Source organism: Halovenus carboxidivorans (assembly GCF_009831575.1).
GTDB lineage: Archaea > Halobacteriota > Halobacteria > Halobacteriales > Haloarculaceae > Halovenus > Halovenus carboxidivorans.
Window position 1 is genome coordinate 1 of sequence record NZ_WUUT01000002.1, and the last position, 111846, is coordinate 111846.

Annotated in this window: 118 protein-coding genes, 2 tRNA genes and 1 pseudogene (1 of these 121 only partly in view); 77 read left to right on the plus strand and 44 right to left on the minus strand. The window is 64.2% G+C overall.

The features are described 5' to 3' along the window. The first annotated feature begins 47 nt into the window (after window positions 1-47). From GRX03_RS05475 to GRX03_RS05540, 15 genes are all read left to right on the plus strand, one after another. A complete protein-coding gene (locus tag GRX03_RS05475; RefSeq protein WP_159763212.1) occupies window positions 48-1256 on the plus strand; it encodes an acyl-CoA dehydrogenase family protein in 1209 nt (402 codons plus the stop codon). A 493-nt stretch (window positions 1257-1749) separates the two neighbouring features. Then, a complete protein-coding gene (locus GRX03_RS05480; protein WP_159763213.1) occupies window positions 1750-3165 on the plus strand; it encodes an ABC transporter substrate-binding protein in 1416 nt (471 codons plus the stop codon). 3 nt (window positions 3166-3168) lie between these two features. Next, window positions 3169-4050: a branched-chain amino acid ABC transporter permease gene (locus GRX03_RS05485; protein WP_159763214.1), complete on the plus strand. Its 882-nt coding sequence runs from the start codon at window positions 3169-3171 to the stop codon at window positions 4048-4050. Further along, a complete protein-coding gene (locus tag GRX03_RS05490; RefSeq protein WP_159763215.1) occupies window positions 4043-5224 on the plus strand; it encodes a branched-chain amino acid ABC transporter permease in 1182 nt (393 codons plus the stop codon). The genes GRX03_RS05485 and GRX03_RS05490 overlap by 8 nt, the downstream gene beginning before the upstream one ends. Next, on the plus strand, window positions 5221-5949 hold the full coding sequence (locus GRX03_RS05495) for an ABC transporter ATP-binding protein (protein WP_368278071.1): 729 nt from the start codon (window positions 5221-5223) through the stop codon (window positions 5947-5949). Before GRX03_RS05490 ends, GRX03_RS05495 begins: the two co-directional genes overlap by 4 nt. 1 nt (window position 5950) lies before the next feature. Beyond that, a complete protein-coding gene (locus GRX03_RS05500; protein WP_159763216.1) occupies window positions 5951-6661 on the plus strand; it encodes an ABC transporter ATP-binding protein in 711 nt (236 codons plus the stop codon). A gap of 78 nt (window positions 6662-6739) precedes the next feature. Next, on the plus strand, window positions 6740-6934 hold the full coding sequence (locus tag GRX03_RS05505) for a cold-shock protein (protein WP_021043552.1): 195 nt from the start codon (window positions 6740-6742) through the stop codon (window positions 6932-6934). 100 nt (window positions 6935-7034) lie between these two features. Further along, a complete protein-coding gene (locus GRX03_RS05510; protein ID WP_159763217.1) occupies window positions 7035-7907 on the plus strand; it encodes an MBL fold metallo-hydrolase in 873 nt (290 codons plus the stop codon). A 54-nt stretch (window positions 7908-7961) separates the two neighbouring features. Beyond that, on the plus strand, window positions 7962-8123 hold the full coding sequence (locus tag GRX03_RS16515) for a hypothetical protein (RefSeq protein WP_201289189.1): 162 nt from the start codon (window positions 7962-7964) through the stop codon (window positions 8121-8123). Window positions 8124-8173: 50 nt separating this feature from the next. After that, window positions 8174-9082, plus strand: a complete 909-nt coding sequence (locus GRX03_RS05515; RefSeq protein ID WP_159763218.1) for an acyltransferase — start codon at window positions 8174-8176, stop codon at window positions 9080-9082. A gap of 95 nt (window positions 9083-9177) precedes the next feature. After that, the gene (locus GRX03_RS05520) at window positions 9178-9687 is read left to right on the plus strand and encodes a hypothetical protein (protein ID WP_159763219.1); all 510 of its coding nucleotides are present in this window, start codon (window positions 9178-9180) and stop codon (window positions 9685-9687) included. A gap of 192 nt (window positions 9688-9879) precedes the next feature. After that, a complete protein-coding gene (locus GRX03_RS05525) occupies window positions 9880-10149 on the plus strand; it encodes a DUF7577 domain-containing protein (RefSeq protein WP_159763220.1) in 270 nt (89 codons plus the stop codon). Between the two features lie 3 nt (window positions 10150-10152). After that, window positions 10153-10872, plus strand: a complete 720-nt coding sequence (locus GRX03_RS05530) for an Nmad3 family putative nucleotide modification protein (protein WP_159763221.1) — start codon at window positions 10153-10155, stop codon at window positions 10870-10872. Window positions 10873-10916: 44 nt separating this feature from the next. Then, on the plus strand, window positions 10917-11603 hold the full coding sequence (locus GRX03_RS05535) for an RAD55 family ATPase (protein ID WP_159763222.1): 687 nt from the start codon (window positions 10917-10919) through the stop codon (window positions 11601-11603). A 25-nt stretch (window positions 11604-11628) separates the two neighbouring features. After that, window positions 11629-12024, plus strand: a complete 396-nt coding sequence (locus GRX03_RS05540) for a hypothetical protein (protein WP_159763223.1) — start codon at window positions 11629-11631, stop codon at window positions 12022-12024. Between the two features lie 2 nt (window positions 12025-12026). Here the strand turns inward: GRX03_RS05540 and GRX03_RS05545 are convergent, their stop codons facing one another. Beyond that, entirely contained in the window at window positions 12027-12314 is a 288-nt protein-coding gene (locus GRX03_RS05545; protein WP_159763224.1) for a DUF5789 family protein, read from the minus strand. A 146-nt stretch (window positions 12315-12460) separates the two neighbouring features. Between GRX03_RS05545 and GRX03_RS05550 the strand changes: the two genes are divergently transcribed. Both GRX03_RS05550 and GRX03_RS16520 read left to right on the plus strand, forming a co-directional pair. After that, window positions 12461-13234, plus strand: coding sequence for a PHP domain-containing protein (locus tag GRX03_RS05550; RefSeq protein ID WP_159763225.1), 774 nt, complete (start codon window positions 12461-12463; stop codon window positions 13232-13234). Between the two features lie 55 nt (window positions 13235-13289). Then, on the plus strand, window positions 13290-13454 hold the full coding sequence (locus GRX03_RS16520) for a DUF6757 family protein (protein ID WP_201289190.1): 165 nt from the start codon (window positions 13290-13292) through the stop codon (window positions 13452-13454). Between the two features lie 101 nt (window positions 13455-13555). On the opposite strand, the gene GRX03_RS05555 is transcribed toward GRX03_RS16520, so the two are convergent. The 7 genes from GRX03_RS05555 to GRX03_RS05585 form a co-directional block, all read right to left on the minus strand. Continuing rightward, entirely contained in the window at window positions 13556-13789 is a 234-nt protein-coding gene (locus GRX03_RS05555) for a hypothetical protein (RefSeq protein ID WP_159763226.1), read from the minus strand. A gap of 71 nt (window positions 13790-13860) precedes the next feature. Next, window positions 13861-14325, minus strand: coding sequence for a universal stress protein (locus GRX03_RS05560; protein WP_159763227.1), 465 nt, complete (start codon window positions 14323-14325; stop codon window positions 13861-13863). A gap of 2 nt (window positions 14326-14327) precedes the next feature. After that, window positions 14328-16052 (minus strand): sodium:solute symporter family transporter, encoded by a 1725-nt coding sequence (locus GRX03_RS05565; RefSeq protein ID WP_159763670.1) that lies wholly within the window; start codon window positions 16050-16052, stop codon window positions 14328-14330. Further along, window positions 16052-16504 (minus strand): DUF4212 domain-containing protein, encoded by a 453-nt coding sequence (locus GRX03_RS05570; protein WP_159763228.1) that lies wholly within the window; start codon window positions 16502-16504, stop codon window positions 16052-16054. Before GRX03_RS05570 ends, GRX03_RS05565 begins: the two co-directional genes overlap by 1 nt. Before the next feature lie 24 nt (window positions 16505-16528). Then, on the minus strand, window positions 16529-18505 hold the full coding sequence (acs, locus tag GRX03_RS05575) for an acetate--CoA ligase (RefSeq protein ID WP_159763229.1): 1977 nt from the start codon (window positions 18503-18505) through the stop codon (window positions 16529-16531). A 109-nt stretch (window positions 18506-18614) separates the two neighbouring features. Then, window positions 18615-20327 carry a bacterio-opsin activator domain-containing protein gene (locus GRX03_RS05580; RefSeq protein WP_159763230.1) on the minus strand — a complete coding sequence of 571 codons (1713 nt, stop codon included), beginning with the start codon at window positions 20325-20327 and terminating at the stop codon, window positions 18615-18617. 145 nt (window positions 20328-20472) lie between these two features. Continuing rightward, window positions 20473-22416, minus strand: a complete 1944-nt coding sequence (locus GRX03_RS05585) for an acetate--CoA ligase (RefSeq protein ID WP_159763231.1) — start codon at window positions 22414-22416, stop codon at window positions 20473-20475. A gap of 119 nt (window positions 22417-22535) precedes the next feature. Here GRX03_RS05585 and GRX03_RS05590 point away from each other — a divergent pair, with 119 nt between their 5' ends. Further along, window positions 22536-23348 carry an SAM hydrolase/SAM-dependent halogenase family protein gene (locus GRX03_RS05590; protein WP_159763232.1) on the plus strand — a complete coding sequence of 271 codons (813 nt, stop codon included), beginning with the start codon at window positions 22536-22538 and terminating at the stop codon, window positions 23346-23348. 68 nt (window positions 23349-23416) lie between these two features. Then, on the plus strand, window positions 23417-23551 hold the full coding sequence (locus tag GRX03_RS16880) for a hypothetical protein (protein WP_267902766.1): 135 nt from the start codon (window positions 23417-23419) through the stop codon (window positions 23549-23551). A gap of 72 nt (window positions 23552-23623) precedes the next feature. On the opposite strand, the gene GRX03_RS05595 is transcribed toward GRX03_RS16880, so the two are convergent. The 6 genes from GRX03_RS05595 to cofD form a co-directional block, all read right to left on the minus strand. Next, on the minus strand, window positions 23624-24637 hold the full coding sequence (locus GRX03_RS05595; RefSeq protein ID WP_159763233.1) for a deoxyhypusine synthase: 1014 nt from the start codon (window positions 24635-24637) through the stop codon (window positions 23624-23626). 173 nt (window positions 24638-24810) lie between these two features. After that, a complete protein-coding gene (locus GRX03_RS05600) occupies window positions 24811-25578 on the minus strand; it encodes a Nif3-like dinuclear metal center hexameric protein (RefSeq protein WP_159763234.1) in 768 nt (255 codons plus the stop codon). A 37-nt stretch (window positions 25579-25615) separates the two neighbouring features. After that, window positions 25616-26185 carry a DUF447 domain-containing protein gene (locus GRX03_RS05605; RefSeq protein WP_159763235.1) on the minus strand — a complete coding sequence of 190 codons (570 nt, stop codon included), beginning with the start codon at window positions 26183-26185 and terminating at the stop codon, window positions 25616-25618. 2 nt (window positions 26186-26187) lie between these two features. Beyond that, complete coding sequence (locus GRX03_RS05610) at window positions 26188-27042, minus strand: triphosphoribosyl-dephospho-CoA synthase (RefSeq protein ID WP_368278073.1); 855 nt, start codon at window positions 27040-27042, stop codon at window positions 26188-26190. Continuing rightward, complete coding sequence (locus GRX03_RS05615) at window positions 27039-27812, minus strand: tRNA-dihydrouridine synthase (protein WP_159763236.1); 774 nt, start codon at window positions 27810-27812, stop codon at window positions 27039-27041. The genes GRX03_RS05610 and GRX03_RS05615 overlap by 4 nt, the downstream gene beginning before the upstream one ends. Then, entirely contained in the window at window positions 27812-28804 is a 993-nt protein-coding gene (gene cofD / locus GRX03_RS05620) for a 2-phospho-L-lactate transferase (protein WP_159763237.1), read from the minus strand. Before cofD ends, GRX03_RS05615 begins: the two co-directional genes overlap by 1 nt. Window positions 28805-28898: 94 nt before the next feature. Between cofD and GRX03_RS05625 the strand changes: the two genes are divergently transcribed. Then, on the plus strand, window positions 28899-29168 hold the full coding sequence (locus GRX03_RS05625; protein WP_159763238.1) for a DUF7577 domain-containing protein: 270 nt from the start codon (window positions 28899-28901) through the stop codon (window positions 29166-29168). On the opposite strand, the gene GRX03_RS05630 is transcribed toward GRX03_RS05625, so the two are convergent. The 7 genes from GRX03_RS05630 to GRX03_RS05660 form a co-directional block, all read right to left on the minus strand. After that, the gene (locus tag GRX03_RS05630) at window positions 29165-29506 is read right to left on the minus strand and encodes a DUF7113 family protein (RefSeq protein WP_159763239.1); all 342 of its coding nucleotides are present in this window, start codon (window positions 29504-29506) and stop codon (window positions 29165-29167) included. The genes GRX03_RS05625 and GRX03_RS05630 overlap by 4 nt on opposite strands. A 50-nt stretch (window positions 29507-29556) precedes the next feature. Then, window positions 29557-30714: a pyridoxal phosphate-dependent aminotransferase gene (locus GRX03_RS05635; RefSeq protein WP_159763240.1), complete on the minus strand. Its 1158-nt coding sequence runs from the start codon at window positions 30712-30714 to the stop codon at window positions 29557-29559. After that, entirely contained in the window at window positions 30707-31123 is a 417-nt protein-coding gene (gene ribH, locus GRX03_RS05640; protein WP_159763241.1) for a 6,7-dimethyl-8-ribityllumazine synthase, read from the minus strand. The genes GRX03_RS05635 and ribH overlap by 8 nt, the downstream gene beginning before the upstream one ends. A 46-nt stretch (window positions 31124-31169) precedes the next feature. Then, window positions 31170-32198 carry a Brp/Blh family beta-carotene 15,15'-dioxygenase gene (locus GRX03_RS05645; RefSeq protein WP_159763242.1) on the minus strand — a complete coding sequence of 343 codons (1029 nt, stop codon included), beginning with the start codon at window positions 32196-32198 and terminating at the stop codon, window positions 31170-31172. A gap of 37 nt (window positions 32199-32235) precedes the next feature. After that, window positions 32236-33027: a lycopene cyclase domain-containing protein gene (locus GRX03_RS05650; RefSeq protein WP_159763243.1), complete on the minus strand. Its 792-nt coding sequence runs from the start codon at window positions 33025-33027 to the stop codon at window positions 32236-32238. A gap of 146 nt (window positions 33028-33173) precedes the next feature. Further along, window positions 33174-35171 carry a bacterio-opsin activator domain-containing protein gene (locus GRX03_RS05655; protein WP_159763244.1) on the minus strand — a complete coding sequence of 666 codons (1998 nt, stop codon included), beginning with the start codon at window positions 35169-35171 and terminating at the stop codon, window positions 33174-33176. Between the two features lie 105 nt (window positions 35172-35276). Beyond that, window positions 35277-36158: a bacteriorhodopsin gene (locus GRX03_RS05660; protein WP_159763245.1), complete on the minus strand. Its 882-nt coding sequence runs from the start codon at window positions 36156-36158 to the stop codon at window positions 35277-35279. Window positions 36159-36454: 296 nt separating this feature from the next. Here GRX03_RS05660 and trkA point away from each other — a divergent pair, with 296 nt between their 5' ends. Both trkA and GRX03_RS05670 read left to right on the plus strand, forming a co-directional pair. Further along, window positions 36455-37792: a Trk system potassium transporter TrkA gene (gene trkA, locus GRX03_RS05665; RefSeq protein ID WP_159763246.1), complete on the plus strand. Its 1338-nt coding sequence runs from the start codon at window positions 36455-36457 to the stop codon at window positions 37790-37792. 10 nt (window positions 37793-37802) lie between these two features. After that, window positions 37803-39317, plus strand: a complete 1515-nt coding sequence (locus GRX03_RS05670) for a TrkH family potassium uptake protein (RefSeq protein WP_159763247.1) — start codon at window positions 37803-37805, stop codon at window positions 39315-39317. On the opposite strand, the gene GRX03_RS05675 is transcribed toward GRX03_RS05670, so the two are convergent. Continuing rightward, complete coding sequence (locus tag GRX03_RS05675) at window positions 39318-40952, minus strand: potassium channel family protein (RefSeq protein WP_159763248.1); 1635 nt, start codon at window positions 40950-40952, stop codon at window positions 39318-39320. It lies immediately after the preceding gene. Between the two features lie 44 nt (window positions 40953-40996). After that, entirely contained in the window at window positions 40997-42529 is a 1533-nt protein-coding gene (locus GRX03_RS05680) for a TrkH family potassium uptake protein (RefSeq protein WP_368278077.1), read from the minus strand. Window positions 42530-42682: 153 nt separating this feature from the next. On the opposite strand from GRX03_RS05680, the gene GRX03_RS05685 reads away from it, so the two are divergent. Genes GRX03_RS05685 through GRX03_RS05710 form a run of 6 tightly spaced genes read left to right on the plus strand, consistent with a single transcriptional unit; the run spans window position 42683 to window position 45390 of the window. Further along, a complete protein-coding gene (locus GRX03_RS05685; protein ID WP_159763249.1) occupies window positions 42683-43111 on the plus strand; it encodes a universal stress protein in 429 nt (142 codons plus the stop codon). Between the two features lie 60 nt (window positions 43112-43171). Continuing rightward, window positions 43172-43453, plus strand: coding sequence for a 50S ribosomal protein L44e (locus GRX03_RS05690; protein ID WP_159763250.1), 282 nt, complete (start codon window positions 43172-43174; stop codon window positions 43451-43453). Window positions 43454-43455: 2 nt separating this feature from the next. Beyond that, the gene (locus GRX03_RS05695; protein WP_159763251.1) at window positions 43456-43629 is read left to right on the plus strand and encodes a 30S ribosomal protein S27e; all 174 of its coding nucleotides are present in this window, start codon (window positions 43456-43458) and stop codon (window positions 43627-43629) included. Further along, on the plus strand, window positions 43626-44426 hold the full coding sequence (locus GRX03_RS05700; RefSeq protein WP_159763252.1) for a translation initiation factor IF-2 subunit alpha: 801 nt from the start codon (window positions 43626-43628) through the stop codon (window positions 44424-44426). The genes GRX03_RS05695 and GRX03_RS05700 overlap by 4 nt, the downstream gene beginning before the upstream one ends. Before the next feature lie 24 nt (window positions 44427-44450). Further along, entirely contained in the window at window positions 44451-44633 is a 183-nt protein-coding gene (locus GRX03_RS05705) for an RNA-protein complex protein Nop10 (RefSeq protein WP_159763253.1), read from the plus strand. Between the two features lie 4 nt (window positions 44634-44637). Then, window positions 44638-45390 carry a proteasome assembly chaperone family protein gene (locus tag GRX03_RS05710; RefSeq protein WP_159763254.1) on the plus strand — a complete coding sequence of 251 codons (753 nt, stop codon included), beginning with the start codon at window positions 44638-44640 and terminating at the stop codon, window positions 45388-45390. Window positions 45391-45441: 51 nt separating this feature from the next. On the opposite strand, the gene GRX03_RS05715 is transcribed toward GRX03_RS05710, so the two are convergent. Continuing rightward, complete coding sequence (locus GRX03_RS05715; protein ID WP_159763255.1) at window positions 45442-45972, minus strand: 50S ribosomal protein L16; 531 nt, start codon at window positions 45970-45972, stop codon at window positions 45442-45444. A 161-nt stretch (window positions 45973-46133) separates the two neighbouring features. Between GRX03_RS05715 and GRX03_RS05720 the strand changes: the two genes are divergently transcribed. Continuing rightward, entirely contained in the window at window positions 46134-47129 is a 996-nt protein-coding gene (locus tag GRX03_RS05720; RefSeq protein ID WP_159763256.1) for a glutathione S-transferase family protein, read from the plus strand. A gap of 1 nt (window position 47130) precedes the next feature. Here the strand turns inward: GRX03_RS05720 and GRX03_RS05725 are convergent, their stop codons facing one another. Beyond that, window positions 47131-47649 (minus strand): hypothetical protein, encoded by a 519-nt coding sequence (locus GRX03_RS05725; RefSeq protein WP_159763257.1) that lies wholly within the window; start codon window positions 47647-47649, stop codon window positions 47131-47133. A gap of 133 nt (window positions 47650-47782) precedes the next feature. Between GRX03_RS05725 and GRX03_RS05730 the strand changes: the two genes are divergently transcribed. Beyond that, a complete protein-coding gene (locus GRX03_RS05730; protein WP_159763258.1) occupies window positions 47783-48721 on the plus strand; it encodes an alpha/beta hydrolase in 939 nt (312 codons plus the stop codon). A 360-nt stretch (window positions 48722-49081) separates the two neighbouring features. On the opposite strand, the gene GRX03_RS05735 is transcribed toward GRX03_RS05730, so the two are convergent. Together GRX03_RS05735 and GRX03_RS05740 are read right to left on the minus strand one after the other, a co-directional pair. Next, complete coding sequence (locus GRX03_RS05735; protein WP_159763259.1) at window positions 49082-50914, minus strand: acyl-CoA dehydrogenase family protein; 1833 nt, start codon at window positions 50912-50914, stop codon at window positions 49082-49084. 81 nt (window positions 50915-50995) lie between these two features. Beyond that, window positions 50996-52861, minus strand: coding sequence for a helicase HerA domain-containing protein (locus tag GRX03_RS05740; protein WP_159763260.1), 1866 nt, complete (start codon window positions 52859-52861; stop codon window positions 50996-50998). 160 nt (window positions 52862-53021) lie between these two features. Here GRX03_RS05740 and GRX03_RS05745 point away from each other — a divergent pair, with 160 nt between their 5' ends. The 4 genes from GRX03_RS05745 (at window position 53022) to GRX03_RS05760 (ending at window position 57500) form a co-directional block, all read left to right on the plus strand. Continuing rightward, window positions 53022-54152 carry an ABC transporter substrate-binding protein gene (locus GRX03_RS05745; RefSeq protein ID WP_159763261.1) on the plus strand — a complete coding sequence of 377 codons (1131 nt, stop codon included), beginning with the start codon at window positions 53022-53024 and terminating at the stop codon, window positions 54150-54152. A 69-nt stretch (window positions 54153-54221) separates the two neighbouring features. Beyond that, window positions 54222-55112, plus strand: a complete 891-nt coding sequence (locus GRX03_RS05750) for a DUF4129 domain-containing protein (RefSeq protein WP_159763262.1) — start codon at window positions 54222-54224, stop codon at window positions 55110-55112. After that, window positions 55105-56991, plus strand: coding sequence for a DUF58 domain-containing protein (locus tag GRX03_RS05755; protein WP_159763263.1), 1887 nt, complete (start codon window positions 55105-55107; stop codon window positions 56989-56991). Before GRX03_RS05750 ends, GRX03_RS05755 begins: the two co-directional genes overlap by 8 nt. Continuing rightward, a complete protein-coding gene (locus tag GRX03_RS05760; protein WP_159763264.1) occupies window positions 56988-57500 on the plus strand; it encodes a DUF7519 family protein in 513 nt (170 codons plus the stop codon). Before GRX03_RS05755 ends, GRX03_RS05760 begins: the two co-directional genes overlap by 4 nt. On the opposite strand, the gene GRX03_RS05765 is transcribed toward GRX03_RS05760, so the two are convergent. Continuing rightward, on the minus strand, window positions 57501-58451 hold the full coding sequence (locus tag GRX03_RS05765; RefSeq protein WP_159763265.1) for an AAA family ATPase: 951 nt from the start codon (window positions 58449-58451) through the stop codon (window positions 57501-57503). Between the two features lie 148 nt (window positions 58452-58599). Between GRX03_RS05765 and hemH the strand changes: the two genes are divergently transcribed. Together hemH and hemG are read left to right on the plus strand one after the other, a co-directional pair. Beyond that, window positions 58600-59646, plus strand: a complete 1047-nt coding sequence (gene hemH / locus GRX03_RS05770) for a ferrochelatase (RefSeq protein WP_159763266.1) — start codon at window positions 58600-58602, stop codon at window positions 59644-59646. Between the two features lie 2 nt (window positions 59647-59648). Further along, window positions 59649-60983, plus strand: a complete 1335-nt coding sequence (hemG, locus tag GRX03_RS05775) for a protoporphyrinogen oxidase (RefSeq protein ID WP_159763267.1) — start codon at window positions 59649-59651, stop codon at window positions 60981-60983. A 1-nt stretch (window position 60984) separates the two neighbouring features. Here the strand turns inward: hemG and hemE are convergent, their stop codons facing one another. Then, complete coding sequence (gene hemE / locus GRX03_RS05780) at window positions 60985-61992, minus strand: uroporphyrinogen decarboxylase (protein ID WP_159763268.1); 1008 nt, start codon at window positions 61990-61992, stop codon at window positions 60985-60987. Between the two features lie 99 nt (window positions 61993-62091). Between hemE and GRX03_RS05785 the strand changes: the two genes are divergently transcribed. From GRX03_RS05785 to GRX03_RS05815, 7 genes are all read left to right on the plus strand, one after another. Then, a complete protein-coding gene (locus tag GRX03_RS05785; RefSeq protein WP_159763269.1) occupies window positions 62092-62742 on the plus strand; it encodes an adenylate kinase in 651 nt (216 codons plus the stop codon). A gap of 43 nt (window positions 62743-62785) precedes the next feature. After that, window positions 62786-63670: a DUF106 domain-containing protein gene (locus GRX03_RS05790; RefSeq protein ID WP_159763270.1), complete on the plus strand. Its 885-nt coding sequence runs from the start codon at window positions 62786-62788 to the stop codon at window positions 63668-63670. 44 nt (window positions 63671-63714) lie between these two features. After that, the gene (cmk, locus tag GRX03_RS05795; RefSeq protein ID WP_159763271.1) at window positions 63715-64299 is read left to right on the plus strand and encodes a (d)CMP kinase; all 585 of its coding nucleotides are present in this window, start codon (window positions 63715-63717) and stop codon (window positions 64297-64299) included. Continuing rightward, complete coding sequence (locus GRX03_RS05800) at window positions 64296-65222, plus strand: RNA-guided pseudouridylation complex pseudouridine synthase subunit Cbf5 (protein ID WP_159763272.1); 927 nt, start codon at window positions 64296-64298, stop codon at window positions 65220-65222. The genes cmk and GRX03_RS05800 overlap by 4 nt, the downstream gene beginning before the upstream one ends. A 48-nt stretch (window positions 65223-65270) precedes the next feature. Then, window positions 65271-65341, plus strand: a tRNA-Pro gene (locus tag GRX03_RS05805). A gap of 227 nt (window positions 65342-65568) precedes the next feature. After that, a complete protein-coding gene (locus GRX03_RS05810; RefSeq protein ID WP_159763273.1) occupies window positions 65569-66462 on the plus strand; it encodes a hypothetical protein in 894 nt (297 codons plus the stop codon). A gap of 157 nt (window positions 66463-66619) precedes the next feature. Next, the gene (locus tag GRX03_RS05815) at window positions 66620-68455 is read left to right on the plus strand and encodes a hypothetical protein (RefSeq protein ID WP_159763274.1); all 1836 of its coding nucleotides are present in this window, start codon (window positions 66620-66622) and stop codon (window positions 68453-68455) included. A 152-nt stretch (window positions 68456-68607) separates the two neighbouring features. Here the strand turns inward: GRX03_RS05815 and GRX03_RS05820 are convergent, their stop codons facing one another. The 3 genes from GRX03_RS05820 to GRX03_RS16525 all read right to left on the minus strand — a co-directional run bounded on the left by GRX03_RS05820 (window position 68608) and on the right by GRX03_RS16525 (window position 70617). After that, a complete protein-coding gene (locus GRX03_RS05820) occupies window positions 68608-69258 on the minus strand; it encodes a hypothetical protein (RefSeq protein WP_159763275.1) in 651 nt (216 codons plus the stop codon). Between the two features lie 504 nt (window positions 69259-69762). After that, entirely contained in the window at window positions 69763-70137 is a 375-nt protein-coding gene (locus tag GRX03_RS05825; RefSeq protein ID WP_159763276.1) for a DUF7718 family protein, read from the minus strand. An 18-nt stretch (window positions 70138-70155) separates the two neighbouring features. After that, complete coding sequence (locus GRX03_RS16525; RefSeq protein ID WP_201289191.1) at window positions 70156-70617, minus strand: MarR family transcriptional regulator; 462 nt, start codon at window positions 70615-70617, stop codon at window positions 70156-70158. Between the two features lie 326 nt (window positions 70618-70943). Here GRX03_RS16525 and GRX03_RS16885 point away from each other — a divergent pair, with 326 nt between their 5' ends. From GRX03_RS16885 to GRX03_RS05845, 4 genes are all read left to right on the plus strand, one after another. Continuing rightward, window positions 70944-71075 carry a hypothetical protein gene (locus GRX03_RS16885; RefSeq protein WP_267902767.1) on the plus strand — a complete coding sequence of 44 codons (132 nt, stop codon included), beginning with the start codon at window positions 70944-70946 and terminating at the stop codon, window positions 71073-71075. Beyond that, window positions 71072-72151 carry a tyrosine-type recombinase/integrase gene (locus GRX03_RS05835; protein WP_159763277.1) on the plus strand — a complete coding sequence of 360 codons (1080 nt, stop codon included), beginning with the start codon at window positions 71072-71074 and terminating at the stop codon, window positions 72149-72151. Before GRX03_RS16885 ends, GRX03_RS05835 begins: the two co-directional genes overlap by 4 nt. A 171-nt stretch (window positions 72152-72322) precedes the next feature. Next, a complete protein-coding gene (locus tag GRX03_RS05840; RefSeq protein ID WP_159763278.1) occupies window positions 72323-72937 on the plus strand; it encodes a hypothetical protein in 615 nt (204 codons plus the stop codon). Window positions 72938-73409: 472 nt separating this feature from the next. Then, on the plus strand, window positions 73410-73664 hold the full coding sequence (locus GRX03_RS05845) for an HAH_0734 family protein (protein ID WP_159763279.1): 255 nt from the start codon (window positions 73410-73412) through the stop codon (window positions 73662-73664). Between the two features lies 1 nt (window position 73665). Here GRX03_RS05845 and GRX03_RS05850 read toward each other — a convergent pair whose 3' ends face one another. After that, complete coding sequence (locus GRX03_RS05850; RefSeq protein WP_159763280.1) at window positions 73666-73860, minus strand: hypothetical protein; 195 nt, start codon at window positions 73858-73860, stop codon at window positions 73666-73668. Window positions 73861-73967: 107 nt separating this feature from the next. Here GRX03_RS05850 and sppA point away from each other — a divergent pair, with 107 nt between their 5' ends. The 10 genes from sppA (at window position 73968) to GRX03_RS05900 (ending at window position 87188) form a co-directional block, all read left to right on the plus strand. Beyond that, window positions 73968-74957, plus strand: coding sequence for a signal peptide peptidase SppA (sppA, locus tag GRX03_RS05855; RefSeq protein WP_159763281.1), 990 nt, complete (start codon window positions 73968-73970; stop codon window positions 74955-74957). A gap of 113 nt (window positions 74958-75070) precedes the next feature. Beyond that, complete coding sequence (locus GRX03_RS05860; protein WP_159763282.1) at window positions 75071-75673, plus strand: chemotaxis protein CheC; 603 nt, start codon at window positions 75071-75073, stop codon at window positions 75671-75673. 65 nt (window positions 75674-75738) lie between these two features. Further along, a complete protein-coding gene (locus GRX03_RS05865; protein WP_159763283.1) occupies window positions 75739-76893 on the plus strand; it encodes an acyl-CoA dehydrogenase family protein in 1155 nt (384 codons plus the stop codon). A 238-nt stretch (window positions 76894-77131) separates the two neighbouring features. Then, window positions 77132-79024, plus strand: a complete 1893-nt coding sequence (locus GRX03_RS05870) for a 2-oxoacid:acceptor oxidoreductase subunit alpha (protein WP_159763284.1) — start codon at window positions 77132-77134, stop codon at window positions 79022-79024. 14 nt (window positions 79025-79038) lie between these two features. Next, window positions 79039-79977, plus strand: a complete 939-nt coding sequence (locus tag GRX03_RS05875; protein ID WP_159763285.1) for a thiamine pyrophosphate-dependent enzyme — start codon at window positions 79039-79041, stop codon at window positions 79975-79977. A gap of 128 nt (window positions 79978-80105) precedes the next feature. Continuing rightward, entirely contained in the window at window positions 80106-80534 is a 429-nt protein-coding gene (lrpA1, locus tag GRX03_RS05880; RefSeq protein ID WP_159763286.1) for an HTH-type transcriptional regulator LrpA1, read from the plus strand. Window positions 80535-80574: 40 nt separating this feature from the next. Then, window positions 80575-82089 carry a DHHA1 domain-containing protein gene (locus tag GRX03_RS05885; RefSeq protein WP_159763287.1) on the plus strand — a complete coding sequence of 505 codons (1515 nt, stop codon included), beginning with the start codon at window positions 80575-80577 and terminating at the stop codon, window positions 82087-82089. 46 nt (window positions 82090-82135) lie between these two features. Beyond that, entirely contained in the window at window positions 82136-82927 is a 792-nt protein-coding gene (locus GRX03_RS05890; protein WP_159763288.1) for a CBS pair associated ParBc domain-containing protein, read from the plus strand. Window positions 82928-83009: 82 nt separating this feature from the next. Continuing rightward, window positions 83010-84710, plus strand: a complete 1701-nt coding sequence (locus tag GRX03_RS05895) for an acyl-CoA mutase large subunit family protein (protein ID WP_159763289.1) — start codon at window positions 83010-83012, stop codon at window positions 84708-84710. A gap of 78 nt (window positions 84711-84788) precedes the next feature. Continuing rightward, on the plus strand, window positions 84789-87188 hold the full coding sequence (locus GRX03_RS05900) for a DUF7527 domain-containing protein (protein ID WP_159763290.1): 2400 nt from the start codon (window positions 84789-84791) through the stop codon (window positions 87186-87188). Window positions 87189-87216: 28 nt separating this feature from the next. Here GRX03_RS05900 and GRX03_RS05905 read toward each other — a convergent pair whose 3' ends face one another. Then, entirely contained in the window at window positions 87217-87522 is a 306-nt protein-coding gene (locus GRX03_RS05905; protein ID WP_159763291.1) for a hypothetical protein, read from the minus strand. Window positions 87523-87707: 185 nt separating this feature from the next. On the opposite strand from GRX03_RS05905, the gene GRX03_RS05910 reads away from it, so the two are divergent. Continuing rightward, complete coding sequence (locus GRX03_RS05910) at window positions 87708-89072, plus strand: adenylosuccinate synthase (RefSeq protein WP_159763292.1); 1365 nt, start codon at window positions 87708-87710, stop codon at window positions 89070-89072. Window positions 89073-89076: 4 nt separating this feature from the next. Here the strand turns inward: GRX03_RS05910 and GRX03_RS05915 are convergent, their stop codons facing one another. Then, window positions 89077-91401, minus strand: a complete 2325-nt coding sequence (locus tag GRX03_RS05915) for a PAS domain-containing protein (RefSeq protein ID WP_159763293.1) — start codon at window positions 91399-91401, stop codon at window positions 89077-89079. Window positions 91402-91558: 157 nt separating this feature from the next. On the opposite strand from GRX03_RS05915, the gene GRX03_RS05920 reads away from it, so the two are divergent. Both GRX03_RS05920 and GRX03_RS05925 read left to right on the plus strand, forming a co-directional pair. Beyond that, a complete protein-coding gene (locus GRX03_RS05920; RefSeq protein WP_159763294.1) occupies window positions 91559-91753 on the plus strand; it encodes a methytransferase partner Trm112 in 195 nt (64 codons plus the stop codon). A 33-nt stretch (window positions 91754-91786) separates the two neighbouring features. Next, entirely contained in the window at window positions 91787-92359 is a 573-nt protein-coding gene (locus GRX03_RS05925) for a DUF7524 family protein (RefSeq protein WP_368278086.1), read from the plus strand. Here GRX03_RS05925 and GRX03_RS05930 read toward each other — a convergent pair. Continuing rightward, on the minus strand, window positions 92356-92691 hold the full coding sequence (locus GRX03_RS05930) for a hypothetical protein (protein WP_159763295.1): 336 nt from the start codon (window positions 92689-92691) through the stop codon (window positions 92356-92358). The genes GRX03_RS05925 and GRX03_RS05930 overlap by 4 nt on opposite strands. After that, window positions 92688-95129 carry a penicillin acylase family protein gene (locus tag GRX03_RS05935; protein WP_159763296.1) on the minus strand — a complete coding sequence of 814 codons (2442 nt, stop codon included), beginning with the start codon at window positions 95127-95129 and terminating at the stop codon, window positions 92688-92690. The genes GRX03_RS05930 and GRX03_RS05935 overlap by 4 nt, the downstream gene beginning before the upstream one ends. Before the next feature lie 288 nt (window positions 95130-95417). Here GRX03_RS05935 and GRX03_RS05940 point away from each other — a divergent pair, with 288 nt between their 5' ends. Then, the gene (locus GRX03_RS05940) at window positions 95418-96383 is read left to right on the plus strand and encodes a transcription initiation factor IIB (RefSeq protein ID WP_159763297.1); all 966 of its coding nucleotides are present in this window, start codon (window positions 95418-95420) and stop codon (window positions 96381-96383) included. A 71-nt stretch (window positions 96384-96454) separates the two neighbouring features. Further along, complete coding sequence (locus tag GRX03_RS05945; RefSeq protein ID WP_159763298.1) at window positions 96455-97333, plus strand: methyl-accepting chemotaxis protein; 879 nt, start codon at window positions 96455-96457, stop codon at window positions 97331-97333. On the opposite strand, the gene GRX03_RS05950 is transcribed toward GRX03_RS05945, so the two are convergent. Continuing rightward, window positions 97334-98416 carry a hypothetical protein gene (locus GRX03_RS05950; protein ID WP_159763299.1) on the minus strand — a complete coding sequence of 361 codons (1083 nt, stop codon included), beginning with the start codon at window positions 98414-98416 and terminating at the stop codon, window positions 97334-97336. It lies immediately after the preceding gene. 75 nt (window positions 98417-98491) lie between these two features. Between GRX03_RS05950 and GRX03_RS05955 the strand changes: the two genes are divergently transcribed. The 5 genes from GRX03_RS05955 (at window position 98492) to GRX03_RS05975 (ending at window position 101361) form a co-directional block, all read left to right on the plus strand. Beyond that, window positions 98492-99214: a DUF429 domain-containing protein gene (locus tag GRX03_RS05955; protein WP_159763300.1), complete on the plus strand. Its 723-nt coding sequence runs from the start codon at window positions 98492-98494 to the stop codon at window positions 99212-99214. A 41-nt stretch (window positions 99215-99255) separates the two neighbouring features. Beyond that, a complete protein-coding gene (locus GRX03_RS05960) occupies window positions 99256-99528 on the plus strand; it encodes a hypothetical protein (RefSeq protein WP_159763301.1) in 273 nt (90 codons plus the stop codon). A gap of 85 nt (window positions 99529-99613) precedes the next feature. Next, on the plus strand, window positions 99614-100294 hold the full coding sequence (locus GRX03_RS05965; protein WP_159763302.1) for a type I 3-dehydroquinate dehydratase: 681 nt from the start codon (window positions 99614-99616) through the stop codon (window positions 100292-100294). Between the two features lie 85 nt (window positions 100295-100379). Further along, complete coding sequence (locus tag GRX03_RS05970) at window positions 100380-100823, plus strand: DUF7575 domain-containing protein (RefSeq protein WP_368278089.1); 444 nt, start codon at window positions 100380-100382, stop codon at window positions 100821-100823. 85 nt (window positions 100824-100908) lie between these two features. Continuing rightward, window positions 100909-101361, plus strand: coding sequence for a hypothetical protein (locus tag GRX03_RS05975; protein WP_159763303.1), 453 nt, complete (start codon window positions 100909-100911; stop codon window positions 101359-101361). Between the two features lie 21 nt (window positions 101362-101382). Here GRX03_RS05975 and GRX03_RS05980 read toward each other — a convergent pair whose 3' ends face one another. Then, on the minus strand, window positions 101383-102549 hold the full coding sequence (locus tag GRX03_RS05980) for a 3-dehydroquinate synthase II (protein WP_159763304.1): 1167 nt from the start codon (window positions 102547-102549) through the stop codon (window positions 101383-101385). Between the two features lie 51 nt (window positions 102550-102600). Next, window positions 102601-102732 (minus strand): ribbon-helix-helix domain-containing protein, encoded by a 132-nt coding sequence (locus tag GRX03_RS05985; RefSeq protein WP_159763305.1) that lies wholly within the window; start codon window positions 102730-102732, stop codon window positions 102601-102603. Window positions 102733-102972: 240 nt separating this feature from the next. On the opposite strand from GRX03_RS05985, the gene GRX03_RS05990 reads away from it, so the two are divergent. Beyond that, window positions 102973-103785 (plus strand): ArsR/SmtB family transcription factor, encoded by an 813-nt coding sequence (locus GRX03_RS05990; RefSeq protein WP_159763306.1) that lies wholly within the window; start codon window positions 102973-102975, stop codon window positions 103783-103785. A 24-nt stretch (window positions 103786-103809) separates the two neighbouring features. On the opposite strand, the gene GRX03_RS05995 is transcribed toward GRX03_RS05990, so the two are convergent. Further along, window positions 103810-104583, minus strand: coding sequence for a YihY/virulence factor BrkB family protein (locus GRX03_RS05995; RefSeq protein ID WP_159763307.1), 774 nt, complete (start codon window positions 104581-104583; stop codon window positions 103810-103812). A 124-nt stretch (window positions 104584-104707) separates the two neighbouring features. Here GRX03_RS05995 and GRX03_RS06000 point away from each other — a divergent pair, with 124 nt between their 5' ends. After that, entirely contained in the window at window positions 104708-105172 is a 465-nt protein-coding gene (locus tag GRX03_RS06000; protein WP_159763308.1) for an SHOCT domain-containing protein, read from the plus strand. Here the strand turns inward: GRX03_RS06000 and GRX03_RS06005 are convergent. Continuing rightward, window positions 105169-105606 (minus strand): GNAT family N-acetyltransferase, encoded by a 438-nt coding sequence (locus tag GRX03_RS06005; RefSeq protein WP_159763309.1) that lies wholly within the window; start codon window positions 105604-105606, stop codon window positions 105169-105171. The genes GRX03_RS06000 and GRX03_RS06005 overlap by 4 nt on opposite strands. Before the next feature lie 41 nt (window positions 105607-105647). Then, window positions 105648-107132, minus strand: coding sequence for an IMP dehydrogenase (gene guaB / locus GRX03_RS06010; protein ID WP_159763310.1), 1485 nt, complete (start codon window positions 107130-107132; stop codon window positions 105648-105650). 476 nt (window positions 107133-107608) lie between these two features. Between guaB and GRX03_RS06015 the strand changes: the two genes are divergently transcribed. From GRX03_RS06015 to GRX03_RS06045, 8 genes are all read left to right on the plus strand, one after another. Next, window positions 107609-108511 (plus strand): DUF5794 domain-containing protein, encoded by a 903-nt coding sequence (locus GRX03_RS06015; protein WP_159763311.1) that lies wholly within the window; start codon window positions 107609-107611, stop codon window positions 108509-108511. A 41-nt stretch (window positions 108512-108552) separates the two neighbouring features. Next, window positions 108553-108780, plus strand: coding sequence for a DUF5795 family protein (locus GRX03_RS06020; protein WP_159763312.1), 228 nt, complete (start codon window positions 108553-108555; stop codon window positions 108778-108780). Between the two features lie 47 nt (window positions 108781-108827). Then, window positions 108828-109004, plus strand: a tRNA-Trp gene (locus tag GRX03_RS06025). A 177-nt stretch (window positions 109005-109181) separates the two neighbouring features. Next, window positions 109182-109424: a hypothetical protein gene (locus tag GRX03_RS06030; RefSeq protein ID WP_159763313.1), complete on the plus strand. Its 243-nt coding sequence runs from the start codon at window positions 109182-109184 to the stop codon at window positions 109422-109424. Next, on the plus strand, window positions 109421-109543 hold the full coding sequence (locus tag GRX03_RS16890) for a hypothetical protein (protein WP_267902768.1): 123 nt from the start codon (window positions 109421-109423) through the stop codon (window positions 109541-109543). Before GRX03_RS06030 ends, GRX03_RS16890 begins: the two co-directional genes overlap by 4 nt. Then, the gene (locus GRX03_RS06035; protein WP_159763314.1) at window positions 109536-109703 is read left to right on the plus strand and encodes a hypothetical protein; all 168 of its coding nucleotides are present in this window, start codon (window positions 109536-109538) and stop codon (window positions 109701-109703) included. Before GRX03_RS16890 ends, GRX03_RS06035 begins: the two co-directional genes overlap by 8 nt. Window positions 109704-109869: 166 nt before the next feature. Next, on the plus strand, window positions 109870-110937 hold the full coding sequence (locus GRX03_RS06040; RefSeq protein WP_368278091.1) for a tyrosine-type recombinase/integrase: 1068 nt from the start codon (window positions 109870-109872) through the stop codon (window positions 110935-110937). 211 nt (window positions 110938-111148) lie between these two features. Then, on the plus strand, window positions 111149-111388 hold the full coding sequence (locus GRX03_RS06045) for an amphi-Trp domain-containing protein (RefSeq protein WP_201289192.1): 240 nt from the start codon (window positions 111149-111151) through the stop codon (window positions 111386-111388). Window positions 111389-111415: 27 nt separating this feature from the next. Here GRX03_RS06045 and GRX03_RS06050 read toward each other — a convergent pair. After that, window positions 111416-111846: pseudogene (locus GRX03_RS06050) on the minus strand (phosphate acyltransferase); it runs 1681 nt beyond the window's last position.

Consider the following 111846-nt stretch of genomic DNA (forward strand, 5'->3'; position numbering starts at 1 on the left):
GCGGATCGTGGGCAAAGTTAACAGTATCCGGGTGTGTGTAGAGACCTATGAGCGAACCAGGAGTGAGCTTCGAGCACGACGAAGAGACACGGATGATCGTCGACAATCTCGAACGGTTCATCGAACAGGAGGTGAAACCGATCCAGGAGGAGTTGGGAGAGACCTACGAGAATCCGCGTCTCCGTCACGAGACCGACGGCCGACTGGTTCCCGAGGTCGTCGAGGCGATCCAGGAGGTGCGACGGCGAAGCGCCGAAGCGGGTTATTACGCGATGAACCTCCCGGAAGATGTCGGGGGAGGCGGGGTCTCGAACGTGACGTGGTACGAGGCGAAGAAGGCCGTCGCCGCTTCCGGGGTCGAGATGGCGGAACACGTGCTCGCCGGTCCCGAGGGGCCGAAACCGCTGTTGTTGCTCGCAGAGGGAGAACAGATCGAGCGCTATCTCGAACCGGCGGTGCGCGCCGAGAAATCGACGGCGTTCGCACAGACCGAACCGGGGGTCGGTTCGGACTCGCCGAACATGTCGACGACGGCCGAGAAAGACGGCGACGAGTGGGTGATCGACGGGCGGAAACAGTGGATCACGAACGGTCCCTACGCCGACTTCGTGCAGGTGTTCGCGCGGACGACCCCCCAGGAGGAGGCCGGTCGGTACGGTGGAATCACCTGCTTCATCGTGGAGGCAGACGAGTACGAGGTGAGTTCGCTGAACAACGCCGTCGGTGCCGAGGGTATGCAGGCCGAACTCGTGTTCGACGGGGTGCGCGTCCCGGAGGAACGGGTACTCGGAGAGGTCGACGGCGCGTTCTACCAGGCCATGGACTTTCTCTCGCTGGGACGACTGGAACTCGGGGCCGAAGCGATCGGATACGCCGAGTACCTGCTCGAACGCGGGGTCGAGTACGCCACCGACCGTGAGGCCTTCGGGCGACCGATCGGAAAGTTCCAGCAGATTTCGTCGAAACTGGCCGAGGGTCGGGCGAAGACCTACGCGGCGGACGCCGCCGGTCTCCGGTGCGCCTGGAAGATGGATCAGGGAGAAAGCGTCGTCGAGGACGCGTCGATCCTGAAATACTACGGGACGAACGTCTTCTGGGACGTCGTCGACGATGTCGTCCAGATACACGGTGGAAACGGGCTCTCCGAGGACAACCCCTTCATGCGGCATCTCCACATGGCCCGGATACTCCGGATCGTCGAGGGAACCGACGAGATCCAACTGAACACAATCGCCTCGGAGTTCGCCGGGATCTGATCCCGAGTGAACGACGTAACCACGGTCAGGCGAGAGGGAGTTGCACGTACAGGAGTGAGACGGGTGTGAAAGCACCGCTCACGGATCATCGAAACCGCACCTTAGGTCTGTTACAGCCTCTCTAGCACCGAATTAGGACGGTGTAATCGGGTTTGCGATTTACAGTTTATACGCACGAATCCGGTTTTTTGAACGTCGTATCGTTTCGGCGGTGGTGGCTGCCCAATTGTGCTAGATACACCCACACATAGTTTGGAAACCAGGCAGCGGACCGCGTATTTACGGAAATCTCGCGCGCGGCCCGATTATTCCGCCGTGAGACGGAACGGATATGCGGACCCCGTATTGACATCAAGCTATTAAATTAACTGTTCAGTGGGAGAATTAATTATGCCCCCTCCCGAAGGCGAAGATGTAAACGTCCCCTTATAAACAAGGCCTTACACACGACAATAATCGTTATATATGTCGAAGTAGATTACACTGACAGACCATGTCGAAAGACACAACGGGTACCTACGAGGGAACTTCGCGACGTAAAGTGATTCAGACGATTGGTGCCGGAGCGGTTGGGACGGCACTCGCCGGATGTGGGGACCTGCTCGGCGTCGAAGAACCGGGAGAGGGGCAACTCACGATCGGTCACATCGCACCGCTCGGAAGCGTCCTGGGGGTCGGTTCCGAGCGAGCCGCCGAGATGGCCAAAGAGACCGTCAACAACAACGGTGGGGTCATGGACTCCGATGTTGAGGTCGTGACAAAAGACACCCTCGTCCAAGCGAGCGAGGCAGAGGGGGCCGTCGAGGAACTCATCAATCAGGACAACGCCAACGTGATCGTCGGTGCGTTCCAGTCCGAGGTCGGTCGAGCGATTGTCGACCTGACCTCCGAGTTCGGCGTGCCGTACATCTCCACCGGGCCGGCGGCGCCGGAGTTGACCGCCGGGTTCGTCGGCGAGGACTACGAACAGTACAAACACTACTTCCGTGTCGGGCCGATCAACTCCGCGCTGCAGGCGGAAGCGATGGCGGATTATCTGACCTATCTGTCCGACCGTCACGGCTGGAACTCGTGTGCGTTCTACCGCGACCAGGCGGCCTGGACGGAGGTCTTCGGCAGAGACCTCCCGGGCCTGCTCGACGAGCAGGGCATCACCGTCGAGAACAACAACGGCAACGGAGAGGCGATCACGATTCAGGACCCCGACCTCGGTCCGGTCGTCTCCTCGGCCGAGGAACTCGGCGTCGACTACGTGCTCCGGTTCTTCGCACACATCAGTTCGTCGCCGTCGCAGCTACTCGGCCCCTGGAAGCAGGGCCAACTCAACTTCGGTATCGAAGGGATTCACGTCCCCGGCATGCACCCCGAGTACGACATCGCGACCGAGGGGCTCAACATCTACGAGACGACCTCCCAGAGTGGTGCCGGGGGCGCGGCGCCGATCACCGAGCACACCCAGCCGTTCATCGAAGAGTACGTCTCCAACTACGCCGGAGACAGTTTCGACCCGGGGACGCCGGACGGGTCGCCGATGTACATGGGCTTCGGAACGTACGACGCGATCTTGCTCCTGCAGAACGTGCTCAACGAGATCGGCACCACCACGCCGGCGGACAGTCTCGACGACTACGTCGACGCGATGCTCAGCCAGGACGGCAGTGGCATCGAGACGATCTCCGGCGGCATCCAGTTCTACGGACCGGACGAGGAGTATCCGCACGACCTGATGGCCGAACGCGACTCCGACGGCTCGATCACCAACTTCCCGGTGACGCAGTTCCAGCCGTACGACGGCGGAAACGTCGCAACTGTCGAGTACGACGGTATCGACCGACCCGGCCAGGTCGAGTGTGTCTTCCCTGAAAGCTTCCGAACTGCAGAACACCAACAGCCAAACTGGATGGCGTAAAAGATGATAGGCGCAATCGCAACGGCCATTATCCAGGCCACGTTGGTAAGCGCAGTCTACGCACTGATCGCAATCGGATTCACGATGATCTTCGGAGTCGCCGGTGTGCTGAACCTCGCTCACGGGGCGTTGCTCATGGCCGGCGCGTACGTCTACGGTATCGTTGTGATGCGAAACATCGTCCCCTCGATGACGTACCATCCAGCAGTCGGTGTCATCGCGGGAATCGTCGTAGTCGCGATCCTCTCGCTGCTGCTGTACGAACTGCTCGTCAGGTGGGTCGAGGACAACGTCGTGATTACCTTCCTCTCGACGGTGATCCTCGCCGTCGCCTCGACGGAGTTTCTGGTCTGGATCTTCGGCGGCCAGAACATCCGAATCTCCCTGATCGAGGGGCAGTTCGCACTCGCAAACGCACGGGTCGCTTACTACGAAGCCATCGGCTTCGCAGTCTCCTGGATCGCCATCGCTCTGCTGTGGTTCTACGTGACCCAGACAGACGACGGGCGGTCCATCCTCGCCACCTCGATGAGTGAGCGAGGCGCACAGCTCACGGGAGTCAACATCAGGATGGTCAGGGCCAAGACCTGGATCATCGCCGGGGCGCTCGCCGGACTCGGCGGGATGTTCCTCGGCTTCGACAGCGGACTGAGCCCGCTGATGTGGCTCAATCCGCTCGCAGTCGCGTTCATCGCCGTCGTCGTCGGCGGCATCGGATCGATCAAAGGCTCCGTGGCGGGTGCGTACCTGATCGGATTCATCGAACAGATCACCGTCGAACTGATCGGAAACGGATTCCGAGGCATGCCGACGCTCATCCTGCTCGTCGGCTTCCTGCTGTTCATGCCGCAGGGACTGTTCGGGAGGGAGTTTGCTCATGAGTAGTCTCACACTGATCTTCACGGTCTTAGCCGCGGCGAGCAGCCGCGCGAGCGAGGTGTTCGGAACGATCAGACGAACCATCCTCACACCGATCGGGCGAGTGTTCGACTTCCTCCTCGCCCCGGTCGACCGCGCGTTCAGACCGCTAGCGAAGGTGTTCAACAGAACGCTGGGCAAGTTCCTCGGTACGGTGACCGGGTTGCAACTGGCGTTCGTACTCACCACGTTCCTGCTGCTTCTGACCGGCGGGATCTGGGGCGCGTCGATCATCGCCTTCGAGCCCGGCGAGGGGCTCATCGCACTCGACATCCGGCGGCCGCTGGCGTACGCCTGCATCTGGGCCGTCTTCGCGATGGGCTGGGACATCCAGAGCGGCTACACCGGCTACATTAGCTTCGGGCACTCCGTCCTCTCCGGCGGTGCGGCCTACACCACCGCGGTGTTGCTCAACGAGGTTAGTTCCACGCTGCCGCTGTACGTCACGGCACCGATTTCGGTGTTCGCGGCGGTCGTGATCGGGCTGCTCATCGCCCTACCGTCGCTTCGGCTGCAGGGGCCGTACTTCTCGCTGATCACCTTCGCGGCCGTGTTGCTGTTCTTCCAGGCGACGCGAGCGTTCGATATCCTGGGCGGTTCCGCGGGGCTTCGGATCACGCGTGTCATCCCGGCAGCGGATTCGTTCACCCGGTATTATCTGCTGTTGATACCGATGTTACTGATCGCGGTCGCACTGACAGTGCTATCGCGGTCGAACTACGGGTTGATCTTCACGGCGATCCGAGAGAACGAGGACGCCGTCTCGGCGGCGGGTATCAATCCGACGAAGTTCAAGATCTGGTCGTTCCTGATCAGTTCGATCGTGATGGGGATCGGCGGCGTGATGCTGACCGCGGCAGTCAGCAACGTCGACCCGACCCAGTTCGTCCAAGTCGACCGGAGTATCGAGATGATCGCGATGGCCGTCGTCGGCGGCATCGCAACCGTCCTCGGCGCGATGGGCGGAGCATTCGTGTTCTTCCTGCTCAAGGAGGTCGTGCTCAACCTCTTCATCGACGAGGCGGCGCTTCGCCTGTTCGTCCTCTTCTTGCTGGTCGTCCTCATTCTCGTGTTCGCGCGGGACGGCCTGTTCAGGAAGCTCTGGCACCGCCTCGGACAGATCGGAGGTGAGGAGCCGTGAGCCTGCTAGAAGTCGAGAACCTCACGAAGAAATTCGGCGGCCTCACCGCCGTCGACAACCTCTCTTTCGGCGTCGAGGAGGGAGAGATCCTCGGCGTGATCGGGCCGAACGGTGCCGGGAAGTCCACCGTGTTCAACTGCGTGATGAGCCGGTACGATGTCACGAGCGGAACGATCACGTTCAACGGAGACGATATCACGGATACGAGCACGCACAAGATCGTCAATAAGGGGCTCTCGCGGGTTTCCCAGGAGTCCGATCCGATCGACATCTTCCCCGTCGCCGGGAATATCAGGCTGTTCACCCTACCGAACAGCCTGCTCTCGCTGTACGGCGGCGCGGATATGGAGGAGATCGCGTCCTACGCGGCGCGGGTCGATCTCCAGGACAAACTCGAGGAGACTCCCGACGAGCTTCCGCACGCGGACGTGCGACGGCTCGAAATCGCGAAGGCGCTCGCGACGGAGCCGGAACTCATGCTGCTCGATGAGCCGTTCGCGGGGATGAACCAGCAGGAGATCCGCAAACTCTCCGAGCAGATCGAGTCGCTTCGTGAGGAGGGAATGACCATGATCGTCGTCGACCACAACATGAGTGGCCTGATGCAGTTGGTCGACCGCGTGGTCGTCATTCACAACGGTGCGAAACTCGCAGAGGGAACGCCCGACGAGATCGCGGAGAACGAAGACGTTCAGGACGCCTACCTCTCCGGGGAGGAGATCTGATATGCCAGTACTACAACTCGAAGATGTCGACGTGTCGTACGGGAAGACCCAGGCGTTGCGAAACGTCTCGCTCGAAGTCGAGGAGGGCGAAATCGTCGGCGTGATCGGCCCGAACGGGGCCGGCAAGACGACGATGCTCGACTCGATTGCAGGCTACAAGGAGTACAGCGGCTCCATCACCTACGACGGAACCGAGGTCTCCGAAACCAGCAGCGGCAAACTGGTCAACGACGGGCTCGTCTACTGCACGGAGGATCGGGACCTGTTCCCGTATTTCACCGTCCACGAGAACCTCCAGATGGGCGCGCAGTTCCGGAGCGACGACGGCGCGGTCCAGGAGAGCTTCGACTTCGTTTACGATCTGTTCCCGCGTCTCGACGAACGGCGGGACCAGGAAGCCCAGACGATGAGCGGCGGCGAGCAGCAGATGCTCGCGCTGGGCCGGGCGCTGATGAGTGATCCGGACGTGCTGATGCTCGACGAACCGACGCTGGGGCTGGCCCCGGTCATCATCGACGACATCAGCGAGGCGCTCGAACGACTCCAGGACGAAGGGCTGACGATTCTGCTCGTCGAGCAGAACTCGACGTTCGCCCTCCGACACGCCGAACGGCTGTACCTGCTCGAACAGGGCTCCATCGAACTCTCGGGAACCGCCGACGAGCTTCGAGACGACGACTACATCCGCGACGCGTACGTCGGCGTGACGTAACTCCGCTGACTTTTTTCGACTGCGCGGCGGTGTCGCTTCGCAACCGTTATATGTTGGCCCACACTCTGTCCAGAGGCAATGGCAGAAGGAACGGTTGATTTCTTCAACGACACAGGCGGTTACGGTTTCATCGAGACTGAGGATGCGGACGAAGACGTGTTCTTCCACATGGAAGACGTCGGCGGCCCGGATCTCGAAGAAGGTCAGGATGTAGAGTTCGAAATTGAGGACGCACCGAAAGGGCCGCGGGCGACGAATCTTACCCGATTGTAAGCTCGTTTACTGACGTCCTATATTTTCAGTTTATTTGACCGCGCCCGAGCGACAGCGCTGTCGGGGGTACACTCAAGTCGATTCTCCCCGAACCACGGGTATGTCGATCGATCCGGTTGCCGGCTGTCCCGATATCTACGCCCTCGACACCGAGATGCTCGGTATGCGGCGGGTGAACTCGCCGTATATCCTCGACGGGCCCGAGCCAGCGATCATCGATACCGGGACGGCCGAGGCCGACAGGGATATTCTGGCAGGGCTGTCCGAACTCGGTATCGACGCCGTGGACGTTGCGTACATCGTCCCGACACACGCACACCTAGACCACGCCGGGAGCGCTGGCTCGCTCGCGAGCGCGTGTCCGAACGCGACGGTGCTCTGCCACGAGCGCGGAGTCGAATACCTGACCGACGAGGACAGACTCGAAAGACTGACCGAAAGCGTCGAGCGCGCAATCGGGATGGAATCGCCGTACGGCGAGCCGGAAGTGATCGACCCCGACCGCTGTGAGTCTCTGGGTGGCGGCGAGGTGGTTGAGTGCGGCGAGCGCGCGCTCGATGTAATCGACGCGCCCGGGCACGCCCCACACCAGTTTTGCCTGTACGACCGCGACACGGGGGCGTTGTTCGGCGCCGACGCCGCCGGGATGAATTTCCCAGACGTGGGCCACCGCCCGACCACCCCGCCGCCGAATTTCGATCTGGAAGCGGCCCTGGGGACGATAGACCGACTGCTGGAGCACGAGCCAGAGACCCTGCTGTACGCTCACTACGGGCCCGGCGAGCGGGGGGCGGCCGTCGAGGAACTCCGACGGTACCGGGAGATGCTCCCGGATTACGTCGAGCGCATCGACAGCCTGCGGGCGGAGCACGGCGACGACGTAGGTGCAATCGCCGCGGCGATGGAAGACGAGTGGGGTCACTGGTCGCTGCCGACGGACGTTGCGGGCGTGTTGCGACACCTGAGCGAGTGAAGAGGTAGCGAGCGAAAGCGAGTCGTTGATATGCGGAGCGGGAAACACATAGACATGTTCGAGACAGCGCTGCACCTCGGAACCGAACATCCGTCGCTTCTGGTGCTCGGCGCGAGCGGCGTGCTCGCGTTCGGGGCCGGGGCGGGACTGGGACTGTACGGACGTATCAAAGCGAGAGACCGACCGGAATCTGTCTCGGAACCGACCGAACAGTGACACCGGCCGAACCGAACGCTGATGTAAGCTCACGGGGGAAGTACTAACACATGACAAAGCGAGCGGTGTCGCTACCCGACGAGGCAGCAGACGGGATGCGGGAGTTCATCGACGAAGTCGACGAGCGACTCGCGAGCGACGAGGACACCTGTGCGGTCGTCGAGGACGTCCTCGTCGACCTGCACGGCGACCGGGCGGCCTACGAACGCTGGCAGGCCGGCGAGGATGTCTCCCCGGCCGAACAGGTCCGCCTCCAGGGGTACGATCCCTGCAACACGACCCTGGAGAGCGAGTACTACGCCGAAGTCGACGCACAGAGCGAGCAGTTCAAGCAGTCGAAACACATCCAGTGGCTCTGGCGGCAGTTCGACGCCACGCCGATGGCCGACAACGTCGAGTTCGCTCTGCAGTTCCGGCGGATGCTCGCGGATCACCTCTTCGCGGAGTGCGGCGATAACTGTCGGTTCTTCAAAGGGATCTCGATGACCTACGGCCACAACATCTCCGTCGGCGACAACGTCGTCATCCACGACGACGTACACCTAGACGACCGCGGTAAACTCACCATCGGGGACCGGGTGTCGATCTCGGACGGGGCGCACATCTACAGTCACGAACACGACGTCGTCGACCAGACCGAAGTGACGAACTACCACACCGTTCTCGAAGACGACGTTCGGATCACCTACGACTCGATGGTCCAGGCGGGGGTCAAAGTCGGGCGCAACGCAATCCTGGCCGCCAAATCCGTCGCCGGTGCGGATATTCCGGCACACCACATCGCCGCCGGGACGCCGGCCGAGTCGGTCGCTGTCAAATCCGGCTGGGAGTCCGTCGCGGAACCGGCCGGCACCGACCTCGCCGACAACCGCGACCAGCGACAGATCTCCTACGAGATTCCGGACGACGTGGAGACGTTCGACGAGTTCGGCCGCGACCTCTCACCGCCGGACAGCTAACACCCCTCGACGACCGTTACAACAGTAATTTACGTTAAGTTCCCGTTTGACTCTGTCTCGGGCTTTTTTATACGGACAGCGTAGCCCGAACTGCAATGAGACGCAAAGCAGTCACGCTGTTGGCGGCCGTCGCAGTCGCGTTCGTCGCCGTCGGCGGCGTCGCCGCGGCCGACCACAGCGCGCCCGCAGAATTGGCCCCCGAAGACGAGAACAGCACCGGCGGAGATGTCGAGGTCGGCGTCTGCGTCGTCGGTGTCGATTCACCGTGCAACGGCGAGCGTGCCGAGGAGTTCGGCGACGATTCCTCGGAAACGAACGACTCAGAACGGAAGATGTGGATTCCGGAGGACCAGAACCGCGACGGAGAGATCGATGATCGCTTCGTCGGTGACGGGGACTCCGAGGAGAGCGGGGACAACGCGAACGAGTCCACCCGGATCGTCCATCCGACCCCCGGAACGGACGACCCGGTTCGCGAGGACGGCGGAGCGGAGATGTGGATCCCCGAAGACCAGAACAGAGACGGTGAAATCGACGACCGATTCCTCCCGAACAGCCCGGACCCGCTCGGAGGGGTGCTCCTCTACGTGCTCGCGGTGCTCTGAGCGGGGAGTAGACCGGGTTTCGCCGGTGCGTTCACCCGCGGGTGGAAACGCGGCTGCCCTCCCGTGGATGGTCAGCGCGAACGTGTGGTTGCCGTGTCGAACCGCGCGAGAGTCTGCCGGACGGCGGAGAGACCGCCGCTGAGTTCCTGTCGGCCGAACGCTGAAGTAGTCGGATTCCTTAGGTTCAGGTGTATGGAGACGTGGGCATGGCTCATCGCGTACCTGCTCGGGTTCGCCCTGCTGCAGTTGTATCTCTACCGATATTTCATCGGTGGGGAGTCGACAGCGAACTCCTCCGCGGAGAACGCGACGCCGGGGTTCGACGGGTCCGCCGGACCGGTCAGCCCGGACGACATCGACTCCGATCCCGACGGAGAGTACGTCAACTGCGCGCAGTGTGGCGGCCACAACGAGGCCGACGCGGTGTTCACCTACTGCAGACACTGCGGGGCGCGGCTCTGAGCGATGCGGGCGGTCGCGATCAACATCGGAGCCAACACGAACGAACCGGGCTTTCGCGGCCCGGTGTGTCCGGACGGTCGGTTCGAGTACATCCCCATCCCGGAGTCCGAACCGACCAAGGAGCGGGTGCCGACCTACGGCGATCTGGCACCCCATCTGGAGACGACGATTCCCGAGAGGCTGACGGAGACACCGGTCCACCTCGACCCGGAGTTCTCCGAGTATCCCCACTGTAGCCGATACACCTACGGCGACGAACACGGAGTGAAAGCCGGTCCGCTCTCGGAGCTTTCGGCCGGGGACCTGTTGCTGTTCTACGCGACACTCACAGTCGAGGACGGCGCCGACTGGCTTCCGCCGGAGTGGGGCGCGTTCGTGATCGGGGAGTTCGTCCTCGCCTCGGATCCGCTCACGCCGGATTCCGAGTGGGACCTGCCCGCAGACGAACGGCAGTACTTCGAGAACAATGCACACACGAAACGGGATCCGCCCGACGCTCGCGTACTCCTCCGTGGTGATCCCGACCGGTCTCGGCTGTACGACCGGGCGGTCCCACTCAGCACGCCGACGGGCGGGACCGACGCGAACGACATCGTCACGCATCTCTCGGCGGACTCCGGCCGGGGGCCGTGGTGGCGGCGGCCGCTACGGTTCGACGACGCGGCGACCACACGACTGCGCGACCGAATCGACGACACAGCCCCCAGAGATATCAACGAGTGATAACGAGAGCAAACATCTATACGGGGAGGTGAGTTTGTTAAGGTATGCGCGTTTCGAGTGGTGTCCCCGGGTTCGACGAACTCGTCGAAGGGGGCCTGTTGAGTAATCGGCTGTACGTCGTCAGTGGGCCGCCGGGCAGTGGGAAGACGACGTTCTGTTCGCAGTTCATCACACAGGGGGCAAAGCAGGGGGAAAACTGCGTCTACGTCACGATGCACGAGACCAAGGAGGAACTGATGCAGGATATGTCGGGATTCGAGTTCGGCTTCGACCGGGCGATCAAGTCCGACAGCATCCAGTTTCTCAACCTCGTCACCGAGTCCGGAAAGCGGACCATCACGCAGTTCGGTACCGACGGAGGGCTGACGAACCGACTGCTCGCCTTCCTCGAATCCAACGACGTGGATCGGGCCGTGATCGACTCGACGATGCTGTTACAGCATTTCTTCGAGGACATGTCCGACGAGATCACGGGGTTTCTCTCCGCTCTCAAGCAGACTGACGCGACGATTCTGCTGATTTCGGAGATGACCGATCCGACGTCCTACTCCGACGAGCACTATCTCGCACACGGCGTTATTTTCTTCCACAACTTCCTCGATTCGGCCGGGATGACCCGCGGCATTCAGGTCATCAAGATGCGGGGGACGGCTATCGACAGCGACATCCGGGAGCTTTCGTTCTCGGACCAGGGGCTGCGGGTACACACCGGCAAGAAGATACAGCCGTAACCCACGGGGCAAACGGGGATCCATCATGAACAAATACGAAACACAGTACGGGACTGACTGGGAATCGCTCGATCCGGAAGAGGCCGTCGAACGGGGGTACGCGCTCGGTGTCGCCGCCTCGCTCGGCGAGTATCACCCGGACGAACTGGACGCGATCCGGGGAGAGATGAACTCCGCGTACAACACGAGTATGGTGGAGTTAGCGTTCCAGGAAGGGAAAAACGAGGGAAAAGAGCTCGACGAGGACGAGAGCGAGCAGGTCTGGAACGAACTCGTCGTCGGTGAACTTCCACTGGATCAGGACGACGTTCCGACTGGCGGACGAAACGGGTTGCCGACGGCGATAGATATCACCGACGCCCTCGACCGGCCGGAGCGAGACAGCACCGATGCCGTCGACCTGCCGGAGTTTCTACAATAGCCTCACAGCGAGAGCGGTTCGGAGTCTCGCTCACCCGGTGCGAGCGGATCGCGGTCGCTGTACCCCTTTCGGCCGATTGCCTCCTCACCGAGCACGCCGTAGGCGGCCTGAAGCGCCTCCTCGGAGTCTTCGTACTCCTCCTCGGGGAGTCGGGAGAGCACGTCACCGAGCGTGTTGTCGCCGTTCGGTAGTTCGAGTTCCAGTTCGCCGTACTCGTCGATTAGCTCCTCCGTCGTCGTCGGGAAGGTGTGGGTCGCGAACGAGTCTTCTGCGTCACTAACCAATCTCATACCTGTACCCATCCGGTCGGGACGGATAAATATTCACTATTTATAATGTATATTTCTTCTAGGACGAGGTATGCGTATAACCAACATGGACGATCATGAGGGATCCGGGGCCAAACGGTCAAAGGTGTCGCGACCAAGCACTCGGTATGGTCGTCGCGGATCTACACGTACACACGACGAACTCGGATGGGCAGTTGACACTCGAAACGATTCCGGATGCCGCGGCCGAGGCGGGGGTCGAGGTCGTCGCCGTGACCGACCACGATAGGCTCCATCCGGAGCTTTCGGAGCCAATCTCCGAGCGAGACGGGACGACAGTCATCCACGGCATCGAACTCCGAGTCGAGGCGGGCCAGCAGCGACTCGACCTGCTCGGCTACGCCGCGCGACGCACCGAGCGACTCGAAGCGCTGACCGAACGGCTCCAGGAGAACCGTATCGAGCGGGCCAGAGAGATCATCGAGAACGTCGAAGAGGAGACCGGCGCGTCGCTGTCGGTGGAGCTAACGCCGGGAGTCGGCCGGCCACACATCGCACGAGCGATTGCCGACAGCGACGCGCCGTACGATTACAGAGAGGCCTTCGCGGATCTGATCGGTGACGACCAGCCCTGCTACGTGCCGCGAGAGATTCCGGCCTTCGAGGAGGGCGTCTCGGTTCTGCGGGAGGCCTGTTCGGTCGTGGGGCTGGCCCACCCGTTTCGGTACGACGATCCGACAGCGGCGCTCGAACGGGCACGGGAACTCGATGCGGTCGAGGTGCCGTATCCGTACGGCAAGGCGGTCGACCGACAGCCCGCAGTGGCGGTAGCCGACGAGGAGGGGTTGCTCGTGACCGGCGGCAGCGACGCCCACGAACTGGAGGTCGGAATCGACGGTCTGGACGCCGAGCAGTACCGGGCCGTCGAATCGGCGCTGTGAAGTGGGACTGGCCGGCTTCGGAGCCTTCAACTACCCGGGCCGTCTACGAGCAAATATGGAATGTCACTACTGTGAGGACGGGGCGGACGTCGTCGTCGAGAAAGACGGCATCCGCGTCGGCGTCTGCGAGGAACACTTCCGCGAGCAGATGGACGAGCTCGCGGAGTCCGAGTGGATCGAGGAGATCCAGGACCAACTCGACGTCGACCGGGCGGAGTAACGCAGTACGACGGTGAGTTCTCAGCGGGGCTGTTGGTTGGTACCGTGTAGCTACCGCTGTCGACAGGCGAAGTGTCGCCCGGGACGGGCCGTGGGCGTCGGCTACTCCTGTTCGCGCTGTTGTGCCCTGGCCATCTCCAGCGACCAGAAAAAGCCGAAATACGCCGGAATGCCACAGAGCATGAACAGGTAGTACGCCCACGTCGGCGCTGAGACGAAGATGAACTCGAACAGCATGGAGACGAACGTGACCCAGGTGAGCGCGAACAGCGCATCGTACAGCATCCCCTGGGAGTTCTCGCTGAGATGTTCCTGCAGGCGGTCACCGAGGCTCATGCGTTCGCTCCTCTGATCAGTAGTGTGGGCATTGTAGTGGTTCGTCGGGATACCGGGGGTCGGTGGGTTTGTTACTCCTCGGTGCCTCGATAGTCGACCACCAGAACCGGGACGTGTGTCGAGCGAAGCGTCCGCTCGGTGACGCTCCCGAGCAGCGCGCGCTTGACGCCCGCGCGGCCGTGGCTCCCCATCACGATGAGGTCGATGTCGTGGTCGTCGGCGTACTTGCCGATCATCGTGTGGGGTCGGCCGCCTTCGTGGTGTTCGACGACTTCGATGCCGTGTTCAGCCGCGCGGTCTGTCACGTATCCCGTCGCGGCCTCGGCCTCCTGGCGCAACTCGGTCATCTCGTTGAAGTTGCCCTGTCGGATCCGGTCGACCTGCTCCGTGCCGAGGGTGTACGCGATGGAGTCGGTATCGGCGACGTACAGCGCGTGAATCTCTGCGCCGTACTTTTCGGCCAGATCGATGGCCTGATCGACCGCCGCCTCGGCCACGTCGCTCCCGTCGGTCGGAACGAGTATTCGGTCGTACATGATCAGTCACCCCCCGGATCGCTCGAATCGTCCGAGTCGACGGCCGTTCCGCCGTCAGTAACCGGCTGGTCGTCGTCGACGGGTTCGCCGCCGTCGGTCGCCGCGTCGCCGGCGTTGAGTTTCCGTTCGACGACTTCCGCGGCAGTGACGTTTTGGGCCATCTGCTCGGGACTGTGACACTGCCGGACCATCATCTTGGTCTTCTCGTCCGGTTCGGCAGTCGCGAGCGAGACACCGATCGTGATCAGGAACACGAGCGGCGTACCGGGCAGCGCCGCGCCGATTGCCGGCACGATGTCGCTGTACAGCGGACTGAACGGCTCGGAGAGAACGACATCGTTGACGACCGCGAGGATCCAGATCGTCAGACCGGTGAGCATCCCCGCCAGGGCGCCCTGGCGGTTCGTGTTCTCCCACCAGAGACCGAGGAAGAACATCGGGAACAACACAATCGCGGCCAGCGAGAACGCCAGCGCGACGAGTTCACCGATCAACGCCGGCGGGTTCAGCGCGGTCAGCGTCACCAGCGCGCCGATCCCGACGATGGTCGCACGACCGAGTAGCACCTGCTGGCGCTGGGTGGCGTCGGGGTTGATTAGCTCCGTGTAGATGTCGTGTGCGACCGCGGAGGAGGCCGTGATGAACAGTCCCGCCGTGGTCGCAATCGCGGCGGCCATCGCACCGGCCGCGACGAAACCGACAAGCCACTGCGGCAGGTCGGCGAACTGCGCGGCCAGCACGACGATCACGTCACCTTCGGCACCGGTCATCCCGCCGTTGGCGACGTCTGCGAACGCGCTGGCTCCCTGCTCGGCGGCGAACAGATCGACACCGAGGGCGGCCATCGCGGGGGCCGACCAGTACAGGAGCATGATGAAAAACAGCCCCGAGACGGTCGACCACCGGGCGGTCCGCTCGTTTTGGACCGTGTAGAACCGGACGAGCACGTGCGGCAGCCCGCAAGTACCGAAGATCAGCGAGAACGCGGTCGCAACCCAGAGGTAATAGCCCGCACCGAGGAACGGCTCCGAGAACTCCGTCGAGAGATCGTCGATCATCGCGCCGTACTCGATCTGGGGCAGGATCATCCCCTCGTGTACCCAGCCGACGGCGAAGACGCCGACGAGGAAGGCGACGATGAGGATGACGTACTGGACGGCCATGCCTTTGGTCGCGCCCAGCATGCCCGACAGCGCGAGGTAGCCGACGGTGATGGCCATCATGACGATCACCATCGGAACGAAATCGAGTCCGAAGACGTACTGGCCGACCAGCCCCATTCCGCTTGCCTGGCCGACCGAGTAGACGTACGCGATCAGAAGCGTCGTGAACGCGGCAATCGCGCGTGCCGTCGAGGAGTTGTACCGATCCCCGACGAAGTCCGGCGCGGTGTACTTCCCGAACCGGCGCATCTGCGCGGCCAGGAAGATGAGCAGGACGAAATAGCCCGTCGTCCAGCCGATGACGAACGCCAGGCCGTAGAAGCCCGACAGGGCGATCAGCCCGGCGAGACCGAGATACGACGCCGCCGACATCCAGTTGGCGGCAATCGCCATCCCGTTTTCGATGTAGCCGATGCCACGGCCGGCGACCCACATCCCTTCGGTGTCTGCGACCCGGAAGAAGTATCCGATTCCCAGGAACGACGCCATCATCAGGAAGACGATGGCCGCACCGACCGGCTTGAACGAGATGTTCAGCGCGTCTGCCTGCAACAGCACGTCCATCATTCAGCGACACCTCCGTCGGTCGCGGCCGCCTCTTCGGCCCCGCTGGGCGTCTCAGCGGTGGACTGACTGCCGATACCGTACTTCTCGTCGAGTTTGTCCCGCCGGTTCGCGTAGATCGCTGCAAGTACGAGCGAACCCGTCGGCGCCAGGAAGGCGACCGTGAAGTAATGCGCCGGGAAGCCGATGATCGACGCCGAGGTCATCGCGTCCGTGGCGAGCCAGGTGGCCGTCACCGGCCCCCAGGTCACGATGACCCAGGCGATGAAACTGCCCCAGATGAGCTTCAGGTGATCGCGCATGAAGCCCGTACTGGGCCTGAGCAGGTTGATCTCGACGTCCAGATAATCGACGTCCTCGTTGCTCCCGCCGTCGGTTACGACATCCGGATCCCCTCCGGTCGGTTCTGCGTCTGTTCCCCCCGTCGTATCGTGTGACTGTGAATCGCTCATGAGTGTATCCCCCCTACGGGTCAGTTAATCGCCCTGTACCTTCTGCTCGATCTCGTGGACGACATCCGGGTTGCGGAGCGTGCTCGTGTTCCCGAGTTCGTCGCCGTTGGCGATGTCTTCGAGTAGCCGTCGCATGATCTTACCCGAGCGCGTCTTCGGCAGTTCGTGGGTGAACACGACCGCCTCCGGCCGCGCGATCGGACCGATCGCGTCCTCGACGGCCTCGATGATCTCCTGACGGAACTCCTCGTTTTCTTCCTGGCCGTCTTCGGTGATCACGTAGGCGTAGACTGCCTCGCCTTTCATCTCGTGATCGCCGCCGACGACGGCCGCTTCCGCGACCCCTTCGACGCCGACGATTGCCGATTCGATCTCCATCGTGCCCAGTCGGTGGCCGGAGACGTTGATTACGTCGTCGACACGCCCGAGCACCGTGATGTAGCCGTCGTCGTCGATCTTCGCGCCGTCTTCGGGGAAGTAGACCCACTGGTCGCGGTCCGGAACCGAGTACTCGTCCCAGTACTCGTTGATGAACCGCTCGTCGTTCTTGTACAGCGTCCGCAGCATACCGGGCCACGGCTTGTTGACGACGAGGTGACCGGCCCGTCCGGCCTCGACCGGATCGCCGTTCGTGTCGACGATATCGGCGCTGACCCCCGGCAGCGGCGGTCCCGCCGAGCCGGGTTTCATCTTCTTGACGCCGGGCAGCGTCGTGATCATCATGCCGCCGGTCTCGGTCTGCCACCAAGTGTCGACGACCGGACACTCCTCGTTGCCGATGTACTTGTAGTACCACTTCCAGGCCCGCGGATTGATCGGTTCGCCGACGGTCCCCAGCAGGCGCAGGCTGGAGAGGTCGTGTTGCTCGGGGTACTTCTCACCCCACTTCATGAACGCCCGGATCGCCGTCGGGGCAGTGTAGAGCTGATTGACGTCGTAGTCGTCGACAATCTGCCACATGCGGTCCTTGTCGGGGTAGTCCGGCGTCCCCTCGTACATGACCGTCGTCGTTCCGAGCGCGAGCGGGCCGTAGACGATGTACGAGTGGCCGGTGATCCAGCCGATATCGGCCGAACACCAGTAGGTGTCCTCGGGTTTGATGTCGAGGACCGCGTGGCTGGTCCACGCGGCGTAGGAGAGATACCCCCCGGTGGTGTGTTTGACGCCTTTGGGTTTGCCGGTCGTTCCCGAGGTGTACATAAGGAACAGCATGTCCTCGGCGTCGCGGGTGACCGGTTCGACCTCGGCCCCGTCCTGTTCGTCGACGAGCGCGTCGTAGTCGAGTTCACTCCCCCGGTGATCGACCGTGCGCTCGTCGCCCAGTCGGTCGACGACGACCGTCGTCACGTCGTGGCCCACGTTGTCAAGTCCCTCGCGGGCTTTGTCGAGGTGGTCGAGCGCCTCCCCGCGGCGGTAGTAGCCGTCACAGGTAACGAGCGTCTCCGAGTCGGCCGATTCCATCCGCTCGGCCAGCGCGTCGGCGGAGAAGCCCGCGAAGACGACCGAGTGAGGCGCACCGATCCGGGCACACGCGAGCATCGCGATCGGTAGCTCCGGAATCATCGGCATGTACATCGTGACGACGTCGTCCTCGCCGACGCCCTGCTCGCGGAGCGCCGCCGCGAACTCGTTGACCTCGCGGTGGAGTTCGCTGTAGGTGTACGTCCGCGTCTCGTCGACCGGTTCACCGATCCACTCGATTGCGACCTCGTCGCCGCGGTCGTCGAGATGTCGGTCGAGACAGTTCTCCGACGCGTTCAGTTTGCCGTCGACGAACCACTCGTAGAACGGTTCGTTGCTGTCGTCCAGAACCTGGTTCCAGTCCTCTTCCCAATCGAGCAACTCCGCCGCACGCTCCCACGCGTCCGGCCAGTTCTCGTCGAACTCCTCGTAGATCCCCTCGTCCGTGACGTTCGCCTGTTCGACGAACGACTCCGGTGGCTCGAACTCCTCCTGTTCGGCGAGTCGAGCCTCCAGTTCCACATCTGGCTGGTCTGACATTGCAATTGAGACTGTACACAGAACCATAATAATGGGACAGGCTAACTATCATAATCGTGCACTTTTTTCAGCACGATAGTGGGGAAATGAAATCGCCGTGAGCGAGTCGTCACTCGTCGAGGATTTCGTCGAGGATGCTCTGTTGGGCGCGACGGAGGTGGTTGTGCAGCGTCGGTGAGGAGATATCCATCGATTCGGCGAGGTCCTCGGCGGTGCTCTCGCGCGGCCACTCGAAGTAGCCGGCGTGGTAGGCCGTTCGGATCACGTCCCGCTGTTTCTCCGTCAACTGTTCGTCGAGGAAATCACCGTGGGCGGGAGCAGTGCCGTTCGTCGTCGTCCGCTCCTGTTTGCTGCGGAGGTCGGCGCCGAACGTATCGTGGAGGGAGTCGTGAATCGCCCGCAGATCTGTTTCCGGCGCGAGTTCGCAGGTGAGCGTCGCCTGGCCGTCCGCTATCGTGAGGGCGGTGACTGTCCCGCCGCGGTCGGTGATCGTCAACAGCGGGGAGGCCCGCGAGAGCGCGAGTTCGAGGACACCGCCGGACTCGTCGCTTCGGACCAATCGCGCGCTGTCGATACCGTCGATATCGGTCGCCGCCTCCAGGGCCTGTTGTGCCGGTGTCTGTTCGAGGTGGACGAAACAGAGCAGTCCCGCGTCGGTCGGTACGGCGCCGTCCAGGGTCAGCGAGGAGGCAAGCGACTGCGAGAGGTCGACGAGGGCCGCCCTGTGGTCGTCGTACTGGAACGTGACTTCGAGGACGACCCCGCCGAGGAGCAACTGTTTGCGGTCGACTGCGGTCAGCGCGAATCCGACCTGGCGTCCGAGCATCTCCAGCGCGGTCCGTTCGGGGTCGTCGAAGGCGCTGCTGGACTCGGACTGGACGACGAGCACACCGTGTTCGGTGTCGCCGTGAGCGATGGGGACGGCGGCCAACAGCCCGGATTCCTCGTAGTCGGCCGCCGGTCCCGGGTCGTTCGGGGCGACGAACGAGCGTCCCGTCTGGAGGGTTCGTCTGGCGATTCCCGAATCCCCCGCACCCTCGAACCGCTCCGGTGACCCGCCCGCGTGTCTCCGGACGACGACCCGGTCGCGTTTCGGGTCCGCTTCGAGAATCCAGGCCGCGGCGTACTGGTCGGCGGTCAACTGCTGACAGACCTGCCGTTCGACCGCCGACCGCGAGTTCGCCGGCGCCAGCGAGTCGACGATGCGGTCGATGCTGTCGACGACCTCGGGAAGCCGCCTGTCGGGGGCTGATTCGTTGTCGAGACGCTCGAAGGCCGCGGTCACCTCGGCCGTCGAGGGGCGAGAGAGCGCGGAGAGCAGCGAATCGACGCCTTCCCATCCGCCGACCGCGGTCACGACTCGAACGTCGACGCCGTGGTCGACCAGCAGTCTGTGTGCGAAATACTGCCGGAGAGTCGCCGGCGTCACGTCTTCGAGTTCGGGGAGGTCCGTCTCGGCTCTCGCGCGCTCCGTGATCTCCGCCACGAGCATCTGCAGTCGCCGCTCGCTCACGTCGATCACGGGGTCGCCCGAGTCGATGTCGTTCGAGTTGACGTACTGCCAGAACTCGCGTGCGAGGTCGGTGAGAAGCGGGACTGTCCGCTCGCCGCCGTCGGCCTCTCGGACGGTCAGAAGATAGCGCGGTGTCGCGTCCTCGCCTCGGTCGGTCACATCTGCCGGCCTGATCCGCGTGATCTCGCCGGCCCGAACGCCCGCCTCTCCCGCCAGCCGGACGAGCAACTCCTCCCGGTGGGTCCGACACGAGCGGCGTAGCCGTTCGTATCCGCGCGCGGACAGTCGCGGGTTGTCCTCCCCATCCATTTCGGATCTATTCAACAGCCCGAAACTGAAAAAGTTGACTGACGGGAGTCGGGCCGAACGTGTTCCCGAAACTCCGCGAGGTGATCTCACAGACGGCGGCAGTGTTTCGCTTCTCTAAACATTACCGAAACGGAGCACGAGATAGTCAGTCACTCTGGGTGGCGGATTCGATCTCTCCGACGACTTCGGGATTTCGCAGCGCGCTCGTGTCACCGAGTTCGTTGCCGTGAGCGATATCGGACAGGAGCCGTCGCATGATCTTCCCGGAACTGGTCTTCGGAAGCTCCGGGGTGAAGACGATCCGATCCGGCCGGGCGAACGAGCCGATCTGTGTTTCCACGGCCTGATAGATCGCCTCCCGAAGCGCCAGTTCGTCGGCGGCGTCCGTGTCGGGGTTGGCGTAGGCGTAGATGCCCTGGTCCCGGCCGTCGTAGCCGCTGACAACTGCCGCCTCTGCGATGCCCTCGACGCCGACGATCACGGATTCGAGTTCCAGCGTCCCGTATCGCCGCCCCGAGACGTTAATCACGTCGTCGACGCGGCCGAGAATCGTGACGTACCCCTCGTCGTCGACGACAGCGCCGTCGCCGGTCATGTACGCCCACTCCGAGTCCGGGAGCACGCCGCTGGTCTCGGCCCACCGCGTCTCCTCGGAGAGTTCCCGGGGCATCCCGGGCCAGGGCGTCTCGATTGCGAGGTAGCCGCCGGTGTTCGGATCGACTTCCGCCCCGGTTTCGTCGACGACAGTCGCCTCGATGCCGGGGAGGGCCGGTCCCGCGGTGCCGGGTTGCATCTCGTCGACACCGGGGATGGTGGTGATCAGGTGGCCGCCGGTTTCGGTCTGCCACCAGGTGTCGACGACCGGGCACTCCCCGCCGCCGACGTGTTCGTACAGCCACTGCCAGACGTCCGGGTTGATCGGTTCGCCGACGGTCCCCAGCAGGCGCAGGCTGGAGAGGTCGTACTCCTCGGGATACTCCTCGCCCCACTTCATGAACGTGCGGATCGCCGTCGGCGAGGTGTAGAGGATGTCGACGGCGTGTTTCTCGATCAGTTCCCAGAGTTTCGTCCGCGGCGGCTGGTCAGCCTCGCCCTCCCGCAGCAGGACCGTCGTCCCCAGCGCGAGCGGGCCGTAGACGATGTACGAGTGGCCGGTGATCCAGCCGAGGTCCGCGGTGCAGAGGTAGGTGTCACTGGGCTCGATGTCCAGAACGGCGTGACTCGTCCAGGCGGTGTGTGCGAGATACCCACCCGTCGTGTGGGTCACGCGTTTCGGTTCGCCGGTCGTCCCCGACGTGTAAATCAAAAAGAGTTCGTCGGTCGCGTCTCGGGGGACGGGATCGACCGTCTCGCCGCGGTGGTCGGCAAGCAGCCGTCGGTACTGGTGTTCGTCCGCGCCGAGGGGGTACTGGTGGTTGTCGCCGAGGCGGTCGACGACGACCGTCGTCACGTCCTGATCGAGTCCGGCGCGGACCGTCTCCGCGCGGTTGGTCAGCGAGACGGCGTCACCGCGGCGGTAGTAACCGTCACTGACGACGAGATACGACGAGTTCGACTCCGCCATCCGCGTCGCCAGCGCCTCCGCCGAGAAACCGGCGTAGACGACAGCGTGGACGGCGCCGATCCGGGCACAGGCGAGCATCGTCACGAGGAGTTCGGGGATGACGGGCATATGCAGCGTCACCACGTCGCCCTCCTCGACGCCGAGTTCTCGAAGCCCGGCGGCGACGGCGTTCACCTTCCGGGAGAGTTCGAGGTACGTGTCGGTTCGAGTCTCGCCGAGTTGCCCCTCCCAGACCAGCGCGCGCTGGTTCTTGCGCTCGTCGAGATGGCGATCCAGACAGTTGACAGAGGCGTTTAGCTGGCCGTCTGGAAACCAGTCACAGGCTTCGGCGTCGAACACTGTCCGGTACGGACGGTCCCACGTAAGGAGATCACCGGCCATCTCCCACGCGTCGACGCCCTCCTCGGTGAACCGGCGTAGCTGTCCCGGGGTAACGTTCGCTTGCTCGGCGAACGACTCCGGGACTGCGACCCGATCCGCGGGCAACTCCTCGGTTTCGATCTCGAACTCCTCACCGCCAAGCATCTGTTCGTATGCGAAAACTACGGCTTCCCCTGTATAAGCGTTGGCACACATTTGAACTGTCTGATACTGGCTTCCGCGAGCCGCGGCGGTTTTGTCACCCGAGCACGAACTATCGGCCGATGATCACGCTGAGTTCGGACTTCGGCTCGCCGTATCCGGCCGCGATGAAAGGCGTCATCAGCCAGTGGACCGACGCTCGGCTGATCGACGTGAGCCACGACCTCCCGCGGCAGGACCTCCGCCAGAGCGCGTTCTGGCTGCGCGAGACGCTGCCGTATTTCCCGCCGGCGGTCCATCTCGCGGTGATCGACCCCGGCGTCGGGACCGACCGCGACGCCGTCGTGATCCGGGCCGGGGGACACGCGCTGGTCGGCCCCGACAACGGCGTCCTGCTGCCGGCCGCTCGGGCACTCGGCGGCGAGAGCGTCGAGATCTTCCGCGTCGAGACCCGCGACGAGACCGCCGAGGGGACCGACAGAACCCACTGGCCGCCGCGGCTCGCGAGTTCGACCTTTCACGGCCGGGACGTGTTCGCGCCGACCGCCGCGCGCGTCCACGAGATCGGGACCGACGGACTGGACGACGACGACGCGTTCACCAGACACGACGGGTACGAGTCGCTCCGGTTCCCGGAGCCGGTCGTCTCGGAGAGCGCAGCGACCGGCACGATTCTCGCGGTCGACGACTTCGGGAACGCCATCAGTAACGTCCCGGCGTCGTTCGTCGACGGCGCGTTCGGCGGCGCGATCCAGGTCAACGACGAGACCGCCCCGCTCGCGCGGTCGTACGCGCACGTCGAGGCCGGACAGCGACTGGTCACGGTCGGGAGCCACGGGAACCTCGAGTTGGCGGTCAACCAGGGGCGGGGAACCGACGCGTTCGGCCTGGACGCGGGCGATGATGTACATTTCGCGCTGGGGAGTCGGTCGTGAGTGAGTAGTTGCGTCGTACTTGCGAGAACCATAATGATTAATAGTCTACGTCGATTGGATACGGTTGCATGTACGAGATCATGTGCGAAAGTTGCGGTAAGATCGGCTTCCACCCCTCCCGCGTCGCGGCGGAGTCCCGAGCGGAGACTCACATCGACGACACGGGTCACGACTGCTCGATTGTGGAGATGGGCGACGTATAAGGTCTCGTTTTTCGTCTCAGGTACCGGAGTTCAGTTTCACGCCGGCCACAGCGTCGGCTGTACCGTCGACACTCACAGCCGACTCCGAGCACCGGCGACGACCAGCGGCAGCGTGATCGTCGCGTCGGCGTAGACGGAGACGTTTCGCGCCGACTTCTCCAGTTTCCCCCACGAGCGGGCCTCGTCCAGCGTCGCGCCGGAGAGGCCGCCCGTCTGTGGGGGATCCATCGTCAGTTGAACGGCGTAGTCGTACGCTCCGGGCACGACGAGCATCGTCTGCAGGACGTAGTTTTTCGGGACGCCGCCGCCGACGATCATCGCCCCCGCCTGGTCGGCCTCGTAGGCCACGTCGTTCAGCCCCGTCATGTCCGAGAGCGCGTCGAGCGAAAACTCGGAGGTCTGGCTGTACATCCACGCCTGGAGGCCGAGCACGGAGTCCTGCACCGCGGGGCAGTAGACCGGTACGTCGTGTTCGTAGGCCGCGGCGGCGATGCCGACCCCTTCCTCGATGTCCTCGCTGTCGTTGATCTCGCTGTTGGCCTTCCCGAGCTGTTCGGTGAAGCGCTGGATGCTGACGACGCCCTCCGACTCCAGAGGCGGGAACACCTCCTCGCGGAGGTGCTCCTCGAACAGCGCGAAGTGCTCCTGCGGGAGATAGACGTTGTAGATCCGGTCGACCCCCTCGTCGCGGAGCTGTTCGTCGTACTCCGTCGTATCGATCTGTGACTCCCCGAGTTCGCCGTGGTGGTGCTTGCCACCGATGGCCTCGATGGTGTCGTGGGTGAGGTTCGCGCCCGTCGTGACTAAAGCGTCGATGTGGCCGTCCCGGATCAGATCGGCCACGATCTGTCGCATCCCCGAGGGGACCATCGCGCCCGCCAGCCCGAACACGTTGGTCACGTCGCCGGAGAGCATCTCCGCGTAGATGTCGACGGCCTCGTTGATCTGGGCCGCGCCGATGCCGGCGTGGCCGTACTGGTCGATCAGTTCGTCGACGGTCATCGCCCCGTCGACGTCGGCGTGGCCGATCGGATCGTGCTCGAACTCCTCGCGCTCGGGGTGGTCGTCGGAATCGTCCTCGGTCATTGTCTATCTCTGTCGTGGCCGGAGGTTTCAACTGCTCGGTTGCGCCCCGACTGCCGCGGGCGAGCGTGCCGCTTCTGGCCTCGTAGCTTCGGATACCCCCGCGTCTGCGACACCGATAACCGAATCGAGGAGTCGAGAGCGGAGACGCCGGATCCGGCGTGGGAGCGTCGGCGTTACAGACCCGTCGGGTGGTCGATAAACGCCGTTTCGATATCCCAGTCGGCGACGAGATTCCGGAGCGCGCGGACCCCGAAGGTCTCCGTCGCGTAGTGGCCGCCGAGCACGACGTTGATCCCCGACTCCCTGGCTTCGTGGTAGACGTTCTGTTTGCCCTCACCGGTGAGCAACAGATCGGCACCGACATCGAGGGCCTCGTCCAGCCAGTCGACGCCGCTGCCGGTGACGACCGCCACGTCTCGGATCTCGCTGGGTCCGAATTCGAGCGCCCGTACCTCTTGATCGGCAGTGTCCAGTTCCGCCGAGAGCATCTCCGTGATCTCCGAGAGCGGTTTCGACTCCGAAAACCGCCCTCGCTGGCCGATGTACTCGCCGCCGTGGGTGCCGAACGGCTCCCGGTCGGAGAGGCCGAGCAGGTCCGCGATACCGGCGGCATTTCCCAGTTCCTGATGACCGTCCAGCGGGAGGTGTGCCGCGTACAGCGCGACGTCGTTGTCGATTGCGGCGCTGATGCGGTCGTACTGTCTGCCGGTGACGCGCTCGATGCCGCCCCACGAGATGCCGTGGTGGACGACCAGCACGTCCGCGTCTCGGTCGGCCGCGCGCTCGATCGTCTCGACGGCGCCGTCGACGGCGAACGCTGCCCGGTCGACCACTCGGTCGTCGGGGCCGATCTGGAGGCCGTTTGCGCTGGCGTCCGTGCCGGCGTACGCCTCGACGTCCAGCCGTTCGTTGAGGCGGTCAGCGAACTCCTGTGTGTCCATACTCGCCGGATCGGTCGGGAGCCACGTATGCGTTCGGTTACTCCACTGCGTCACGAACCACGTCGAACGCCCTCTCGTGTCGCGGACCACCGCAACGCTCGACGACATCCTCGAAGTACGCGATGCGCTCCCGCAGTCGCTCGCTGTCGTACCCCTCGACGCCGAGGCGGGACGCGGCGACGGTCGCCTCGACGACGGCCCCGTACGCCCGCGAGAACGTCGGGACCACCCGGGACTCGACGGCGGACCGCTCGGCCGGGAGCCGCCAGTCGACCCACTCCGTCCCGCCGTCAGAGCCGCTGTCGAGACGCTCGGGGCGTACCTGCACCCACCCCTTGGCGTCGTCAAGCACGGGACTGTCGATTTCTGTGACGGTCAGTGCGGCCTCCGCGAACCGCACCGGATCGGTCGTGAACTGGACGTACCCCTGGCCGCGCTCGCGGAAGTTTCGCCAGGTGCGAGTACGTCCCCACGTGCGTGCGGTCGGCGCTCCGCCCTCTTCGGGCGCGTGAACGCCGAGCGCGGCGACGTTCCAGCGGTCGTTCGGTCCGGGCGTCGTCACGAGCGTCTCGGTCACGCCGACGAGTTCGACCGGCCACGTACCCATGGTCACACCTCCAGACCCCGTTCCAGCGCCACGAAGAATCCGCCAGCGATGAGATCCGCCGTCGTCCCGGGATTGATCCCACGGTCGACGAACTCCGCGGCCAGATCCTCCGGGGTCTCCTCGCCGTCGAGGGCGGCCGCCGCCCGCCGTTTCACCTCGCGGGCCGTCTCGCGGTCGTGTTGCGTGACGACGAACGTATCGATCTCTTCGGCCAGCAGTTCGAGGAAGACCCTCGCCGCGCGGTCGGTGACGGGGCCGTCTCGGTCTCTGATCCGGCGCGCGGTCTCGAAGGTCCGCTCGAAGCCACCGACGAACTCCGCGGCTAGCCCGTCGATCTCAGCGCTGTCGGCCATCACGTCTTCGAGAGTGAGCCCCGCCTCCCGGAGCGCGGGTTCGGCCGCGGCGCCGCGGCGCACGTCCGGTGCCGCAAGCTCCTCCGGCGGTTCGTCGACGGCCACGCTCACGTGCTCGAAGGCGCGGTAGAAGCCGACGGCGTCGTCGACAGTCGTCTCGCTGACGACCTCACCCGCCGCCTCGGGAGTGACGGTTCGCGCCCCCGTCTCCGCCCGGGTTCGGGCCGCAGCGACGACCAGCGGCGTGAGCAGCAGGATCGCCCCGAACTGCGTGTTGCCGCCGGACTGGCGGCTCATCCCCGCGATTGCCCGCTCGAAGGCCGCTCCGACCGGCCCGCCCTCGGCCGCGCGTTCGAGGCCCTCGCGCGCCCCCACCGCGCCGGTCACGAAGTGCTCGAACCGGAGGTCCGCGTACTCGTGCTCGCGGTCGACGTTGCCCGGTTTCGGCGTGCTCGACACCTCGAGCAACAGCGCGAGTTGGGCGTTGTCGGCGATCGACCTCACGGCCGGAGTTCCACCTCCTCGAACCACGCCTCCGCGGCGTCACGAACCCGCCCGAGGACCCGCGGGTCGTCACTCGGTCGCCCGACACTGACCGCGTCGGCCCCGTAGGAGAGATACTCCTCGACGGATTCGCGCCCTCGCACCTCGTTGTTCGCGATGATCGTCGCCGAGGTCGCGTCTGCGAGGTCTGCAATGACTGGCTCGGAGTCCATCGCGTCGACGTGGAGGTACTCCGCGCCGGCCGCTTCGAGCGCCGGGGCGAGATCCGGCAGCGAGACGCCAGAAACCTCGGCCCGAACTTTGACGCTGACAGCCGCGCCGGTCTCGGCCGCCGTCCGGACCTGTTCCGTCAGTCGCTGTTCGTCCCGAAGCAGCGTCTCGCCCGCGCCGGCGGCACACATCTCCTCCTGGCGACAGTGGGCGTTGATCTCGACGATAGCCCCGTGGTCGGCGCAGACTGACGCGGCCCGGGCGAGCGGATCGAGAGCCGTCGTTCTGACGTTGAACCCCCCTCGCAACGGAGCCGCGTCGAGCGCGGCGAGTTGGTCGTCGACGAACGAGACGGGATCCGGCGGGAGAAACTCCGTCCGGTCCCGATCCACGAGGTCCCGAGCGGCCGCTCTGGTCGGTCCGTCGAGGGCGATCCCGCCGAGAAACGCCGCGCCGACGTACTCCGCACCGTGTTTGGCCCACTCGGCGTCCGCTTTGCCGCTCAGGCTGGCAAGCGCGACCGGCGGGTCGAACGCCGGCTGTCGGTCCGACTCGGCCATCACAGCACCTCCGCGAGGGCCTGATCGACCGCGCGGGCGACCCGCGCGGCGTCGTCGTCGGTCTCCATCTCTGTGTCGGTCCGGACGACCGGACGGTCGAGTTCCGTCCCGTCGGCGCTGTCGAGTACGAACGCGTCGACGAACGGATACGCCTCCGCGACGCCCGCCGTCGAGGGCTCGTACCCTTCGGCGGCCATCAGCTCCGCCGCCGGGCCGGAGAAGACCTGGTCCTCGACGAACGGAGAGACCGCGACGACGGTCGTCTCGGCCAGCGCCGTGTGGATCTCCTCGATTGCCGCGAGCGGCCCGATGCTCGTGATGGGGTTCGACGGCCCGATCACGACCGGATCGGTCAGCGCGTCGACGACGGCGTCCGTCACTGAGGCGTCCGCCGCGCCGCGGAACTCGACGGATTCGATCGTCGGTTCGCCGTCGCGGGCGACCCAGAACTCCTGGAAGTGCATCATCCCCTCGGGCGTGTGGATCAGCGTCGCCACCGGGTCGTCACTCATCGGGAGCACTCGCCAGGGCACGTCGAAGGCATCGGCCAACGTCTCCGTCACCTCCGTCAGCGTGTGACCCTCGTCGAGCAGGCTCGACCGCGTGAGATGGACCGCGCGGTCCCGGTCCCCGATGTACATGAACTCCGCGACGGCGGAGAACCGCCGCCACCGGGCGATCCGCCGGCCGGCGGTCTGTGCCTCGCTGTCGAGATACCGCGGCCCGGAGTCGAAGCCGGCGGTCTCGGCTATCTCCTGCAGGTGCTCGTGTGTCTCGGCGCTGTCGCCGTCGATGCCCCACCACGTCTCCCGGTCGAGTTCGTCCCCGCCGAGAAAGAGCACGGTGTCGAGATCCGGACAGACGAGAAAGCCGCCGAGCTCGACGTCGTCGCCGGTGTTGGCGACGACGGTCGTCCCGGACGGCTCGAACACCTCGTCCGCCCCGGCGAGCAGTTTCGGCGTCCCGGTGCCGCCGGAGAGAAACGTAACCATACCCGTGGTTGGTCCCTCCAGTTGAGAAAGCTTTCGAGCATCGGCCGCCTCGGGTCGACAGAACATTTAGTGAGTCTCGGTACCAAACACCACTATGTACGGCCAACTCTGGCTGCTCATCGCGCTCGCAGCCGGATTCGTCGGGCTCGGACTCGGACTGTACGTCCTCCGGAACATCCTCCGAGAGGCAATCGAACGCCAGACAGCTGACGAGCCGACACCGGCCGAGCCAGAGCGGGAGGGACACCCGGAACCAGAGCGTCCGGCACAGGACGAGAGAGCGGGGAGACGCACCTGTCCGAACTGCCAGACGGTCAACGAGCCCGGCTTCAGATACTGCAGCGAGTGTGCGAGCAGGCTCTAGATCGGGTTCTCGTCCTCGTCGAGGACTTCGATCTCGACATCCTCGCGGTCGACGCCGAGGCGGACGAACTGCGTTCTGAGATGTTCCTTGGCGGCCGAAAGCGCCTCCTCGCGGTCCTCGAACCCCCGGGGCATCGGCGACTCGAAGGCGACCTGTAGCTCCCGACCGTCGATTGTCTGCGTGCTCCCGCCGCTTTCGACCTCGTAGAACTCGTCACAGATCCAGACGTAGGGGGCGTCCGTGTCCGGCGAGCCGCTGTACTCCGGGGCGGACTCGCCCTCCTCGAATATCGTCCCCGTCAGCGCGCTGTCGCCGGCCCAACCGCGGACAAGTAACATAGCTGGCGGTAGGCTGTCGCGGGCAAAAAGTCGTCCGTTCGGCTCGGAGCTTACAGCAGGTCCTCGGCTTCGAGGCGGTCGATGGCTTCCTGTAGGCGTTCCTTGCTGTTGGCGTAGGAGATGCGGGCGTAGCCGGGCGTGCCGAAGGCGCTGCCCGGAACGGTGGCGACGTGTGCGTCACTGATCGCGGCGTCACACCAGGCCTGATCGTCGTCGTCGACGGGCAGCATCATGTAGAAGGCGCCTTTCGGCTCGGAGACCTCGACCCCGCGGGACTCGAACTCCTCGACGAGGAAGTCCCGACGTTCCTCGAATGCCTCGCACATCTCCTCGACCGCTTCGTCGGTGTTCTCCAGGGCCTCGATACCGGCGTGCTGGACGAAGTTCGTCGCACAGGAGACCGAGTGGCCGTGGACCTTCCCTGCCTGATCGACGACCGATTCGGGGGCGGCGAAATAGCCCAGCCGCCAGCCGGTCATCGCGTAGGCCTTCGAGAAGCCGTTCAGCGTGAGCGTCCGGTCTTCCATCCCGTCGAGGGCGCCGAGGCTCGTCACCTCGACGTCGTCGTAGGTGATCTCCTTGTAGATCTCGTCCGAGATCACGAGAAAGTCGTGCTCGACGGCCAGATCCCGGACGCCTTCGAGAGCGGCGTCGGAGTAGACCGCACCGTGGGGGTTGCCCGGCGAGTTGACGACGAGCAGATCGGTCTCGTCGGAGACCGTCTCCGCGAGATCGTCGAGCGCCGGTTCGAGCTGGAAGTCGTGTGCGGCGGTGTCGACGCGTTCGAGATCCGCGCCGGCGATTTTCGCCATCGCCTCGTAGGAGACCCACGCCGGATCCAGCAGGACGACCTCGTCGCCCTCCTGGGTCAGCGTCTGGAACAGCTCGAACAGCGCCTGCTTGCCGCCGGGCGTGACCATGATGTTCTCGGGGCCGTACTGGTCGAGCCCGTCGGCGGCGAGTTTGTCGGCGATCGCGTCTTTCAGCCCGGGGATCCCCGAGGAGGGGGTGTAGCCGGTCTCGCCCGCCTCCAGGGCCTTCTCGGCGGCGTCTTTGATGTTCTGCGGGGTGTCGAAGTCGGGCTCGCCGACACTCAGATCGACGACGTCGACGCCGTCGGCTTCGAGTTCGGCGGCCTTGTTGCTGATAGCGAGCGTTGCGCTCGGCGATACACGTTCGACGCGGTCTGTGAAGTCGTACTCAGTCATTGTTGAGTTCGGAAGCGAGATCGATTGCGCTCTCGACGGCGGTCGCGCCGTAGTCGATGCGGGCGACGGCCTCGTCTTGGCTCATCCCCGGACCGGTGATGCCCAGCGTAACGGGCGTATCGCGGTCGAGGCTGACGTCAGTCAAGCCCTGTGCGGCGGCGTCGGCGATCACCCGATCGTGATCGGTGTCGCCGGTGATGATCGCGCCGACGACTGCCACGGCGTCGATATCGTCCCGGCGCGCCAGCCGATCCGCCGCCAGCGGCGTGTCGTACGAGCCCGGCACGTCGATGGTCTCGACGATCTCCGCGCCGTGCTCGGCCGCGGCCTCGCGGGCTCGCTCTGCCATCTCCTCCGTGATCGGTCGATCTTTGTTGAACTGCGCGACCACCAGCCCGAGGCGTACCATGTTCCAAAACCGGGTGTGTGCCCTAAAAGAACTACCGTTTCCGGGCTCAGAACACCGACTGTTCGCGGTCCAGCCAGCTGACGATCACGACGTGAGGCAGCGTCAACACCGCGATCAACACGAGATACAGCGCCACCAGCCCGGAGAGATCACCCGGCTCCCGGGGAACGAGCAGGTACAGCAGGCCGAGAAAGACGAGCGCGCCCGCGGTCATCGGCGCGGCGTCGCGGGCGAACTGCCGGGCGACCGGAGCGATGTCGGCCCGGTCCAGCGCCGTCGTCGAGCGGTCGTGTAGCATGACGGTCCTGATGATGTGCCGCAGCGAGTGCCAGAAACAGAAGTAGACGCCCACCGCCAGGATCGGCGGGACGACCAGGAAAAACACCGACAGCAGCACCATCTCGCCGGCGTCGACGAGCCACGGCTGTCGCTGTCCGGCCCGAACGTAGCCCAGTAGGATCGTCACGACCACCGCGGTGCCGTAGACTACGCCGACGGCGGTCCGGGGGCCGGGCTCGAACAGCGGCGCGAGCGCCGCGGCCGCGCCGGGATCGAACAGGCCGATGAGCGATGTCGCGACGAACTCGTACTGGTCGGGAAAGGCCACGAGCGGGACGGCCATCGGCGCGCCGCCGCGTACCAGCACGGTCAGCGCTTGTTGGCTCGGCGCGCGCAGATACGTCGCCCCGACGATGTTCAAAAGCGGGTAGAGTTCGCCCTGTCCCCAGTGAAACCACGTCATGAGGATGAAGAAGACGAACGCGGCGACCGGCCAGCGAAACCAGACCAGCCCGTAGGCGACGCCGAAGACGGCGTAGATCCCGGCGACGAGCGCCAGCCACCGAACGGTGAGTCCCTCCCCGCGCTGGCGGGCGATCACGAGGTGGTCGACAGCCCCGTGGGGCAGGCCGAGCAGGACGGCACTGACCACCAGCGGCGCGTACTGGTAGGACAGCGGGATCTCGCCGACGGCGACGGCGACGACGGCAGCGGCGACGAGCGCCAGCCACCCCGGCCTGATCGAGTACGCCGCGGCCACCCGTCTGGCACGCACGCTCGGGACGCGTGTCGTCATCTGTCGGCCCCCGTCGGATCGGTCGGTTCGCGGCTCATCAGCCGTCGAGATCCGTCGTCGGCTGGCGGTTCGTGAGCGCGAGCTTCCACTCCTTCAGTTCGCCCCGGTCGACGCGGTCGAGCAGCCACATGTACATCAGCAGTGTCTGGACGGCGAAGATGCTCGTCATAGTGAAGAAAGCGCCCTCCTCGATCGGCAGCCCCAGCACGGTGATCCCCGTCGTGTGAGCGTCCGAGAGGATCCAGATCCCCCACTCGATCGCGAGCCGGTCGATGGTACAGAGATACAGCGTGGGGACGGTGATGCCGACGAGAAGCGTCTTCCTGACCCGCCAGAGATACGGCCAACCGAAGCCCCAGTGGATCGAGAGGATCGGTCCGGACCAGAACAGGATCGCGCCCAGGTAGTACAGCGACTGGACGCCGAGCATGGCGTAGCCGACGGCGCTGACGACCAACCCGGCGGCCACCCCCAGCCCGCGTTGCCAGATCGGAATGCGGACGAGCGACACGTCCGCGACCGTCGGGAACTGGAACAGCCACAGACAGACCACGATGGGCTGGAAGACGAAAAACAGGTACTCGCCGATCGGTGCCTGCCAGATGTACCCGTTGGTCGCCCCGTCGCCGTACCACCAGACGCCCTCCGCGATCAGGAGGTTGTCCCACGGAATCGTGTACACGAGCGCGAGAAAGAGCAGGATAGCCAGGCCGCTCAGCGGCCGCGGCCCTGACCACGTGTCCGTGCGGGCGTACGCGAGCGCCCCGAGCAGTAGCATCGGTGGGAGCACGAAAAGCAGGTGAAACTCTAAGTACGTGAGTGTTGACATATGTGCGATCACCCGAGCTGTGGGCCGGACTGTCTGTCTGCGGCCGGGGCCCGTGGAGCCGTCTTCCGGCTCATTACGTTCTCATTGAATGCTTGGACGGGATAGATAAAAACACTGCCAGCATACGTGTCAGGTACCGGAGGCGGTCACTCCGTCTCGAAGAACTCCTCGAGGAGTTTCCGCTGTGCCGCGCGGAGATGCTGGTGGTAGGTCTGTCGCGAGATATCCATCGAAGCGGCGAGTTCCTCGCCGGAGACCGGGCGAGGAAACTCGAAGTAATCGCTGAGATAGGCGGTCTCCAGAGCGGTGTACTGTCGGTCGGTCAGCCGGTCCGCGACCGCGGCGACGAACTCCGCGGTCGGTCGGGGGTCGCGCTCGCGTTCGTGCTGTCGGACCAGGTTCACTCCGTCGTAGACCGATTCCAGCTCCGAGAGCACCGAGCGCACGTCCCCTTCGACCGGGAGATCGATATGCAGTTGTGCGGTGTTCGAGCTCGCGGACACCGACAGGTCACGGAGGGTCGCCCCGTACTCGGCGAGTTCCCGGAAGACGCCGCCCTCGCGGATCTCGACCGAGGCGGCGAGCGTCTCCTCGCGCTGGGCGATCACGAACCCATCGGTGATCGTCTCGCACTGGGCGAGAATCTCCTCGAACTCGGCTTCACAGCCGGACATCGTGACGAAGACCCGGAGGACGCTGTCGTCGGACAGCGTCGACCCGTTGTAGCTGACAGAGCCCTCGGAGACCTGTGCCAACTCGATCAGCGGGAACGAGTCGTCGGTGATCTCGAAGCCCAGCTCCGTCACCCGGTCCGCGGTGAGCACCTGCTTGGTCTCGACGGCGTTGATGCCGCTCGCGATCATCTGTCCGAGCGCCTCGAAGATCTTGCACTCTCGGCGGTCGAGAACGTCCGAGCGATCCGCGTAGACCGCGAGCACGCCGTACGTGGCCCGGCGGTAGGTCAGCGGAACGACCGCCATCGAGCTCGCGTCGTAGTTCGACGGGGCGAGCGAGGCGGGCAGATCCCCGTCGCCGGAGACGACCTGGACGGTTCCCTGTTCGATCGCCTCCTCGAAGATGGCCGCGGACCACTCGCCGACCGCCTCCATCTCGACCGCCCCGTTTCGTCCCGTCTCGTCGACCGAGACGGTCGTTCCGGCGCCGGTCGCCCGCGACTGGCCGATCCAGGCGTGGCTGTAGCCGTCGGTCTGTGCGATCTCCGCGCACACCTCGCGTTCGATCTCCGCGCGGGTGCCGGAGTTGACCAGAATCTGGCTCGTCTCGTTGACGAGTCCGCTGATCCGGCCGAGGACCCGCTCTAGGGCCTGTCGCTCCTCGCGCAGCGAGTCGGCCCGCTGTGTCGCCACCGCCTCGGCCTCCTTCCGGTCGGTCACGTCGTTCTGGAAGCCGACGTAGTGGGTCAGGTTACCGTCGTCATCGAACAGCGGCGCAATCGTGACGTGGTTCCAGAACGGCGTCCCGTCCTCGCGGTAGTTGACGACCTCCACGTCGACTGACTCCCGGTCCTCGATCGCCTCGCGCATCTCCGCGACCGCTTCCTCCTCGGTGTCCGGCCCCTGGAGAAACCGGCAGTTGCGCCCGAGCGCCAGTTCGGCGTCGTAGCCGGTCAGTTCCTCGTAGGCCTCGTTGATGTAGACCATCGGGTTGTCCGGCAGCGACGGATCGGAGATGGTTATCCCGATCGGCGCTTCGTCGACCGCTCGAATGATCGTCTCCGTCGTCGGCGTCGGGAGATCGTCGCTTTTCGCCCCGGTGATGTCCGCGATGGTGAGTTCGGACACCGTCTCGGCCAGTCGCGACGCCGTCGGAGGCTCGTCTTTCGGGATGTACGACGACACGCCCGCATCGATCGCCTCACTGGCGACGTGTTCGTCGCCGTGGGCCGTGTACAGAACGACCGGCAACGTCTCGTAGCTCTCCCTGATCTCGGCAAGCAGTTCGAGACCGGAGCCGTCTGGGAGCTGATACTCCGTCACGACGATGTCGACCCTGTTGTTCCGCAGGTTCACCAGCGCGTCAGAGACAGACTCGACAGCCGTGACTCGGCACTCCCGGTCCCTGAGTGCCGACACTGTCTCGTCGACGGGTCCGTCGTCGACGAGCAAGACTCGTGCTCGTACCACACACATAACCGGAGGAGCGTACATATATAATTTTGTGGACGGTCCCAACAATCAGGTAACGAGGCACCGACGCGCCCGCGCCGACGCTACGAAAAACAGGGAGAGTTAGTCGTCAGCGGGAACGCCGTCGCCGGTGATACCGTACTCCTCACCCGCGCTGATCGTCTCGACGTTGTTGAGGACGTACCGAATCACCAGAAGCGAGAAGCCGTACTTGGCGACGATATCGAACGCGCTGTATCCCCAGGAGGTGATCCCGACGTTCTCGATGAGGGCAAGCCCCTCGTTGCCGATGGCCCACCAGACAGTGTAGCCGAACCACAGGACGACCGTCAGGATCTTCAGCGTGTTGAAGATGTCCTCGGTCCCGGCGCGTTTGGCGTCTTCCGGCCACTCCACCAGTAGAATGTAGACGACCACGAGGAAGAAGGTACAGCTAATTCCGTACCACGCCCACCGCATGAGATACGAGGAAGTCGTCAGTGCGGCCGCGAGACCGGTGATCATGATCCCGACATCGAAGATGATCGCCGTGACGATTTTCGTCAGGTTCGAGCCCGCGATCAGCCCGAGCGCGAGCAGGATGAACGGCGTCGAGAACGCCCACGTCAGATACCGTCCCCACAGGCTGATCGTCCCGTCGTACGTTCCGCCGCCGCCCGCCAGGTCCGTCGTCGCACCGGCGAGGGCGTGCCCGCTCGGCATCTCGACGACGCCGATCGTCAGGCCGGAGGCCAGCCCCGTGTAACTCGCGACCGACACCGCCGAGACGGCCATCGTCGAGACGACGATGAGTTTCGCCCGAGGGTCGGTCAGCCCGCGTGCGAGAAACGCAAACAGGAGCAGCGACAGCCCCGCGAGTGCGATGTTGACGTAGATCGAACTCCCCAGAAGCGGGTCGTTCAGGACGTGTTCGAACAGTTCGGCCTGTGTCGGCCCCTCCGCCGCGTTCAGTACAACTGCCGTGAGTGTGCCTGCGCCAGTCATATCCAGTTATCTTTTCGGCCGAGTCAGGCAAGAAAGCAAGTGCATACTAGTCAGGGAAACGGGCGAGCGAAATCGGCCACTGTTTTAGTAATTCCCGGAAGTTCTGGACAATGCGAAAACTCGCCGGGAGCTTCGCGTAACTTGTTCGATAATAATCAGAACAAGTACTGAACGTCATTTTCGCGACGAGGCGCTCGACGCGAGTTCCGGCCGTAGCGAGGCGACAGCGTGACGCTCGAACAGCACGGCGAGGCGAGTGGGCAAGCCATTTGTGAGTCGGGGGGGATTGTTGCGATATGCGCGTTGTGATCATCGGTGCAGGGGAGGTGGGGACCTCGATCGCCGCGAATCTCTCTAGCGACCACGATGTCGTCGTGATCGAAGAGGACGAGACCCGCGCCGAACAGCTCAAATTCGAGCTCGATGTGCTCGCGATTGCCGGCGACGGAACCTCGCTGGAAACCCAGGAAGACGCCGGGGTCGACGGGGCAGACATGTTCATCGCCTGCACTGACGACGACCGGACGAATCTCGTCGCCTGTGGCACGGCGAAGACGCTCGGAGAGCCGTTCACCATCGCTCGGGTCAAATCGATCGAGTACCTCCGCACCTGGGAGCGCAAACACGGTGCCTTCGGGGCGGATCACGTCGTCTGCTCCGATCTGCTGACGGCGGAGAACATCGTCCGCGTGATCGGGTTGCCGACGGCGATCGATCTCGATCTGTTCGTCGGCGGCCTCGTCCACATGGCGGAGTTCGAGGTCGTCGAGGGGAGTCCCGTCGCCGGCCAGACCGTCGCCGAGGCCGACCGATTCGATTCGCTCACCTTCGCGGGACTGTTCTGCGGGGACGATCTCGTCATCCCGGACGGTGAGACCGTGATCGAGACCGGTAACCGCGCGGTCGTGATCGGGAGTCCGGAGAGTGTCAGAGCCTTCGGGACGGATATCGCCCCGGACGACACGACCAGACAGACCAACGATGTCGTGATCGCCGGCGGGACGGAAATCGGCTACCACACCGCGCGGCTGCTCGAAGAGCAATCGACGAAGCCACGGCTGATCGAAGCCGATGAGGGCCGGGCGCGGGAACTCGCCGAAGAGCTTCCCAACAGCGTCGTCATGCAACACGACGCGACGGACACTGACTTTCTCGCTCGCGAGCACGTCGACGAGTCAGACGTGATGATCGCCGCGATGAACTCCGACGAGCGCAACCTGTTAGTCGCCGTGCTCGCGAAGCGACTCGGCGTCAAGCGTGTCATCGCCGTCGTCGACAACACGGAGTACGTGACGCTGTTCGAGGAGGTCGGCATCGACGTGGCGATCAACCCCCGGGACGTTACCGCGGAGGACATCACCCGGTTCAGTTTCGAGAACGTCGCCGAGAACCTGGCGGTGTTGGAGAACGACCAGGCGGAGGTGCTCGAACTACAGATCGACGCCGACAGCGCGCTGGCCGGCAAGACGATCAGGGAACTCGACGCGGAACTCGACGGCCGGTTCGTCGTCGGTGCGATCACCCGCGAAGGCTCGTTGATCACGCCGCGAGGGGACACCGAAATCCGGGCCGGCGACAAGGTCGTCATCTTCGTCGAAAGCGAGTTCGCCGACGAGCTAATGGCTGCTGCGTAACTCAGTATTGATGGTTTCAGCCCCTCGAATCCGTGTCGACGTGGATGCCAGTCTGGACTTGACGGGGACCGTCCTCACCTATCTGGCGGTCCCGCTTTGCTTTCCGCTCGCGGTCGCCGTCTACTACGGCGATCCGATCGGCCCCTTCGCCGCGGCGATTGCGGCGACACTTCTCGTCGGGGGCGGAATGGATCTGCTGGGCGACGAGGAGACGAATCTCGGGCCGCGGGAGGCATTTCTCGCGGTCGCGTTGATCTGGTTTCTCGTCGCCGCAGTCGGTGCGATTCCGTTCGTCGTCGCCGGCAACGGGACGACGGCCAGCCCGATCAACGCGCTCTTCGAGTCGATGAGCGGACTGACGACGACCGGCGGGACGGTGTTTCAGGACTTCTCGGTGCACTCCAGGTCGATCCTGATGTGGCGACAGCTCATCCAGTGGCTCGGCGGGCTGGGAATCCTGATCCTCGCGACGGCGGTGCTCTCCTCTGTCGGCGTCGGTGGGGCACAGCTGATGGAGACCGAGACACAGACCCACGACATGAACAAGCTGACGCCGAAAATCTCCGAGACGGCGCGGCTCATCTGGGGACTGTACGTCGGGATCACCGGCCTCGCGATCCTCGTCTACTTCTCGCTCGGGCTGGTCGGTCTCGCCCCGAACATGGATCTGTACAACGCTGTCGCACACGGGTTCACCTCCGTCGCAACGGCCGGGTTCTCCCCCGAACCGGACAGCGCCGGGGCTTTCGCGCCGGTCGTCCAGTGGGCGATGATCCCGTTCATGCTCGTCGGATCGACGAACTTCGTGTTGCTGTATCTGTTCATCAACGGGCAGCCGATGCGGCTGCTGCGCAGCGAGGAGTTTCACTTCTATCTCGGCTCGGTCGCTGTGTTCACCGCCATCGTCGGGAGTGCGCTGGCCGTCGATCCCACGATCACGTTCACCGCCGAGGCGACGGTTCGACACGCGCTGTTCAACATCGCCTCGATAATCACGACGACGGGCTACGCCAGCACCGACTACACCCTCTGGTCGGCGGCGGGCCAACACATGATCTTTCTGGGGATGTTTCTCGGGGGCATGGTCGGGTCGACGACCTGCTCGATCAAGTCGCTGCGGTGGCTCGTCGCGCTGAAGTCGCTGCGACGGTCGCTGTACACGAGTATCCACCCCGAGGCCGTTCGCCCGGTCCGCATCTCCGACAATCCCATCGGCGAGGAGACGATCCGAGACATCTACGCGTACCTGCTGTTGAGCCTCGTCATCTTTTTCGCCCTGACCGTTTTCATCGTGGTCGACGCACAGCGGATCTCCGGGTTCACCGTCTCGGAGTTCGACGCGATGGGGGCGGCGGCCTCGACGTTTCTGAACATCGGTCCGGCCTTCGGCGCGGCCGGCCCGTTCGGCACCTACGACATCTTCCCGACGAGCACGAAAGTCGTGATGATCCTGTTGATGTGGATCGGTCGGATCGAGATCATCCCCGTGCTGGTCCTGTTCACGAAGGCGTTCTGGACCTCCTGATCAGGTGAACTGGCGCTCGAACTCCCGGAGCGCCTCGCTCGTTCCGACCACGATCAGTTCGTCCCCCCGCGAGATCTCCGTCTCGGGTCCGAGTTCGGTCCGGGTCTGCTCGCCGCGTTCGAGCGCGATCACGGTACAGCCGGTCCGCTCCCGGACGTTGGCGGCACCGAGCGTCGTCCCGACGATACCGGGAGCTTCGAGGCGTCTGATCTCGACCTGTTGGTCGACCGAAATCCGGTCGTGGTCCTCCAGCAGATACGACGAGGAGAGTCGGCCGGTCACGGTCGCGAGCGAGAGCACGTAGTCAGCGCCCGCACGGTAGGTCTTCGAGACGTTCGCGTCGTCGTTGACCCGAGTGATGATCTCCGTTTCCGGCGCTGTATCGCGGATCACGAGCGTCGCGAACTCCGTCATCGTGTCGTTGGGCAGCGCGAGCACGGCGGTCTGAGCCTCCTCGATGCCGGCCGCGTCCAACGTGTCCGTCTCCGTCGCGTCCCCGACCACGTCTACGGACGCACCCTCTTCGACGTCGATTACCGTGTGTTCGATGTCGGCGTCGGAGAGCGTTTCAGCGACAGTCTGACCGACGGCCCCGTAGCCGACGACGACCGTCTTCCCGGTTCGGAACTCCCGGACCGACGACTGTGTCATCTCCACGAGATCCGTGAGCTGGTCCGGGCGACCGGAGACGAGCAGAACCGTCCCCGCGGGCAAGGTCGTCTCCGGTGTCGGCGACGGGATGAACTCCCCGCGCATCCACGCCCCGACCACGTTGACCCCGGACTGCTCCCGGATGCCGCTGTCGGCCAGGGTCAGACCCGCCAGGTCACTTCCGTGGTGGATCGACACCTCGACGAGTTCGAGGTCGCCGTCGATCTCGACGGCCTCGTCGACCTCCGAACGCAGTGCCGTCGTAACCTTCTGTGCGAGACTCCGGCCGAGCAGTCGCCGGGGGGAGAGCACGTGATCCGCTCCCGCCAGGCGGTGGTATTTCGCCCGGTCCGGCTCCTCGACGACGCTGACGACCGGCACCTCCGCTGCGACCTCCTTGGCGGCCAGCACGATACTCGCGTCGACCTGATCGGAGACGTCCGCGAACAGCGCTCGGGCCTCCGGTAGCCGCGCGGTCCGGAGTCCGGCGGCCGACTCCGGATCCGCTCGTACGACGCGGTGGCCGTCCTCCGAGAGTTCGTCCGCGCGCTCCCGGTCGGGTTCGACGATCACGTACGGGACGTCCTGTGAGTCGAGTTCGTCGATCAGTTCGTGAGCGCGGGAGGTAGACGAGCAGATCACGACGTGATCGTCGAGATCCTCATCGAGGGTCGTGGGTGCGGAGGTCGACAGCGCTTCCTCCAACACCGGACCGACGAAGACGGGGAGCGTCCCGACGAGCAGCGCCATCCCGAGCAGATCCGTCACGGCGATATACAGCTGCATCTCGGGGCTGTTCCAAGGTGCGTCGCCACCGAAGCCGGTCGTCGTGAACATCTCGACGGCAAACTGGAAGGAGTCGATGAACGTCTTCGGCTCCCCCTCGTAGGTCCGCATCCCGTACTGGTAGCCGAGTGTCGTCAGCAGCAGCGCTACCCCGACGAATCCGAGATAGCCGAGCGCTCGGCGTTTCCAGCTGTCCATACCGGCAGGATGCCGTCACGAGGTAAAAGTGTACGACTCTCGGCCTACCGTCGCCAGAACGCTCCGGTAAAGAGCGCCAGCACGGGGATGATCTCCAGCCGGCCGATCCACATGAAGAAGATCATCAGCAGTTTCGACGTGTTCGGGAAGGCCAGATAGCTCCCGAACGGGCCGACCGGTCCGAACCCGGGACCGATGTTACCGACCGTCGCGAGACTCGCGCTCAGGGCGTCGATAGGCGCGAGCGAGAGATCCGCCGTCCGTCCCGCGTCGACGGCGAAGACGACCATTCCGACGGCGACTAAAACGAAGTACAGGAGCGTGAAGGCCAACACCCCTCTGATCGCCTCCTCGTCCACGATGAACTCCCCGAGACGGATCGGCTGGACGGTGTCGGGGTGGGCGGCCGTGTCCAACTGGCGTTTCGCGGCCTTGGCGACGATCAGCCAGCGGACGACCTTGATCCCACCGCCGGTCGACCCCGCGGAGCCGCCGATGAACATCGCAAAGAGCAGCAACACCTGCGCGCCGGTGTCCCACCGAGCGAAATTACTCGTCGCGTATCCGGTCGAGTTCATCAGCGATCCGATCTGGAACGCCGCCTGTCGCGCCGCGTTTTCGAGGTCGCCGGCAGTCACTCCGCCGAGGTCGCCCAGCGCCGGTGCGGAGCCGGCATAGAGCAGTCCGGCGAGAACGACCGTGATCGTCACCAGTGCACCGAGATACGTCCGGAACTCGGGGTCGTTCGTCACGAGACCGAACTGGCCGTTGCGCAGATACCAGAACAGCGCGAAGTTCGTTCCCGCGACGACCATGAACGGGATAACAGCCCACTGAACGACCGGCGAGAAGGCCGCGATGCTCTGACTCTCCGGCGAGAATCCGCCCGTCGGCAGCGTCGAAAATCCGTGGGCGATAGCGTTGTACAGATCCATGTTCGGGGCGAGACCAGCGTAGTGCAGGACGGTCATCAACACCGCGAAGAGGACCGTGAAGCCGAGATAGAACAGCCAGAGGACGCGGGCGGTCTGGGCGATTCGGGGGGTGAGTTTCTGTAGCTCCGGGCCCGGGGCCTCCTGTTGCATCAATTCCGCGCCGTTGACCGCAATTTCCGGGAGGATGGCGATCATCAGGACGATAATCCCCATGCCGCCGAGCCACTGGGTGAGCTGTCGCCAGATCATGATCGCGTGTGAGTGCTGGTCGGTCGAGATTTCGCCAAGCACCGTCGCGCCGGTCGTCGTGAACCCACTCATCGACTCGAAAAGGGCGTTGACCGGGTGTGCAATCGTCCCCGTGCCGGCGATGAGGTACGGAACCGCACCGACGATCGCAGCCCCCAGCCACGCGAGCGCGACGAGCAACAGCGCCTCCGGCGGCTTGATGTCGTCGTCGCTGTCGAGTTGTTCGAGTGCGGTGCCGACGGCGACGGCGACAGCCATCGAAGCGAGAAAGACCAGCGTATCCTCGCCGTAGACGAGACTCGTAATCAGTGGCACGACCATCGCGACGGCGAGCCACTTGATGACTGTGCCCGTCAGTGCGACGCTCTGACGCCAGTCGACGTAGGTTACCACCGGCGATCACCTCGGTCCCCGACTCGGAGCGAAAGTCGCTGCACACCAGATACGGATTTGCCGCTGTACTTATTTTTACTCACTCGCGGCGTCCGCGACCCGATCCCTCGCTGAGCGGAATACATTTACGGCGACAGCGAGCCATCGTCAACCATGGCCGACCAGACCCGCGACCTGCTCGAACACGTGCTCCTCCCGCTCGCGAACGAGGAAGACGCGATCCGAACGGCGAGCGCGCTCGAACCGTACGACCCCGAGAGGGTAACCGCCCTGCACGTCGTCGAGAAAGGCGGGGGCGTCCCCGACAAGACGCCCGTCGAACAGTCAGAAGAACTGGCAGAAGAGGTCTACGCCGCCGTGCGAACGGTCTTTCCCGACGCGGTCGAACACACCGCCTACAGCCGCGATGTCGTCGACGCCATCTTCGAGGCGGCCGAACAGGTGGACGCGAGCGCAATCGCCTACCAGTCCCGCGGCGGAAGCCGTCTCGTGCAGTTTCTCTCCGGCGACCCGTCGCTGAAACTCGTCACCGAGTCCGACCGCCCGGTGATCGCGCTGCCGCGTGTCGAGTCGGCGGAGTGACCGGGCCGAAACGTGGGGATTTTAAGCGCTCGTATCAAATCGTCCGCAAGGTCGATATCTATGGAGATGCCACGACGGATGAACACGTACTGTCCGCACTGTAACGAACACCACGAACACGAGGTCGAGAAGGTCCGCTCCGGTCGCTCGTCGGGGATGAAGAAGGTCAACGACCGCCAGCGCGAGCGCCAGTCCGGCATCGGGAACGACGGCAAGTTCTCGAAGGTGCCCGGTGGCGACAAGCCGACGAAGAAGACTCAACTGAGCTACCGCTGCAGTGAGTGCGGCAAAGCTCACCAGCGTGAGGGATGGCGCGCCGGCCGACTCACGTTCCAGGAGTAACAATGCCAGGAAGCTTCCACAAAGTCGCGTGTCCGGACTGTGACAACGAACAGATCGTCTTCGGGAAAGCCGCGAGCACCGTCGCGTGTGCGGTCTGCGGGCACACGCTCGCCGAACCGACCGGCGGTGAGGCGATACTCGAAGGCGAGGTCGTCGAGACCGTCGAGGCCCGATGAAATACAGCGGCTGGCCCGAATCCGGCGAACTCGTCGTCGGTCGCGTCGACGAGATCGAGGACTTCGGCGTGTTCGTCGATCTGCTCGAATACGAGGACAAACGCGGCCTCTGTCACATCAGCGAGGTCGCCTCCGGCTGGATCAAAAACGTCCGCGATCACGTCAACACCGACCAGCGCGTCGTCGCGAAGGTGTTGGATGTCGACGAGAGCGCCCAGCAGATCGATCTCTCGATCAAAGACGTCAACGACCACCAGCGCAAGGAGAAGATCCAGGAGTGGAAAAACGAGCAGAAAGCGGACAACTGGATGGAGATCGCTTTCGGCGAGGAGATCTCAGACGAGGAGTACTCGGCGGTCGCGAACAGCCTCCTCGCGGAGTTCGCCTCGCTGTACGACGGCTTCGAGCAGGCCGCGATCCACGGCCGCGAGGCGCTCGAAGACGTGGATCTGGACGACGACCAGATCGACGCCATCGTCGAGACCGCACGCGAGAACGTCTCCGTCCCGTACGTCACCGTCAGTGGCTACGTCGATCTCACCTGTCCCGCCGGCAACGGCGTCGACGCCGTCCAGGAGGCGCTCCAGGCCGCCGAGGGCAACGGTGAGATTCCCGAGGAGGTCGATCTGAAGGTCACCTACGTCGGCGCGCCGGAGTACCGCATCGAGGTGCAAGCGCCCGATTACAAGACCGCCGAGGATCAGCTAGAGGCCAGCGCCGAGCGCGCGAGCGCGCGGATCGCCGAGCACGGCGGCACGGGCGAGTTCCACCGCGAACGACGCTCCGACGACGAGTAATCGGATTCAGCGAACGCATCGGACATGAAATCGGATATTCGCGTCTGTTCTGCCTGGGAGTCGGCCCACGAGCGGCCGGTGTACACGCTCGGCGAGGAGTGCCCCGACTGCGGTGCGGAGGCCGTCAACAGCGCCCCTGCGCCGTTCTCGCCGGAGGATCCATATGGGGAGTATCGACGCGCTCTTAAGCGGCGCAACCGGGAATGAGTGTATGGACGAATTCGAGGTCGAAGCAGTCGGGGAGCCAGACCTAGCAGATCCAGTGTTCGTCGAGGGGTTACCGGGTGTCGGTCACGTCGGAAAGCTCGCAGCGGAGCATCTCGTCGAGGAACTCGACGGTGAGTTAGTCCGGCGGATCTACTCGACACACCTGCCGCCACAGGTCAGCGTCGAGGAGGGCCGGACCCAACTCGCGAGCGCGGAGATTCACGCCGTCTCCGTCGACAACGTGGATCTGCTCGTACTGACCGGCGACCACCAGGCACAGGACACCGTCGGCCACTACGGTCTGACCGACGCGGTGCTGGACGTCGCGGAGGAGTTCGGCGCGAGCAGGCTGTTCGCGCTGGGCGGTGTCCCGACCGGCGAACTCATCGAGGAGTACGACGTCATCGGCGCGATCAACGACGACGACCAGCGCGAGGAACTCGAAGGCGTCGGCGTCGAGTTCCGCGGCGACGAACCCGCGGGCGGGATCGTCGGCGTCAGCGGACTCCTGCTCGGCCTGGGCGAGCGCCGGGACCTCCCGGCGGCCTGTCTGATGGGCGAAACGAGCGGCTATCTGGTCGATCCGAAAAGCGCACAGGCGGTGCTGGAAGTGCTACAGGAGATTGCCGGCTTCGAGGTCGATTTCAGTTCGCTAGAGGATCGGGCCGACGAGATGGAGGAAGTCGTCCGGAAGATTCAGGAGATGGAGCAGGGAACGCCGACGCCGTCGGACGAGGACCTGCGGTACATCGGTTGACCGGCGTCGCGGTGACTGCTCGACGAGGAGAACGGAGAAGACGCCGGGTCGTTACGCGACGAGTTCTTCCTGGCCGCGCTCGACTTTGATCCGGCAGGGCGGCGTGATCTTGTTGTACGCGCGGCGGTAGGCTTCTTTCACGGCCTCGGCCTGATCGACGTCACAGTAGGCCGTGAAGAGTCGCTCGCCGGCCTGGATCCGCGCGGCGGTGCCGACGATCTTTCCGAAGGCCTGTCGCATCCCGTCGGAGACACGGTCCGCACCCGCACCGGTCGCCTGCTTGTTCTCTCGGAGCACCTGGTGGGGGAACTTCCGGAGCACCATCTTGTAGTTGTTCTCGCCGAGTTCCTGGATGAGGTATCGGTTCGCCGACAGACGGGAGGCTTCGAGAGAGCCGTGTCGGATCTGGACGGTCTCTTCGACCACCAGCGAGATCTGGACCGGGTAGTCCTCGGGCTCTGTCTGCTTGTCGCCCATCTGGTGCTGTGCGATCTTCGAGCCGGGAATACCCGTGATGTACTCCCGTCGCGTGTACGCGGGCTTGTCGATGTCCCGGTACATCGAGGCTGGCTTCTCAGACATAATTTGCTCTTAACCGAACGTGGCCAACAGCGAGGATAAAGCCTTCGGAGTCGGCCCGTCCCCGACGGCGGTTGTGGCGGGCAAATGTCCCCAGAAACGAACATGACGGTGACAGCACACGTACTACCCACCTTATGTAGGGAGAGCCCTAACACGTAGATATGAACATGCTCGTCGACGGCGAGTGGCGAACCGACGCCTACGAGACAACGAACGAGGACGGGGAGTTCGAGCGCCAGGAGACGGCGTTCCGAGACTGGATCCGCGACGACCCCGACGCGCGCTTCCAGCCGGAAGCCGGACGGTATCACCTCTACGTCTGCTACGCCTGTCCGTGGGCCCATCGGACGCTGTTGATCCGGAAACTGAAGGGGCTGGAAGACGCTATCACCGTCGATTACGTCGACCCGTTCCGCGACGAGGGCGGCTGGCAGTTCACCCCCGAGAAGGAGGGCTGTACGCCGGACACCGTCAACGGCAGCGACTACCTGCGGGAGGTCTACCAGGCGGCCGACCCGGACATGACCGGCCGGGTGACCGTCCCGGTGCTGTGGGACAAACAGGGGGAGACGATCGTCAACAACGAGTCCGAGGAGATTCTGCGGATGCTCGACACCGAGTTCGACGACGTTGCGAGCCGCGACGTGGACCTCTACCCCGAGGGCTACCAGGAGGAGGTCGACCGGATCATCGACGAGATCTACGAGCCGATCAACAACGGCGTCTACCGCACCGGCTTCGCCAAGTCACAGGCGGCCTACGACGAGGCCGTCGAGGAACTGTTCGACGCCCTAGACCACTGGGACGATGTGCTGGCCGACCAGCGCTATCTCGCCGGCGACCGCCTCACCGAGGCGGACATCTGCATGTTCACGACGCTGGTCCGGTTCGACCAGGTCTATCACACTCACTTCATGTGCAACAAAAAACAGATCCAGCAGTACGACAACCTCTGGCCGTACCTCCGTGACCTGTACCAGACCGACGGCGTCGCCGAGACGGTCAACATGGACCACATCAAGGAGCACTACTACACCACCCACCCCGACGTGACGCCGACGCGGATCATCGCCGCCGGGCCGGACCTCGATTTCGAGGCCGACCACGACCGGGACGAACTCCCCGGCGGCCCCCCGGAATCGCTCCTTCCGGCCTGACTCACTCGATCACCGCGCGCAGACTCGATTCTGGGTTCTCGAGGAAGGGAAACACCGTCCCGAGTACCGCCCCGTAGAGGACGTGCCAGCTCAACAGCGTCCCCGTCACGTACGGCATCGTCGGCGGATCGACCAGTCCGACGAACTGCGCCCACGCCGGCAACACGAACCCCGTCGCCATCACGGCGAGCAGCAGGCCGAAGATGATCCCTGCGAGGATACTCTTCCACAGCCAGTTCGTGATACCGACGATGCCGGGATCCGAGAGCACGCCCGCGAAGACGAGTCCGAACAGCGTGCCGTGGACCACGTGTGCGAACACCCCCGCGACGAGCGAGCCCTCCAGTCCGTACATCCCCGCAATCGTCTGGCCGAACAGCTCCGGCTCGACGGGCAGAATCACCAGCATCGTCGCGAGCGTCGCGAGAAATCCCGCGAGCGCGCCGCCTCGCCACGCCACCGGGACATCGAACTCCGAGTCGCTGTCGATGTCCCGCCCGTAGTGATCGCTGATTGCCATGTTGTGACGTGTAGTATGGCCTGGATAACAAAATAATTAATCATGATAGATGCGGGAGTACGGCGGGAACCGCCGAGCAGTCCCGACCCTGATCGGCGACCGAATTATTACGGGTCGCTGCGTGGCCGGAGACATGAGCGATCGACAGCTCAATCCACAGACAGAAGCGCTCCTCGAGACGCTGGGTGAGGGAATCACGCCGCCGACGTACACGCTGTCGGTCCCCGAGGGCCGGGAGATGTTGGACGACCTGTTCGAGGTGACCGACCCGGAGGCGGTCGGCGAGGTAATGGACACGGAGATTCAGGGCCCGGACGGTCCGATTCCGCTCCGGATCTACGCGCCGGAGGGCTCCGGTCCGTTTCCGGTGCTGGTCTTCTTCCACGGCGGCGGCTGGGTCCGGGGCTCGCTGGACGGGTACGACGGACTCTGTCGGCGGCTGGCGAACCGCAGCGAGGCGATCGTCGTCTCGGTCGATTACCGGCGTGCGCCGGAACATCCGTTCCCGGCGGGATTCGAGGACTGTTACGCCGCGACGGAGTGGGCCGCCGAATACGCCGCCGAACTGGGCGGCGATCCGGATCGGATCGCCGTCGGCGGCGACAGCGCCGGGGGCAACCTGACCGCCGCGGTGACGCTCGCGACCCGGGACAGAGACGGACCCGACCTCGACCACCAACTGCTGATCTATCCGGCGACGAACTCTCCGCTGGTGCAGTGGTTCGACTCCTACGACGAAAACGAGTCGGGGTATCTGCTGGAACTGGACAGCGTCGAGTGGTATCTCGACCAGTACGTCGACGACGCCGACCACGGCAACCAGTACGCGTTCCCGTTGCGGGCGCGGGACCTCTCCGGACTGCCGGAGGCGACGGTCATCACCGCCGGGTTCGATCCGATCCGCGACGAGGGCATCGCCTACGCCGACCGACTCGCAGAGGACGGGGTCGACGTCGAACACATGCACTACGAGTCACAGATCCACGCCTTCGTCAGCCTCTACGAACACCTCGACGACGGTGCCGAAGCGATCGACCGGATGGGCGAACGCCTCCGGTCGGCCTTCGAGTAGCGCCGGGGGTCCGTGACTCTCCGGCCGGGGACCGAATGTAGGCGGCGTTTACTAAAACAGCTACAGAGTATAATCCGGCTGGAGGAAATGAACGCACAGCCAGGCCGATACCGTTCGACGGGGGATACTGACCGACAGGCGGGACGTACCGAACCCGACAGCAGTCCCGCAGAGGGGGGACGGTGCTACGAGTGTCTGGACTGTGGACGAGCGTGTGAGACGTTCACTGAGGGATGTCCCGACTGCGGAGCGTGTCAGTTTCGGACGACGGCTCCGGTAGCGAGAGACAGGCCTGAGTCGCGGCAGAGCAGGGCGTTCGAGCGGGCGTTAGCGCGGCTCAACCCCTACGTCCCGCGGTAGTCAGTCGTCTGCTCGGGCCTGTTCGAGCAGTTCGTCCGGGGCTACCGACGCGAACCGGACGACAGCGTCGAAGTGTTCCAGCGGGAACCGATCACCGCTGGTGATGCCACGTCCCTGTTGGTCGGCCAGTTCGCGGTCGATAAACCGCCGCGCGACCAGCGCGAGTCGGCCCTCGCCGTCGGCCAACTGCTTTTGGGCCTGTTCGAGCAGTAACGCGGCCGTGAACACGTCGAAGATGTAGTTCGACAGCCGCTTGGCCGTGAGTTGTGCGTACTCGCCGTCGGCCGTCGCGAGGTCGCCCAGAGCCATCGTCAACTGCTGGTACTCCTCCTCGACGAGTTCGGCGTGAGCGTCGAGCGCGGGGTGATCGATCCCGTCGAGACGGTCCTGCATAGCCGCCATGAACGGTTCGTGGGCGTCCTCGCGTTCGAGTGCCCGCAACACGTCCAGCGCGAGGATGTTCTCGGTCCCCTCCCAGATGGGAAGCACCTGGGCGTCCCGGAGCAGGCGGTTCGTGACGAACTCCTCGACGTAGCCGTTGCCGCCCTGAATCTCCATGGCGTATGATGTCGTGTCGATGGCCATCCGCGCCGTGCGAAGCTTCGCAATCGGAATCAGCAGCCGCATCAGCCGGTAAGTCTCCTCGGCGTCCTCGCCCTCCCGGACGGCCTGTTCGCGCTCGGCAAACAGCCGGGCGGCCTCGAACGTGAAGGCGGTTGCGGCCTCGTGATCGACGGCCATATCCACCAGGTCGGCGCGCATCAGCGGGTACTGGTCGATAGTGTCCCCGAAGGCCTCGCGGGTCGCGGCGTGGATCTTGCTCTCCAGCAGGGCCCGGCCCATGATGCCGCAGGCGCCGGTGGCGTTCGAGAGGCGTTCGAGGTTCAGCATCTCCGTCATCTGCTTGAAGCCGTTCTGTTCCTCTCCGACCAGATACGCCTTCGTGTCCTCGAACTCGACTTCGCCGGTCGGAACCGCCGTCGTTCCGAGTTTGTCCTTCAGCCGCCGGTACAGTTGGTCGTTGACCGCGTCGACTGGGGGCGGGCCGTCGAAGGCCCGTCGCCTGCCCTTGGTCAACACGCCGTCGTCGGGGTCGCCGTGGGGAACGAGAAACATCGAGAGCCCCTCGGTGCCGTCCGGAGCGTCCGGCGTGCGGGCGAGTGCGAGCGTCCCCTCGGCGTCGATGTTCGAGCAGAACCACTTCTCGCCGGTGAGTCGCCAGCAGTCGGCCGCCTCGTCGTACTCCGCGGTCGTCTCGTTCGCGCCCACGTCGCTGCCGCCCTGCTCCTCGGTGAGAAACATCGCCCCCTCGATCATCTCGTCGTGCTCGCGGCTGGTCAGCGCCTCGTAGTACGCCGAGAGACTCCCGTCGTCGAACAGTTCGAGGACGTGTGCCGCCCCCGCGGTCATCGCAACTGGACAGCCAAAGCCGCTGCCCTCGGCGTAGGTGAGCAGGTAGAACATCGAGAGGAAATGCGTCAGCGGCAGTGGCTCCTCCCGCTCCGGCGGAGCCCGGAAACAGTCCGCGATGAGCCCCGTCTCGTAGACCAGCCGTTCGTTCTCGAACTGCTCGGCCGGATACCGGACGAAGTTCTGGACGTTGCCGTGTTTGTCGTAGGTGTGCAGTTCCGGCCCGTGCGTGTCGATGTAATCGGCGTTGTCAGCGACGGTGTTGCCGATGATCGCACCCAACTCCGCCAGTTTCGGTTCGGCGTACGCGAAGTCCTCGGCGTCGTAGACGCGTTCGATCTCCCGCTGTGCGGTCTCGTCGACCGCCCAGTAGTTCAAGTGGCGACCCTCCTGGAACTGGCTGTAATCTCGACCGTCCCCCATACCACGTCCATCACGCAGGCGAGAAATAAGTGTTACCGCGCATCACTCCGTCGACTCGGCGTCGACGCGGATCGTCGGGAACTACTCGGACAGCGCCGACTCCTCGATTTCGGAGACGTACTCCTCGAAGGTGGCTTCGTCGACAGCGAGGTCACGCTCCTCGAACCGCTCGGCGAGCAGCGCCGGCACGCGGTAATCGTACCGGCCGCGTCCGGCGTGTTCGATCAGCCCCTTGGTACGGAGCCGACGGTTGTGGGCGTAGGCGTCCGTTCGGCTGCCGTCCCCGCCGGCCGAGAAGTGTGCGTTCAGCGGCGTCTCCGGCCCGGCATCCCGGTAGAATTCGAGCATCTTCCGTGTCTTCGTCCGGAGTCCCGTGATCTCGGCTTTCAACTCCCGAACGACCAGTTCGGCGTCCTCGGTCTCCGTCGCCGTTTTCGAGCGTTCGCCCGCCGCGTCGAGAAACTCCGTCTCCTCGCGGATCTGTCCGCCGGCCTCGGTACCCGACTGCATCTCGGTGACGGAGTTGAGCGCTTCGAGCACCGCGTCGGCGCTGAACTCGCTGGCCGCACCGTTGGACTGTGCGACCGCACCGCCGTCGGTCGATGCGAACTCGGCGTCGGCCGCCCACGCGATCTCAGTCTCCTCGGCCGCTCCGCTCTCGTCGTCGACGGTCGGACTCGGCTCGTCTGTGTCCTCCGCATCGGCTGACTCCTCGGTCTCGTCCCCGTGGAACGAGCCCTCCTCGACAGGGTCGTCTGTCCTCTCGTCGGCTTCGGAGTCCTCCGTGTCCGTCTCCCGAGACGGCGTAGCCGGGGATTTGAGATCGGGGCCGCTGTCGAGATCAGGTGCGGTCGTCTTCGCTCTGCCGCGTTCGTGCTCGGTCCGACCGGGTTGTGCGCCGTTGACCTCCTCGACCAGCGAGTTGACGAACTGCTCGGCCATGCGGCTGAGATCACGGGCGTCCTGGAGTTCGCGTTCGAGTTCTGCGATACGGGAGTTCTTCCGGTCCAGTTCCTCGCGGAGTTCCTCGATTCGGTTCTCGCGCTGCTGTTTCTCCTCGGAGATGTCCTGCAGTTCCGAGACGAGGTCGTCGCTGACACTTTTCAGGTCCGGGCGCTCGAAGTCGTCCAGTCCCGGCGTCGCTCCGGCGTCAAACGTCTGTTTACGGAAGAACTGGACCCGCTGGATGGATTCCGCCCAGTCGGTCATCAGAAAGCCCTCGCCGTCGTCGAGGTCTTCGACAGCGTCGGCGTAATCGCCGTCCAGAATCCGCCCGACGACTTTCGTATCGTTGTTCCAGGTCAGGCGGTGCCAGAGCAGCCAGTCGCACTGCGTGATGAAATCTTTCTTCACGTCTGCGGGCCGCTGGCTGATGCCGCAGATTCCGAGACCGTGTTTCCGGCCGCGCTTGCCGATTTTGATGAGCATGCGGCCACACTCGCCGACGGAGCCGTTCTCGGGAATGTACTCGTGGACCTCCTCGACCAGCAGCAGGAAGGGCTGTTTCTGCTTTTTCGCTTTCGCGAAGAGGCTGCGAGCGACCGCGGTCAGCACCTCCTCGGCCTCGGACTCGTCGAGATAACTGGAGACGTCGAGAATGATCGGCACGTTCTGCTCTAAGGCGAGCGAGGCGAGTTTCTCGGCGTGATCGGCGCTGATCTGGATATCACACTCCTCGTCTGCGCCCGCGTGCAGAATCTCGTACTCCTCTTTGAGGCCGTAATACTCCCCGTCGATGTCGACGATCAGCAGCCCGAAGCCGTTGTCCAGCAGTTTCTCCGCGATGACACTGGCGGAGTTCGATTTGCCGCTCCCGGATTTGCCGGTGACGAACCCGCGCCCGGTCAACAGCTCGACGACAGGCAGAGAGACCTCCGTCCCGGCCTCGCCGGTGTTGCCGAATCCGCTGCTGCGCTCGGCGACTGTGATCCGCTCCGTCTCGCTCATACCCCAAGTAGAGAGATCACCGGCCATAACTCTCCGTCAGACGGACGGCGGACGCTCGGGGCGACCGCCGACGGAACCCGGAAATGAAAACGGTTATGAGGAGATTTAGGCTAACCTAAGAATAGAAACGGTTATATATGTTTTAGGCTAGCCTAAAAACATGGTATCTAACGCGGACGGACAGACGACAAAGACGCGTCGAACAGTACTGAAATACGGCGGCACACTCGCGGCCGGCGCCGCGCTGGCGGGCTGTACGGTCGAAGACGACGGTGGCCGGCAGTCCGAGGGAGATATGACGGTGTCGATGCCGCCCGTCGGCGAGGTGAGTTTCGAGGAGCCTCCGGAAACGTGGGCGGCCAACAACGGCAGTTGGGCCGACATGGGAGTCGCGCTCGGCCAAGAGCCACCGGAAGCGGTGTATCTGGCTCGACGGTACCACACCCAGTACTACGACGACATCCCCGGCGTGAGCGTCGACGGAAGCGACATCGACTCGCTGTGGACGAGCGAACTGAGCGTCGAGCAGTTCCTCTCGCTCGGCGAGGACGTCGACGTGTTCGTCATGGACCCGAACTTCCTGGTCGGCCGCTCGAAAAGTCTGGACGACAGCGACATCGAACAGATCGAATCCGCCGGAACGCCCTTCTTCGGCAACAGCATCTTCTCCCGCGGATACGAGTGGCACGACTACGAGTATCTCTCGCTGTACGAGGCCTTCGAGCACCTCGCAAAGTTGTTCCAGGAGACGGAACGCTACGAGGCCTTCGAGAGCCTGCACGAGCAGTTCCAGAGCAATCTCGAATCCGTCCTCCCCCCAGAGGACGAACGGCCCTCCGTTGCGATCATGTGGCCCCAGCCACTCAACGAACCGACGAAGTTCTCCCCGTATCTCATCGACGAGGGGACGAGTTTCAAGCAGTGGCGGGACCTCGGCGTCGAGGACGCGTTCGCGACGACCGACGTCAAGGACTTCCACAACAACCGCGGCCGGATCGATTACGAGACCCTGCTCGAAATCGACCCCGACGTGTTGCTGCTGCGCGGGAACGAGGCGAAGACGGCCACCGAGTTCGAGGAGACTGTCCTCTCGTTCATGCGCAACCACGACGTTGCGAGCCGACTGACCGCCGTCGAGAACGGTGATGTCTACCGCGGCGGCTCGCTGTATCAGGGACCGATCACGAACCTCGTCCTCACCGAACGCGCCGCCAGCCAGGTGTACGGCGTCGACGAGGAGTTGTTCGACCGCCGGCGTGTCGCCGACATCGTCGCCGGCGAGTTCGAGTAACGGGGCGGCCGTCCCGCAGGCAGAAACGCTGAACAATACCTAAGTTCTCCGAGGAACCAACGGCAAACGATGGATTCCCGGACGCGGAGTGCCCTCCTGATTACCGTCGTTGCCGTGCTCGCGGTCGGCCTTTCGGCCGCGACGCTCACCTCTGCCGTCGAGTCGAACGCCGAGGGAAGCGGCGGAGGCGGCGGGGGCGGAGTCCAGAGCGATGCAGGCCCCGTCGACCTCGACATCGAGAACCCCAGCGGTGGAGACTCGCTGTCCATACTCGAACGAGTCCTCGCCGTACTGCTCGTGCTGGGTGCGCTCGGGGCGTTGGTGTACGCGCTGCTATACCGCAAACGCGCCGTCGCGTTGCTCGGGATCATCGTCGCCGCGGCCGTCGTCATCTGGCTGTTCACCCAGGCGATCAGTATGCTCTCTGCACCCAGCGGTTCCGGTGGCCTGTTCGGCGGACTGTCGGGGCTGACCGGCGAGGGCGGCGGTGAGGAAAGCGAGTTGCAGTCGTTCCGGGTGCTCACGGTGATCCTCGTCGGTGCCGGGCTGGCAGTGCTCGCGGTGTATCTGCTCACCGGGAGCGAGCGGTCGCCGCTGACCCCCGACGAGGACGAGGGCGATGCGACCGAGGAGCGCGGCGACGCGACGGAGATGGGGCGGATCGCCGGCCGCGTTGCGGACCGGATCGAACGACAGGACGCCGACGAGAGCCTCGAAAATCAGGTGTACGAGGCCTACAGCGAGATGACCGCCCAACTCGACGTTCCCAACGACGAGTCGACGACACCGCGGGAGTTCGCCGAGGCGGCCGCCAGCAGGGGGATGGCCGACGACGACGTGTCAGCGCTCACGTCGCTGTTCGAGGCGGTGCGGTACGGCGGCTACTCGGCGACCGCCGACCGGGAGCAGGAGGCTATCGAGACGCTGCGACGGATCGAACGGAGATACACCGATGAGTAGGCGCTACTACTACCTCGGTGGGCTGGTGCTGTTCGTGGTTGCGCTGGCCGAACTGTTCGCCCCCGGCGTCCTCGGTCTCCCGTTCGGAAATATCACCGCGGGACTGGTGGCGGTCGCCGCGCTTCTCTACGGGCTGGTCGTGGTGCAGTCCCGCCGAGACCAGGCGGTGACCCGGACCGAAACGCCGGACGTCGAACTGACTCGTCCGACGACCGTCCCCGGCGAACGACTCAGGGACGTGCTCAACACGTTCCCCGGCGTCACGACCTCGCGCCGCTCGGACGCGCGTATCGGACTCAGAGGTGCCGTCGTCGCCACGCTCACACAGTACGGCGAGTACACGGAAAGCGAGGCGGAAGCCGCCGTCCGCGAGGGGACGTGGACGGACGACCCGGTCGCCGCCGAGTTCGTCGCCGGTGTCGACTCCGGGCGACCCGTCCGGGACCGGATCCGGAGCCTGCTCGGCCGCGAGAGCTACGATCAGCACGAACGGACCGTCGACGCCCTGCTCGGCGTCGCGGGTATCAGAGCCGAGGAGACGACCACCGCCGAGTTTCCCGGCGACTTCGAGGAGACGACGGTCGATCCCAGTCCGCGGGAGGCCACCGGAGCATTGACCCTCGGGCGGCGACGGCTGACCCGCCACTGGCTCGGCGTCGGCATCGTCGCGCTGGTCTGTCTCGGGGTCGGCGTCCTCACCCGCTCGCCGGCCGTGCTCCTCGGGTCGGTGGTCGGTATCGGCTACGTCGCCTACGCACGGGCGCACTCGCTCGACGACCCCGGACTCACAATCGAGCGGACGGTCGAGGACGCGGATCCGGAACCGGGCGAGGAGGTCGAGGTGACGGTGCGGATTACCAACGACGGCCCCGAACTGCTCGCCGACGTGCGGCTGATCGACGGCGTGCCCGAGTCCCTGGCGGTGAGCGAGGGCTCTCCTCGGCGGGGGACAGTGCTCCGGCCCGGGGAGTCCGAGACACTCTCCTACACGGTGACCGCGACCCGAGGCCACCACGAGTTCGGTCCGGCGCTGGTACTGGTCAGAAACCTCCCCGGATCGGTCGAGCGGGAGGTGTACCTGCGCGACGAGACGACCATCGAGTGTTCGCCGTCGACGCGCCCGATTCAACGCTCGGTCCCCGTGAGAAACTCGGTGACCGGGCTGCCCGGTCAGATCGAGACCGAGACGGGGGGATCGGGGATCACCTTCCAGACGATCCGGGAGTATCAGCCCGGCGACCCGCTGAGCCGGATCGACTGGAACTACCGGGCGCGGACCGGCGAACTCGCGACGGTCGACTTCCAGCAGCAGCGAGCGGCCTCGGTCGTGGTGTTGATCGACGTTCGCGAGACGGCGTACGTCGGCCCGTCTCCCGACGCGCCGAACGCGGTCGAGCGGTCAGTCGCCGGGGCGGCGCAGGTCTTCGAGCGGCTCCTGGACGACGGGAACCTCGTCGGCATCGCGGCGATGGGAGAGGCGGATTGCTGGCTGGCTCCCGGCACGGGGAACGCACACCGCGAGCGCGCCCGAAAACTGTTCGGCTCGTCGCCGGCGCTGTCCCCGTCGCCGCCGGAGTCGGGTCGAACGTCGGACTGGCTCAGACAGCTCCGCCAGCAGCTCGATCCCGGGACCCAGCTGCTCGTGTTCTCGCCGCTGTGCGATCCCGGAACGGTCAGGATCATCCGCGATCTCGACGCCCGGGGGTTCCCGGTGACCGTTATCAGTCCGGACCCAACCGGATCGCGGACAGCCGCACAGAAACTGTTCACGCTCCGGCGGAGGCTCACGCTGACGGCACTTCGCCGTGCGTCGATTCCGGTCATGGACTGGCAGCCCGAGACGCCGCTCGAAGCGCTCTTCCGGGGGCGACAATCATGAGACCGACCACCCGGCGTCCGACGCGGCTGTGCAGCGTCGCGGCGCTTGCGGCCGCCCTGGTCTGTGTCGGGGCCGTCGGACCATACGGCGGGCTCGGCACCGCTTTCGCCGGGCTCGGCGTACTCGCGCTCGCCGCCGGCCTCGGTGTCAACTCCCGGCCGCTGGTGACGCTGGGGCCGCTCGCGCTGTTTGTCGGGGCCGTCGTGGCCGGAGCCAGGGACGCGCCGGTCCTGGCCACGCTGTTGGCCATCGTCGCGGCCGTGCTCGCGTACGACTTCGCGGCTACGGGTATCGATATCGGCGCACAGCTCGGGCGAGAGGCCGACACCCGCCGACTCGAACTCGTCCGTCTCGGAACCAGTTCGTTCGTCGGGGTCGCGACCGGAGGCGTAAGCTACCTCGTCTACGTGCTCGGAACCGGCGGACGCCCGCTGTCGGCGGTCGTCGCGATGCTTCTTGCCGTCATTATCTTGTTCGTCGCACTACGGCGGCAGACGCCGACCGGCTGATTACTCGACGGTCGGCACCGGTACCTCGTCGAGAAGCTCCGCGATGATCGAGCGCTTGTCGACGCTGTCGACCTGCGCTTCTGCGGTCAGGACCAGCCGGTGGGCGAGCACCGGTTCGGCGATTCGTTTGATCATGTCCGGCGTGACGAACTCCCGGCCCTCCAGCATTGCCCGGGCACGGGCGGCCTCGAACAGCCGCTGTGAGCCCCGCGGGGAGACGCCAATCGAGACGCGGTGGTCCGAGCGGGTCGCCCGGGTGATATCGAGGATGTACCGCATCAGGTCCTCGTCGACGCGAATCTCCTCGGGGCGGGACTGAAGCCCCAGTACGCCGTCGCGTGAGAGGACCGTCTCGACGGTCGGGCTGCGAGTGGTTCGGCCGTCACGGCGTTTGAGCAGGTCGAGTTCGCCGTCGTACTCGGGATAGCCCAGACTCGTCTTCACCATGAACCGGTCGACCTGCGCCTCCGGGAGCGCGAAGGTACCCTCCTGCTCGACGGGGTTCTGGGTGGCGATGACGAAAAACGGCTCCGGGAGCTCGTGTGTTTCGCCGTCGACGGTCACCTGCCGCTCCTCCATGGCTTCGAGCAGCGCCGACTGGGTCTTCGGCGGGGCGCGGTTGATCTCGTCGGCGAGGACGACGTTCGCGAAGATCGGACCGTCCCGGAACTCGAAGTCGGCGCTGTCCTCGTCGAAGACGTATGTGCCGGTCACGTCCGCGGGGAGAAGATCCGGCGTGAACTGGACGCGGGAGAAGGAGAGTCCGAGCGCCGTCGCCATGCTCCGTGCAGTCAGTGTCTTGCCCGTCCCCGGAACGTCTTCGAGGAGAACGTGGCCGCGGGCGAGCATCGCCATCAGCACCGTCTCGAGGAATCGGCGGTCGCTGACGACCGCCGCACTGACCGAGTCGATCACTGCGTTGCACTCCTGGGCTGGATCGTCCGTACTCATGCGTGTCTCCGGGAACAGCCGTCGCGGGGACCGTTCCGTCTGTCGCGGGCTTCGGTTGGTCGACACTTCACTGTTGGTGTCCGGTTTCACGCCCGGAGACGCTGCCGGCAAACGACAGACATACATTTGCCAGGTCGAAATGCACAATATGAGTACCGGCGTTGCGATGCTGAACTTCGGCGAACCGTCCGAACCGGACCGTGAGCGTGTTCTCGATTATCTCGAACGAATCTTCTTCGCGAACGCCGACCTGGAGGACGCCGACTCGGAGGAGGCCGCCCGCGAACGCGCCCGCACCCTCGCCAAGCGACGCCTCCCGGGGCTGATGGAGGAGTACGAGGAGATCGGTGGCTCCCCACTCAACCCGCAGGCGAAGGCACAGGTCGAGCTCACCGAGGAGGTGCTCCGCGACCGCGGCTACGACGTCCGGACGTACTTCGGGACGCAGTACACCGAACCGTTCATCGAGGACGCCGCCGAGCGGGCGATGGAGGACGGCGTGGACCACCTGATCGGACTGCCGATCTACCCCCTCTGTGGCCCGTCGACGAACGTCATCTCGCTGGACGAACTCGACGAGGCGGTCGAGGATCTCGGCTGGGACGTCGAGCAGGACGCGATCACCGGCTGGCACAAACACCCGACCTACAACCGGGTCCGTGCGGAGAACATCGCCGAGTTCACCGACGAGCACGGCCTCGATCTGAACGACGAGGACACCGCGCTCGTCTTCTCGGCCCACGGCACGCCGAAACACTACCTCGACGAGGGGAGCCGCTACGACGTCTACGTCGACGAGTTCTGTGACGTGACGACCTCACTGCTCGGCGTCGACGAGTATCACCTCGGCTTCCAGAACCACTCCAACCGCGACATCCCGTGGACGGAGCCGGAGGTCGAGGATCTGATCGAGGAGATCGACGCCGAGCGGGTCGTCGTCGAGCCGGTGAGTTTCCTCCACGAGCAGAGCGAGACGCTGTCGGAGCTCGACGTGGAACTCAAAGAGGAGGCCGAAGAGGAGGGACTGGAGTTCTACCGCGTTCCGATTCCGCACGACGACGAGCGGATCGCAGAGGTCTTCGCGGACCTCGTCGAGCCGTTCATCACGGACTTCGACGCCTCCTACTACCAGTTCCGACAGTGCCAGTGCCGCGACGAACCGGGGACGATGTGTCTGAACGCCCCGAGAGAATGAGCATGCGAGTTGGCATCATCGGCGGCGGGATCACGGGACTGGCGCTGACGCATTACCTGGCCGAGGAGGGGATCGACTCCACCACCTTCGAGGCCAGCGAGGAGCCGGGCGGCGTGATCCAGACCCGCCACGTCGACGGACGCGTGCTCGAAGCGGGGCCACAGCGGATGCGCAAGACGCCCGGCGTGGCCGAACTCGCCGAGGCCGCCGGCGTCGGCGACGCCTTCGTCGAGGCCGGCGACGAGAAGTTGTACGTCTACGCCGACGGCAAACTCGGCCGCGCGCCGCTGTCGGTCGAGGAGTTCTTCCGAACGGACCTGCTCTCGTGGACGGGCAAGGCCCGCCTGCTCGCCGAGGTCTTCACCCGGCCAGGGATGGAACAGGAGACGGCTCGTGATCTGTTCGTCCGGAAGTTCGGACGGGAAGCCTACGAGAAGTTCATCGGCCCGCTGTACGGCGGGATCTACGGCTCCGATCCGGCAGAGATGCCCGCGGCGTACGCGCTGGACAGCCTCATGGAACGCGAGGAGAAGGCGGGAAGCTTCCTGCAAGCGTTCCGCAAGCGGGTCGGACAGGGCCAGAAAGCGCCGCCGGCCTCGATGGAGCGGGGGATGCAACAGCTCCCGAACGCCGTCGCCGAGACCTACCGCGACCGGATCGAGCTATCGACGCCGGTCACCGACATCGAACCGGTCGACGGACCGGAGACCGCCTTCCGGGTCGAGACCGACAGCGGGACCGAGGAGTTCGATCACGTCGTCTGCACGACGCCGGCGAGCGTGACCGCCGATCTGCTCGACGGCATCACGACGGGGATCGACGATCTGGACTCGCTGCGGTACAACCCGCTCGCGCTGGTGTACCTCGAAGCCGACCTCGACCGGGAGGGCTTCGGCTATCAGGTGGGCTACGGCGAGGATCTGCACACGCTGGGGGCCTCCTGGAACGCGAGTATGTTCGACCGCGACGGCGTCTACACGGTCTTCCTCGGCGGCATGCACGAGCCCGAGTTGGTCGAGCAATCCGACGAGCGACTGATCGAGATCGCTCGCGAGGAGTTCGAGACCGTCACCGGCGCAGACTCCTCGGCGATCGACGTGGCGCGACTCGATCCGGGCTTCCCCGCGTGGGATCAGTCCTGGTGGGCGCTCGAAGATGTCGAGACGCCCGAGGGAGTCGATCTGGCGACGAACTACACCGCCCGGATGGGAATCCCGAGCCGCGTGCGCGAGGCCCGAGAGCTCGCGGACTCGCTGACCGGGCGGGTCGACCAGCGCGGTTCGGAGTCGGCGGCGAGTACGGACAGCTCCGCCGCGACGGCACAGGCCGACGACTGAGCTACCGCTGGATCTCTTTTGCCGTCTCGACGAAGGCCCTGACCGACTCGACGGGCGTGTTCTTGTTGACGCCGTGGCCGAGGTTGAGGATGTGTCCCTCCGGACCGGCCTTGTCGATGATCTCGCGGGTCTTCTCGCGGACGAACTCGGGGTCGGCGAACAGATACGAGGGGTCGAGATTCCCCTGGACCGGCGTATCGCCGAGTTGCTCGCGCGCCTCCCCGATGTCGACCGTCCAGTCCAGGCCGACCGCGTCCGCGCCCGACTCCTGCAGGAGATCGAGTCGGCCGTTCATCCGGCGGACGAAGACGATCGTCGGCGCGTCCAGCGCGTCGAAAATCTCCTGATGCAACGGCAGGACGAACTCCCGGTAGTCCTCGGGCGTGAGCGTGCCGGCGTAGGTGTCGAATAGTTGGACGACGTCGGCACCGTTGCCGATCTGGAACTGCAGGTACTCCTTGACGACTGCGGTGAACGATTCGAGCAGGGTGCGGAAGGCCTCGGGATGCTGTGCCCGGAGCCGTCGGAGCGGCATGTTCGTTCTGCTCGGCCCCCCGGCGACGGCGTAGGAAGCCAGCGTGAACGGGCCGCCGGCGAAGCCGATCACGGCCGTCTCGTCGCCGACGCGCCGGTTCAGGCGGACGAGCAGTTCGCCGACGTAGTCGAGTTCTCTGGTCACGTCGCCGTGTGATCGGTCGACATCGTCGGGTCCGGTGACGGGGTCGTCGACGACCGGGCCGACACCGCTTTCGATGTGATAGGAGAAGCCGAGCGGTTCGAGCACCGTCAGGATGTCGGAGAACATCACGACGCCGTCGGGCCTGTAGTACTCCCAGGGCAGCAGCGTGATCTCCGCCGCGACTTCCGGGGTTTTGATGGCTTCGAGAAAACTGTACTCCTCGCGGAGGTCGCGGTACTCGGGGATGTGACGGCCCGCCTGGCGCATCAGCCAGACCGGCGGCCGCTCGGTCCGTTCCCCACGGGCAGCACGAACGAGGAGGTGATCCATTGCTCCCTGATTCGACTGTGGGGAGTTAAGGGCTTTTGATACCGCGAACCGCCAGCGCATTTGGATAACCATTTAACGACAGCCTCGGAAGGGACACCCATGGGAGCACCACGGATTCTCATCATCGGCCCCCCAGGTGCAGGCAAAGGAACACAGAGCAGCAACCTCGTCTCGGAGTACGGCATCGATCACATCACGACCGGTGACGCGCTGCGAGCGAACAAGGACATGGACCTGAGCCACCTCGACACGGATCGAGACACCCCGCGTGCGTACATGGAGGCGGGCGATCTCGTCCCCGATGTCGTGGTCAACGAAATCGTCGAGGAGGCGCTGTCGAACGCCGACGGCTTCGTGTTGGACGGCTACCCGCGCAACATCGACCAGGCCGAGGAACTCGAATCTATGACCGACCTCGACGTGATCCTCTCGCTGTCGGTCGGCCGCGAGGAACTGATCGACCGGCTCACCGGTCGACGGGTCTGTGACGACTGCGGCGCGAACTACCACGTCGAGTTCGACCAGCCCGAGGCCGAGGGCGTCTGTGACGACTGCGGCGGCGAACTGATCCAGCGTGACGACGACACCCGCGAGGCCGTCGAGAACCGCCTCGACGTCTTCGACGAGGAGACCCAGCCAGTCGTCGAATACTACCAGGATCGCGAGGACTTCGTCGAGATCGACGGCGAGCAGACACCCGACGGCGTCTGGGACGATATCAAAGCGACCGTCGACGAACACGCGGAGTGAGGAGTAAAAGCTTGATAGTACTCGGTCAGCCTAGAGACAACCAATGCCACGAACAGCACAGAAAGTAGACGAACTCGCCGAGGAGGGCGAGCACATGACCGACGCCTTGCAGGCGGTGTTATCGGTCGCCGAGGAGCAGGGCTCGGTCACCTGGAGCGACGTCTCCGACGAGATCACCAGCGGCGAGTGGGGACGGCTCATCGAGACGGGGATGCTCACCGACGCCGACGGCGAGGGGTTCGTCATCGAGGACCCCGACGGAATCCGGGAGGCACTGGACGAGGCCGATCCGGCCGACCTCTCCGATCAGGACACCTCCTGGACCACCTACGACAAACTGGCGGCGGTGACCGCAGTCGGGATGTTCGCCGGGTACGCCTTCGATTCGGCCAGACAGGCGATCGGTTCGACGATCGATATCCTCGTCGGGCCGCTCAACGACCTGCTACCGTTCTACGTCGTCATCCTCGTCCTCGCGGTGATGACCGGGCTCGCATCAGCTATCTTCCAGGACAACCTCGGCAACACGGAAGTGATGAGCGATTACCGCGAACAGACAGAGAAGCTCAAAGAGCGGCGTGAGAAGGCCAAAGAGCGCGGCGACGACGAGGCGCTCGAACAGATCCAGCAGGAGCAGATGGAGATGATGTCCGAGAACCTCGGAGTGTTCAAGGCACAGTTCCGGCCGATGGTCTGGATCATGCTGTTCACCATCCCGGTGTTCCTCTGGCTGTACTGGATGACCATCGACGTCGGGGTCGGCGGGAGTTCACCGGCGCTGGTCCTCCCGATCGCAGGCGAGATCAGCTCCTGGCGAACCAAGCTCGTCGGCCCGATGGAGGTCTGGATCGTCTGGTATTTCGTCTGTTCGCTCGGGTTCGGCCAGATCATGCGCAAGGCCCTGAACGTCCAGACGACCCCCGGCTGATCGAAACACGCAACCTCTTTTAGCCCCACCACGTCATATCCCGTATGTTGATTACCGTATCTGGTCCGGCAGGCTCCGGTAAGAGCACACTCGCGGACGCTCTCGCGACGGAGCTCGGCTACGACCACGTTTCGGGCGGTGATATCTTTCGATCGATCGCGGAGGAGCGCGGACTCACCCCTCTGGAGCTGAACCGCCGCGCGGAGGAAGACGATCAGATCGACCGCGACCTGGACCGGCGGCTCCGGTCGACGGCCCGCGAGCGCGACGACCTCGTGCTCGAATCCCGGCTGGCCGGCTGGATGGCCGGCGAGTACGCCGACCTTCGGCTCTGGCTCGACGCACCGCTCGACGTTCGGGCCGAACGAATCGCCGACCGCGAGGACAAATCCCCCGAACAGGCCCGCGAGGAGACGCAGGCCCGCGCCGACAGCGAGGCGCTGCGGTATCAGGAGTACTACGGCATCGATATCGACGATCTGCGGATCTACGATCTCGTCATCAACACGGCCCGGTGGGACGCGGACGGCGTCACGGATCTCGCTCTTCGGGCGGTCGAGAGCTACGACGAGACGGGCGACGAGGGAATGGTATCGATCACCGGCGTCGAGTACGACTTCGGGGAATGAGCCTCCGCGATCCACCTGGCGAGCGAACCGTCGGAGAACTGCTCTCCTTCGGCGTCTGCAACCTCGACAAACCGCCCGGCCCGACCTCCCATCAGGTCGCCGACTGGCTCAAACGACTCGTCAACGAGGCCGGGACACGGACGGGCGACGGCGAGATGCTCGACCGAGTTGCACATACCGGCACACTGGACCCGAAGGTCACGGGGTCGCTGCCGTCGCTGTTCGGCGACGCGACCAGACTCGCACAGGTGTTCGCCCGGAGCGACAAGGAGTACATCGCCGTGCTCGAACTCCAGGGACCGCCGCCGTCTGATTTCGAGGCCACGCTCGCGGAGTTCGAGGGCGAGATTTACCAGAAGCCACCCCGAAAGAGCGCAGTCCAGCGGCAACTACGGAGCCGTCGAATCCACGACCTCGACCTGCTCGAACTGGACGGCCGGCAGGCGCTGCTCAGGATTCGCTGTGAAGCCGGAACGTACATCCGAAAGCTCTGTCACGACATCGGACTCGCCCTGGGCACCGGCGCGCACATGGGTGATCTCCGGCGAAGCCAGACCGGGCAGTTCGACGACAGCGATCTGGTGACGATGGAGGAGTTCGCCGACGCGCTCGCGTTCTGGACCGAGGACGGCGACGAGCAGTGGATCCGGGAGGTGGTCGCGCCCGCCGAGCGAGCGTTGCGGTCGCTGCCGCGACTGATTATCGCGCCCAGCGCCGCCCGCGAAGTTGCCGAGGGTGCACCGGTCTACGCGCCCGGCGTGATCGACGCCGAGGCCGCCCCCATCGACGGCACTCCTGTGGACGAGGCTGCTCTCGTGGCCTGCTTTACCCCGAACGGGTCGGCGGTCTGTTTCGGGCGACTCGTCGGCGACCCCGACGCCTCGGCCGGGACAGTCCTCGAACTGGAACGGGTGCTCGTGTAGCTCCGAATCGAAGGCCTTAATCCCGGCACCGTCGTTGTCTCGAAACGCGGGACCGTGGGGTAGCGGTATCCTCGGCGCATGGGGTGCGTCGGACCTGAGTTCGAATCTCGGCGGTCCCATCACGTTCCTTACAGGATACCCATCGTAGCAGTCTTAGCTGTGCGAGCCGCCAACTTTCTCAGAAGAATAATCTGAAACTAAGTCGGTCTTTAAGTACCGACGAACGGGCCGACCTATCAAAAAACGGACTACACGCTGTCGTTGAGACGTTACGCCGCCAGCGGTGGCCGTACGGTCCCTGTGAGTTCGTTCGTGCAAGTCGGCTCGTCGAGGACGGTGGTTCTCGATGACTGCCAGCCGGTCGGACTCGACCGCTATCGGCTGGTCGGCAGTCTTCCGTCCCGGTTCGGATCTCGCTGTCGATCTCCCCGTGGCCGTCCTCCGGTACCTCCAAGCCGATGCCGGGGATCGCGTGTTCTACCTCGTCGAGGACGAGGGAACAGTTCTCGCGTATCACGAGCGGGACGTTCCCGACGAGAGCGAGCGGATTGTCGGCGTTCGCACGGTCACCGAGCAGTCCGACGGCAGGCCGACCGTCCGGCTGACGAGTACCGCTCTCACCCTGCTCGACGCCGCCGAGGATGACCACATCTACGCCGACGACGGCCCCGGTGAGTCTGCGCGTCTCCACCACTCCCCCGGTCGGCCTGACGCCGGTCGTGACGTGGGCCACGAAGCCGACTCCCGTACCCGCGACGAGATACCTGAGGAACACCTCAACCGCGTTCCCGAGGACATCGACTGGACGAACTACGCCGCCTACCACTGCCGGTTCCCCCGCTGTAACGACCCCTGTCTGAACCGTGTCGACAGCCCGTACAGCCTGACGAAGACTTGCCGAGCGTGTTTTGCAGAGTCCGACCTCGACGACCTCGACGTTCGGGGCGACCACCTACCGGAGTGGGCAAAGAGCCTCGACCCGGCCGACCAGACCACCGCAAGCGAGGGTGAGGGAGAGCCGGCACGTCCGGCAGCGCAGCCGGCAGGCGAGCAGCCCGAACCGGACCGCGAGCGCCCCGAGCGGGCCGCACCGACTCGACCGGCTGGAAGCGCCCCCTTGCGGGGCGACCCGGAAGCCCGAGCGCACCCCCCGAACCCTGTGGGTGAGGGGGATTTTCACGGTGACACACACCAGCCAGAGAGTGAAGACAGACCGACTGAACAGGGGGCTCTCGAATGATGCCCCTGTTCGACCCTCACCAATCTCTCCGTCCGTCCGTCCGTCTCTCTGCGTCCGGTGACGGTCACAGAGAGCCGCCCCTCCATGTGGGGGGTGGCTCGGCTTGCTTCCGCGTTCAAACTGACTTCCAGCCGTCCCATGCCCTCCTTCTCGCCTGATGAGCCTTGCCGAGCCCCCCGGACACCTTGGCGGGCTCGACTTGGCGGATAGATGTAACACTCCCGTCTTAGCAGACCTGCTGGACGAGCGCGACCTTCTCGGACACGGCCCGCTGATCGACGACTCCCTCACAGAACGCGATACCGACAGATGCCGGATAACGAAGTTCATCGCGTCGAAACCGGAAGGTACCCCGCTGACGCACATCGTTTCATACACTCTCAAAGGCGTTTCTAACGACCGGGCCGAGCGCGTCGACGGCTCGGACCCGGACTACCAGTTTGCATACAGGTTCGTCGACGAACTCGCCACCTGCGAACAGCCGTACGTCGAGAAATGGGAGTCGTCCGGCGTTCTGATGGTGTCGCCCACCCTGCGGCTTCTTGACTTGATTACAGAAGGCATTACTCAAACAGCCCACGCTGACGGTCTTCGTCGAGACCGCCAATTTCTACAGGATTACCTCTCGAACGTCGATTCTCTCGACGAGAAAGGGAAGCAGATGCTCGACGATGATTTTACATCCTACCTCGACCGGATCGAAGACTACCGCCTACTGTTCGATGTTCACCGCGTAGATCGCCGTGGCGGCGAGTCCACCCAGCAGATGACGAAGCGGTACAAGACGCGGTTTAACGACGAGGGCCGGATCTCGAAGCAGTACGCACGATTCAATGACGCCCTCGAATACGCCTACGAGCACTACGAGACTGCGGCTGTGGCGACGTTCACAACCGACCCGAAGCAACAGCGCCACCTGCTCGACGGAACCGAGAATATCAACCCGAATTTCAACCGTCTGCTGTCTTACCTCTCGCGGGACCCGTCGACGGAGAAAGACACTCGCAAAGAGAGCGTAGCGAACTGGCGGCCTGATCTTGCCGACGACGTGACCGGACGACCGCGTGAACGACCGGAGTACATCAAGGTGCTGGAGTTCACAGAAAAGGGCTACCCGCACCTGCACGTACTGTTTTTCGACGTTCCAACTCGTGAGAGCGACGGCATGCCGTGGCTGTGCGACAAGCAAGAACTCGCGGCGAAGTGGTCGGACTACGGCCAAGGCGAAATCATCGACGTCTACCCGCTGGTGTACCGTGACGATCTCGACGACCTCGACCCCGACTTTCAGGACGAAGAGGGATTCGTCGACTGGTACCGCTTTGGTGACCACGATTACGGCGAGCAGTGGGTTCGTGACCGGACGAAGCAACACGATCTAATCGAGTTCGGAGATGAGACGGAAGAAGAAGAAACGACAGCCGGCGCGTATCTCGGGAAGTACCTGAGTGCGACGTTCGGATCGCTGCTCGACGCTACGGATTCATTCGAGAAGACCGACGACGAACGCGAGACCTACGGCGACAAAGCGGCGACGTGGAAGATCGCCCTGTACTGGGCGACGAATCGCCGGTTTTCGTCATGCTCGAAGAAGATCGGTCGCGGAATAGACCCGAACGAACACCTGCAAGACCCCGACGTGCGCGAGGCCGTCCGGGACCGCTCGCTGGATTCGATGAAAGCCGCGTGTGAGTCGTCGATCAAGGACACCCTCGCTCGTCGACGGTGGACAGATATAGACGATCTCGATGCCGCGATAGAACGGGCGATTTCAGACGTAGAGAACCCGGCAGTTCGCTCGACGTTGCCTGATGAATCATCGTTCCGCTGTATCATCAACTATCGCGGTGCGTATGCCTACTGGGACCTGCCCGCGGACGGAACTACCGTCTCTATCGATCTCGAAGCCATTGAGGACTACGTAGCGAAAGACGAGGAATTACCGGTGGTTGACCGAGAGAATGATCCCCCTGTAGCCTCCGTTTGGCACTGATTAGCCTGTTCTCGTTGACCCGGCAGTGACTACTAAAAAATTAAACCATGTTGTGCTAAAGTAAGATCTATGGATAGGTTTCCTGATGTTGAAATCCTCCGTTGGGACACTGATTGCTGGAAATCCGGTGAAGAAACACCTGTGGTCTGCTTTCACTGATCTTTAGACCACGTTCTGTCACAGACAACAGGGAGGACAGCAGTATATTCCTTCTCAGGAAATAACATAGTGATCTCCATTGATCGAGGAGCTTCTTCAACGAGTCGCTGAAACGGTACGTCGGGCTTGGAAATGAGCTCTCCATCCCGTGCATAATGATGCGAGTGAAATCCAATTGGGGCGAGTGGGGCACCCCATTTGAACTCTTCTTGTGTTGGTTGCTCTCCACCAGAAGACACCTCAATGTTGGATAGCTCCACTTGTCCCTGTCCAATACTGATACCGGTGCCAATCAACGACTTGTTCTCAAAAAGAGACTGGAGTCGGTCGGAACCATGATCTACGGCACGGGCAGTTCCCCACCGGTCAAAAGACATTGTACTGGTCTCGCCTGAGTCATAGTGAATCCGTACACTGTCATCCGCTTCGAGATACTCGTATGCACGCTCAGGAGCTGCTTCAAATGATATACTCGGGGCTTTTCCAAGTCGCGTTACCGGTTCAACATCAGGAGTGAACTCTTCGTCTTCACGCCTATCCGCGGGCTTTGAAGAAGGGTCATCATTGTTATCAGTGGCAAGACAGCCAGCAAATGCAAAACAGATTGAACTTCCTACTCCTGTGAGGAATGCTCTGCGGGTCATATGACAATTACTGATATAATATCCTAAATGTCTTGTGTGGACTAAATGAAATTAGAAAGCCAGTTTGATCCCTCCCAGAGATTGTGTCCTGAGCTTTGTTTTGAGTAGTTTAATCCAAGTAACGAACATCCAGAAAGGGCGACAGTTGTGCCGACGCTTAAAAAAGGAAATGGCGTCGAAAGCACGAAGAGACCATCTGCTCAAAAAATAGTCAGTCCAAAAATAAGTGTCTGAGTGTAGAGGCAAATAACAATTGGCAGGCTCTCGCCCTATATTTCGCACAGCTAACGGGATCTCTATCTGAACTGGCAGAACTTACGGTAGTCAATACGCATCTGTACTGACTGAAACCGCAATCGATCCTGAATCCTGATCGAATAGCTACAAACCGGATATCAAAAGACGGTAGACCGGTCTATTCGTCGTCTTCAGACGGAAGCTCGTCCCGCACTTCATCAAAAGCTTCCTCGATTTTCTCCGGCATCTGCTCTAAGTCTTCGTCGCTCACAGGTTGCTCCTGTCTTTCACTCCGTGCCATCGTTCAAATCTCCGTATGTACTCTTGGACGTTCTCCTTCAAATCCTCTTCGGCGAACTCGAACCCTTCGTTTGCCGAGATTGGGCCGGTGACTTCCTCGACCCGGTGCTTCGCTCTGTGTCGGTACACGTCCCGATGAAGGCCCTCCTCCGTCACATCGTGCCCGCTGTCGTCGTCCTCGTCGTGATCGTACCGGACGACTGTCTGCCACTCCCCGTCGAGCCAGTACTCCAGTTGAACCATGAATTTCGTGACGGTCCCTTTCTCCTTGCTGAACGCTAATCGGAGTTGGACACTCTCGCTGAGCCTCGTCGGCGGTGGTGCGATGTCGTACTCACTCATGGAATGCAGTCCACTCTTTCAGTTTTCTTCGTCTCGCAGACGCTCAATTACCCTCTTTTCCGCCTCTCTTAGAGGGTCTTCAAACTCGGGACCTTCTCTAATTATGCTGTTATATTCGTTCCGAACCCGTAGCTGAAACTCCTTCTCACTCACGTTGAGCTCTTCTCTGATCTCCGCTAACCGCTCTTGGTCTTCTTCGTCCCACCCTAACTTTTCAGGGCTGTACCAATCGTCTTTCCCGTATTCCTCTTTCCCGACGTACACTCGACTCCCTTCTTCCGTTATCTGGTACTTCCCTCGCTCTACTTTCTCGACTAACTCACCCGCCTGTAGTGAGTTTAACCGATTCGAGACACCCTCTCTCGACCGATCAATATTTTCTGCTATGATCGACGGAGACAGCACCAGATTGGTCGATAGGACATCCAAAATCTCCAGATCCATATCAGTCAACCAATCTGGTTCGGTATTATCGCCCATACACCGGACTGTACCTGCTGTCTTGTAAATGCTGTTCACCAGATGCCCCCCACTCCATCCAAACAACTCTGTAGTATTCACGAATTGGTAAAAACTACTAAGTAGCAACGAAATAGATGCTACTTACGGATGGAATCAGAATCAAATCTCCAACTCGATCTGCCGGCAAGTCGTCAGAGAGTTGACGATGGTCGACAGTATCGTCTCCGCTGTCCAGACTGCAGAGAAACAACCCGGTCACCGCACTCTGAGTTCCTTGCCTCCCGCCAGCGTACGGAGCCGTGTCCGAACTGCGACCGCATGATGGGACTCTCGGAGGTGTCCAGATGAAGGGTTCGCAGGCGTCCCTGACCGAGTTCCAGAAACGAACTCCCGAGAAAATCATCGAGCGTGTCCAGCGAAAAGCGCAGTCGACCCTCGCTGCTCGCTCGTCGACGAAGATCGAGGTGTCGGGATGAGCGACGACGATCTCGAACCCCTCGATCCGCACCAGGCCCTCGACATGTGGCTCGACCGCCAGCGGGCCGAGAAATCCGAGGAAACCGTACAGTCGTACTACTACCGCGTCCGGCAGTTCGCTGACTGGCTCGTCGAGGACGGAATCACGAACCTGAACAACCTCGACGGCCGAGACGTGTTCCGGTACGACTCTGATCGGCGTGCTGACGGCCTATCGAAAAGCGCGCTGAACAACCAACTCGGGACCATCAAACTGTTCTTGGATTTCTGCGTCGACGTGGAGGCCGCCCCCGCTGACCTTCCGGCGAAAGTCGAGATTCCAACCCTCTCCAAAGCCGAACGCGCGAATGAGGAAAAACTCTCGGCAGAGCGCGCTGAGACGATTCTCGAAAACCTCGAACGGTTCGACTACGCCAGCCGGGACCATGCGATGTTCGCGCTGGCGTGGCACACCGGAATGCGTCTCGGTGCGCTTCGCTCGCTCGATCTCCGAGACTGCTATCTCGTCGAGGACGATCTCGAACGGCTGGCTCACGAGGACGCCATCGAGAGCGAAGCCCTCGACGACGTGCAAGTACCGTTTCTGTACCTGCGCCACCGACCGGATTCGGACACACCGCTGAAGAACAGCCTCGAAGGTGAGCGCCCGGTCGGGCTCTCGGAGGAGATCGGCCAGCTGCTCCAGGACTACATCGAGGTGAACCGCTACGAGGTCACCGACAGCGAGGGCCGCAAACCGTTGTTCTCCAGCCAGAAGGGAACGGGTCGAATGTTGAAGGGTGCGATTCGCTCGCGGTTCAACATCGTGACCCAGCCGTGTCGATACGGCGTCTGCCCGCACGACCGAGACACCGACACCTGCGAGGCGCTGGAACACGGCTATGAGGCCCGGTGTCCGTCGGCTCGATCTCCCCACCGTATCCGTACTGGTTCGATCACACACCACCGGGATGAAGGCTGGCCGCCGGAAGTGCTGGCCGAGCGCGTGAACGCCACGCCGGAGGTTATTCGGACCCACTACGACCAGCCGGACCTGCTCAAGCGGATGGAATCGCGTCGTGACTACCTCGACTAACAGAGCCATGAGTGACCACAACAACCCCGACGTTCGGATGAACAGCGAAAAAAGAGACTCGCGTACCTCGGCGGTCCCATCACACCGTTTTCGTCGTCAGTCCCGCTCGGAGAGCGGTCGCTCCTGCAGGCTGACCCAAACATCAAAGCCACAGCCACCACTGGTCACCGTATGGCCTCCGACCTCGGGAACATGCTCAGGATGATGAACATCCTCGGCGACGAGGGGTTCGTAGACGCGCTGGAAAACGCCGAGAGGCTGGTGAAAAACGCGGACGAGACCCTCGAACGCGTCGAGCAAATCGAGGGTGACGCCGAACGGGCAGTTCGGGAAGCGAACGAGACGCTGACCGCCGTCGACAACCGACTCGCGAAGTTCGACGAGACGATTTCGCTGCTCGAAGCCAAGATCGAAGCCGGATTCAGCGTCGGGTTTTTCTTTTTCGGGCTGAATCGGTATCTGGAGGGTGAGTTGCTCCTCGCGGGCGCGCTCTTTTTTATGGGCCTGCTCGGCGCGTCCTCACTCGTCGTGACTATCGTGACACTGCCACAGGTCCGGCGACTCCGCGAGATGGGGCTGCAGGCCTATCGTCGCGTCGACGAGGAAACCGACGGCAGCAGCAGCGAATCGACTGGAAGCGTGCGCCAGCAACTGGAGACCGGGGGGCATGAGGGTGGGTCAGTCGGCAGTGGGCAGGAGGAATCGACAGACAGCGGACGGGACAGACCGACGCGTACCGAGCGGCGACGACGACGTTCGGGACGGTACGGCCGTCGCGAACAGTGAGGACTCGCCGTCGGTGTGACAAAGACAGTGGGGGTTGCGGCCAGAAGCGCGCGAGCAGTTCAGGTCGGCGTCTGGCCGGCTTCGGGTTGGGGCCCTGGGTGGTGTCTACCGATGGTGGCTGCAAACCAGATCCAGGAGTGAATCTCTCGATAGTGTGGGGTTGGGTGCTCTTCCAAGGCCCATCGTCGCCTTTCGACCCATCGGTAATAAACTCTTTGAAACTCACGATTAGTTTATCAGAACAGCGACGGAAGACGGGCTCAGTATCGGGAGACGGAGTCTCGGGCAGGTAGCTGTGTTGCCGCCAGCAACGTTCGGACAGAGAGTCGGAACCGGTCGCTCCCGAGGGCCGCTGTTCGGAATTGCGTCAACACAATACGGCAGGCGGCCGTGCCGGAGTCGGTGGCTGACGGATCGCAGTCACTCGGTTCGACCCGAAGTTGTTAAACCCACACTGTGTGAACGATTCGGTATGCAGAAGCTCATCATCCACGGGGACCCCGGTATCCGAAAGGGTGCGACCATCGAGTACGAGGGCACCGAGTACGTCTGCTTCGGGATCAACCGTCAGTGTGAGTTCAACGGACCCGAGGAGGTCCAACTGTGGTGTACGGTCGGCCAGCCGGACGAGCGCGAGACCTACGAGCGGCGAGAGTACATTCCGATGCATCTGGATGTCGAGTCGGCCGACGCCGAGGAGATCACCGTCCTCGAAGCGGCCGCGTAGGTCACGCTTCGGAACGAGATTCACACCCGTCGCTGTACTCGGCAGTGACGGCCGCGAAGACGGTTGCGAACAGAAGCCACGTCGAGCGCTCGACGCCGAACGCAGTCGGTCCGGTGAGAGCGGCACCGAAGCAGAGAATCGCCAGTACCCAGAGGGCAACGTACTCGATGCTGGAGGGAAACCGTGGCGAGTCCATACAGAACTGTCGGACCGGAATCGACATAGTGATTTTGTGAACTGCAGTTCACAGGCGAACTGAGAGCCAGTGATTTTTATTGCCGGAAGCCGACTGAACGGACATCGATGGGGTTGAAATCAGCGCTTCGAGTCGTGCTGTTCGCCGGAGTCGCCGCGGTCGGCGTGGCCGCGGTCTGGCTGTTGTTTCTCTGGTATCCGAGTTCGGGACTAGAGTTAGCCGGAGTGCTCCTGCTCGTTCTCGCGGCACCGCTCGTGGTCAGAGTTGCCGGCTCCGTAGCCAGTTCGATCGTACCGTCGTACAACGTCGCGGAAGTTGGCGTCACGGGAGCGATCACTCGCACCGCCAGCGGGGGGATCGGCTCGCCGCCGACGGGAGCCAGTGCCGACCGGATCGTCGAGCAGATCGAACGGGCCGACGCCGACAGCAGCGTCGACGCGCTGCTCGTCCGGTTGAACACGCCCGGCGGGGAGATCGTCCCCAGCGAGGACATCAAACTCGCGGCGGAGGAGTTCGACGGGCCGACGCTCGCGTACGCGACCGATACCTGCGCGAGCGGCGGGTACGAGATCGCGAGCGGTTGTGACGAGATCTGGGCGAGAGACGGGAGCATCGTCGGCTCGATCGGTGTGATCGGCTCCCGAGTCACCGCCGCGGAGTTGGCCGACCGCCTCGGAATCCAGTACGAACAGCTCACCGCCGGGGAGTACAAGGACGCCGGCACACCGCTGAAGGAACTCGAAGACCACGAACGCGAGTACCTACAGGGGCTGATCGACGAGTACTACGAGCAGTTCGTCTCGAACGTCGCCGAGCGCCGCGAGATGGACGCCGAGACAATCGAGGAGACGGAAGCGCGCGTATACATCGGAACCGAGGCCAAAGAGCAGGGGCTGGTCGACGAACTCGGGACGAAAGACGACGTGACCGACGCACTCGAAGAGCGACTCGGGACCGACGTGTCCGTCCGTGAGTTCGAGCCGCAGTTCCCCCTCGCCCAGCGTGTCCAACTCGGCGCGCAACGCTTCGCTTTCGCGTTCGGGGCCGGCCTGGCCAGCATCGTCACGGGTGAGAACAACCGGTTCAAGTTCCGGTAACCCCGGCCGACGTTCGGCCGGAGTCTGTGCCCTCCGTGACCAATTCTCGCCTGCGAAAATGTGAGGGCACGTATTATATGTGTCGGGGGGCAAACGGGGGCACAACGTCATTCATGAGCCTGATGATCGACATTCGGAAGTTGGGGTTGTTCAACAAGATGGCCAAGCAGGGCGGGAACACGGTCGCCGATCATCTCAGCCAGATGACCGGGATGGAGACCGAGATGGAGATCACCAAGATCAACTTCATCGACATCCCCGACATCCGGGCGCACGTCGGTGACGAGAAACAGATCGGTATCAGCATCGAGATGACCGAGCGCCCGTACGGTCACATTCTCTTTCTGTTCAACGCCGAGGACGCGAAGAAACTGGCCCACGGGATGATGGGCGATATGGCGGGCGGTGAGGAGTCCACTGACGGGTTCACTGACATGGAGCGGTCCGCGATCCAGGAGATCGGCAACATCATGACCTCCGGCTTCATCGACGGCTGGGCGAACGTTCTGAACACGACAATCGACATGTCGACGCCGACGTTCACCTACGGACCCGGCAGCGGCATGGTCAGCGAACTCGTCGGCGACCGCGAGGACGAGATGGCCCTGATGTTCGACTCCCGAGTGCAGGCACTCGAGTCCGACATCAACGTCAAAGTCTACACCTTCCCCGAACTCGACGAACTCGTGAGCCTGATGCAGGAAATCGAGGTCTGACGGCCCCGGCGCACCAAACCTCGTAGGTCTTCCATTTATAATGGTTGATTACCTAGGTCGGGTGCATGGATTTGTTAGAGGAGAGTATTATCCCGGAGCATGCCAGGGCGGTCAAACAGGAGGCGCGTGAGTTCGCCGAGGAACACATCGAACCGAACGCCGAGGAGTACTTCGACCGCGGGGAGTACCCCGAAGATATCGTCCAGAAGGGCGAAGAGGCGGGCCTGGTGGCCCAGGGGGTCAGCGAGGAGTACGGCGGCCGCGGGTTTACTATCTACGAGCAACTCGCAATCGCCGAGGAGTTCTACAAGGCCGACGCGGGGATCGGACTCTCGCTGCAGTTGCCCGGTTTCGGGACGGATATCGTCGAGCAACACGGCACGGAGGAACAGAAAGAGGAGTATCTCCGCCCCGTCGCGAACAACGAGATGCGGTCGGGACTCGGCGTCTCCGAACCCGAGACCGGCAGCGACATGGCAGGTATGCAGACGACCGCCGAGAAGGACGGCGACGAGTGGGTGCTGAACGGCGAGAAGTACTGGGTCGGCAACGGCGTCGAGGCCGACTGGCTGACGATCTACGCCCGCACTGGCCACGACGAGGACAACCGCTACGGCAACTTCTCGCTGTTTATCGTCCCGACGGACGCCCCCGGCTATCACGCCGAGCACATCCCCGAGAAGATGTGCTACCGTGCCTCGAAGCAGGCGCATATCACCTTCGACGACTGTCGGATCCCGGAAGATCACCTCATCGGCGAGGAGGGGCAGGGCTTCTACGTGATGGCTGATTTCTTCAACCACGGTCGCGCCGTCGTCGCCGGACACGGACTCGGTCTCGGTGCGGCGGCAATCGAGGAGGCCTCGGCGTTCGTCCACGACCGGGAGGCCTTCGGCCGGACCATCGACAACTTCCAGTCCGTCCAGCACGACCTCGCCGAGATGCGAATGGAGTTCGAGTCCGCGCGTGCGCTGACCTGGCGGGCCGTCGAGAAGGTCGACAACCACGACAATCCGGGCTACTGGGCCGCACTCGCGAAGGCGACGGCCACCGAGGCGGCGACCGAGTGCGCCGAACGCGGGATGCAACTGCACGGCGGCCGGTCGGTGCTGAACGAGAACCGCATCTCACGAGTCTACCGCGACGTTCGGGTTCCGGTCATCTACGAGGGCGCGAATCCGATCCAGCGGAACCTGATCTACAGTCAGGCCCCGAGATAGTATCAACTCACGCACAATTATCCGGGCGTCGTCCGTTGCGGGACGGATGCACCCGGTTTTTCCTGAACAATTGTGTAGATTTGATTCGTATTTCTTCTGCTCGACGAACGCTCGCGGCGAGTCTTTCCGAGATATTTGTGGTGATTAACTATGTTGAATGTTGTTTTGTAGCAAGGTTTTAGTCACGAGGCCGAGACAGTGTATGTATGCGGCTCACACGGATTGAGAGGTGGTACAGATGACCGACACGCTGATGTGGCGTATCGCAGGGGGATCAGGTGACGGGATCGACTCGACCAGCCAGAACTTCGCGAAGGCGTTGATGCGGGCTGGTCTGCACATCTTCACACACCGGCACTATCCGTCGCGTATCCGCGGCGGTCACACCTACGTCGAGGTACGCGCGGGCGAACAGCCGGTGCGCTCCCGCGGCGACGGCTTCAACTTCCTCCTCTCGCTGGGGGATAGCTTCGCTCGCAACCCCAGCGAGGACGCCTACTACGGCAACGAGGAACTGAAGCCGCTGACCGAGCATCTCGACGAGCTCAACGAGGGCGGTGTCATCGTCTACGACACCGGGCTGATCGACGAGGAGGAGGTCGCACAGATCGGTCTGGAGGAGCGTGCCGAGGAGAACAACTGGCACGTCTATCCGGTCGACCTCCGGGAGTTGGCCCGCGAGCACGGCCGAGAGGTGATGCGAAACACCGCGGGGATCGGCATCACGGCGGCCCTGCTCGATATCGACACGACCTATTTCGAGGGGCTGATCACCGAGGCGATGAGCGGCGAGACACAGGAGCAGAACCTAGAGATCCTCCAGAAGGCCTACGACCGGGGCAAGGAGTTCGACATCACCCACGACCTCCGGGTGCCGGAGGGCGAACACGACCGGGAGATGGCGCTGCTCTCGGGCTCGAACGCCATCGCCTACGGCGCGCTCGACGAGGGCTGTCGGTTCATCTCCGGCTACCCCATGACACCGTGGACGGACGTGTTCACGATCATGTCCCAGAACCTGCCGCATTTCGGCGGGATCTCCGAGCAGGTCGAAGACGAGATTGCGGCCGCGGCGCTCGCGCTCGGCGCCTCCCACGCCGGCGCGAAGGCGATGTCTGGCTCCTCCGGCGGCGGGTTCGCGCTGATGAGCGAACCGCTCGGACTGGCGGAGATGACCGAGACACCCGTCGTGCTCGTCGAAGCGATGCGGGCCGGCCCGTCGACGGGGATGCCCACCAAGCCCGAACAGGCCGACCTCGAACACGTGCTGTACACGAGTCAGGGCGACTCCTGCCGGGTGGTCTTCGCCCCGGCGAACGTCCGGGAGGCCTACGACCAGACCCGCAAGGCCTTCGAGTTGGCCTACAGCTACAACCTCCCCGCCATCGTGATCTACGATCAGAAGATCCAGGGCGAACTCCGGACGGTGCCGGTCGACTTCTTCGACCGGGAACCGACGAGCGGGATGGAGGGCGTCCTCAGCGAGGAGGAACTCGCCGAGGCGGCCCACGACGCGTCCGGGAACTTCATGCGGTACCGACACGACGTCGAGGACGGCTCGAATCCACGGTCGATTCCCGGGCAGAAAGGTGGTCGACACCTCGTGACGGGCAACGAGTCCCAGGAGGTCGGCCACATCTCCGAGTCGCCGGACAACCGCAAGGCGCAGATGGATCGGCGGATGCGGAAACTCAGTTCGATCCGGGAGGAACTGGACGAGATGGACGCCACACACCAGAGCTACCACGGGCCGTCGGACGCGGAGCACGGAATCCTGGTCTGGGGCAGCCAGCAGGATACCGTCTTCGAGGCCGTCGACCGTCTCAACGCACGCGGCGAGAGCGTCAAGGCGCTGGGCGTGAGCGATCTGATGCCCTACCCCGAGACGGAGGTGACCGCCTTCCTCGAAAGCGTCGAGGAGTGTCTCGTCGTCGAGATGAACGCCTCCGGCCAGTTCCGCGGGCTGACACAGAGGGAACTCGGGCGGTTCGGCCCGAAAATGACGAGTCTGCTGAAATACGACGGCGAACCGTTCGAGCCCGGAGAGATCGTCGACGGCTTCGAGTCCAGCCTCTCCGGCGGCGCGGAACTGAGCGGCAACGTGCGACTCGAACCGGCAGCGGGAGACTAATCAGGTGACCACAGATGACAGCATTCACGGCAATCGACACCGACGAACAGGCAGAGAAAGACGACTTCACGCCAGGGGTCGAGCCACAACCGACGTGGTGTCCGGGCTGTGGCGACTTCGCGGTGCTGAAAGCGCTCAAGGGCGCGATGCCGGAGGTCGGCCGAACACCGGAGGAGACGCTTCTGGTGACCGGGATCGGCTGTTCCGGAAAGCTCTCCAGTTACTTCGAGAGCTACGGCTACCACGCGATCCACGGCCGATCGCTGCCGGTCGCGCGGGCGGCGAAGTTGACGAACCCGGGACTGGAGGTCATCGCTGCGGGCGGTGACGGCGACGGCTACGGCATCGGCGGGAACCACTTCATGCACACCGCCCGGGAGAACCACGACATGACCTATATCGTGTTCAACAACGAGATCTTCGGGCTGACCAAGGGCCAGACCTCGCCGACGAGTCCGAAAGGACACAAGTCGAAGACCCAGCCCAGCGGCAGCGCGAAGGACCCCGTCCGACCGCTGACGCTCTCGCTGGCCTCCGGAGCCTCCTACATCGCCCGGACGGCCGCGACGAACCCCCGGCAGGCCCAGGAGATCGTCAAGGAAGCGATCGAACACGACGGGTTCGCCCACATCGACTTCCTCACGCAGTGTCCGACCTGGAACAAGGACGCCAAAGAGTACGTCCCCTACACCGACATCCAGCAGGACGACGAGTTCGACTTCGACGTGACCGACCGCCGGGAGGCCGCCGACATGATGTACGAGGCCGAGAACCGGCTGTACGAAGGGGAGGTGCTCACCGGTCGGTTCTACCGCGACGAGGACCGACTGACCTACGGCGAGGAGAAACGCAAGACCGGCGAGATGCCCGCGGACCCCCTCGCCGAGCGGTACTTCGACGAGGACGCCGAGTGGGCCCGAACCGCTGACGAACTACTCGGCCGACACACCTGATTACGGCGACAGACCCGCAAAACCCCGGCGCTGCGGGGTACTCGCGGCCGATTTCCTGGGGTTTGTTCGGCAAAAGTTCACTTTGCGGATTCGGAAGATATTTTTCCGGTGGTGTGAAAGATATAGTCATGAGCGCAGAGGCTACGGAACAGCGTATTCTGTCGGTTCTGGAGGAGGACGCGCAGGCATCGTACGCGGAGATTGCAGAGCGGGCGGAGGTCTCGAAGCCGACCGTCCGCAAGTACATCCAGAAGCTCGAAGAGGAAGGCGTCATCGTCGGCTACTCTGCTGATGTCGACCCGAAGAAACTCTCCGGGCAATCGATCGCGATCGTCGGGATCGACGTCGAAAGCGAGCAGTACGTCGAGGTGACCCGAACGTTGAAAGAGCTCGACGCGATCGAATCACTCTACACCTCGAGCGGCGATCACACGCTGATGGCCGAGGTACGCGCACCCGACGGCGACTCCCTCGGTGAGATCATCAACGACGAGATCATGGAGCTTCCGGGCGTCAGTGCGGCCCACCCGTCTTTCCTCCAGGAACGGCTGAAGTGAGACCGCCGGATGTTTTATCCTACCGCCCCCAACGTCAGCTATGACACGGAGGCTCCTTCTGGGCGGGGGAGCGGTACTCGAACGTCTCGCCCAATCAGTTCACGAGCAGTCCGGGAGCCTGCAGGTCGGAACTGACGATCCGGAGACCGCAGACGCGCTCACGGAGCGTGGCATCCCCGTCGTAGAGTTCGAGCAGTTCGATCAGGCGATCTGTTCGGGGTTCGAGCCGCCCGATATCGTCGGGGTGTTCGACGAGCGCCGCGAGCGGACGGAATCGATCGCGCGGATCGCCGGGTCAGTCTTTCCGAACGCACAGCTGATCAGCTACGCCGGCTGGTCAGCCGAGGCGTCGCTCGATGGACTGGCGTCGCTGTCCGACCGCGTCGTCGACCCCGCCGAGGCGCTGACGGACCACCTCTCGGCACGGATCGGTGACCGGGGCCAGCGGATGCGACAGCTCCAGCAGGTTCTCCGAGAGATCGACCGACTCGCAGTCGTGACACACGACAACCCCGATCCCGACGCGCTCGCGAGCGCGCTCGCACTCGCCCGCATCGCACAGGCGGCGGGCTGTCCGACTGAGGTCTGTTATTACGGGGAGATCACCCACCAGGAGAACCGGGCGTTCATCAACGTGCTCGGGATGGAACTGCGGAACCTGGGACCGGAGGACGACCTCTCGGAGTTCGACGGCGTGGCGCTCGTCGATCACTCCCGACCCAGCGTGAACGATCAACTCCCCGCCGACCTCCCGATCGATATCGTGATCGATCACCACCCGCCGCGTTCGCCGGTCGACGCACGCTTTGTCGACCTCCGGAGCAGCGTGGGTGCGACGAGCACACTGCTCGTCGACTATCTCGACCGATTCAACATCGACTTCGACGAAGACCTCGCCACGGCACTGCTGTTCGGGATCCACGTCGATACCGACGGCTTCTCCCGGGAGATCTCACAGGAGGACTTCACGGCGGCCGCACGGCTCGTCCCGACGGTGAACTTCGGGACGCTCGACCGGATCGAATCGCCGAGCATCAGCCCCCGAACCTTCGGGACCATCGCCGACGCGATCCAGAACCGCCGGGTGGAGGGCAGCGTTCTCATGTCCTGTGTGGGAGCGCTGTCGGAGCGTGACGCGCTGGCACAGGCGGCCGACCGCCTGCTGAACATGGAGGGGATCACGACGGTACTCGTCTACGGTATCAAAGACGAGCAGATTTTCGTGTCGGCGCGCGCCCGGGGAGCCGGGATCGATCTGGGCGAGACGCTTCGAGACGCCTTCGGACAGATCGGCAGTGCCGGCGGCCACGTCGACATGGCCGGCGCACAGATCAAGCTCGGCCTGCTCGGTGCGACCGACGAACGGGACGATTCGCTGCACGACGTGATCGAGGAGATCGTCGCCTCGCGCTTTCTGGACGTGCTCGACGCCGATGTCGGCGCCACGGCGACGAGTCCGTACGCGACCGAGTCGGAGATCGACGCGGAGTATCTCGGCGAGGACAGCCCGGAGGAGGGACGGAACCGCTGGAACGACCGGCCCGGGGACTCGTAGCTGACAGACGAGAGGCTTTTCGGCCCCCCGTCCCTCAGGGGAGGTAATGGCAGACCAACAGAAACCGACCGTCCGGGATTATATGACCCAAGATGTCGCGACGGTCGCCCCCGAGGATACGGTGCGAGATGTCGCAGAGCGGATCGCCAACAGCGAGAACCACAGCGGCTACCCCGTCTGTGACGGCCGCCAGGTCGAAGGCTTCGTCAGCGCACGTGATCTCCTCCTCGAAGACGAGCAGGAACCGATCTTCAAAATCATGTCGACAGATCTACTCGTCGCCCACCCTGATATGAAGCTCAACGACGCCGCCCGCGTCATCCTCCGCTCCGGGATCCGTCGCCTGCCGGTCGTCGACGACGCCGGCAACCTCGTGGGGATCATCTCGAACTCCGACGTGATCCGCAGTCAGATCGAACGGGCCACGCCGGGGAAAGTCGACAAACTGGTCAGGACGCTACAGAACATCCACGACGTCGAGGCCACCGAGAGCCGCCGTGACATCGAACTCTCGGAGCTGACTCCGACCCAGGGGAAGGTCTACGCCGACGAACTCGAAGGCCGGCGGTACGAACTCGAACGCGGCCTCGCCGAGCCACTGGTCGTCATCGACACCCCCACCGATCTACTGCTCGCCGACGGTCACCACCGCGTCAAGGCCGCCGACCAGCTCGGTATCGACGAGATGGACGCCTACGTCATCGAGATCAGCCAGCCGGTCGAGCTCGGGATGGCCGAAACGGCCCGCAAGGAGAACCTCGAAAGCGTCGAGGATATCGACGCCGTCGATTACGCACACCACCCGCTGGTCGAGCGGACACAGCGACTCCAGGAGTAAGTCACGGACACCGCGTTTTTCCCGCAGTGACAGCGGAGTGTTGCCGGTATCTTATTCAGGGCCCCGCCCGTACCGTCGTGGTATGTTCGACCAAGACGAACTCGAACAGATCCGTGCGGACCGGGGGGAGTGGGAGTCCGAACGGCTCGATCCCGTACTGTCGAAACACGGGGAGCGACAGGACCGGTTCGCGACCGTCTCGAACATGGAGGTCGACCGGCTGTACACGCCCGAAGATATCGCAGACCTCGATTTCGGCGAGGATCTCGGCTTTCCGGGTGAGCCGCCGTTCACCCGGGGCGTCTATCCGACCATGTATCGGGGCCGCACGTGGACGATGCGGCAGTTCGCCGGCTTCGGTACGGCCGAGGAGACCAACGAGCGGTTCCACTACCTGATCGAGGAGGGCCAGACCGGGCTGTCGACGGCCTTCGATATGCCGACGCTGATGGGGATCGACTCCGACCACCGGATGGCGAACGGAGAGGTCGGCAAGGAGGGAGTCGCCGTCGACACGCTTCGGGACATGGAGATACTGTTCGACGGGATCGACCTCAGCGAAATCTCGACCTCCTTCACGATCAACCCGAGCGCCGTCGTCATCTACGCGATGTATCTCGCGCTGGCCGACAAGCAGGGCGTCGACCGCGAGGAGATCCGCGGCACCCTCCAGAACGACATGTTCAAGGAGTTCATCGCCCAGAAGGAGTGGGTCGTGCCGCCGGAGCCGTCGCTGAAACTCTCGACGGACGTGATCGAGTTCTCCGCCGAACACACCCCGAAGTTCAAGCCCGTCTCCGTCTCCGGCTATCACATCCGGGAGGCCGGCTCGACGGCCGTCCAGGAGTTGGCGTTCACGCTCGCAGACGGGATGGCGTACGTCGAGGACTGTCTGGACCGTGGGCTCGATGTCGACGAGTTCGGACCGACGCTCTCGTTTTTCTTCAACGCGCACAACTCGCTGTTCGAGGAGGTGGCGAAGTTCCGGGCCGCCCGGCGGATCTGGGCGCGGATCATGGAGGAGTGGTACGGCGCGGAGACCGACGAGGCGCGGATGATGAAGTTCCACACCCAGACGGCGGGGCAGTCGCTGACCGCCCAGCAGCCGATGAACAACGTCGTCCGGGTGACGATTCAGGCGCTCGCGGCGGTGTTAGGCGGCACACAGAGCCTGCACACCAACAGCTACGACGAGGCGCTGGCGCTGCCCAGCGAGGACGCCGTCCGCGTCTCGCTTCGCACCCAGCAGATCATCGCCGAGGAGTCCGGTGCGGCGGATATCGTCGACCCGCTGGGCGGCTCTTTCGCCGTCGAGTCGCTGACCGATCAGGTCGAGTCGGAGACGATGGCCTACATCGAGGAGATCAGAGAGATGGGTGACGGCTCCATGCGCGAGGGTGTGCTCCGAGGGATCGACGAGGGGTACTTCCAGCGGGAGATCCAGGACTCCGCGTACGAGTACCAGCAGCGCGTCGAGCGCGGCGAGGAGACGGTCGTCGGCGTCAACGAGTACAGCATCGAGGAGGACACCGAGCCGGAGATTCTGAAGGTCGACGAGGACGTGCAGGCCCGCCAGCGAGAGCGCCTCGCGGCGGTCAAAGACGAGCGTGACGACGAGGCCGTCGAGGACGCGCTCGCGGCGGTGGGCGAGGCGGCCGAAAACGAGGAGAACGTCGTCCCTGCGGTAATCGAGGCAGTCAAGGCCTACGCGACCATGGGTGAGATCATGAGCGTGTTCGAGCAGCAGTACGGGGCGTATCGAGAGACAGTCCATGTCACATAGCCAACTGAGCGTCCTCGCCGGTCGGAGAGGGGTGTTCGCCCGCAAAGTATATACTCTCAATCTAACTTGTGGGAAACAATGAGTACGCGTGTCGTCGATCAGGTAGACTCTTGGGACGGCCGGTCGTTCTCGGGCGGGTATCGCGAACTACAAGACCTCGCCGACAGCGAGTTCTCCGGCGTCGTCCGGGCCGGCGGGGCCGAACTGTACATGACCCGCGGCGTCGTCGTCGGGATCCGCCGCGGCGACATCGAGGACTTCGAGGCGAGCGGGACGGTGTACCAGGCGCCGACGGACGCCCTCCCACTGCTCGCTGTCATGCAGGAGCGCAGCGAGGAGGTGCGCGCGAAGTATTACACCGAGGACACGAGCATCTCCAAGGTCGACAAGACACTCTCAGACGGCGGGTTCACCGGATATATCGAACTCTCCGAAAACGTCCTCAGCGGCGATTACTACCTCGTCTACCACGCCGGCACGTCGATGAGCGTCGGCTACGTCGGGGAGTCGGGTCGGCTGATCGAGGGCGACGAAGCCTTCGAGACGGCCAACGACGAGGTCGGCATCTACGAGGTCCGGCCGGTCGATATCGAGCCGATCGATATCCCCGAACCCGAGGACGACGCTGGGGAGGAGCCGGCGGAGACAGCGGAGTCGACCGGACCGGCGTCGGCAGAAGAGCAGTCCGAGCAGCCCCCGACAGAATCGCCGTCGGAAGAGGCCGAACCGTCCGGGCAGTCAGGTGCCGCGGCCGGACAGTCCGCCGCGCAGGCGGCCAACGAGACCCAGACGGAACCGGCGCAGACGACACAGGGAGGCCAGCAGGCGGCGACACAGACCGAAGCCCGACAGGAAAGCGAGCCGGAACGGGCCGAAACCGCCGAACAGCAGGGTTCGAGCGCCGCTGGCGGAGCCGCCGGAACGAGCGAGCAACCCCCGGAGTCGGCCACGACCACGGCTGACACCGCCGACGCGGCGCAGTCGTCTCCTCGGAGGGAGCAGACACGCTCGAAATCAGGAGCGCGCTCTCGCGAGCAGCCCGGCCAGACCGACACGACCGAACCGAGCGCACAGTCGAGCCAGCGCCAACAGCAGCCTCGCGGTCGGCCACAGCCCCCACAGGAGCCCCCCCGGGAGCAACAGCCGAGTGTCGACCAGCGCCAGCCACAGTCCCAGGAATCCGCCCAGCGCCAGGACACCGAGACGAAGGCGATCCCGTCGCTCGACCCGGACAAGACCGCGGTGCCCGAAAACGGGGCGGAGCCGAGCGACCCGCGGCCGAGTGGACAGTCCACGCCGACACAGACCGAGCCACAACCATCCCAGAGCGAACGTCGACAGCAGGCCGACAGCCCGGAACCGGCGGCTCAGCAGGCGGCCCGGGAGCCGGATCAGACACCACAGCAGCACCGTCCACGGGGGGGAGAGACACAACCCCAGCACAGCGAGACGGGAGCGGCGGCCCCCACAGCGGCCGCTTCGAGCGAACCCGAACCCCAGCAGTCCGGCGAACCCGGACCGGGCGCTACCGAGCGAATCGACGAACTCGAAACCGAACTCGACGCGAAAGACGAGGAGATCGACCGTCTCGAGGCGGAGGTCGAGTCGGTCACCGACGAGCGCGACGAACTCGAAGCCGAACTCGAGAGCCTCCGAAGCGAGCGCGACGAGCTGCAGACCGAGGTCGAGGAGCTACGGGACGAACTCCAGCGACTCGAAGACGAACTGGGGGCCGCGACACAGGCCGAACAGCGCCTCTCCGGAGACGAGGCACTCGCCGGAACGGACGTGTTCGTCCGGTACCGCTCGAAGGGGAAAGCGACCCTGGAGAAAGCCCACGGCGGGAGCACGCGCAAAGAGGACGTAAACGAGAACCTTCGGCTGGAAAAACACACCCAGTTCGACGCCGACACGGTGGCAGTCGGCGGCCAGTCGTACGACGATTTCCTCGAATCCACGCTCGAATACCAGTTCGTCCGGTGGGTCGTCCGGGACCTCCTGTTCGAGATCCGGGACACCGGCCACGAGAAGGCGTTACGCGACCTCTACGACGTGTTGCCGAGGATCGACCGCGCCGAACTGTCCGGCGTCGTCGAGGTGACCTACACCGAAAATGGCCAGGAGACACAGAGCCAGGAGGCATTCGACGTGGTCCTCCGGGACCGGATGGGGAACCCGCTGCTCGCGGCCAACCTCAACGACACCCGCGAGGCGACCACGGAGTCGATGATGGAACGGCTGATCACCGCCGCCGAGCGCGTCGGACAGTCGAGTGACGGCTTTTCGGGGGCGTTTTTCGTCACCGAGAGCTTCTTCGAGCCCGGGGCGCTCGAAATCGCCAGCGACGCCACCCAGGGCGGACTGCTCAGCCGTGACAAGCGCAAAAGCTTCGTCAACCTCTCCCGGAAACGGGGCTATCACCTCTGTCTGGTCGAGGCGAGAAACGAGAACTTCCACCTGGCGGTCCCGGAGCTGTAGGGTATAACGCAGAAACGAGTCGATCAGGTCAGCCTTCGACTTCCGCGACTTCGTCGATTTTCATCCCGTCGAGTTTCTCGATGATGTGATCGATCTTGCCGTCGAGGTCCTCGACGAACTCCTCGGTGTCCTCGGTCGTGATCGCACCCTGGCTCGACGGCTCGATGAGGTTCTCCTCTTCGAGCACGCGGAGGGAGTACCGAACCTTGTGGTGGGGGTAGCCCGTCTCGTTAGACATCTTGACGATACCGATCGGCTCGTTTTCGATCACCATCCGGAGTACCTGGAGATGGCGTTCCAGCATATCCACTTCCTTTTCGAGTCTGTCTATCATGACAATTGTTAACTTGTGATGGGTGGATTTAAAGGTTGCTGTCGTTCAGTGTCGTTTCCGCAAAATACCCTCCCGACGAGCCTGCACTGTGCGAGTGTTCGCCAAGGGCACTCATAAAAGCTTCGGCAGTTCGTCGCTGTGACGGACCGTAATCGGTTTACCGCGTTGGCGGGAATTGAGCCGTGATGACCGTTACAATCGTCGGCGCGCAACTCGGCGACGAAGGCAAAGGTGGGATCGTCGACCTCTACGGCGAACCCGCCGATGTCGTCGCCCGGTACCAGGGCGGGGACAACGCCGGCCACACTGTGGTACACGAAGGCGTGGAGTACAAGCTATCGCTCGTTCCAAGCGGGGCAGTCCGTGGGAAAATCGGAGTGCTCGGCAACGGCTGCGTCGTCAATCCGCGGACGCTGTTCGACGAACTGGACACGCTGGCCGAACGCGGCCTCGATCCGGACGTGCGGGTCGCCCGCCGTGCTCACGTAATCTTCCCCTATCATCGCGTGCTCGATGGGATCGAAGAGGACGTGAAAAGCGAAGACGACCAGGAGGTCGGCACGACCGGTCGCGGGATCGGACCGACCTACGAGGACAAGGCCGGCCGCCGGGGCCTCCGCATCGGCGACCTGACCGACGCCGACGTGCTCCGGGAGAAACTCGAATACGTCGTCCCGCAGAAGCGGGCCCTCGCGGAGGAGGTCTACGGCGTCGATGTCGGCGAGGAGTTCGACATCGACGCGCTGTACGAGGAGTACCGCGAGTACGGCAACCGCCTCGTCGCGGAGGGGATGCTCGTCGACGCGGGACAGTTCCTCTCGGAGCGGATCGACGCCGGAGACAAGGTCATTCTGGAGGGGGCACAGGGGACACTTATCGACATCGACCACGGAAACTACCCCTACGTCACTTCCTCGAACCCGACCGCCGGCGGCGCGGCGACGGGAACCGGTCTCGGGCCGGATGTCATCGGCGGCGGCGAGATCATCGGGATCGTCAAGGCGTATCTCTCGCGGGTGGGGAGCGGGCCGATGCCGACCGAACTCGCCGGCGTCGAGGGGGACACGCCCGGATACGACGGCGACGGCGATGCAGAAGAGGAAGAACTCGCGACGGCGATCCGCGAAGCCGGCGGCGAGTACGGCACAGTCACCGGTCGCCCGCGGCGTGTCGGCTGGCTCGATATGCCGATTCTCCGTCACGCGACCCGTGCCAGCGGCTTCACCGGCCTGGCTGTCAACCACATCGACACCCTGGCCGGCTTCGACGAACTCCGGGTCGGTCACTCCTACACCCTCGACGGCGAGGAAATCGAGACGGTTCCCGCGACGACCCAGGAGTGGGCCCGCTGTGAGCCGAATCTTCGTACGTTCGAGGGCTGGGACGACGCCGACTGGGAGGCGATTGCCGACGACGGCTACGAGGCGCTGCCCGAGGAAGCCAAGACCTACCTCGAATACATCAGCGACGAACTCGACACGCCGATCTACGCGGTCGGCGTCGGTCCGGGCCGCGAGCAGTCCGTCGTTCGGGAACGCCCCTTCGAGTAACTCGTTACGCTCCGTTTTTCCGCAGCTGAATCTCGATAACCGAGCCCCGAGGCGACCGGTCCCGCACGGTGATCGATCCGCCGGATCGCTGCACGATCCAGTGGACCAGCCAGAGGCCGAGGCCGCTCCCGTGGTAGAGGTCCTCGATCGTTCGACCGCTCTCGAGCACGTCCCGATCCATCTTCGGGATGCCCGGCCCGTCGTCGGCGACGGTGATCGTGACGTGCTCGTCCGTGTCGTCGACCGAAAGCGAGATCGAGGGCCGCTCCCGGTCGCTGTGAACGACGGCGTTCGTGACCAGTTCGTCGATCGCGCGATAGAGATCGGCGGCGGCGGAGACGGTCGCCTCGTCGGGGGCGTCGATCGTGACATCCGCGTCCGCGATATCCGCGCCGGCCGTCCGGACCACGTCCGCGACATCGACCTGACAGGAGTCGGCCTGCTCGCTCAGAATTTCGGTGATACCCCGGGACTTGTTACTCGTCGTCAGCAGGCTATCGGCGTGGTCCTGGATGGTCTCTGCGGCGTCGGCTATCTCCCCGTTCGCGCCGGCACCGATCCGCTCGGCCTCGAGGCTGATCACCGTCAGGTCGTTGCGCAGGTTGTGTCGCAACACCCTGTCGACGACGCGGAGTTGCCGCGCTCGCTCCTCGCGCTCGGTCACGTCCCGCAACACGGCGACGAACCCGGTCACTTCGCCGTCCGTTTCGAGCGGGAAGTACCGCACGTCGAGGATACGAGTCCCCTCGTTGGGGTGGGTTCGGGTCATCTTGTACTTGATCGTCTCGCCGTCGAGCGCCCGGTCGGTGTACTCCGTGATGTAATCGTACGCCTCCTGATCGAAGAGATCGGTCGTCTGCATCCCCGGCAACTCCTCCGGGTCGACGCCGTGGTACGCGCAGTACTGCGGGTTGGCGAACAGATACTCGCCGTCGTCGTCGATGGCACAGATGAGATCCGTCGCCCCGTCGACCGCTCGCTTGTACTGTTCGAGTTCCGTCTCCCGGGCCTTGAGCGTGCTCACGTCTCGATAGACCGACAGCGTCCCCGCGAGGGTTCCGTCCTCGTCGTAGTAGGGGTACAGTTGCGTGCTGAACGTCGCCTCGGTCCCGGTTCGCTCGAACGTCGAGGTACACTCGAACTCGACCGGCTGTTCGGTGTCGAGCACCTCCCGGCGCTTCGCCTCGATACGCTCTGCTGACTCGGCATCCATGTACAGCGACTCGTCCGCGCCGAGAATTTCGTCGCGGGAGTAACCGCTGAGTTCGGTGAGCGCGTGATTCGCTAGCTCGTGGCTCCCGTCGGTCGCCTGAATCGTGATCGGGTCGTTCACCCGCTCGACGATCTGGCGGTACTGTTTCAGTTCTCGCTCGTGTCGGGCCAGTTCCTCGCTCACTTCGTTGAACCGGGCGCCGATCTTGTCCCACTCCTGTGCGCCGCCGACGGCGATCTGTGTCCCGTAGGAGCGATCAGCGAGGCGGTCGAACCCGGCCAGCAGCTCCTCGATCTGGTTGAGATTCGACCGCTTGAACCAGACGCCGAACCCGACCAGAGAGAGCACGATGAGCAGTCCAGCGGCGACCTGCAGTCCGGTCACGAGCCGTGTCTCGTCCCGGGTGGAGTCGAGCCGAGTCGTCGTGACGGTCCAGCCCGTCGAGTCGACCGTCGCGCTCGCTGTCGGCCCTCCGGACGCGTCCGGCATCGACGCGGAGGCGTATAGCTGTTGGTCGGCCGTCCGGATGGCGAACTCGTAGTCGGTGTCCTCGGTCAGCGTGAGCGTCTCGAAAAACGACCCGTCTCGGATGTGCAACGCGCCGTTCAGCGTTCCCACGGGTTCACCGTCCCGCGTGATCGGCGCCGAGACGGTGACGATGAGATTTCCGGTCTCCGCCTCGACCGGTTCACTGACGTAGGTCTCCCCGTCCATGGCCCGCTGGAAGTAGGTCCGGTCGCTGAAATCCTGCCCGAGTAACGCGGACCTGTTTTCCTCGGACAGCCCCCGAGACTCGATGGCCGTCATCGTCCCGTTCGCGTCGATGACCGAGATACCCTGATACGGCGTCTGGCGGACGATCCGCCGCAAGGCTGCTCGACGGCGCTCGCTCGCGTTCGCCATGAGGGGATCGCTCGCGGACAGTTCGATAGTCCGGCTTCGCTCGGCGAGCAGTCCCTCGATCTGTGTCGCGGTCGCTTCGGCGGTCGTCTCGAGAGATTGCTGTTCCTGTTCGGAGACGGCACCCTCGTAGAGTTGAAAGCCCGAGACGACCGCGACACCGAGCACTATCGCTACCAGCGCGATCACGATTGCGAACGCACGTCGAAGCCTCATCTGTCTTCTAGACCGCCCCCCACCGACCCGTTGCAGGGCGTGTCATACGAGTCCTTTCAGGAGACCACATATATATCTACATCCCGGTGTGACGCGTTTGATAACGGGCCGGGACGGAAGCGCAAACGCTTTTCACCACGCCGGACAACTCGGACGTATGCAAGAAGATCTGCTGGACATTCTGTGCTGTCCACTGGACAAACACGACCTCGAACTCGAGGCGACGGAGCGTGACGAGGAGGAGATCCTGACGGGGACACTCACCTGTACGGAGTGTGGCGAAGCGTATCCCATCGAGGACGGTATTCCGAACCTGCTCCCGCCGGATATGCGCGAGGAATCGCCGGCCTGAAGGTTTTTCTACTCGCCGGACGGACCCCAACCTGTGCCAGACACGCTGCCGGTCCACGTCAGCCGCGAGGAACTCCACAGCCTCGAGGTTCCCGCGTCCTTCGAGACGACCGGCTCGTTCGACGTGAGACTGATCAACCACGGCGAAGCCCTCCACGTCCATCTCCATCTCGACGACGACCTCTCCGAGGTCGCTGCTCTCGACGCGAGCAACCACTACGTCGACGGCAGCACCGAGCGGTACGTCCGGGTGTCGGTCGACCCACAGCGGGTCGACGGCGAGGAGCAACTCGGGAAACTGAAAGTCGTCTCGGCCTACGGCTCCCAGACGCGCTGGATCGACGTGACGGTCAGCAAGCCGGATCCGGAGGCCGACACGGTCGAAGTCGACGAATCGCTCACCAAGCCACAGCCGAAACCCGACGACCGGGAGCGATCCGTGCCGTCTGCTGTCCCGATCCTCGCGCTCGGCGGGCTGGCACTCGGGCTGGTCGCGCTGGCGACGGTACTGCTGGACGGAGCGGTCGTCTTGCTCGGCGCGCTCGTCGTGATCGGGGGCGCCCTCAGCGCCCTGTTTTTCCTGGTGCGCGACGACGAAGGGCTCTAGAGAACGCCGCGAACGAGACTGCCGACGAGCGGAGCGGCGACTCCAACGGCGACGGCGATCAGGAGGAGCTGACCGGTCGCGAGGACCGCCCATAGCGCGCCGATTGCGGCGAGATAGCCGAACCAAACCGCCAGGGCGGTGACGCCGAAGCCGAGTCCGGCCAGTAGCGCCCGCCTCAGGCTGGTCGCCACCAGCCCGACGAGTGCGCCGCCGGCGACGAGTCCGAGCCAGTGGACAGTGGCGAGTCCGAGTCCGATCGCCGTCGCCACGACCAGCCCCAGCCAGTGGACGAACGGATCGGTCCGCAACCGAGCCAGTACCGCGAGCGTCATCGCTCACCCCCGAGATACTCCGTCGTCACCTCGCCTTCGATCTCCCGGCTCAGCCGCCGATACTCGCCGTTGGCCCACTGTCGGAGTTGGCTGTCGTAGTGCTCGGAGAAGTACCGTCCGGAGTTGCCGCCGGGCAGCACCGCCAGATACGCCCCGTCGAGGTCGACCTGCATCTCCCAACTGCCGCCCCACGGTCCCCGGGTGCCGAAGTTCCTGACCGTCCAGCCCGATCCGCCCCGCGGGAGCGACTCGTAGCCCAGGAAGTCGAGTTCGGTGAGGTGGTCGATCAGCCCCGTGTGTGCGATGTCGCCGTAGGTCTCGTAGCCGCGTCGGTCGATTGTCTCGACGGCCGTCCGCAACGCCCGACGCAGCACCGGTGCCCGGCCGCCGGGGCCGAACCAGCCGCTGTCCGACGGCAGTTCGAGCAGGCGGGGATCGCCCGGGTAGTACTCCTCGCCGAGGCCCGCCTCCTCGAACGCGTCGCCGAGCAGTTCCTCGCGGTAGGCGTTCGCGAACTGCTGGAACAAAAGTGCGGCCTCCGAATCCGGCTCCATACGGTAGTCCCACCCAGAGAGCGTCTCGGCGGCCTCCTGCAGTGCCTCGTCCTCGTCTCGAACGGCCGCGGTGAGGGCGTCGACGATGGCCGCCGCCCGGCCATCGCGGACATCTCTGCCGACAGTCTGTAGGAAGGTGAGATCGAGTGGCTCGCCGGATTCGACTCGCTCGTCGAGGAGGCTGTAGATTCGCTCGCCGCGGTAGGGGGCGGAGTACGACTCGGCGAAGTAGTAGGGCAGTTCGTCGTCGGGGATGATCTGCTGGTTGGCCGTCGCGAGGTACTCGGGGTCGACGACGTGGGGTTTCTCCGCGAACGGGACGAAACCGTCCCAACTGGGGTGCTCGAACGGCTCGAACCCCTCCCACTCGCCCTCACGGGCCGACCCGTCGAAGACGCCGTCGCCGTCCAGGGCGGCGGGGTCGTCCCAGTTCACCGTCTCCCCGGAGGGTTGCCTGATCGGGTGCCGACCGACGGTGTAGTACAGCGTGTTGTCGTCCCGGTCGGCGTACAGGAAGTTCTGACTGGGAACGTCGAATTTCCGGATTGCCGACAGCGTCTCCTCGAAGGAGCGACTGCGGGTCAGTTCGTACAGCGCAATCGTCGTCTCCGTGGCCGCGTGGCCCGTCCAGGCGACGGCGACCTCCTGTTCGGCCTCCTCGACGACCGGGCCGTGGACCGTCCTGCGGACCGTGATCTCCACGTCCTCGCCGTCCGCGACCTCGATGGTCTCCTCGCGCTCGTCGAACTCCCGTCGCTCGTCGCCGTAGCGGTAGCTCTCGCCGTCGGTCTCGTAGCTGTAGAAGTCGATCACGTCGGTGCCAGCGTTAGTGAACCCCCACGCCGCGAACTCCGTTTCGCCGATGACGACCTCCGGGACGCCGGGGAAGGCGACCCCGCGAACCCGGTGGTCCGGACCGTCCAGATGCATCTCGTACCAGACCGGCGGGGCCTGCAGGCTCAGGTGGGGGTCGTTGCAGAGAATCGGGGCGTTCCCGCCGGCGAGGTCGCTGCTGACCACCCAGCTGTTCGAACCGAGGGTCTCCTGTGGCTCGAACCGGGTGAGATAGCTGACGGTCTCGGCGTCGACGGTCCCGCCCGTGGCGGCAGTGTCGGTTCCGCCCGAGTCGCTCGTGTCGTCGCTGTACAGTCGGTCGGCTTCGTCGAGTCGGTACTGTTCGTCGCGGTAGCGCTGCCGGATAATGGGCGAGTCGTGGTCCATCCGCGGCCGGTAGAGCTGATCCGCGAGTTCCGCGTCGAACTCCTCGCGGAGTAACTGGCGGCGAAGCGTCCGGAAGCTACCCGTCAACTGCCAGGCGATGATCTTCTCGACCAGCATCGAGTCCGCCGGCCGCCAGGGCTCTGGCTCGTAATCCAGCAGTTGGAACCCGATCGAGAGTCGAGCGTCGTCGTAGCCGTCGGTGACCCCCTCGCTGAACGCCTCCAGAATCGGACCGACGACGCTGTCTTCCAGGTGGTCGGCGGTCGCCTCGGCGGCCTCTCTGAACCGGAGGGTCCGGTAGAACCGATCAGACTCGACGGCGGCCTCGCCGACGACCTCGGCGAGCCGGCCGCTGTACAGCCGCCGCTGGAGATCCATCTGGAATCCCCTGTCGATGGCCTGGACGTGGCCGGCCGCGTAGTACAGCGCCTGTTCGTCGTCGGCCTCGATGTGCGGGACTCCGTCGTCGTCGTATCGAACCGTCGCTTCGCCGTACGGGCTCTCGACGCGCTCCGGGCGGTCCGGGTTCGCGGCTCCCCAGACCCCACCAGAGAACGGGGCGAACTGTTCGAGTACGTCACCGATCGGTGAGACGTACGCCCCGAGGACACCGGCACCCACGATCCCCCCGAGGACGGCACGTCTCGTCCGTTGCTCGGACATACCCCTGCTGTCTCGCCCCCTGTACGTAAGTGATCCCCTCTCGTGTCGTGGTAGTCCGGGACACGCGCGCCCGAAATCGCTCGGCTCCGCCGCCGTGTCTCCGACTCCCCCGACACCAAGAACTGCTTACATTTAAAAATCAGAACGAACAACTGGAGAGATACGGGCATCGGCGGCTGATAGTCGGTGTGTTCTCCGGATTCCGGTATTTTTAAATATCTTTCGGACGAACGGATATTTAGCTATTGCGTCGGGTGTTCCGGCGGTTCGACCCGACTATCTCTACCAATGAGTAATCCAAATACGCGGACACGAACGACAGAACAGGAACAGACGAACGAGCAGACCGACCAGTCCCTCGACTGTCCCGAGTGTGGCGGCGCCGTCGTCGCTGACGACGAACACGGCGAGACGGTCTGCCAGGACTGCGGGCTGGTCATCGAGGAGGACTCCGTCGACCGGGGTCCGGAGTGGCGCGCCTTCGACGCCAAGGAGAAAGACGAGAAGTCCCGCGTCGGCGCGCCGACGACGAACATGATGCACGACAAGGGGCTGTCGACGAACATCGACTGGCGGGACAAAGACGCCTACGGCAACGCGCTGTCGGGCAAACAGCGAAAGAAGATGCAGCGACTCCGGAAGTGGAACGAGCGGTTCCGCACCCGTGACTCCAAGGAACGGAATCTCAAGCAGGCGCTGGGTGAGATCGACCGGATGGCCTCCGCGCTGGGGCTCCCGGAGAACGTCCGCGAGACCGCGAGCGTCATCTACCGGCGAGCGCTGGACGAGAACCTGCTGCCCGGCCGCTCCATCGAGGGCGTCTCGACGGCCTCCGTGTACGCGGCCGCCCGGCAGGCGGGCGTCCCCCGCTCGCTCGACGAGATCACCGACGTGTCTCGCGTCGAGAAAAGCGAGATCGCCCGGACCTACCGCTACGTCGTCCGGGAACTCGGACTGGAGGTCCAGCCGGCCGATCCCGAGAGCTACGTCCCGCGGTTCGCCTCGTCGCTGGGCCTCTCGGAGGAAGCCGAGCGCCGCGCCCGCGAACTGCTCCAGAACGCCAAGGAGAAAGGCGTCCACTCCGGTAAGTCGCCGGTCGGACTGGCCGCCGCTGCGGTCTACGCCGCCGCGCTGCTGACAAACGAGAAGACGACACAGGCCGCGGTCAGCGAGGTCGCAGACATCTCCGAGGTGACGATCCGGAACCGCTATCACGAACTGCTCGAAGCCGAGCAGGACATTCCGATCGCCTGATTCCGCGGGGAGTATTCACCGCTGATAACTGTAACAGTACACTTATTCTGTTCCGCTCGCGGACCTGAAACATGGCCTCTGATTCCGGTACGAGCGGGAGCACTGCGGATATCGACGACGCGGAACTCGGGCAGGCGATCGACGAACTGCTGTCGACCTCCGAGGAAGTTGCGACCAGCACCGAACAGATCAGCGACCTCGCGGACGAACAGTCCGAAACCATGCAGGACGTCTCCAGTGAGGTCGCGAATCTCTCGGCGACCGTGGAGGAGGTCGCATCGAGCGCGAACCAGGTCAAGGCGGTCAGCAACGACGCCCGCGCGCTGGCCGACGAGGGACGCGGGATCGCTGACGACGCAATCGAGGCGATGGAGTCAGTCGACGAGGCCAACACCGCCGTCTCCAGGGATGTCGAACAACTCCGCGAGCGGATCGACGAGATCGACGAGATCGTCGACGTGATCAACGAGATCGCAGACCAGACGAACATGCTCGCGCTGAACGCCTCCATCGAGGCCGCCCGGGCCGGCGAGGCCGGCGAGGGCTTCGCCGTCGTCGCCGACGAGGTGAAGTCACTGGCCGAGGAGTCTCAGGAAAACGCCTCCGAGATCGAAACCCTGGTCTCGAACATCAAACAGGACATGCGGGAGACTGTCGAGAGCCTCGACGACGCCAGCGAGCAGGTCGAGCACGGAATCGCACAGGTCGACGAGGCGGTCGATATCCTCAAGCGGATCGACGAGGCCGTCAGCGAGGCCGCACAGGGCGCCGAGGAGGTCGCCGCGGCGACCGACGATCAGGCCTCTAGCACCGAGCAGGTGGCGAGTATGATCGACACGACCGCGGCGAACGCCGCCGAGGTCGCCGAGGAGATCAGCGACATCGCCGACGCGAACCGCCAGCAGACCGCGATGATCGAACAGCTCCAGTTGATGGTCAACGAGCGGTAGCTACGGACGGACGGACGAACCGCCGACCTGCTGCACACGTCGCTCGACCGACTCTGTCGCCGTCTCCGGACACTCCACCCGTACGTAGATGTCCTCCCCGTATTCGAGTTCTCGAACCGACGTTCGGTCGTACAGCCACGACAGCACCGCCTGTCCGTCGTCGGTGTACGGCAGCCTGACCGCCAGTTCGCTCGTAGGCAGGACGGATCGGAGCCGCGCCCGGAGCTCTTCCGGGGGGTCGTCGAAGCCGCGAGAGGGAACCCGCAGACGGGTGCCGTCGAAGTCGCTCTGCCCCGGTAGCCCCCCGACATCCCCGACGGTGAGCACCACGTCTGCTCGCTCGACGGCGGCCATCGTCCCCGGAGTTGCCGTCCGGAGCCACTCCGGCCCGCCGGCGAACAGCCCCGGCGTGTCCGTCACCGCGAGTTCGTGCGGCCCGACCGTCGTCGTCGCGGTTGTCGGCGTCGCCGGACGGAGGGGTCCGGTCGACTCCGCCTCACCGGTCAGCCCGGCCCAACAGTCGGCCGACTCGGGGACGGAACTGAGGACGGTGACGTACGCGTCGACGCCAGTGTAGCTCTCCGAGATCTGACGACGCTGTGTCTCCTGACGCTGCGTGAGTCGCTCGGCGGCGCGGTCGCAGGCGCGTTCCGCTTCCGCGACTGCGCCGTCCTCGCCGGCCGGCGCTGTCGTCTGCTGGTCACGCCGTCTGCGGCGGGCGCGACGACGGTCGATGCGATTGTCCCGGAGCGTCAGCCGGGCCGCCGCGACGGGGTTGCCCCCTTCGGAGAGCCGTTCCCAGACGACGCCGCGCCGGTCGCGGACCGTCACGTCGGGGAGTGCCGACGTGAGGTCGACCATCTGTCCCTCGTGGGCGATGCCGTCGACTGCGACCCGCGTGATGTCGTCCTGTTCGATCCGCTCGCTGAGACTCTCGACCAGTCCGGGTGGGAGGTGATACCGGTTGTCCGCCGGCCGGTCGCGGACCAGCGACTCGACGACCTCGGAGGACGCAGAGACGATGCGCTCGAACCCCGGCGTCAGCGAGCCCTCACGGGTTGCGAGCAGCGCCCTCTCGGCCATTATTCGCACTGGGGACCAGAGACTCATGAGCGTAGCCATCGAAGCGGTGAAACCCACACAGTCCAACGCGGGGGTATGTATCTCGGTGTCGACGGCTGTCCCGACGGCTGGATCGCGGTCGCATACTCCGAAGACGAGTTCGAGGGTGCGGAGTTCCATCGGACGCTTCGAGCGCTCTGGGGGGCCAACCGCGACGCCGAACGGATTCTGGTCGACGTGCCGATCGGACTGCGGACCGAATCGAGCGAGCCGCGCGCCTGCGATACGGCCGCCCGGGAACGACTCAGCCCGCATCGGCACAACAGCGTCTTCCCGACACCGATCCGTGCGGCCGCCCACGAGAAGAGTTACGAGGCCGCAAAAGCCACCCAGGAGGCCCGGACAGACGGCAGTCTCAACCGACAGAGCTGGGGAATCGCGCCGAAGATCGCCGAGGCCGACGACCTGCTCCGGGACTCGTCGGCCGCCCGCGACCGACTCCGGGAGTGTCACCCGGAAGTCTGTTTCTGGGCTTTCGCCGGGCGGCCGATGCGGTACTCCAAGACCGCTGACCCGCGACGGGCATACTGGGAACGGGTGAACGTCCTGCGGTCGCGGGAACCGGCGGTGTACGACCACATCTGGGCCGCAACCGAGCAGTCCTACGACGGCGAGTTCTCGACGGACGATCTGATCGACGCCTTCGCCGTCGCGCTCACTGCCCGCGGCGACGAGAGCGGACTCCGGACCTTGCCCGAGGCGCCGGAACGCGACGAGACAGGACTCCCCATGGAGATCGTCTACCGGCCGGCGGAGTAGCCGAACCACACACTCATTTTGCTCGCGCCCCTTGAACGTCTATGACAGAGCGGACGTACCGATGCTCGAACTGTCTTGAGTGGACTGTGACGCGGGACTTCGACGTCTCGCATCTCTCGATCACCTGCGGGGAGTGCGACGAGTTCGCCCGCTTCATCAACGACGACGTGTTCGAGCAGTACCGCGCCTTCGAGGAGACGCCGCCGGAGCATCTGAACTGGGAGAAACTGAGCCGCGCGGAGAAGTTTCTGGTGAGCAACGGCGTCGTCCGTGAAGGGAGATCAATCGAGGACTTCGAGATTGAAGAGGCCTAAGCGCCCCTCCGAACCGGCAGATCAACAGCTCCGGGTTCCCGGCCGAATCGGCACCACTTTTAGGACGCTCGCGAGTAGGACAGGTATGACACTCTCCTTCGAGGAGTTCGTACTCGCGGCCAGCACGGCCGACCTGAGCGAGGAGCCGGCGGCGCGGGAGGCCGCCGACGCCGTCGAGTACCGCATGGATCTCGCGGAGAACGGCTTCGAGGGGCTGGCGGCGTACGACGGGGACCTGCCGCTGATCGTCACCGACCGCGTCGAGTGGGAGGGCGGGGAGTCTCCGGACACCGCGGACCGGATCGACCGACTGGCCCGGGCCGTCGACGAACCCGCAGTGGCCGCCGTCGATGTCGAACTCGCCGCCGTCGAGGAGTGTGCGCCCGTGATCGAGGCCGCCGAGGGAACGGACGTGTCGGTCATCGTCTCCGTCCACGATTTCGAGGTGACACCGCCCCGAGAGGAATTCGAAGCGAAACTGGAAACGGCGTGCACACACGGCGATATCGGAAAGCTCGCGGTCACCGCACACTCCCGGTCGGACGTGTTGGACCTGCTGGCGGCCACCCACGAACTGAGTCAGGCCGGAGAGACCGTCGCGACGATGGCGATGGGCGAGGCGGGCCGACACTCCCGGGCCGTCGCGCCGCTGTACGGGTCGCGGATCGGCTACGCGCCGGTCGATCCCGACGAGGCGACCGCGCCCGGCCAGTACCACCTCGAACGGCTTCGCTCGCTCGTCGAGGCACTGCAGGACGACGAGTAACACGTTTTGAGCTCCGCTAAGCCGCTCAGAGAGCGCCAGCACGACGACGGAAGATTGAACACCGAGGGCAGTCCCATAGTAGGTAGTGGCAACCGAGGACACCGACCCCGGCTACTCCCGCAAGCGGCCGTGGTTCGCCGTCGTGTTGACGATGTTCGTGCCCGGACTCGGGCACCTCTATCTGCGACTGTGGGGGCGGGCAGCCCTGTGGGCCGGACTGACGGCACTCGGACTCGTTCTCGCGGTCCCCGGTGAGAACTGGCCGGACTCGCTTTCGACCGAGGCCCTGCTCGCGCCGTTTCAGTCGTTGCCGTTCGAGTCGATTGTCCTCCTCTCGGGTGTGCTCGCGCTCTGTATCGTCGACGTGTATCTGATGGCGCTGCGCCGCAACGAGCTACTCGAACGCTCCGAGCGGGTCGCGGCCGGCGAATCTCCCCAACAGTGCCCGAACTGCGGGAAGGAACTCGATCAGGACATCGACTTCTGTCACTGGTGTACGACCGAAATCCGAGCCGACGGCGACGAGTGAACAGTTCTCTCTCGGGTATATTCATCCCGTCGGATTGACGTACAGCCCCGGCTCTCGATTCGTATCGGGGCGGTCGCCGCCGGCCGTGAACGCGACAGTCGACATGCTCTGTGCGGACTCCCACGGCGCCCCAACAGTCTTGCTGTCGGCCCTCGAACCACAGGCCGTGCGTCCCGAGTACCGCGACGGACTGCTCGCGATCTGTGGACTCGTCGTTCTCGTCGGGTTCGCGGTGCTGACAGAAACCGCCGATCAGTTGTTCGCTCCGGCGGGAGCTCTCGGCGGGGTCGCCGTAGCTGTGGCGCTCGAAGCGGTCTTTCTCCGGTATCCGTCCCGGGCGCTCGGAGTGTGGGAACAACGCGGGGTCCCGCTGGCCGGTCTGTGCATCGTGCTCGTCGCCGGGGCTGTCGGCGTCCAACTGGCCCCGTGGCTGATAGCCGTCCCCGTCTGGGGGGTGTTCACGTACCTGGCGCTGCTGGGCTGTGTGTTGGTCGGCGTCGGAAATCCGGTGTCCGTGCTGTCGAGAGCCGAGGAGTGACGGGCGTCTGGCGCAGTCGGTCTACTTCTCGATGATGCTCTCGTCGACGGCCTCGCCGAAGTGCCGGGCGGTGTCCTCGTAGTAGATGAGCACGTCGTCGCCGGCTTCGAGGTCCGTCACCGCCGTCCGGCCGTCGCGGGTCCGGAGCTTGATCGTCTCGGCGTTTTGGATCAGCGTCTCGATCCGGTCGCCGTCCGCGGTCTCCGCCTGGACCCGGAACATCGGCCGTTTCTCGATTTTCGAGCGGCCGACGATGGCCTCGCGGGTGTTGCCGTCGATGTCGACAATCTGGACCTCGTCGCCGCTTTGTAGCTCGGAGAGGTAGCTCGTCTCGCCGCCGGGGGATCTGACGTATGCGTGGACGGCGCCGGCGTTGACGCGGAACGGCCGCGAGGCCACGTACGGCGACTCCGCGGTTTCCGCGTGGACGAAAAACAGCCCGCGGGACATCGACCCGACGAGCATCCCCTCGTCGTGATCCATCAGCGACCCGGTGTCGATGCAGACCCGGTCGGCCGAGCCGGTCTGTTCGATGGTCGTCACCTCGGCGTACTCCAGATCCAGCGTCTCCCGGTCGACCTCGTCGCGGACCTCGACCGTCCTGCGGATCTCGTCGGGGTCGTCGGTGTCGAGTAAGACCGCGTCGGCCCCGAGTTCCAGCGTTTCGTACGCGGTTCGGGCCTCCTCGGCGGTCCGGACCCCCGCGATCAGTTCGGTCTCCTCGCCGATGCGGGCGATCAGGTTCTCCAGCGGAATGATCTGCCAGTCGCTGCCGATGATGATGGTGTACTCGGCCTCGCGGGCCACCTCCTCGGCGAAGGTCTCGTATTCGGTGTCGAGGATCCGGACGTAGCCGCCGTAGTCCATCCCGTCGTCCCGGCGCAGCGCCGAGAGATCGGCCGAACCGGAGTAATCCGACGGGAGATCGACGGTGCCGTCGCCCTCGCCGTCCTTGCCGACGATCGTGGCGTCGGGTTCGACGGTGTCCTCCTCGGCTTCCATGACGTGGACGTCACCACCGGCGAACGCCGCCACGTTCACCTCACCGAGTTCGCGGACGCGTTCGACGTCCGACTGGTCGACGAGCACCCAGTCGACGCCGGCCTCCAGGCCGGCGGTGATCCGCCGTTTCCGTTGCTCCCAGTCACCGACCTCGTCGTCGGCCTTGAGCCAGACAGCACGTGTCATGTGGATACGCTCGCGTCGGTGTGGCTTGAACGTGGCGGATTACCACGACGACTACTCTTCCAGGGCCGCTGTCACGACCGCTGACCGGGACGGGTAGCCCCGACTGGCCCGGTACTCGTCTAACTCCGCCAACAACTCCTCGGGGAACTCGACGTCGAGTTCGACGTGGTCGCTCGTGGTCATACTATCGCCGTCGACAGCGACAAAAATAAGCTTTCTGTGGCCGTCTGACACGCGGCTGACGCCGCGAGCACGCTTTGTTCATCGCGCCGAAGTCCGGCCCGTTCAGCGAGTATTTGATCCACGTCCGTCGGCTCAAAGACCTGTTACACCGACCGATTCCGGACTCGGACGCGGCTAAAAGAGCCATTTGTCCCGCAGGTACTGTTTTTTATACGGCTGTTGTAGCCGGAGACACGAGCCATGAGTAGTATCTTCCCGTTACGGGAGACAGTGAGCCGAGACGAGCAGGGCGGTCCCCGCCTCCTCGACCTCGAGGACGACGCCGCCGACGAGATTTTCGAGGCGCTCTCTGCGAGTACGACCAGAGAGATCTTTCTCGCCTTGCACGACCAGCCACAGACGGCGTCCGATCTCGCGGACGCGACAGAGACCTCGGTGCAGAACGTCCAGTATCACCTCAACAAGCTCGAAGACGTAGATCTGATCGAGGCGGTCGATACGTGGTACTCCGAGCGTGGCTCGGAGATGGACGTGTACGCACCGACCGACGAGGCGCTCGTCCTGTTCGCTGGCCAGGACAAGGAACGGTCGATCCGGTCGATATTCAACCGCCTCGTGGGTGTCGCAGGCGTGCTCGCACCGACCAGTCTGCTGGTCGCCTGGGCCGCAAGCAAGCTCTACACGGAACCGGAGCCGACGACCGTCGACGACCTCAAAACGGAGGGCGGCGAGGAAGTCGGCGTACGGACGGTCGACCCGAGCCAACAGCCGGAGCCCGGTGGTAACGAGATCGGAATCGCCTCCGAGGAGCCGACAGCCAACGAGACCATCCTCGACGGCAACGAGACCGACGTCGTCCTCGACCAGAACCTGACTGAATCCCCGCTGTTGGTTACCGACGGCGGGAACGCGACACAGCTCTCGAACGAGACTGTCTCCTCGTCAGCCGATCTGATGGGGATCGACCCGGCGCTGGCGGCTGGACTCGCGTTTTTCTGCGGCGGACTGTTCGTCCTCACGGCGCTGTGGATCTGGTACGGAAGCCCGGAGTGACGGATCGGCCCACCCGGAGGGAGGTCACTCCGCAATCGCGGCGTTGACTACGGCACCGACGACCAGGATCAAGGCGCCGAAGTACAGCCACAGCAAGAAGAGTACGACGGCACCGATAGCGCCGTAGGCCTGGTACTGTCCGGCCCGGACGGCGTATAGCTCGAAGGACTGTCGCAGCACCACCAGCCCGATCACGGCGACGGCGGTTCCCGGCAGAACGTCGAGGACGGGTCGCCGGACCGGCGGTAACAGGTAGTACAACGGGAGGAGGATAGTTCCGAGACTGGAGAGTACGAACAGCCAGCCGATGACGCGGGGGACCGGTCCGGCAGTGAGCCTGCCGATGACGACCTGAGCGGCCCCCAGTCCGGCCGCTCCGACGCTGATGACGACCAGCACGACGAGTCCGTTCTGGATCTGTTCGAGCAGCGGCGTCGATCCGTCGAGTCGGTAGATCTTGTCGAACGCGATGTCGATTGCGCGGATCACCTTCAGCGTGCTCCACAGCAACAGCAACGCACCGACGAGAGAGATTCGGGCGAGGCCGCTGGCGTCGGTCAGCGCGGCGGTGAGGATCGCGCTGCCCTCCGCCGAGAGATACTGCCCGACCGTGCCGACTACGCGAGCGGCGAACTGTTCCCCGCCGATCAGCGAGCCGACAGCGACGATCAAAAGCGTCGCCGGGATGAGCGAGAGAAAGGCGAAGAAGGCGATACTCCCGGCGAGAAACGAGATGTCCCGGCGGACGGCCAGGGCAACGATTCGGCGGAGCAGTCCAACGGCCTGTGTCCGGTCCATCGTCTGTTGGGCAGGCTACCCGCCGGATCGGTATGAGAAGGTGGCACCTATCGGAAATAAGCCGGTCGTATCTCCCACAGTACTATAGTGGTCGGTAATCGATACGCAGATAGGGTCAATCGAGATGGTTGACACATCGATTCGCACGCGCGCGTCCGAGAACGCGTCCGGAATCGCCGCCGTCGTCGTGACCGGGACGTGGCTGGCGCTTTTGATGCTCGATTTTTCGAGCGAACTCTGGCTCGCCGTGATGCTGTTCGGATATATCGCCGTCGTCCCTATCGTCTCGATGCTGTTCGAGGAGGACGAGGAGTCGTCGACGGCGGACAGCGGCTCCGCCGGGACACAGCAGACCGCGGAGAGTGAGAGCACGGACGAGGCGTTACAGCGACTCCGGCAGCGGTACGCGGACGGCGAACTCACGGAAGATCAGTTCGAGCGAAAACTCGAACGGCTCCTCGAAACGGAGACGCTCGAAGACGTCGAACGGCGCTCGCCCCGAACGGAATCGACCGACGAATCGTCGGCCACGGCACGGGACAGTCGGACCGCAGAACGGCTCTCGAATCGCGAGACAGAGCGGAATTAGAGTGGTTTCTCCATCTCGACGTGGACGATGCCGGCCTCCTCGAACTCGTCGCTCGTCACCTCGTACCCCAGGTTTCTGTAGAACTCGACGACCTGCTTCTGTGCGTGCAGGCGCGTGCGCTGACAGCCCTGCGTACGGGCTTCCGATTCGATCAGTGCCATGAGTCGACGGCCCAGTCCGTTGCCGCGGTACTCTTTACGGACCGCGACCCGTTCGGGTTTGCCGTACTCGTCGTCCGGAACCCGGAATCGGGCGGTGCCGGCGGCGGTGTCGCTGTCGGCGTCGATGATCACGAAATGTACTGCGTCCTCGTCTTTGCCGTCCATTTCGAGGGCTTCGTCGACGTCCTGTTCGTCGATGAAAACAGCGCGGCGTACCGCAAACGCGTCTTCGAGACTCCCTGCGCCCGGAATCCGTCGAACGTGATACGACATTGTGCCGGGCTACTGCCCGGAGTACACTGACTCTTACGCAGTCAGTTTTCGTCGGGGCTGTAGTTCGGCGCCTCGTCGGTGATGACGACGTCGTGTGGGTGACTCTCCTGCTGGCCGGCCGAGGAGACGCGGACGAACTCCGCGCGTTCCTTGAACACCGGAATCGATTCCGCGCCGACGTAACCCATCCCGGACTGCATGCCGCCGACGAGTTGACGGAGTTCGGACTCCAGAGTTCCCTTGTAGGGGGTCGCCGCCTCGACACCTTCGGGGACGAACTCCTCGTCCTCGTCCTCGTCTTTGAGATAGCGGTCGCCGCCGCCGGACTGCATCGCGCCGACGCTGCCCATTCCGCGGTACTGCTTGTACTTCTTGCCGTTCATCGTGATGACGCGGCCGGGCGCTTCGTCGGTCCCCGCAAAGTACGACCCCATCATCACGGCGTCCGCGCCCGCGGCGATGGCCTTGATCGCGTCGCCGGAGTACCGGATACCGCCGTCTGCGATCACCGGCACGTCGTGCTGGTCGGCCACGTCGGCGACCTGCGCGATGGCGGTGATCTGGGGCATCCCGGCCCCGGTGACGACTCGGGTCGTACAGATCGATCCCGGGCCGATGCCGACCTTGACGCCGTCTGCGAAATCGATGACGTCCTCGGCGGCCTCTCGGGTCCCGATGTTCCCGACGACGACATCAGCATCGACCTCCGCTTTGATCTCGCGAGCGCTCTCGATGACGTTCGCGTTGTGCGCGTGTGCACAGTCGATGAAGAGCACGTCGACACCCGCGTCGTCGGCGGCCTGAGCGCGGTCCATCTCGAAGGGACCGACTGCCGCGCCGGCGCGGAGGTGGCCGTCGTGGTCCCGGACCGCGTTGTCGTACTCGCGGCGCTGGAGGATACCCGCCATCGTCATCAGGCCGGTGAGGCGGTTGTCCTCGTCGACGATGGGGACCCGCTCGATTTTGTGCTCGTACATCAGTTCCAGCGCCTCACGGGGGCTTACGTCCTCGCCAGCCGTGATGACCTCGTCGGTCATCGCCTCCCGGACCTCGTCGCTCTCGCCGACTTCGAGGTACGGCCGGATGTCCGTCCCGGAGATGATCCCGAGGACGTTGTCCTCGTCGTCGACGACCGGTGCTCCGGAGACGCCCGCCTCGTTCATCATCTGGTCGACCTCTCTGACGGTCTGTTCGGGATCGGCCGTCACGACATCGCGGATGATGAGTTCGTCGGCCTGTTTGATGCGCTCGATTTCGGCGACCATCGTCTCGATGTCCATGTTCCGGTGGAGGACCCCGAGACCGCCGTGGCGGGCCATCTCGATGGCCATCTCACTTTCCGTGACGGTGTCCATCGCCGCCGACAACACGGGGATGTTGAGTCGGACGTTCTTCGAGACGCGAGTCGTCGTATCGGCTTCGTCGGGTTCGATAGCGCTCTCCTTCGGACGCAGGAGTACGTCGTCGAACGTCAGCGCCTCCGGAACCCGGAGTTTCTCTGAGAAAGGCTCGGAATTGTTCGCCATGTAAGCCGTCCGACTCCGGCGCTGAAAAACGTTGCGAGATGGACTGCAGTTCGGGATCTCGGTCGAGTGTGGGCAAACCGCACGCCAGCAGCCACCAACGGTGTATGGTATTAACCCACAGTTACGGAGCTACATTGCACGAGTCTGTACACAATTACCCCGAACTGACCAACGAATGCCAACTGTTGGCGTCGGTTCGTGGCGTGTGTGTCCGCTTCTCACGCAATCATTTTAACCGGTAAAACAATATAATGAAACATGTACTCCGTTCGTCCCACCAGCGGAGGGAGCGCCCAGCAGACGAGTTTCGCGTACAGCGTGCCGAAGAGATTCACAGTGGGACACAATTTCACAACGGAGTGGCCGAATTTCGGGGCGTGGTGGCAGTCGTCCACCGGTCGCAGCGCGGACGGCCCCGGAGCCCGCGCCGGGGGCGGAGAGTACCCACGGCTACGGGTGAGGGCCGCCGATAGCGTATGAGTAGCTCCAGACACCCGCGTGCGCTCAACGTCGAGCGGTGGGTGAGCAGTTCGACTCGGCTGCTCGCCATCGTGATGGCGCTGCCGCTGTTCGACGGCGTCTTCGTCGCGCTCGTTCTCGGCGGCGCGCTGGATACCATCGTCGGCATCGTCGAGGTCGGACTGCTGGTCTTCGGCGGGAGCGCGATGGTCGCGGTGATCCTCGCCGAGATGGACGAGAGCCCGCGCGAACAGGCCAAAATCGTGCTGACGGTCGGGGCCGTTCTCGTCACCGGAGCGGCGATACAGGCCGCGCTCGCCCCGACGCTGGCGACGATGCTCGATATCGCCGTCTTCGAGCGCTTCGCGGCGCTGGTGATCCTCTCGGTCGCGGCGTCGACGGCGAGTTCCCGCGTCGGGGAGTACCTTCCCGGCCCGGGGATCATCATCCTGCTCGGTCTCGTCGCGAGTCTCTCCCCGTCGAACGTCGCGTTCACCGTCCAGACCGAGCCGTTGCTGATTGCGCGCGCGATGGGCGCTGCCGGCGTCGGCGTCGGGTTCGCCCTCGTGTTGGCACTGACCAGCCCGTGGCTGCGCAACGCCGTCGAACTCGACCGGTTCCGGTTCGGGAGCGCCGTCGCCCTCGGCGTGCTCTCGCTGTCGGTGCTCGGTGTCCTCCCGAGCGAGGCCCCCGTCGCGCTGCTCGTCCTCGTCGTGACGGCAGTGCTGGCGTTCGACCCCGGCAGTGCACGCGAACGGGACGCGGTCTACCACCCCGACGACATCGACATCACGGCGGCGATGTCCGACGGCGGACAGGAACAGGGCCTCGACACGACCACCCCGTCCGATCCGAGCGAGCAGACCCAGGCACCAGATCCGGAGCCCGACGAGCGGCAGGAACGGCTCCCCTGGCTGTGAGCGAGCGCCAACTCTTAGGACCGGGAGTGCCAGGTACAGATATGGCCGACAATCGCGTTGTGCAGGGGCGTATGGTCACTCCCAACAAGCTCGCGGAACTCATCGAAGGCGACGACGTGATGGACGCGGAACCCATCTCCGACGCCGACCGCACGTGTCCCGACTGCGGCGGCGACGTGCTGGAGGTCGGGTACATGCCGTCGGCGATGGAGTTCGTCACCGGCTGGAAGTGCCAGGAGTGTGACTGGAGCGAGACGGACCGGGACTGACCCGCAACCGAAATCCATTTAGGAGAACTTACCCAACGTGTGTCTGCGGGCTCGTGGCCTAGTCCGGGAAGGCGGCTGACTCCAGAGGCTACGTGCCAGGGACGAAACTCCAGCTGATATACTGAGCGGACGGCTGATCACCGACCGCGCTGATGACCCTCTGGAGTTCCGAGGCACACACCGGAGATATCAGCCGATCGGGGGTTCAAATCCCTCCGAGCCCATTCCGTTCTTCAACCTTACGCAGGGTTTTACCAACAGGTTCGTCCAGCGGTTCAGGGGGTGGTCCGCGTGAGTATCGAATCCATCCCCTTCGACCCGGATCACTGCCGTTACTGCGGTAAGACCATCGAAACCGAGGGGCAACCCTGTCCAGCGCAGACTAAGGGGGTGTGTCGGCCGTGAGTACCGACGAGTCGACCCCGGACACCGCCACCATCGAAACGACGACCAGCCCGCTCACCTTCCCCGACGGCTTCGAGATGGGCCAGTCGTGGCAGCGGGCGCAGACCGAGCGAAATCGGGGCGGCTGGATCAACGACGCCGAGCGCATGGTCTGGTTCGACGACGAGCAGGACGAGCGAGCCGTCCGGGCGCTCGGCGACGTTCGGCAGACGCACCTTTCGCGGAGGTGGTGGACGTGACGGCCTCGCAGACGGGTCTTTTCGACTACGAGCCGGACACGCCCGAGGATATCATCGAGCGCGTTCAGACGGCCGCACAGGACGCACTCGACGCGCAGGGGGTAACTGTCGATGTCTGAGTGCTGTCCCTACTGCGGCCGCGAGTACGAGACGCCAACCGGCCTGTACACTCACGCGCTGACCGAGCACCGGGCCGCCGTGCTCTCGGTCTGGACCGACGAGCACGGGATCAGCCCGACCCAGACCGGCCAGCAGTCGCTACGCGAGGTGACAGCATGAAGGGCTACTACGCCGTTCTCATCAACACAGAGACCGGGACGAGCGTTTGCTTTGGTCCCGTGAGATCGCACTTGGCGGAAGGGACTGCCGCCCGAGCAGACGAACGAGACGATCTCGTAACCGGCGTTGTCGGTCGTCGAGACGGCGGTGTGCGAGGTGGTCAGGCGTGACCCCGACAGCCGCAGACTCCGGCCCCGAAGACATGCCGATCTCGAAGGCTGTTGATCGGTTCATCCGCAAGCGCAGGACCGACGCTGCCGACCGAACACTTCGCTCGTACCGGAGTCGTCTTGGCCAGTTCGCCGGCTGGTGCGACCAGCAGGGCATCGAGACGATTGGCGAGCTGACCGCGTGGCACATCGACGAGTACGACATGTACCAGCGCGAGCAGGGCGCGGCCCCGACGACGATCAAGGGCCGCCTATCGACGCTGTCGGTCTTCCTGGAGTACTGCGCGAACATCGGCGCTGTCGACGAGGAGCTACCCGAGAGTATCGACGTGCCGACGCTCTCGGCCGAGCAGGAGCAGAGTGAGGAACGACTCGCCGAGGAGGATGCACTCGCGGCGCTGTCGTTCTTCCGCGACTCTCGAATCTACTTCGGGAAACCGATGCATGCCTTCCTCGAAATCGCTTGGCACACCGGCGCTCGGATGGGTAGCCTTCTCGCCCTCGATCTCGGCGACTACAACCCGGACGAGCAGTACGTCGAGTTCGTCCACCGGCCGAGCACGGACACGCCGCTGAAGAACAAGACGGACGGCGAGAGACTGGTCGGACTGGCCGATCCGGTCTGTGAGGCGCTGAATGTCTACATCGACCGCGAGCGGTACGACAAGCGCGACGAGCACGGCCGAGAACCGCTGTTCTGCGCGAGACAGGGCCGCCCGTCGTTCTCGACGGTCCGGGCGTGGTCCTATCAGGCTACGCAGCCGTGCCTGTGGGACGAGTGCCCCCACAGTCGCCGCCGCGAGTCCTGTGAGTGGACCCAGCGGACACACTTGAGTAAGTGCCCGTCGTCGAGGTCGCCGCACCGAGTCCGAACGGGTAGCATCACATGGCAACTGAACCGCGGGCTGGATATCGAGATCGTCGCCGAGCGGGTGAACGCGAGTCCGTCGGTGATTCGGAAGCATTACGATCAGGCGACCGGCCGCGAGGAGTTCGAGGAGCGACGACGAGCCGCGGAGACGGCTCTCGACATCGACAACAACGAGGAAGACAACGATTCATGACCCGAGATATCAGAAACTCAGAACACCCGAGTACAGTGCTGCAAAACGTCAGCTACGGCGTTCCCTCCGAGCCCACTAACTTCTGCCGCGAACTACTGTGGGCGGAAAGTATAACACGAGATGGATTGGGACACAAACCAGCGAGAGCAATACACATGTTCTGCGCTGTAAGTCACCCATAACGACGACGGGAGTCTCCTTCCCATTGTGTGTGCCGGATCAAACGACGAACGCTGAGAAACTCGACAGAGATGCTGTCGCCGATCGGCTGACGGATCTCACGGAGGAACTCAGGGCTGGGGAGAACGTGACCGTCAGTGTTGGCAACAAGGACATGGTACTCACTCCGCCGGAAACAGTCGGGTACAAAATCGACGTGATCAAGAAACAGTCGCGGTTCCGCGGGAACCATGAAACCGTCAGAATCGAGATCGACTGGAAACCTCGGTGACCGCCTGTCTGGCTCTCCTGATCACCCCTACTGCGCGTCGACGACAGCCACTCCGGCGAGGTTCACGATGTCCCTCATCTCGTTGCCACGCTGGGAGACGTGACCGGCTTATCCATCCCAACGAGTATCGGTCCGACGGCGTCGGCATCACCTAGTCGGTGGAGGTGTTTGTAGCCGATGTTGCCAACTTCGAGGTTCGGGAAAACGAGCACATTCTCCGGGTCGTCTAGCTCGGCGAACTCGTAGGTTCCGGAAGCATCTCGTTGACGATAGCGGTGTCTGCCTGCATCTCCCCGTCAACGGGGAAATCAGCCGTCTCGTCCTTCTGCAGTCGACGGGCGGCCTCGCATGGCTCTCGAGTCCCGTCGTTGTCGACGGTCCCGAAGTTGGAGTACGAGAGCAGCGCCACTCGCGGCTCAACGTTGAACTGTCTGGCGAGGCTGCGGTGTGGCGAGTGA

What these genes read in the sequence shown, in the direction of transcription:
- GRX03_RS06015 (WP_159763311.1), top strand. Translation starts at nt 107,609, where the DNA reads ATGAGTAGCTCCAGACACCCGCGTGCGCTCAACGTCGAGCGGTGGGTG.
- GRX03_RS05560 (WP_159763227.1), bottom strand. Translation starts at nt 14,325, where the DNA reads ATGTACGACCGAATACTCGTTCCGACCGACGGGAGCGACGTGGCCGAG.
- GRX03_RS05960 (WP_159763301.1), top strand. Translation starts at nt 99,256, where the DNA reads ATGACAGAGCGGACGTACCGATGCTCGAACTGTCTTGAGTGGACTGTG.
- GRX03_RS05730 (WP_159763258.1), top strand. Translation starts at nt 47,783, where the DNA reads ATGAGCGATCGACAGCTCAATCCACAGACAGAAGCGCTCCTCGAGACG.
- GRX03_RS05940 (WP_159763297.1), top strand. Translation starts at nt 95,418, where the DNA reads ATGAGTAATCCAAATACGCGGACACGAACGACAGAACAGGAACAGACG.
- lrpA1 (WP_159763286.1), top strand. Translation starts at nt 80,106, where the DNA reads ATGAGCGCAGAGGCTACGGAACAGCGTATTCTGTCGGTTCTGGAGGAG.
- GRX03_RS05850 (WP_159763280.1), bottom strand. Translation starts at nt 73,860, where the DNA reads ATGGACTCGCCACGGTTTCCCTCCAGCATCGAGTACGTTGCCCTCTGG.
- GRX03_RS05580 (WP_159763230.1), bottom strand. Translation starts at nt 20,327, where the DNA reads ATGGATGGGGAGGACAACCCGCGACTGTCCGCGCGCGGATACGAACGG.
- GRX03_RS06035 (WP_159763314.1), top strand. Translation starts at nt 109,536, where the DNA reads ATGTCTGAGTGCTGTCCCTACTGCGGCCGCGAGTACGAGACGCCAACC.
- GRX03_RS05695 (WP_159763251.1), top strand. Translation starts at nt 43,456, where the DNA reads ATGCCAGGAAGCTTCCACAAAGTCGCGTGTCCGGACTGTGACAACGAA.
- GRX03_RS05500 (WP_159763216.1), top strand. Translation starts at nt 5,951, where the DNA reads ATGCCAGTACTACAACTCGAAGATGTCGACGTGTCGTACGGGAAGACC.
- GRX03_RS05700 (WP_159763252.1), top strand. Translation starts at nt 43,626, where the DNA reads ATGAAATACAGCGGCTGGCCCGAATCCGGCGAACTCGTCGTCGGTCGC.
- GRX03_RS05490 (WP_159763215.1), top strand. Translation starts at nt 4,043, where the DNA reads ATGAGTAGTCTCACACTGATCTTCACGGTCTTAGCCGCGGCGAGCAGC.
- GRX03_RS05930 (WP_159763295.1), bottom strand. Translation starts at nt 92,691, where the DNA reads ATGACGCTCGCGGTACTGGCTCGGTTGCGGACCGATCCGTTCGTCCAC.
- hemE (WP_159763268.1), bottom strand. Translation starts at nt 61,992, where the DNA reads ATGGATCACCTCCTCGTTCGTGCTGCCCGTGGGGAACGGACCGAGCGG.
- hemG (WP_159763267.1), top strand. Translation starts at nt 59,649, where the DNA reads ATGCGAGTTGGCATCATCGGCGGCGGGATCACGGGACTGGCGCTGACG.
- GRX03_RS05760 (WP_159763264.1), top strand. Translation starts at nt 56,988, where the DNA reads ATGAGACCGACCACCCGGCGTCCGACGCGGCTGTGCAGCGTCGCGGCG.
- GRX03_RS05790 (WP_159763270.1), top strand. Translation starts at nt 62,786, where the DNA reads ATGCCACGAACAGCACAGAAAGTAGACGAACTCGCCGAGGAGGGCGAG.
- GRX03_RS05820 (WP_159763275.1), bottom strand. Translation starts at nt 69,258, where the DNA reads ATGACCCGCAGAGCATTCCTCACAGGAGTAGGAAGTTCAATCTGTTTT.
- GRX03_RS05845 (WP_159763279.1), top strand. Translation starts at nt 73,410, where the DNA reads ATGCAGAAGCTCATCATCCACGGGGACCCCGGTATCCGAAAGGGTGCG.
- GRX03_RS05870 (WP_159763284.1), top strand. Translation starts at nt 77,132, where the DNA reads ATGACCGACACGCTGATGTGGCGTATCGCAGGGGGATCAGGTGACGGG.
- GRX03_RS05585 (WP_159763231.1), bottom strand. Translation starts at nt 22,416, where the DNA reads ATGCTTGGCGGTGAGGAGTTCGAGATCGAAACCGAGGAGTTGCCCGCG.
- GRX03_RS16880 (WP_267902766.1), top strand. Translation starts at nt 23,417, where the DNA reads ATGTACGAGATCATGTGCGAAAGTTGCGGTAAGATCGGCTTCCACCCC.
- GRX03_RS05685 (WP_159763249.1), top strand. Translation starts at nt 42,683, where the DNA reads ATGGCCGACCAGACCCGCGACCTGCTCGAACACGTGCTCCTCCCGCTC.
- hemH (WP_159763266.1), top strand. Translation starts at nt 58,600, where the DNA reads ATGAGTACCGGCGTTGCGATGCTGAACTTCGGCGAACCGTCCGAACCG.
- GRX03_RS05705 (WP_159763253.1), top strand. Translation starts at nt 44,451, where the DNA reads ATGAAATCGGATATTCGCGTCTGTTCTGCCTGGGAGTCGGCCCACGAG.
- GRX03_RS05905 (WP_159763291.1), bottom strand. Translation starts at nt 87,522, where the DNA reads ATGATAGACAGACTCGAAAAGGAAGTGGATATGCTGGAACGCCATCTC.
- GRX03_RS05650 (WP_159763243.1), bottom strand. Translation starts at nt 33,027, where the DNA reads ATGTCAACACTCACGTACTTAGAGTTTCACCTGCTTTTCGTGCTCCCA.
- trkA (WP_159763246.1), top strand. Translation starts at nt 36,455, where the DNA reads ATGCGCGTTGTGATCATCGGTGCAGGGGAGGTGGGGACCTCGATCGCC.
- GRX03_RS05920 (WP_159763294.1), top strand. Translation starts at nt 91,559, where the DNA reads ATGCAAGAAGATCTGCTGGACATTCTGTGCTGTCCACTGGACAAACAC.
- GRX03_RS05840 (WP_159763278.1), top strand. Translation starts at nt 72,323, where the DNA reads ATGGCCTCCGACCTCGGGAACATGCTCAGGATGATGAACATCCTCGGC.
- GRX03_RS05985 (WP_159763305.1), bottom strand. Translation starts at nt 102,732, where the DNA reads ATGACCACGAGCGACCACGTCGAACTCGACGTCGAGTTCCCCGAGGAG.
- GRX03_RS05545 (WP_159763224.1), bottom strand. Translation starts at nt 12,314, where the DNA reads ATGAGATTGGTTAGTGACGCAGAAGACTCGTTCGCGACCCACACCTTC.
- GRX03_RS05550 (WP_159763225.1), top strand. Translation starts at nt 12,461, where the DNA reads ATGGTCGTCGCGGATCTACACGTACACACGACGAACTCGGATGGGCAG.
- GRX03_RS05785 (WP_159763269.1), top strand. Translation starts at nt 62,092, where the DNA reads ATGGGAGCACCACGGATTCTCATCATCGGCCCCCCAGGTGCAGGCAAA.
- GRX03_RS05980 (WP_159763304.1), bottom strand. Translation starts at nt 102,549, where the DNA reads ATGACACGTGCTGTCTGGCTCAAGGCCGACGACGAGGTCGGTGACTGG.
- GRX03_RS06000 (WP_159763308.1), top strand. Translation starts at nt 104,708, where the DNA reads ATGGTTGACACATCGATTCGCACGCGCGCGTCCGAGAACGCGTCCGGA.
- GRX03_RS05910 (WP_159763292.1), top strand. Translation starts at nt 87,708, where the DNA reads ATGACCGTTACAATCGTCGGCGCGCAACTCGGCGACGAAGGCAAAGGT.
- GRX03_RS05995 (WP_159763307.1), bottom strand. Translation starts at nt 104,583, where the DNA reads ATGGACCGGACACAGGCCGTTGGACTGCTCCGCCGAATCGTTGCCCTG.
- GRX03_RS05590 (WP_159763232.1), top strand. Translation starts at nt 22,536, where the DNA reads ATGATCACGCTGAGTTCGGACTTCGGCTCGCCGTATCCGGCCGCGATG.
- acs (WP_159763229.1), bottom strand. Translation starts at nt 18,505, where the DNA reads ATGTCAGACCAGCCAGATGTGGAACTGGAGGCTCGACTCGCCGAACAG.
- GRX03_RS05615 (WP_159763236.1), bottom strand. Translation starts at nt 27,812, where the DNA reads ATGGCCGAGTCGGACCGACAGCCGGCGTTCGACCCGCCGGTCGCGCTT.
- GRX03_RS05890 (WP_159763288.1), top strand. Translation starts at nt 82,136, where the DNA reads ATGGCAGACCAACAGAAACCGACCGTCCGGGATTATATGACCCAAGAT.
- GRX03_RS05935 (WP_159763296.1), bottom strand. Translation starts at nt 95,129, where the DNA reads ATGTCCGAGCAACGGACGAGACGTGCCGTCCTCGGGGGGATCGTGGGT.
- GRX03_RS06020 (WP_159763312.1), top strand. Translation starts at nt 108,553, where the DNA reads ATGGCCGACAATCGCGTTGTGCAGGGGCGTATGGTCACTCCCAACAAG.
- GRX03_RS05690 (WP_159763250.1), top strand. Translation starts at nt 43,172, where the DNA reads ATGGAGATGCCACGACGGATGAACACGTACTGTCCGCACTGTAACGAA.
- GRX03_RS05480 (WP_159763213.1), top strand. Translation starts at nt 1,750, where the DNA reads ATGTCGAAAGACACAACGGGTACCTACGAGGGAACTTCGCGACGTAAA.
- GRX03_RS05945 (WP_159763298.1), top strand. Translation starts at nt 96,455, where the DNA reads ATGGCCTCTGATTCCGGTACGAGCGGGAGCACTGCGGATATCGACGAC.
- GRX03_RS05965 (WP_159763302.1), top strand. Translation starts at nt 99,614, where the DNA reads ATGACACTCTCCTTCGAGGAGTTCGTACTCGCGGCCAGCACGGCCGAC.
- ribH (WP_159763241.1), bottom strand. Translation starts at nt 31,123, where the DNA reads ATGGTACGCCTCGGGCTGGTGGTCGCGCAGTTCAACAAAGATCGACCG.
- GRX03_RS05625 (WP_159763238.1), top strand. Translation starts at nt 28,899, where the DNA reads ATGTACGGCCAACTCTGGCTGCTCATCGCGCTCGCAGCCGGATTCGTC.
- GRX03_RS05735 (WP_159763259.1), bottom strand. Translation starts at nt 50,914, where the DNA reads ATGGGGGACGGTCGAGATTACAGCCAGTTCCAGGAGGGTCGCCACTTG.
- GRX03_RS05600 (WP_159763234.1), bottom strand. Translation starts at nt 25,578, where the DNA reads ATGGACACACAGGAGTTCGCTGACCGCCTCAACGAACGGCTGGACGTC.
- GRX03_RS05800 (WP_159763272.1), top strand. Translation starts at nt 64,296, where the DNA reads ATGAGCCTCCGCGATCCACCTGGCGAGCGAACCGTCGGAGAACTGCTC.
- GRX03_RS05510 (WP_159763217.1), top strand. Translation starts at nt 7,035, where the DNA reads ATGTCGATCGATCCGGTTGCCGGCTGTCCCGATATCTACGCCCTCGAC.
- GRX03_RS05675 (WP_159763248.1), bottom strand. Translation starts at nt 40,952, where the DNA reads ATGGACAGCTGGAAACGCCGAGCGCTCGGCTATCTCGGATTCGTCGGG.
- GRX03_RS05555 (WP_159763226.1), bottom strand. Translation starts at nt 13,789, where the DNA reads ATGAGCCTCGGTGACCGCCTGCAGGAACATCTCAGCGAGAACTCCCAG.
- GRX03_RS05900 (WP_159763290.1), top strand. Translation starts at nt 84,789, where the DNA reads ATGAGTACGCGTGTCGTCGATCAGGTAGACTCTTGGGACGGCCGGTCG.
- GRX03_RS05725 (WP_159763257.1), bottom strand. Translation starts at nt 47,649, where the DNA reads ATGGCAATCAGCGATCACTACGGGCGGGACATCGACAGCGACTCGGAG.
- GRX03_RS05485 (WP_159763214.1), top strand. Translation starts at nt 3,169, where the DNA reads ATGATAGGCGCAATCGCAACGGCCATTATCCAGGCCACGTTGGTAAGC.
- GRX03_RS05535 (WP_159763222.1), top strand. Translation starts at nt 10,917, where the DNA reads ATGCGCGTTTCGAGTGGTGTCCCCGGGTTCGACGAACTCGTCGAAGGG.
- GRX03_RS05860 (WP_159763282.1), top strand. Translation starts at nt 75,071, where the DNA reads ATGAGCCTGATGATCGACATTCGGAAGTTGGGGTTGTTCAACAAGATG.
- GRX03_RS05670 (WP_159763247.1), top strand. Translation starts at nt 37,803, where the DNA reads ATGGTTTCAGCCCCTCGAATCCGTGTCGACGTGGATGCCAGTCTGGAC.
- GRX03_RS05530 (WP_159763221.1), top strand. Translation starts at nt 10,153, where the DNA reads ATGCGGGCGGTCGCGATCAACATCGGAGCCAACACGAACGAACCGGGC.
- GRX03_RS05740 (WP_159763260.1), bottom strand. Translation starts at nt 52,861, where the DNA reads ATGAGCGAGACGGAGCGGATCACAGTCGCCGAGCGCAGCAGCGGATTC.
- GRX03_RS05645 (WP_159763242.1), bottom strand. Translation starts at nt 32,198, where the DNA reads ATGACGACACGCGTCCCGAGCGTGCGTGCCAGACGGGTGGCCGCGGCG.
- GRX03_RS05605 (WP_159763235.1), bottom strand. Translation starts at nt 26,185, where the DNA reads ATGGGTACGTGGCCGGTCGAACTCGTCGGCGTGACCGAGACGCTCGTG.
- cofD (WP_159763237.1), bottom strand. Translation starts at nt 28,804, where the DNA reads ATGGTTACGTTTCTCTCCGGCGGCACCGGGACGCCGAAACTGCTCGCC.
- GRX03_RS05505 (WP_021043552.1), top strand. Translation starts at nt 6,740, where the DNA reads ATGGCAGAAGGAACGGTTGATTTCTTCAACGACACAGGCGGTTACGGT.
- GRX03_RS05630 (WP_159763239.1), bottom strand. Translation starts at nt 29,506, where the DNA reads ATGTTACTTGTCCGCGGTTGGGCCGGCGACAGCGCGCTGACGGGGACG.
- GRX03_RS05815 (WP_159763274.1), top strand. Translation starts at nt 66,620, where the DNA reads ATGAGCCTTGCCGAGCCCCCCGGACACCTTGGCGGGCTCGACTTGGCG.
- GRX03_RS05755 (WP_159763263.1), top strand. Translation starts at nt 55,105, where the DNA reads ATGAGTAGGCGCTACTACTACCTCGGTGGGCTGGTGCTGTTCGTGGTT.
- GRX03_RS05570 (WP_159763228.1), bottom strand. Translation starts at nt 16,504, where the DNA reads ATGAGCGATTCACAGTCACACGATACGACGGGGGGAACAGACGCAGAA.
- GRX03_RS05835 (WP_159763277.1), top strand. Translation starts at nt 71,072, where the DNA reads ATGAGCGACGACGATCTCGAACCCCTCGATCCGCACCAGGCCCTCGAC.
- GRX03_RS05955 (WP_159763300.1), top strand. Translation starts at nt 98,492, where the DNA reads ATGTATCTCGGTGTCGACGGCTGTCCCGACGGCTGGATCGCGGTCGCA.
- GRX03_RS05475 (WP_159763212.1), top strand. Translation starts at nt 48, where the DNA reads ATGAGCGAACCAGGAGTGAGCTTCGAGCACGACGAAGAGACACGGATG.
- GRX03_RS06005 (WP_159763309.1), bottom strand. Translation starts at nt 105,606, where the DNA reads ATGTCGTATCACGTTCGACGGATTCCGGGCGCAGGGAGTCTCGAAGAC.
- GRX03_RS05915 (WP_159763293.1), bottom strand. Translation starts at nt 91,401, where the DNA reads ATGAGGCTTCGACGTGCGTTCGCAATCGTGATCGCGCTGGTAGCGATA.
- GRX03_RS05990 (WP_159763306.1), top strand. Translation starts at nt 102,973, where the DNA reads ATGAGTAGTATCTTCCCGTTACGGGAGACAGTGAGCCGAGACGAGCAG.
- GRX03_RS05895 (WP_159763289.1), top strand. Translation starts at nt 83,010, where the DNA reads ATGTTCGACCAAGACGAACTCGAACAGATCCGTGCGGACCGGGGGGAG.
- GRX03_RS16525 (WP_201289191.1), bottom strand. Translation starts at nt 70,617, where the DNA reads ATGGGCGATAATACCGAACCAGATTGGTTGACTGATATGGATCTGGAG.
- GRX03_RS05885 (WP_159763287.1), top strand. Translation starts at nt 80,575, where the DNA reads ATGACACGGAGGCTCCTTCTGGGCGGGGGAGCGGTACTCGAACGTCTC.
- cmk (WP_159763271.1), top strand. Translation starts at nt 63,715, where the DNA reads ATGTTGATTACCGTATCTGGTCCGGCAGGCTCCGGTAAGAGCACACTC.
- GRX03_RS05595 (WP_159763233.1), bottom strand. Translation starts at nt 24,637, where the DNA reads ATGACCGAGGACGATTCCGACGACCACCCCGAGCGCGAGGAGTTCGAG.
- GRX03_RS05715 (WP_159763255.1), bottom strand. Translation starts at nt 45,972, where the DNA reads ATGTCTGAGAAGCCAGCCTCGATGTACCGGGACATCGACAAGCCCGCG.
- GRX03_RS05810 (WP_159763273.1), top strand. Translation starts at nt 65,569, where the DNA reads ATGACTGCCAGCCGGTCGGACTCGACCGCTATCGGCTGGTCGGCAGTC.
- GRX03_RS05865 (WP_159763283.1), top strand. Translation starts at nt 75,739, where the DNA reads ATGGATTTGTTAGAGGAGAGTATTATCCCGGAGCATGCCAGGGCGGTC.
- GRX03_RS16885 (WP_267902767.1), top strand. Translation starts at nt 70,944, where the DNA reads ATGAAGGGTTCGCAGGCGTCCCTGACCGAGTTCCAGAAACGAACTCCC.
- GRX03_RS05875 (WP_159763285.1), top strand. Translation starts at nt 79,039, where the DNA reads ATGACAGCATTCACGGCAATCGACACCGACGAACAGGCAGAGAAAGAC.
- GRX03_RS05565 (WP_159763670.1), bottom strand. Translation starts at nt 16,052, where the DNA reads ATGGACGTGCTGTTGCAGGCAGACGCGCTGAACATCTCGTTCAAGCCG.
- GRX03_RS05745 (WP_159763261.1), top strand. Translation starts at nt 53,022, where the DNA reads ATGGTATCTAACGCGGACGGACAGACGACAAAGACGCGTCGAACAGTA.
- GRX03_RS05660 (WP_159763245.1), bottom strand. Translation starts at nt 36,158, where the DNA reads ATGACTGGCGCAGGCACACTCACGGCAGTTGTACTGAACGCGGCGGAG.
- GRX03_RS05515 (WP_159763218.1), top strand. Translation starts at nt 8,174, where the DNA reads ATGACAAAGCGAGCGGTGTCGCTACCCGACGAGGCAGCAGACGGGATG.
- GRX03_RS05520 (WP_159763219.1), top strand. Translation starts at nt 9,178, where the DNA reads ATGAGACGCAAAGCAGTCACGCTGTTGGCGGCCGTCGCAGTCGCGTTC.
- GRX03_RS05750 (WP_159763262.1), top strand. Translation starts at nt 54,222, where the DNA reads ATGGATTCCCGGACGCGGAGTGCCCTCCTGATTACCGTCGTTGCCGTG.
- GRX03_RS05635 (WP_159763240.1), bottom strand. Translation starts at nt 30,714, where the DNA reads ATGACTGAGTACGACTTCACAGACCGCGTCGAACGTGTATCGCCGAGC.
- GRX03_RS05950 (WP_159763299.1), bottom strand. Translation starts at nt 98,416, where the DNA reads ATGGCCGAGAGGGCGCTGCTCGCAACCCGTGAGGGCTCGCTGACGCCG.
- GRX03_RS05825 (WP_159763276.1), bottom strand. Translation starts at nt 70,137, where the DNA reads ATGAGTGAGTACGACATCGCACCACCGCCGACGAGGCTCAGCGAGAGT.
- guaB (WP_159763310.1), bottom strand. Translation starts at nt 107,132, where the DNA reads ATGGCGAACAATTCCGAGCCTTTCTCAGAGAAACTCCGGGTTCCGGAG.
- GRX03_RS05540 (WP_159763223.1), top strand. Translation starts at nt 11,629, where the DNA reads ATGAACAAATACGAAACACAGTACGGGACTGACTGGGAATCGCTCGAT.
- GRX03_RS05765 (WP_159763265.1), bottom strand. Translation starts at nt 58,451, where the DNA reads ATGAGTACGGACGATCCAGCCCAGGAGTGCAACGCAGTGATCGACTCG.
- GRX03_RS05710 (WP_159763254.1), top strand. Translation starts at nt 44,638, where the DNA reads ATGGACGAATTCGAGGTCGAAGCAGTCGGGGAGCCAGACCTAGCAGAT.
- GRX03_RS05720 (WP_159763256.1), top strand. Translation starts at nt 46,134, where the DNA reads ATGAACATGCTCGTCGACGGCGAGTGGCGAACCGACGCCTACGAGACA.
- GRX03_RS16515 (WP_201289189.1), top strand. Translation starts at nt 7,962, where the DNA reads ATGTTCGAGACAGCGCTGCACCTCGGAACCGAACATCCGTCGCTTCTG.
- sppA (WP_159763281.1), top strand. Translation starts at nt 73,968, where the DNA reads ATGGGGTTGAAATCAGCGCTTCGAGTCGTGCTGTTCGCCGGAGTCGCC.
- GRX03_RS16520 (WP_201289190.1), top strand. Translation starts at nt 13,290, where the DNA reads ATGGAATGTCACTACTGTGAGGACGGGGCGGACGTCGTCGTCGAGAAA.
- GRX03_RS05525 (WP_159763220.1), top strand. Translation starts at nt 9,880, where the DNA reads ATGGAGACGTGGGCATGGCTCATCGCGTACCTGCTCGGGTTCGCCCTG.